Here is a 115,343-nt window from a genome sequence, read left to right on the forward strand (position 1 = left end):
GACCGACGGGACCTTGGATACCCTGCACACCTGCGGGTCCAATATCTCCGGTGGGTCCCTGAACGCCCTGCAATCCTGTAGGACCGACGGGACCTTGGATACCCTGCACACCTGCGGGTCCAATATCTCCGGTGGGCCCCTGAACACCCTGTAAACCTGTAGGACCGACGAGACCTTGGATGCCCTGCGATCCTACCGGGCCAGTGTCACCGATGGGTCCCTGAACGCCCTGCAGTCCTGTAGGACCGACAGGGCCTTGGATGCCCTGCGGGCCTGCCGCGCCGGTGGGGCCGGTGGGGCCCTGAATTCCCTGTGGACCTGCGGGACCGGTGGGACCTTGGATCCCCTGCACACCTTCCGGGCCCGTGTCGCCAGTGGGCCCCTGAACACCCTGCAAGCCCGTGGAACCGGCAGGGCCTTGAATACCCTGCAAGCCTGCCGGGCCGGTTCCACCGGTAGGCCCCTGAATTCCCTGTGGACCTACGGGACCGGTGGGACCTTGTGTTCCCTGTGCACCTCCGGATCCGGTGGGACCGACTGGCCCTTGCGCTCCCTGCGGGCCTGCGTCACCGGTGGGTCCTTGCATTCCCGGCGTACCTGCCGGACCAGTGTCACCTGTGGAACCTTGAATACCCTGAGGGCCTACGGGACCGGTGGGACCTTGTGTTCCCTGTGCACCCTCGGGACCAGTGGGGCCGATGGAACCTTGCGCTCCCTGCGGGCCTGTGCCGCCGATAAGGCCGATAGGCCCCTGAACGCCCTGCGGACCCTGAATACCTTGCGGGCCTTGCATCCCTTGTGCGCCGGTGGGCCCGTCGACCCCCTGTACCCCCTGCGGACCCGTGGGGCCCGTAGAGCCGGTGGACCCCTGCATTCCCTGCGAACCGGTCTGACCAGTCGGGCCGGTGGGGCCTTGAATTCCCTGTGCGCCGGTGCTGCCCATGGGACCGGTAGGCCCTTGCACGCCCTGTGGGCCAGTCGGGCCGGTGGGGCCAATGAGGTAGCTGCTGCAACAGCACGGATCGTATGGTAATCGACAAGAAGTGCTGAACTCTGTGTTTTTATGGACAATCATGATAGTAACTCCTTATGTTCCGCTCCATATACGGTCAAAATCAAACCGAGAATATGTCTTATCGCTCTTAAAGCTGTTACAGTATATGCTTGAAGCGAAAAGGAGAAACAGAAGCGCCAAACTGTCAATTTACATGCGGCTGTCATGGAGTGTTAAAGCAAATCCTCCGGCTTAACTCCCAGCGCTTTTGCGATAATCAGCAAGTCTTTATCCGTTACCATTTTTGTCTGCCCCTCAATTTTGGAGAGACAGGAACCGGTGATCTCCATGCCCTCGGACTGGAGTTTGGCAAGCAGTTCCTTCTGCTTCAACCCTTTATCAAGACGTATTTTCGTTATATTCGCGCCTACGACGTTCATTTCGCCGAGTGAATGTTTTCGTGGTTTCAAGATCAACACCTCAAATATATAATTCTGTTGAGAGAATTATATATCCATACAGTCTTGACATAATTCCACCAGCGGAATTATAATATATTATATTTCCGCAGATAGAATTATACGCGAGGTGTTTACCATGCCGGACTATAAAGAAATGTATATCACACTATTTAAAGAGACAACAAAAGCTATCAGTATTCTTCAAGCGGCACAGCAAAGAACAGAAGAAATCTATATCTCAGACGATACGGAAAATAATCTCATATTGCTCAAGCCCCATGAGGATAAGAAGGAGAAAGATTAGAGGAAAAAAAAGGCTGGACATCATCAAGCAAACCGATGATGTCCAGCCTTTTTTATGGAGTTCTCCGCTTCTTTCGTGGGCCTCTCGGTTTAGATTCCGGGCGCCGTTTCTTACCGTTAGGAAAGAAATCATAGTTGAAATAAAGCAATAATCCGAACCCATGCCCAATAGGGACAAGGTTCGGATTATCATGATTTGGTGCCGGTGGCCGGACTCGAACCGGCACGCTGTCGCCAGCGGTGGATTTTGAGTCCACTACGTCTACCAATTCCATCACACCGGCAGGTGTAACGGGAGTATTATAGCACAACGCCACGAAACGTTCAAGAGCATTTTCGCGTTTTTTTGAAAGATTACAAAGCGCACCCGCCGCGCAGAAATACGCCGGGGGAACGAACTGTCGTCCCCCCGGTGTTTGTTTGCAGTTTACGGTGCGAGCAAATAGGACTCGCCATCCTCCGTCGTCCCCGGCTGGGCCAGCACCGGCACCAGCTCGGTATCCTTGCTGGCAGCGGCAAGCCGCGTCCGCAGGGAGTCCAAAGCAATCCCCTCCCCGGAGACATAGACCCGGTCCATCAAGGGCGCAATGTCCTCCAGAGACTGGCCGGATACATCGGTAAGCATTGAGGCGGGATCAGCCCCCTCCGGCGGCAGCATAATAGACAGCTTCACGTCATACTCTGCCAGCGCCGCTTTCATCTCCGTCAAAAACGCGTTGATTCCCTGGCGCAGGCTGTCCGGCAAACCGGTGGCTGCCGGACCGTAGTCGATCTTGTTCAGCTTTCCCGCGGTAGGATAGCTCACGTCCGTCAGGAGAATTTCGTCAAAGCCCGCCGCCGCGCAGGCGGTGGCCAAATCAACGAGATATTGCCGCGCTTCCTCCTTAGAGGGGGCCAGCCATCGGTCGTTGTTCCCGTCGTAAAAAACATAGCCGCCGGTGTTTTTCAGGCCCTTGCCCGCAAGATCTGCACTGGAGGCAACAGAATCCCGGAAGCACGCAATTTTGGCAATGGCATAAACGCCCTCATCCTTCAGCATATCTCCCAGCGCCGCAGCGGAGCCTTCCACGGTCTTCACCGCCGACGGCGGCGCGGCCTGAGAATCAATATAAACAAAGCCGTCCGTATCCTTCACGGTGTATACCGCGGCGTTATACGCCCCGCCGGGGGAAACTACGGCCCAAGCGGCTTTCCAGTTGGTCAGCGGGCCCACCGGAAGCGCGGCGGCTTGAATGCTTTTCTGCTCCGGCTCCTCAATGGTAAAGCTTGCATCGCCGGGTTCATCCGCCGATGTGCTGCCGGAGCCATCAGGCTGGTCCTTTGAAAATTGCGGCAGGTCCAGCCTTGGGCGGTCAGAATCGTCGTAGACCACGTACTTTTGCAGCCGAATCACCGCCACAGCCCCCAAAATCACCAGCACCAGCAAAACTGCCAGCAGGATCTTCCACTTGGGGCCCTTTCCATGATAGCTGCTGTATCCTCTCGGTCCCCCCATAGTGTTCCTCCTCCGAAGTTTTTGCTCAGTCCCCGATGGCGTCCATCAGAGCCACGCGGCGGGCGTGCCGTCCGCCCTCGAAGTCGGTATTCAAAAAGACCTTTACCATTTCCAGCGCCAGCATCGGCCCTGTAAAGCCCGCACCCATGGCCAACATATTGGCGTTGTTGTGCTGGCGGCAGAGCCGGGCCTGCATCGTGTCCGCACAGTGGGCACAGCGAATCCCCTTCACCTTATTGGCGGCGATGGAGATGCCGATGCCGGTGGTGCAGATGACAATGCCCTGCTCACATTCGCCGGAGGCCACGGCCCGGGCCGCCGCCTCGCCGAACACGGGATAGTCGCAGCTCTCCGTGGAAAAGCACCCAAAGTCGTGGCACTCGTACCCGTCCTTCTCCAACTGCTGTTTGATTTTTTCCTTCAGCTCAAATCCGCCATGGTCGGCGCCCAGTGCGATTTTCATAAAAACTTCCTCGCATTCATTGGTTTGACGGCATGACGCTCTGGCCCCGGCGTGGCAAATGCCGCGTTCCGCGCCCCGGTCCGCCGGAGGGTGCAATGCACCTTTTCTTCATCTTACACGCAATTGGAGAAATATGCAAGACATCCCTTACAATGCGTGCCAGACGGGCCGCTGCTTTTCAAAGGTACAAAAGCGGGTAAAGCCGCATTCCCGCAGCAGAGCCTGCCCCTCCCGGATTCCTTTGCCCACGTCCGTGGGACGGTGGGCATCACTGCCCAATGTAATCAGCTCGCCCCCAAGGCCGCGGTACAGCCTCAGCCATTGTGCATCGGGAAGGAAGCGACTGCCCCGGGTGGTGTTCACCTCGATACCCTGACCGCCCTGAATCAACGTCCGCAGAATTTCCTCCAGCTCTGCGCCATAGCCGTCCACATTGATGTGAAAGCCCCGGTAATCGTTCATATACCGCAGGGGCAGCGTCATGTGGCCCAGCACGGTGAATTTCCCCCACCGGGCCATTTTCAACAGGTTCCCAAGATAATCCTCAACCTCGGCATAGCAGGTTTTCTCGTCCGGTTCCTGCATCCACCCGATATCCTGAAGCCCAAACCGCTCGGAGAGCATATGGACGGAGCCGATGATAAAATCCAGCTCCGGCATACCCGCAAGCAGCCGCTCTGTCCGGGCCTCGTCCACCTGCGCGTCTCCCAGCTCCAAACCCAGCCGCAGCTTCACCGGGCCGGACCATTTGGCGGCGGCTTCTTCATATTCCTTCGTCAGCGCTCCCCAGTCAAATTCCTCCAGCGGAATGACCGTGCGGGGCTTCACCGGCTCAAAATGGTCGGTAAAGCAAATTTCATCCAGCCCCGCTTCCGCAGCGGCGGCGGCCATTTCCAGCATAGGGGCGGTGCTGTCGGGGGAGACGCGGGAATGGGTGTGGTAATCGGCCAGATACATGGAATGCCTCACTTTTTGTATTTCTTAAAGAACTTCTTGCGGTCCTCGTCATTACTGTCGCCCATGGATTCAGCAAACTTTACAAGAGCTTCCTTCTGGGCTTTGTTCAGGTTTTTGGGAGTTTCGATGTAAACGGTAACATACTGATCGCCCCGGCCTCGACCGTTCAGCAGGGGAATCCCCTTGCCCCGCAGACGGAAGGTGGTGCCGGTCTGGGTGCCTTCGGGCAGGGTGTATTTCACCTTCCCGTCGATGGTGGGAATCTCCAGTTCCGCCCCCATCACCGCCTGTGCAAAGGTGACGGGCGCTTCGCACAGCACGCTGTTGCCCTCCCGGCGGAACAGCTCGTGAGGCTTCACCGTGATGGTAATCAGCAGGTCCCCGGCGGGTCCGCCGTTTTTGCCCGCGTGGCCCTGACCACGGATAGACATGGTCTGGCCGTCGTCAATTCCGGCAGGAACCTTCACCTCAATGGTGTGACGGCTGCGAAGCATGCCGGTTCCGTAGCACTCCTTGCAGGGCTGATGAATAATGCGGCCCTTTCCGCCGCAGCGGGGGCAGGGACCCGTGGACGCAAACACGCCCAAGGGCGTCTGCTTGCGGGTCTGCACCGTGCCGCTGCCGTGGCAGTCGGGGCAGATTTCCGGGGTAGTCCCCGGCTCGCAGCCGTTGCCCTTGCAGGTGTCGCAGGTTTCGTACCGCTCCACCGTCACCGACTTGTCGCAGCCAAAGGCCGCTTCCTCAAAGGACACGGACACAGCCTGACGGATGCTCTCGCCCCGCTGGGGCGCGTTGGGGTTGGCCCGACGCTGTTGTCCGCCAAAGCCACCGCCAAAAAAGCTGCCGAAAATGTCCCCCAGATCGTTGAAGTCAAAGCCGCCCGCACCGCCGTAGCCCCCGCCGAAATTGGGGTCCACGCCGGCGTGTCCGTATTGGTCGTAGCGGCTCTTTTTATCTGCGTCGGACAAAACCTCATAGGCCTCGTTGACTTCTTTAAACCGGGTTTCCGCCGCCTTGTCTCCGGGGTTCAAATCGGGATGGTTTTCTTTGGCAAGCTTCCGGTATGCTTTTTTAATCGCGTCCTCAGACGCATCCCGGGCAACGCCCAGAACCTCGTAATAATCACGTTTTTGATCTGCCATACAGTGCTTAAGTCCACGAATCCTTTCCGCCACTGCGGCGGGCAGGCTCCGCTTCCTTATTCCTCCTCTCCGTCCCGCGCCCTCGGCGCGGCGCCTTGGGTCGGGCTATACGGGGTATGCGGAGCCGCCGCTATGGCCGCTCCGCATTCCATTCACTTGTTACTGATTGCCGTCCTTTTTGTCCTCTTCATCCACGACCTTATAGTCCGCGTCGTAGTACTGACCCTGCTGTCCGCCCGCGTCGGGACCCGCGCCGGGCTGCTCGCCCTGCTGGGGACCTGCCTGCTGATAGAGCTTTTCGCTCACGGCATAAAACGCCTGCGTCAGCTCTTCGGTAGCAGCCTTGATGGCGGCGCTGTCGGTCCCCTTGAGGACCTCCTTCAGCTTGTCGATGCCGGACTGCACCTTGGCCTTGTCGTCGGCAGGAATCTTATCACCCATTTCGTTCAGGGTCTTCTCAGACTGGTAAACCATCTGGTCGGCCTGATTGCGGGTTTCCACTTCCTCTTTCAGCTTCGCGTCCTGAGATGCAAACTGCTCTGCTTCCTTCACCGCCCGCTCAATGTCGTCCTTGCTCATGTTGGTGGAGGAGGTGATGGTGATATGCTGCTCCTTGCCGGTGCCCAAATCCTTGGCGGAGACGTTGACGATGCCGTTGGCGTCAATATCAAACGTGACCTCAATCTGAGGCACGCCACGGCGGGCGGGGGCGATGCCGTCCAAATGGAAGCGGCCGAGGGACTTGTTGGCAGCTGCCATCTCCCGCTCACCCTGAAGCACGTTGACCTCCACGGAGGTCTGGTTATCGGCTGCGGTGGAGAACACCTGGCTCTTCTTCACGGGGATGGTGGTGTTGCGGTCGATCAGCTTGGTGAACACGCCGCCCATCGTCTCAATGCCGAGGGACAGGGGCGTCACGTCCAGCAGCAGCAGACCCTTCACGTCGCCGGTAAGAACGCCCGCCTGAAGCGCCGCGCCCATGGCCACACACTCGTCGGGGTTGATGCCCTTGAAGGGATCGCTTCCGGTAAAGCTCTTTACAGCATCCTGCACGGCGGGAATCCGGCTGGAGCCACCCACCAGCAAAACCTTGTTCAGCTCGGAGGGCTTCAGGCCCGCGTCGGACATGGCCTGCCGCACAGGGCCCATGGTGGCGTCCACCAGATGGCTGGTCAGCTCGTTGAACTTGGCCCGGGTGAGAGTCACGTCCAGATGCTTGGGGCCGTTTGCGTCGGCGGTGATATAGGGGAGATTGATGTTGGAGCTGGTAACGCCGGAAAGCTCCACCTTGGCCTTTTCGGCGGCTTCCTTCAACCGCTGCATGGCCACCTTGTCGCCGGAGAGGTCCACGCCGTCGCTCCGCTTGAACTCGCTTACCAGATACTTCATGACGCACTCGTCAAAGTCGTCGCCGCCCAGCCGGTTGTTGCCGGCGGTGGCCAGCACCTCGATCACGCCGTCGTCAATTTCCAGAATAGACACATCGAAGGTGCCGCCGCCCAGATCGTACACCATGATTTTCTGGGAGTGCTCCTTGTCCGCACCGTAGGCCAGCGCGGCGGCGGTGGGCTCGTTGATAATACGCTTAACCTCAAGACCCGCGATTTTGCCTGCGTCCTTGGTGGCCTGACGCTGGGCATCGGTGAAGTAGGCGGGAACGGTGATGACCGCCTCGGTGACGGTGCTGCCCAGATACGCCTCGGCGTCGGCCTTCAGCTTTTGCAGAATCATGGCGCTGATTTCCTGAGGGGTGTAAGCCTTTCCGTCAATGGTGACCTTGTGGTCGGTGCCCATCTCCCGCTTGATGGAAGAGATGGTGCGGTCCGGGTTGGTGATGGCCTGACGCTTTGCCACCTGACCCACCATACGCTCGCCGGTCTTGGAAAACGCCACCACGGACGGGGTGGTGCGGTTGCCCTCGGCATTGGCAATGACGATGGCCTCGCCGCCCTCCATCACCGCCACGCAGGAGTTGGTGGTACCCAAATCGATTCCGATTACTTTAGACATAATGAATTCCTCCTATATCGAAACATAAAAAATTACAAATCCGGCAAATTTAATTAGCCACGCGGACAGCCGCGAAACGCAGAACCTTGTCGCCCATCATAAAGCCAGCCTGAAACACGTCTGCCACCACGTTTTCGCCCAGCGTCTCGTCGTCGATATGCATGACGGCGTTGTGCCGGTTGGGATCAAAAGGCTGGCCCAGCGCTTCCATCTCGGTGACGCCCAGCTTTAAGAGCACCTCTTTGTACTGGGTAAAAATCATTTCCAGTCCCTTTTTGTGAGGGGACTCGTCATCGCCCCCGGCCTGCATGGCCCGCTCCAGATTGTCGTATACGGCCAAAAAGGCAGTGGCGGTGTCGGCCTTGGCGTCCTGATAGATGGACTCCTTCTCCTTGGCGGTGCGCTTGCGGTAGTTGTCATATTCTGCGCTCAGGCGGGTAAACTGGTCCGTAACGGAGGCAAGCTGCCTTGCCGCCAGCTCCGCAGCCTCCATCTGCTCCCGGGTAAGCGTATAGGTCTTTTCCTTTTTCTTAGGCTCCTTCCGGGGCTTTTCGTTCTTTCCGGGAGCGTCCTGCGAAGTCTCCTCCGTCTCGGGGGGAAGGGTCTGCTCCGCCTCCTGCTCCGGGGTCTGATCGATGGGCTCTTTCTTTTCCTCGCTCACGTCTTTGTGTCCTCCTTCTTGGAAAGTAAATCCTTCTTTCCAAACATTCGTGCCATACCTTCGGCAAAATAGCTCAGCCGCGCAGTCACGGCGGCGTAATCCATACGTGTGGGGCCCACCACACCGATGAGGCCCCGCAAATCGTCTCCGATGTCATAGCTTGCAACCACCACGCTGGTGTCCATCAGCGCGCGGCTGACGTTTTCCGGCCCGATGAGAATTTTCATCGGGGCATTTTCGTCGGGGGAGGGGAGATCCGCGTCTTCGTCGCTGAGATAGCTCATAAGCTGGTGTGCCTTATCCGCATCCCGGAATTCCGGAAGCTTTAGAAGCCGACTGGCTCCTACGGTCTGCACCTCTCGGCGGCCCGCCTCGTCCAGCACGTCCGTGGCATAGGCCACGGTCTGGCTCAGGGGTAAAAACACCTTGGGGGAGAGCTGATCCGTCATGTGCAGCAGCCGCTCGTTCATCTCGTCGGCGGAACTGTTGGTAAAATGGGTGTTCAGCAAATGGGCAAGCGCTGGTATCTGATCCGCGTCCAGCTTTAGCTGAAGCCGGAGCAACTGGCTTTTCACCCGGTTGTTTCCCATCATCATCACAACGATCAAACTTTCATCGTCCACGGGAATCAAATCAAAATGCTTAGCAAAAAATTTTTTTCTTCCGGCGGTGGCTGTGTACACGGGATAGCCCGCCAGCGCGCTGACCGCCTTCCCGGCCTGAGAAACAGTCCGGTCCAGCTCTTCCATTTTCAGGTGAAGCGCCGCGTTCAGCTTTTCCGTCTCCGCCACGCTGAGCTTTTGCCGCTCCATCAGCTCGTTGACATACAGTCGATAGCCCTTGGGCGCGGGCACCCGCCCGGCGGAGGTGTGGGGCTGCTCCAAATAGCCCAGCTCCACCAAATCCGCCAACTCGTTGCGGATGGTGGCGGAGCTGACGGAGCCTCCCATCTGGGTGGCAATGGCCTTTGAGCCCACCGGCTCGGCAGTGGAAATATAATCCTCCACCACCGCCTTCAGTATTTGCTTTTTTCGGTCTGTCAAATCCATAATCCGCTCCTTACCAGAACGGTAAAACAAAGATTAGCACTCATTAGTTCCGAGTGCTAAAGCGAGTTTACCACCACGCAAAACGAATGTCAATGGATGGATATAAACAAATTGTAAATTCAGGCAAAACCCCTCGTTTTGTGGGCACGGCGGTCATTCGCGGGGCCGCGTGGAGACGGGGTTGCCTAAGAGAAACACAGTCCTTTTTAAGCGAGCGCTTTAAAAAAACGCAAAAGCGTCCCGTGTCCGCTTTCACAGACCGGGACGCTTATTTTAACTAATTTTCGGAAGTTTGGGCAGCCTCCCAGCCTTGCAGCAGCGCACGCGCCGCCTCTCCGCTGGGCGGCAAATCAGTCAGATGCAGCAAATATCCGGCGGCGTCCCGCCACTGCGATGCGGAATACGCCTCCTGCGAAAACTCCAGCGCCGCCCTTACCGCGCGGCGCTGAAAACTCTTTTCCCGCAAATCTGAAAGATAATTGCAGCCTGTGCGCCTTGCCAGCACCTCTAAAAGCTCCTCTTCTTCCGGCATAACCTCACCCCTCGCCAAAAGTGTATTTATTTATTCTAATAATACTATATTACTCGCTAAAAGTAAATAATATTATTCTATTGGTCTGTAACACAGCATCCTTTGTTTTGATAACATTAAGGATAAATAGGAAAGTATCCTAATTTGCGGAGGAGGGAGGGATACCGCTTGCGGGAAAAATATCGGGAAAACTACCGGCTTCTGGGGCTGAGAATTGCTTATTACCGGAAGGTACGGGGCTATACGCAGGAGCAACTGGCGGAAATGATCGGCAAAAGCTGGTCGTTTCTCAGCCAAATTGAGGCCAACAACGGCGCGAGGCTGAAGGGACTTTCCCTGGAGACGCTTTTTTCCATTGCCGAAGCGCTTCAAGTTCCGGCAGGACGCTTGTTTGACCAGGACTGAAGACAGAATAACGATGGCAATACGGCACAATTCACCGCCTTGGTCTTCACATGCAAGCATTGGGCAAGATCAACGCAGACAAAGAGGCAGGCCCAAATCTTTCGATTTGGGCCTGCCTTTTCTTGTGACAAAGTCTTTGGGATACTCTTACGCGTTGGGAGCGGGAGTGGCAGTCTGCGCGGCGGCGGCAGCCTCAGCGGCGGCCTTGGCCTTGTCAGCCTGTGCCTTTTTAACGGCCTTGTACTTCTCCTTCTCCTCGGGCGTTGCGATGGGCAAAATGCAGTCGCGGGGGCAAACCTTGGTGCACATCTTGCAGTTAATGCACTTGGCGTAGTCAATCGCGGCCACGTTGTTGGTCACATGGATGGCGTCCTTTTTGCACTCCTTCTCGCAAAGACCGCAGCCAATGCAGGAGTTGGCGCACACGCTCATGGCCACCTTGCCCTTGTCCTGATTGATACAGGCCACATGGACCTTCTTGGACACCGGCACGGAGATAATCAGCTTGCGGGGGCAGGCGGTGGCGCAGGCCATGCAGTCAGTGCACTTCACAGGGTCCACCACGGCGCAGCCGTTGGGCGCGATGTGCATAGCGTCGAACTGGCAGGCAGTCACGCAGGAGCCAAAGCCCAGACAGCCGAAGCCGCACTCCAGCGGACCGGCAGCCACCTTCGTGGCGGAGACACAGTCCAGCACGCCGCGGTATTCAAAGCGCTTTTTCGCGGCGGTTCCGCCGTTGCAGCGGACAAAGGCCACCTCTTTTTCGGCGCTGCTGGATTCCACGCCCATAATGGCGGCAATCTTCTCGGCGCTGGCCGCGCCGCCCACGGGGCAGGCATTGACCGGCGCGCTGCCGTCCAGAATGTGGCCCGCACAGTCGGAGCAGCCCGCATAGCCGCAGCCGCCGCAGTTTGCGCCGGGCAGGGCGTCGACAATTTCAGGAAGTCTGGGGTCGGTTTTCACGGCGAAGACAATGGACGCCACTGCCAGAATGACAGCAAAAATAGCACCCAGAATGCTCAACACCAGAATGGCATAGACAATATTCATGATTTCTCCTCCTTAACCGAAGACGTTCGCACCGGAGAAGCCCATGAACGCCAGCGCCATCAGGCCGGCGGTAACCAGCGCGATGGGAAAGCCCTCAAAAGCTTTTGGGGGATCAGCGAACACAAGACGCTCCCGGATGCTGGCAAACAGCACGATGGCCAGCAGGAAGCCCAGACCGCCGGTAATGCCATACACCACGGACTCAATAAAATTGTAGCCGTTCTGCACGTTCAGCAGGGCAACACCCAGCACGGCGCAGTTGGTGGTAATCAGCGGCAGGTAAATGCCCAGCGCAGTATACAGGGCGGGGAGGGACTTCTGGAGAAACATCTCCACAAACTGCACCAACGCGGCGATAATCAGAATGAACGCCACGGTCTGCATATACGCAAGGTTCAGAGGAACCAGCAGATATTCGTTGGCGAGCCAGGTGAACGCGGAGGCCAGGCCCATAACAAACGTAACGGCCACGCCCATGCCCACGGCGGTGTCAATCTTTTTGGAAACGCCCATAAAGGGGCAGATCCCGAGGAATTGGGCAAAAATGAAGTTATTGACCAGAATGGCGCCCAGCGCAATGGAAAAGATTTCTTTCATGGCTTACTTTTCCTCCTTTGCAGCCTTTTTGGGCCGGTTCAGCGCCCACTGCATGGCGGCAATCAATGCGCCCAGCACGAGGAAGCCACCCACCGGCAGCGTCAGCACGCCAATGGTCTGATAGCCCGCGGGCATGATTTGAATGCCTGCCAGAGTGCCCGCACCCAAGAGCTCGCGGATGATGCACATGGCCAGCAGCACCAGCGTGTAGCCAAGGCCCTGAAACACACCGTCCAGCGCGGAGGCGGCAATGCTCTCTTTGGAGGCAAAGGATTCCGCACGGCCCAGAATGATGCAGTTCACCACGATCAGAGGGATAAACACACCCAAAGACGAGGCAATGGCGGGCAGAAATGCCTGCAGCAGCAGATCCACGCAGGTAACAAAGCCTGCGATAACCACCACGTACATGGCGATACGAATTTTGTTAGGAACGATTTTCCGGATAGCGGAAATAACGACGTTGGAGGCGGTCAGAATCAGCAGCACGGATACGCCCATGCCAAGGCCGTTTGCAATCGAGGTCGTGATGGCCATGGTAGAGCACATACCCAGAAGCTGCACCAGCACGGGGTTGTTGGTAATGACGCCCTCTTTCAACTGTTTACCGATGTTCATTGTTCAACTCCCCCTTTCTCAACCCATTGCGGCGGTCACGGCAAGTGCGCCGTTCACGCCGCCGGTGACGCCCTTGGTGGACACGGTGGCGCCGGTGATGGCGTCCACATTGCTGCCAACCGTCAGGTCGCCGTCCGTATGGCTCATGCCGACAAACTGCTCCAAAACGCCCACGCCGCTGCCAGGCAGCGGATCGTTGTTCATAATCTTGGTGCCGATGCCGGAGGTTTCGGCGTGGGAGACGATGGATACGCCGGTGACGCTGTCTTCCGCGTCCACGCCCACCATCATCACGATGGTGCCCTGAGAGCCGCTGGCGGCCATCTTCACGGCGTAGCCCGCTTCGGCCCCGTCGGACCCGATGACCTGATAAATCTCAGTCACCTTGGTCTTATAGGTTGCAGCGGCGGCGGTCATTTCGTCGGTAATCTCCAGCGCGTCGGAAAAGGTGCTGTTGGGATCGGCCACCACGGCGGACATGGCCGCCACGGTCTTGGCCTTGTTGGCGGCGGTAATATTGGGCTCGGTCACCTGATTGACAAGGCCCAGCAGTCCCGCCACGATGATGCAGGTGATAGTCAGGGTGAACGTCAGCACCAAAATGTACTTGGGGTCCATCGTGATTCTTTCCTTGCTTTTCACTTGTTCGCTCATTTCGAAGCCGCCTCCTTCTTATCGGATTTGACGACGCCGAAGCGCTGAGGCTTCACATACTTGTCGATGAGGGCGGTCAGCAGGTTCATCACCAGAATGGAGTAGCACACGCCCTCGTTATAGGAGCCGAAATAGCGGATAAACACGGTAATCAGGCCGCAGCCGATGCCATAGATCAACTGGCCCGTGGGGGTGACGGGAGAGGTCGCGTAATCGGTCGCCATGAAAAACGCGCCCAGCAGCAGTCCGCCGCCCAGCAGGTTGAACAGCATCCACGTAATCGCATCGTTCCCACGGGGGAAAAGCAGCGTCAAAACGACCACGGTGGCGATGTAGCTCACCGGGGTCTGCCAGGAGATGACCTTGCGGGCCAGCAGGTAAATGCCGCCGGCAATGAGCATCAGGGCAGAAATTTCGCCGATGGACCCGCCGATGCGCCCCAGGAACATGTCCGTCATGGTGACGCCGCTGTCCAGCAGTCCCTGCAAATTATTGGTATGGAGATAGGCCATGGGGGTGGCCGCCGTCACCGTGTCGGCGTTAGAGCCGAACAGGTGAGAGGTGGCCTGAAACTTCGCCCAGGTAGTCATGTTCCCGGCGAAGGAGGCCACCATCATGGCACGGCCCACCAGAGCCGGGTTTACAAAGTTCTTGCCGATGCCGCCGAAGAGCTGCTTGGCAACCACGACGGAGAAAAAGCTGCCCACGAACAGAGCAAAATAGGTCACGCCCACGGGGCAGACGAATGCCAGCAGCATACCCGTGACCACTGCGGAAAGATCGCCCACAGCCTGATTTTTTTTCATCAGCTTGCGGTACGCCCATTCCCATCCCATGCAGAAAATCACGCTGGCGCAGGTCACCGTCAGCGCCCGAAGACCAAACGCCCACACAGCATAGGCAAGGGCGGGCAGCATAGCAATAATCACATCCAGCATAATGGAGCGGGTGTTTTCTGCGGCGCGGATATGGGGAGAAGACGTGGCGATCAGCTTCAGATTTTTATAGTCGGTCATCTCTCACGCCTCCTTCTTCTCTGTCTTGTCCGCCAATGCGGCGGCCTTTTCGGCGGCTGCCTTGTCGGCGGCCGCTTTATCCTTCACCAGCTGCTTGCCGGTTTTAAACATATGAGTCAGATGAATCCGGGCGGGGCAGATGTAAGAGCACGCGCCGCATTCCATGCAGTCCATAATGTTGGCGGCGTTCAGCTCCTCGGTCATCCCCTTGGAAGCATACTGATACATAAACAGGGGCTCCAGCTTCACCGGGCAGACGGAAACGCACTTGCCGCAGCGGATGCACTGGGGATGCTCCACGGTCTGCTCTTCGTTTTCGCAGAACGCCAAAACCGCGCCGGTGCCCTTGGCCACCGGGATGTCCGCGGTGTACTGGGCCATGCCCATCATGGGGCCGCCGGCGATCAGCTTATATGTACCGTCCTTCAGGCCGCCGCAGGCGTCCAGCAGGTTTGCCACGGGCGTCCCGATGGGGCACTCCAGATTCTTCGGGTCAATCACGCCGGAGCCGGAGACAGTAACCACCTTGCTCACCACGGGCAACCCCTGAGTAACGGCCCGGTAGATGGCGCAGGTGGTGTTGATATTGAACACGGCGCAGCCGATGGCGGAGGGCAGTCCTCCCGGAGGAACCTGCTTGCCGGTAACAGCCTGACAGAGCTGCTTTTCACCGCCCTGAGGGTAACGGCAGTGCAGGGACTCCACCACCACGGGGGCATGCTTCTGGGCAATGACCCTGTTCATGGCGTCAATTCCGTCGCGCTTGTTGTCCTCCACACCGATGACGACCTTATCCACGCCAAACATTTTGGCCAGATAAATCGCGCCTCCGATGATTTCCTCGGGGCGCTCCAGCATAGCGCGATGGTCGCCTGTGATGTAGGGCTCGCACTCCGCGCCGTTGATGATCACGGTGTCGACCTTGCCGATTCCGCCGGAGATCTTCACATGGGTAGGGAAGGTTGCTCCGCCCATGCCGACAATGCCGGCGTCCTTGACGAGCTCCACCATCTCCTCGACGGTGAGTGCGCTGGGGTCCGCGGGGGCCTTGATTTCTTCGCTCAGCTCGTTTTTCATGTCATTTTCGATCACGATGGCGGTCATGTTGCCCCCCATGGAATAGGGTCGGGGCTCCACGGCCTTTACCGTGCCGGAAACGCTGGCGTGAATCGGTGCGCCCAAGCCGCGGAACTCGCCGATTTTCTGTCCGACTTTCACATGGTCGCCCGCCTTGACAAGGGGGGTACACGGAGCGCCGAAGTGCATGGACATGGGGATGACCACCTCAGCCGGGGGTGCCAGTTGTTCGATGGCCTTTTCATTGGTGGCGGCCTTCATATCATGGGGATGAACACCGCCGAAAAACGCTTGTGCCATTGTTTTCACCTCATTTTTCTCCTGGTTAGAGCGTTAAAGGTTGCTCTGCCACATACTGCGCATTATTCTACACCTAAAATGAATAATTGTCCAGACTGTTAGTGCTGCTTTTCTCAGAAATTTGTGCTTTTTTTAACGAAATTTGTATATCTTTTTATGGTGGACCAACCGGGTCTTGCCAAGCTTTCCCATGCATGATACACTGATGAAAAAGCACGCAGCGGTGACATCTGCACCGCTGTTATGAGAAATGGTTTGCTTCCGGTATCCGGCGGCACGAAAGGAGTTTTTATTGTGGAACAGATTGACCGGCCTGCATTAAAAGCGGAGATGAAGGAGATGCTTCGCTCCGCACAGGTAAGTCCCAAGGGATTTGTGGGGCTTTATCTTCTGCTGATTCTGGCCCTGAGCATGGTGGACGCTCTGGCCAGCAGCGGCAGCCCCGTGACTTACGGGAATCCCCTGGGAAGCTTTGTCAGCATCCTGACTTCGCTTCTGGGCGTTGTCCTGCAAGCCGGCTTTATTCTCTACTGCATGGATATCCGGCGGGGTGTCCGGGCCGGATATCTCACGCTGTTTGATGGGTTTTCCTTCGCGGGGCGGGTGATCGGACTTGCTATTTTACAGTATGTTTTTATCTTTCTCTGGTCCCTTCTGTTCTTTATCCCGGGCATTGTGGCTACGTACAGCTATCGCTTCGCCTATCTGAATCTCTGCGAAAATCCAGAGCTGGGCTGTCTGGAGGCGCTGGCAATGAGCAAACGGCAAACCCTGGGCTACAAAGGGCAGCTGTTTGCGCTGGATTTAAGCTATTTGGGATGGCTGGTGCTGGCTTACCTGCCCTCAACTCTGTGGGTTGCCTACGTCTTTTCTCAGATCACCGCCGCCTCCATCACCGGCACCGCCTATACGCTGCCCTCCACGGGCGTATCCTTTACCATCAGTCTCTTTTGCTCTTTGTGGACTGTGGCGGTACAACTTTTTTACCTGGCCTCCTATCAGTGCACGAAGCTGGGATACTATGAAACTGCCAAGCGCACCAGCGGCGTTTCTCCCAATTTCGGCTCGGAGCGGCAGGAATCGGGTGATGAGGACAGGGGGCTGTTTTAAGTTTTAACGGCGAGACGCCGAAAATTTCACAGCATACATAAAGGCCGGAGCGTGAATACACGCTCCGGCCTTTTTTTATTATGAAAATCACTCGCTTATTCCGACAAGCAGCAAAAGCAAGCGTGGGTTTGGAAAAGAGCGTTCTCAGTCCTTGTCGGTCCCTTCCAGACGGCGAAGGTTCTCCATGGCCTCGGGGTATTGCCGCGCGGCGGCAGAGGGATTGCCCCGCAGGATACGCAAAGCCTGACGATAGGTTTTCGCGGTTCTGGCCCGAACGGCCTCCTGCCGCGCCCGCAGCTTTTTCACCGCCTCGTCCAGCTCCGCCAGCTTCCCGGCGGACAGGCCATTTTCGCCCATCAGTTGATCCCGACAGACCTCGGCGGAGGCGGCCACGTTCTCCAGCGCACTCAGAGTGGCGTCCGACAGTGTTCGCAGCGCCTCGGCCAGTCGATCCTCCCGCCGCTGCTTCCGTTCCGCCCGGCCTTTGGCCCTCTTTTGCCGTTCTTCTCTCAGCCGGCTTTGCAGTAAAATGCGCTCCACCTGGGTTTTGTCCCGAAATTTTTGCAAATCCTCCTCCGCGAAGGCAGAGATAATCTCCATCCGCCGGGCAAGGCGGCGCAGCTCCTCGTTTTCCTCCGTGAGCTTTTCCAGCATGGCGCGAAGGTCCAGCGCGGCCTGCACGGAGCGCACCGCGTCCACGGTAAAGCCCGCCACCAGCGCCAGCGCCAGCGGCGTGGCGAATGCGGCAGGAATGGACAGCACCAATCGCGCAATCGGCGGATGGACTACCTTCACCAGTAAAATGGAGAAAAAGCCCCAAGCAATGCTGCTGGAAAGGCAGATATAGCCGTTCACATTGAACCTTTGTCCTGAATAGTCCCAATAGCGCACCTTGAAAAGCCGCTCCATGGCCGCGCCGGTGACGTATTCCAGCAGCGTGGCCGCCACCGCGCCGCTCAGGTACAGCAACGCAAAATAGTTTCGCACCGGCAGAGTAAACAGCAAAATCAGGATGGCTCCGGAGCCGTAAATGGGCAGCACCGGCCCGTAGAGGAAGCCCCGGTTAACCCATCTGCGTCGCCGCACGGAGACGTAGCACGACTCCCAAACCCAGCCGCACAGACAGTAGAAAAAAAACAACAGGACCCACTGGTCCGCCGTATAGGCACGCAAAAAGCTCCCTCCCTTCAATAATTGTCTCGTCAGTCTACTCCTATCCCGTCGAAAAATCAACCGGACAATTTTTAACATTTAGGCCATCCGACTAAATTCTTTCAATTTCCCGCTTCTTTCTTTAAAACCTCCTCTCGTGGGCGCGCAGAGAACAACGCAAACCGAAAGGCCCCGGGGAATTAAGTTCCCCGGGGCCTCACGTTTTGATTCTTCGCGTTTGCCGCGAAAATTTTTCACGCTGTCTTTACAGCAGATTGTAGAGAATCTTCGCCATCTGTCCACGGGTGATCGAGGTGTTGGGGCGGAACGCGCCGTCCTCATAGCCGCTGATGACCTTCTGGGCCGCCATGGTCTGAATGTAATAGGCGGCGTAGGCGGGAATGGAGGCCGCGTCCTTAAAGGTGAGGGCCGCCTGGGCATAGCCCTTCTGCTGGGTCCGGCCGATCATCGTTGCCGCCTGAGCGCGGGTAAGACTTGCACCGGGGTTAAAATAAATCTTTCCATTCTTCTCAGACCCGGTAAGAATCCCCATGGAGTACAGCGTTTTCACTGCGGTGCGGGCATACTCGCCAATGTCTCCCGCGTCTGCGAAGGGAAGGTCGTTTGCTTCGTATCCGCTTCCGTCCAGTCCCAGATAGCGGTAAAGCATCACGGCAAATTGCTGGCGGGTAATGGATTGGTTGGGGCGGAAGGTCCCGTCCTCATACCCGGTGGTAATCCCGGCGGTTTTCAGCCAGTCCACGTAGGTCCCGGCCCAATAACCCGCGGTATCGCCGAACTGCGTCTCACCGCCGGTGGCGGCAATGTCGCAGGAGGCGCGGCCGATGTTGCCGGAAGCGTCCCGTGCGGTGACGGTAACGCGGTGAGCATAGGTATCGCTCACAGAGAGCGCGGCGGAAAGAGTTCCCTTCGCCGGGTCATAGGTAAAGGAAACGGCCTTGCCGTCCATAGTCACGGACACGCCGCTCTGGGCAGGGAATTTGTCTGCCGCGTCGGTAATCGTTGCGGTTAGGCTGGTTCCCGAGAGGGAGGCCTTCACCTCGGGGGGCGCGGTGTCCACCACGTTGTTATAGGAGGTCACCAACTGATCCAGATACAGTGTGCCGGATGCGGCGGTTGCTGTCCCGTCCGCGTTGATTCCAGAGGTCATCTTAAAGCCTGCCAACGTCGCGGCCCCTGTGGGCAGAGCAACGGTAATCTGCTTCCAGCCGGTAAAGTCCACGCTGCCTGCCGGGGTTTCCACGGTGTTGGCCCCGTCGGAGGTCAAAACGGTCAGCGCGTTGCCAGACTTGTCGCCATACAGCCAGAAGCTCATCTGGGTATAGGCGCTGCCGATAGAATAGGGCACGGCGAAGAGAATAGAGGAGGTTCCGTCCGCGCCGATGGTGTAATTCACGGCGGCGGAAGCCCGGCCGTACTTCACCAGATTCATGTCGGTAACGCGGGAAATGGTTGCGCCGTAGCTGAAGGAGGAAAGCTCGGGTGCGGCGGCTTCAAAGTCCTCCACCGTGGCAAGGGCGATGTGGGAGACATTCACCTGCACCGTGGCGGTCTTTCCCCCGGCGGAAACCGTCAGGGTGCCGGTTCCGGGAGAACCGGCGGTAAACTTCCCGGTTTTGTCCACCGCGCCGATATCGCCGGTGACAGCCCAGGCAAAGGCCTCCGGGTCCGCCTTCAGGGCCAGATGCCGATAAACGGCGGAGGCGGTGAGGGTTGTTGCGCTGCCGGGAGCCACAGTCAGCGTGGTGACGGCGGTGGCGCCGTTTTTCACGGAGATGGAGTCCGGCGTGGTGACGGCGTGAACCTTGGCAGAGCCGGACTGCCCGCCGCCCGTGGCGGTGACAGTCACCTCTCCGCCGCTGGCGGGGGTGGTAAGAACGCCGTTTTCAATCTCCCCGGCGCTGGTGCTGAGGGTATAGCTTTTGCCGCTCATGGGAATGTAATTGGTATCCACGGCGGCGGCAGTCACGTTTACCTTGCTGCCCGCCAACACATAGCTGTTGTCAGTAGAAACGTAGAAATGGCTCAGTTGTCCGCTGGACTGGTTGGGGGCCACCAGAAAAATCTGATTGCTCACTGCCCGCTCGCTGCCGCCGGAAGGTCGATTGACGGTTTTCGCGTTCACCGCGTCCGGCTGGGTTGCAGTGAAGGTGGTGGACCCGCCGCCGTCGAGACACAGAGCGGTGACGCAGCCCAGCTCAATCAGCCGCTGGGCCACCTGCGTCATGGACGCGCCCACGGAATACCCAGACCTGCGTCCGTCGATGGTATAGAACACCAGCGTTCCGTCGGCCTTCTGGCCCACGGCGGTGCGGGGGTTCACATCGGTGGGAAGTCCGGAAACCACGCTGCCATTCTGCACCAGCGCATACAGCGCGCCCACGGCATACTGCACGTCCAGCCAGTCGCCGGTGGCCGGGGCGGCGGTAATGGTGATCGTTGCGCCGACGGGAATATTTTTCATAGCGTCCAGGGCATAGGCATCCGCTTGATTGTTGACGGATAAAACCACTTTCCCCTGCGGAACGGCGGTGCCCGCCGCGTCGGCAAGCACGCTGTCCACCGTCAGCACCAGCGGGCTTCCGCTTAAAGCCAAAGAGCCGCTCTGGATGGTGCACACCACATCCACCCCCGGCTCCGAGGTGCCGATGGTGTGTTTGGAGTTGAATTCATACGTATAGAGGTAGATTCCGCCTCCGGAAACCCGGGCCTTGTTGACAGCGGCAAGCTGGCGCACCACGCGGGCGGGGAAATCACCGTTGTCCAGCATCTCATAGCCAAGGTCGGCACTGACCTTCACAGCGGGCTTGCCCAGCACGGCGGTGCCGTCCTGTCGGAAGCCGATGGCCCAATAGCCGCCGTCGGAGCTTTTCAGCTCGCCCTGCGCCGCCACCATGCCGATGGGAAGGCCGTTGTTCACATTGTAAAAGTCTCCGTTCAGGCCCGCCACCACGCGGTAACCCTGACTCTCCAGCGCCTGTGCGGCGGAGGAGACGGTATTGCAGGATGTAAGCACGCTGCCGTAGGTCACCATGGGCGTTGCGGAGGAGCCAGGCCTGTATGTAATCAGGTTTTCCACCCGCATATCGTTGTAGGCGGTGCTCCAGAACACGTTGGTGGACAACTGCGTATCCCGGTGCACCGGGACGTCCTTTTGAAGCAGGTCCTCGCCCAGCGCGGTAGATGCCGCGGCGGGAACCATCAGCGCACACAGCAAAGATGCTGCCAGAACGCTGGAAAAAATGCGGCGCAGGTAGTTTTTCATATCGACGTTCATGCCTCCATAGTCTCTTCGGTTGTTGTCAACTCTTTTATTTATAACGCTTTCAGAATACCATGCCTTAAAAAGAAAGTAAATCCCGGACGGGCGCTTTCCCCCATGCAATCTTTGGAAACCGCGCGGAACAGGCTCTATTGTAAAGACGTGCCGGCGCAGAAAAAGTTGCAGGCCGCCGAAAAGTTTGCAAACTTTTCGGCGGCCGCCCGGTATTTATTCCTTTGTATCTCCCAGCCGCTCTTTCAGGGGGCTGTCCAGCGCGTTTTGAATGGCCGCGCCATCCTTATATTTCTGGACCGCGGCGGCGGTTTCCCGCACCGGGGCGATGGTGCCTGCGCCGGCGACGCAGCCGCCGGGACAGGCCATGCCCTCCAGCAGATAACCGTCCCGTTTTCCGGCCTTTGCAAGAGTGAGCATCTTGCGGCACTCCCGCAGTCCGTCGCCATAGTCAATCAACATCTCCCGCTCCGGGTCGATGCGCTTCACGGCCTCCACCACCGCGGCGGCCACGCCGCCGCCCACCGCGAAGCCCCGGCCCGCGCCGGTCGCCACGGTGAAATCGTCCGCCGGGTCCTCGGGGAGCTGGGAAAAATCAATTTCCTTGGCGTCAAACATGCCCTGAAGCTCCTCAAAGGTCAGCACATAGTCCACGTCGGACCGGACGGATTTGCGGTTGGCCTCCAGCTTTTTCGCGGCGCAGGGGCCGATAAAGCAGATGCGCGCGCCGGGATGTTCCTTTTTCACCATCCGGGCGGTAATCACCATGGGAGTCAGGGCCATGGAGATATAATCCTTGAAATCCGGGAAAAGCTTTTTTGCCATCATGCTCCACGCGGGACAGCAGGAGGTTCCCATAAAGGGCTGCTCCGCCGGAACCTTTTCCAAAAAGTCCTCCGCTTCCTCAATGGTACATAAATCTGCACCCACGGCCACCTCCACCACGTCGGCAAAGCCGCAGCGGCGCATGGCAGCCTTCAGCTTTGCCGGAGAAGCGCCCTTTCCAAACTGGTTGACAAAGGCGGGGGCAACGCAGGCAATCACCCCATCATGGCGCTTCATGGCATGAATAATCTGAAAAATCTGGCTCTTGTCCGCGATGGCGGCAAAGGGGCAGTTTACCAGACACATGCCACAGGAGACGCACTTGTCATAGTTGATTTTGGCCCGGCCCCGCTCGTCGGATTCAATGGCGTCCATCCCGCAGGCGGCGGCGCAGGGCCGCTCCAGATTGCTGATGGCGTGGTAGGGGCACTGGTTGACGCAGCGGCCGCACTTGATGCACTTGCTCTGGTCGATGTGGGAGTGCTTCATCTCGTCAAAATAAATCGCGTCCCTGGGGCAAACCGCCTGACAGGGATGAGACATACATCCCTGACAACTGTCGGTCACCCGAATCCGCTTGGTGGGACACGCGTTGCAGGCAAATGAAATTACGTTTACCAGCGGTTCTTCAAAAAACTTGTCGTCCGCCGATGCGGCCTCCTCGATGCCCGCGCTGGCGGGAGCCCGCACGTCCACGGGCTGAAGCGGCAGGCCGCAGGCCAGCCGGACGCGCTCCTGTACAATGGCCCGGGCCAAAAAGACGTTGCTGCGATACTGAGAATCCTCTCCGGGGACAATCCTATAAGGAATCATATCAACGCGGGAATAGTCCCCGCCCTCATAGGCAATCTTTGCCACCTCGGTAAACACGTTCCGCCGGATATCATCTACGGCGCTGTGAATGCCACGCACTGTTCTTTTCCTCCAAATGTTCGTTGTTCGTTTCGATCTTTCCTCATGTGCCCTAGATTATACAGGAGAGGGCAAATAACTGCAAGTGAAAAGTCTGACAATGTGGTTAAAATCCGTTAAAAACCTGACGGAACTTGTGCACCTTTTTCGGCGTTCGCTTAACCGCGCCTTTTTAGCATTTTTTTCGGGGCACGGAAGAGAATTTTTACCGGCTGTACTGTCAAAAATTCAGCTTTTCTTAAGAAATTTTTACTATCCTGTTTCTGATCAAAAGGCAGTCAGCTCGGAGCAGATTGACCTGACGGCTGCAAAGCTTTATAATAAATGCATTTATATGCTTTGTCCGCCGTTTTGGCGGCGCAAGCTCCGAAAAGAAAGGGGTTCCCCCATGAACAAAAGACACAGGCGGACGCTTCTGCTTCTGCTCCTTGCCGCGGCGGTGGTGACGGCGGCGGTGCTGGCGATACAATCCGCGAAAAACCGCCGCAGCCAGGAAGGGGCCGGGTCTTCAGGCTCTTCCTCCGGCATAATGAGCGACGGCGCGGCCTATAAGGCAATTTCTTACCACAACGGCAGCGCCACGCTATCCTTCGCGCTGAATAAAGACGGGGAGTGGTACTGGACCGACGATCCAGACTTTCCGCTGAATCAGGATTATCTCAGCCAAATGATGAACACCCTCTCCACCCTGAAGCCCCAGCAGACCATCACCGACGGGAGCGCGCCGGAAGACTATGGCCTTTCGGAGCCCACCCGGACACTGAGCGCCACCGCAGCCAACGGGCAGCTTACCACGCTGGCTTTGGGCAACGCCACCTCTGACGGAAACAGCTACTATATGCTGATGAATGAGTCGGAAACTCCCATTTTTATTATCTCCGATGAACTGGTCAAGGAGATGTCCGTGGGGATTTACGACATGCTTCTTCTCCCCGAGCTTCCGGCCCTGACGGAGGACAATCTGGGGTCCGTCACTCTGGCGGGGGGCGTGACGACCGAGCTATCCGCTTTCCGCGCGCAGGCTCAGCCCGATGAAGGCGGAGACGAGTCCTCTCCTGAAAGCGGAGGCAGCGTCACGTGGCTGTGCGACGGTGTCGACGTAACCGCCGACGAGCAGGTGCAAAACGTGCTGGAACAGCTTTCAACGCTGCGTCTGGACGCCTGCGTGGACTACCGTCCCTCCGACGGAGCGGCCGCCCTGTGCGGCTTTGACGAACCCGCCGCCACCGTCACGGTGAACTACACCGGCAACGGCAATACCGCGCAAGCTCTGACATTGCTCATAGGCAATCCGGTGCTGGGCGGCGACGGGCGGTACGTCCGGGTGAACGACGACTCCACCATTTACCGTATCGGAGAAGATAAGCTGAACGCGCTGCTGGCGGTGGCAGGGAGCGGGCTGAACGCAGCCTCTTCTTCCGGGGACTGAGCGCCGCTTTTAACAAATCCGGCATTTGAGGGAAGGGAACGGTTTCCCGTCCATCTTTTGAATTTCTGTGAAGGGGGCGCTTTTCCATGCGCGTGTTAATTGTAGAGGATGAGGTGCGCCTTGCCGCGACGCTGCGGGACCTGCTGGAGCTGAACGGCTACACCGCCGACGTAAGCCACGACGGGGAGAGCGGGCTTGACAACGCCCTTACCTCTATTTACGACGTGATTTTGCTGGATGTGATGCTGCCAAAGCTCAATGGCTTTGAAGTGCTTCGCCGCCTGCGGGCAGAGGGGAGCGCCACGCCCGTGTTGATGCTCACTGCCCGCTCGGAGCTGGATGACCGGGTGCGGGGACTGGACGGCGGCGCGGACTATTACCTCACAAAGCCCTTTGAGCCAAAGGAACTGCTGGCCGCCATCCGGGCGCTGACCCGCCGGACCCCCGAGCTGCGGGACACCGCCACCCTGACCTGCGGCGATTTAAAGCTGGAGCAGTCCACCTTCACCCTCTCCTGCGCGGAGCGGTCCGTGCGGCTGAGCCGGAAGGAATTTGACATGCTGGAAATGCTGATGCTGAATCAGGGATTGGTGCTGACCAAGGAAAAGCTGCTGTTGAAGGTCTGGGGCTACGAGTCTGACGCGGAGGACAACAATGTGGAGGTCTATATCTCTTTTCTCCGCCGAAAGCTTCAGCACCTGCGATCCACCGCAAAAATCATCACCTTGCGCATGGCGGGATACAGTCTGGTTCCGGAGGAGGAGACGCCATGATCCGAAGACTCAGGCTTCAGGTGGTGGCGGTTTGTATGCTGCTGGTGACGGCGGTTTTGGGCGGCGCGTTCTTTTTCATGTATGCCTCCTCCAGAGACAACATCCGCGACAGCACGCAGGAGCTTTTACGCCGGGTTGTCGTCCGCGATCCCCGCGTGGACCGGGGACAGACCGGAATCATGATTGGCGGGGATCAGGTGCAGCTCCCCTATTTCACCGTAGAGGTCTGGGGAAATACCGTTTACGTCACCGGCGGAACCTATTCCGACCTTGAAAACACGGACACCCTGCGGGAGATTCTGCAAAGCTGCATGGAACAGGAGCGGGAGACGGGAAATATCCCGGCCTACAACCTCCGTTACCTGCGGGTAAACAGCGGATTTTTTCAGCGCATCGCCTTTGTGGACGTCTCCATGGAAACCGCGTCCCTGCAATCCATGATCCGCTCCACGCTGCAAATCGGGGCGGCGGCCCTGTTGGTACTGCTGGGAATTTCCGTGCTGCTGGCCCGGCTGGTCACCCGCCCGGTAGGGCGGGCATGGAATCAGCAGCGTCAGTTTTTGTCCGACGCGTCCCACGAGCTGAAAACGCCCCTGACGGTGATCCTCTCCAACGCGGAGCTTCTGGACGGCGTTCCTCTGGATGAGCGCCCCGCCCGCTGGGCGGACAACATTCTTTCCGAGGCGCGGCAGATGCGCTCTCTCGTGGAGGAGATGCTGACGCTGGCCCGGGCCGACAGTCTGGTTCGCACCGGCGTATTTTCCGAGGTTTCCCTCTCTGACGCGGCCACGGACTGCGCCCTTCTTTTCGAGCCGGTAGCTTTTGACGCTGGAAAATCGCTGGGCTGCGAGGGCATTGACCCGGACGTGCTTGTCACCGGCGATGCGGACCGGCTGAAGCAGGCCATTTCCGTGTTGCTGGACAATGCCATCAAATACGGCGCGGAGGGGACAAGCATCTCTCTTGCGCTTCGGAAAACGGACCGGCAGGCAAGGCTTCAGGTGGCAAATCAGGGGCCGCCCATCCCGCCGGAGCAGCTTCGCCGCCTGTTTGAGCGGTTTTACCGGGCGGATGCCTCCCGAGGAGAACAATCTGGCTTCGGTCTTGGACTTTCCATCGCTCAAAGCATTGCCGCGGAGCACAAGGGAACCTTACGGGCCGAGTCGGACGAAGCTTCCACGCGATTTATTCTCACGCTGCCCCTTCTGCGGAAATAACAGCTTTCTTTGCGCGGCTGCGCGCCCGAAGTCCGGGTGTGCAGCCGTATTTTTTATCTGGAAGCTTTCTTGCTTTTAAAAGCGCGCATAATTTTTCCTTTCAGGGAAACCCTATCGAAAACAACATCGGAGGCGGATTATGGATATCACTCCCAAGGAATATGCGCAGCTTGTCAAACAAGAATCGAAAAAATCTCCTATTGTGAAGAACACCGTTCTGGCCTTTATCATCGGCGGACTGATTTGCGTGGTGGGCCAGCTTATTCTAAACGGCTGGTCGTCCGCCGGTCTCGATAAGGAGGACGCGGGCACCGCAACCTCCTGCACGCTAGTGTTTCTCTCCGCCCTGTTTACGGGGCTGAACCTTTATAACAAGCTGGCAAAATACGGCGGGGCGGGCACGCTGGTCCCCATCACCGGCTTTGCAAACGCCGTGGTTTCCCCTGCCATCGACTTTCGCAGCGAGGGGTTTGTCACCGGCATGGCGGCAAAAATGTTTCTGGTGGCAGGGCCGGTCATTGTGTTCGGCACGCTGGCCTCCGCCATTTACGGCGTGATACTGATGCTTTTGAAGTAAGCCGCGAAAGCCCCTGCACTCCAAGAAAATATGGAAAAGGAAAGAGCCGGCGCAGCGGAGTGCGGCGGCTCTTTTTCCCTGTTTGGATGGTGGGAATTTGACGCGTATTTTCCGGCGGCTTTTGACGTTTACATAACAGTGTGGAAAACCCGGTGGAAAATGTGTAAAACCCAGAAACGCAGGTCAATTTCCGGGGTGACAAACGGATTATGAAAAATTTGGCTCCGGAACATTTCCGCCATAATACGCAATTTAGGATGGATAGTTTCCGCATTTACCCCAGTCTTGAATTTTTTAACAGCGTATGGTACGATAATTCAGAATCAGAGGACAAAACGGAAAGGAAACAGGCAATGGCGTCAAAAAAGGACTATGGCAACGAAAGCATCTCCTCTTTGAAGGGCGCGGACCGGGTGCGCAAGCGCCCCGGCGTGATCTTCGGCTCCGATGGGCTGGAGGGCTGCGAACACGCGGTATTTGAGATTTTATCCAACGCCATCGACGAGGCCCGGGAGGGGCACGGCAGTCTCATCACCGTCACGTCGTACAAGGACGGCTCCATTGAGGTGGAGGACCAGGGCCGTGGCTGCCCGGTGGACTGGAACGAGAAGGAGAGCCGCTGGAACTGGGAGCTGGTATTCTGCGAGCTGTACGCCGGCGGAAAATACGACAACAACACCGGCGACAACTATGAATACTCCTTGGGGCTGAACGGTCTTGGCTCTTGTGCCACTCAATACGCCTCCAAATATATGGATGTGACCGTCCGGCGGGACGGGAAGAAATACACCCTGCACTTCGAGCAGGGTGAGAATGTCGGCGGCCTGCATGAGGAGCCTGCCGACCGGGGCAAGAAAACCGGCACCACTATTCGGTGGCTGCCGGATTTGGACGTGTTTACGGACACCGCCATCCCCGCGGAATACTTCACCGACGTGATGAAGCGTCAGGCTGTGGTAAACGCGGGCGTTTCCTTCCGCTTCCGCCGCGAGACGGAGACGGGAAAGTTTGAGACGGAGGATTTCGTCTATCAAAACGGCATTGTGGACTATGTGACGGAGCTGGCCGGGGAAGGAAGCCTTACCGCCCCCGTATTCTGGGAGACGGAGCGCCGGGGCCGGGACCGGGCGGACAAGCCTGAATACAAGGTGAAGCTCAGCGCGGCCTGCTGCTTTTCAAACAAGGTGACCGTCACCGAGCACTATCACAACTCCAGTTGGCTGGAGCATGGCGGCAGCCCGGAAAAGGCGGCCAAGTCCGCCTTTGTCTCCGCGCTGGACCAGTATTTGAAACAAAACAGCAAGTACCAGAAAAACGAGAGCAAAATTACCTGGGCGGACATTGAAGACTGCCTGGTGCTGGTGTCAAACAACTTTTCCACCGCCACCAGCTATGAAAACCAGACGAAAAAGGCCATCACCAACAAGTTTGTGCAGGAGGCCATGACGGAGTTTCTGCGGAGCAATCTGGAGATTTACTTCATCGAAAACCCCTTTGACGCGGAGAAAATCGCCGAGCAGGTGCTCATCAACAAGCGTAGCCGGGAGAGCGCGGAAAAGGCCCGGCTGAACATCAAAAAGAAGCTCTCCGGCAGCATTGATATCGCCAACCGGGTGGAAAAATTCGTGGACTGCCGCTCAAGGGACGTGGCCCGCCGGGAAATTTACATCGTGGAGGGTGACTCCGCTCTGGGCAGCGTAAAAATGGGCCGGGACGCGGAGTATCAGGGCATCATGCCCGTCCGGGGCAAGATTTTAAACTGCCTGAAGGCAGACTACGCCCGGATTTTCAAAAGTGAAATCATTACCGACCTGATGAAGGTGCTGGGCTGCGGGATTGAGGTCAAGGATAAGCACGTAAAGGATTTGGCGGAGTTTGACTTGGGGAACCTCCGGTGGAACAAGGTGGTCATCTGCACCGACGGCGACGTGGACGGCTTCCAGATCCGCACGCTGATTCTTACCATGCTCTACCGTCTCACCCCCACCCTGATTCGCGAAGGGTATGTCTATATCGCGGAAACCCCCCTGTTTGAAATCCACAGCGGGGAAAAGACCTGGTTCGCCTATTCCGACAGGGAGAAAAATGACATTGTTCGGGATTTGGCCGGGAAGAAAATGAAGGTGGACCGGTCCAAGGGTCTGGGTGAGAATGAGCCGGAGATGATGTGGCTTACCACCATGAACCCGGAAACCCGGCGGCTCATCCGGGTGCAGCCTTCCGACCTTGACGAGACCGCCCGGGTCTTCGATCTCCTGCTGGGGGACAACCTTCAGGGCCGGAAGGACCACATTGCGGAAAATGGCTTTAAATATTTGGAAGTGGCGGACATTTCCTGATGGGCTTGCCAATTTTTGCGCCCACGCCCCACCATACCACAAGAAAGCAGGCGGCGGCCGCCGCAAATGAGGATTGATACGAATGCCAAAGAAGAAAAAACCGGAAGATGAAATCTCCCGGGAAGTAAACCCCAACGTCCTTGGCCTGCATGCCGCGGTGGAGGACCAACCCATCGTGGACACGCTGGAAGTCAATTACATGCCCTACGCTATGAGCGTCATCGTCTCCCGCGCCATCCCGGAGATTGACGGGTTCAAGCCCTCCCACCGGAAGCTCCTATACACCATGTACAAAATGGGGCTTTTGACCGGCGGGCGGACCAAGTCCGCCAACATCGTGGGCCAGACCATGCGCCTCAACCCCCACGGGGACGGGCCTATCTATGAGACAATGGTGCGTCTCAGCGCGGGCTACAGTGCGCTGCTGACCCCTTTTGTGGACTCCAAGGGCAACTTCGGCAAGGTCTATTCCCGGGACATGGCCTATGCCGCCAGCCGATACACCGAAGCAAAGCTGTCGGCCATCTGCTCTGAAATTTTCCGGGACATTGACAGCGACGCAGTGGACTTTATCGACAACTACGACAACACGATGAAGGAACCTGCGCTCCTGCCCACCAACTTTCCCAACATTCTGGTTTCCGCCAACAGCGGCATTGCCGTTGGCATGGCGTCCCAGTTCTGCGGATTCAATTTAAAAGAGGTGTGCGACACCACCGCCGCCTATCTCAAAAATCCGGACTGCACCCTGACGGACACCCTTCTGGCCCCGGATTTTCCCACAGGCGGCGAGCTGATCTGCGAACCGGCTACGTTGGAGGAAATTTACCGCACCGGACGGGGCGGCGTGAAGGTCCGGGCCAAGTGGCGCTATGTCAAGGACCAGAATCTGATTGAAATTTACGAAATTCCATACTCCACCAGCATTGAGGCAATTCTCGACAAGGTGGCAGAGCTGATTAAGGCCGGAAAAATTAAGGAAATTGCCGACATGCGGGACGAGACGGACCGCACCGGCCTGAAGCTTACCATCGACCTCAAGCGGGGCACGGACCCGGACCGACTGATGGCCCGGCTTTTTAAAATGACCTCCTTGCAGGATACATGCAGCTGCAACTTCAACGTGCTGATCGCCGGGATGCCAAAGGTTTTGGGCGTGCGGGCGCTGCTGGAGGAGTGGTGCGCCTGGCGGCGGGAGTCCGTCCGCCGGAGAGTGTTCTTTGTTCTGGGCAAGAAAAAGGAGAAGCTGCACCTACTCAAGGGCCTGCGCCGGATTCTGCTGGACATTGACAAGGCCATCAAAATCATCCGGGAGACGTCGGAAGAGTCCGAGGTTATCCCCAACCTGATGATCGGCTTCGGCATTGACCAGATTCAGGCGGAATATGTGGCGGAAATTCGTCTGCGGAACATCAACAAGGAGTATATTCTAAAGCGGGTGCAGGAAACCGATGCCTTGCAGGACGAAATTACGGACTTGGAGGACCTGCTGGAAAGCCCCCGGCGCATCAAGAAAGTAATTATCGACGAGCTGGAGGATGTGGCAAAGAAGTACGGCCAACCCCGCCGCACCGCGATTATTTACGGTCATGAGGTGGAGGACTTCCACGAGGAGGAGCAGGTGGAGGATTACCCGGTAAGCGTGTTCCTCTCCCGGGAGGGATACTTTAAAAAGATCATCCCTGCCTCTTTGCGTATGAACAGCGAACAGAAATTCAAGGACGGGGACGCACTGCGCCAGTCATTTGAAACCTCCAACGCATCGGAGATTATGTTCTTCACTGACAAATGCCAAGTCTACAAGTGCCGCATCTGCGACTTTGAAGACGCCAAGGCCAGCGTTCTGGGGGATTACCTTCCCTCGAAGCTTGGGATGGACGGGGAGGAAAGCCCGGTCTTTGCCTGTCTGCCCGGAGACTATGCGGGCGCACTGCTGTTCTTTTTTGAAAACGGCAAGGCGGCACGGGTAAATCTTTCGGCGTATCAGACCACCTCCAACCGGCGAAAGCTGACGGGAGCCTATTCCGACAAGTCGCCCCTGTCCTCCATTCTGCGGCTGGACCGGGAGGAGGAACTGGCGGTTTATTCCAGCGAACCACGGGTTTTGATCTTCAACACCGCGCTGCTCTCTCCCAAAACCACCCGCTCCACACAGGGCGTGGCGGTGATGACCATGAAGTCCAAGTACCATTTGGATCGGGCCGTTTTACTGGAAGAGAGTCCCGTCGTGAATCACAGCCGCTACCGCGTGCGGGCGGTGCCCGCCGCCGGATCGCTGCTTCGGGAGGAGGACTGCGAGGAAAAGCAGTTGGGACTGCTGGACTGATGCTCAATGCGCCGGGCCTTTAAGGCCCGGCAGAAGGCGCGGATGAGGGGAGACGGTTTATATTGTCAAGAAAACATTGAAAAGCTATGGGATTATGGCGCTGGGCTGTGTGATTTTTGCTCTGTCCTTCGATTGGTTTTTCGTGCCCAATCAAATTGGCGTGGGGGGCCTGACGGGGCTTGCACAGGTCATCAACGTCCTGCTGCCATGGGCCTCTGTGGGCATTGTAACGGCGATACTGAATATTCCGCTGTTTTTCCTTGGATGGAAGCTCATCGGGCGGCATCTTTTGGTTTCCTCCCTGTTTTCGATGGTGGTCAGCTCTCTTGCCATCGACGGGATCAATTTGCTGTACAAATTCCAGCCCATGGACACCATGCTGGCCTGCCTTATGGGCGGGGCCCTGATGGGCGTGGGGATGGGGATGGTGTTCACCCAGGGCGCCACCACCGGCGGCACAGACGTAATTGCCCGGCTTTTGGGACTGAAGTTCCCATGGCTCCCCATGGGCAGGCTGGTGCTGATTCCCGACTTCGTGGTGCTGGCGCTGGTGGCAGCGGTGTTTGGCAGCATCAACGCCGCGCTGTACGGTCTGGTGGCGCTGTTCGTCTCCACCGTGGTCATCGACAAGATTCTCTACGGTCTGGACGAGTCCAAGGTGGCCTATATCATTTCTGATAGCTGGCGCAAAACTGCCGACGCCATTCTTGCGCGGGATCGGGGCGTGACGCTGCTCACCGCTTCGGGCGCTTTTACCGGAAATGAAAAGCAGGTTTTGCTGGTGGCCTTTAAGCAGCGGGAAATTGTAGAGATGAAGCGCATTGTCCACGAGGCGGATCCCTGCGCATTTATGATTGTCTGCAACGCCTACGACGTGCTGGGCGAGGGTTTCGGGGAATACAAGAAGGAGGATCTATAATATGGCGGATCTGAAGAAAGCGGCAAAAAATCTGGAGGAACGGGGCTTTTCCGTGCGTCTGTTTGAGACGGGGGCCGAGGCGGCGGACTATCTCGACGGGGCCATCGACGGGAAAACGGTGGGCTTTGGCGGCTCCATCACCCTGCGGGACATGGGCGTGTACGAACGGCTGGCGTCTCACAACAGCGTGCACTGGCACTGGAAGGAAACCCCCGTCTCCACGGGGGAGGCGGCAACGGCGCAGGTATACCTCTCCTCTGTCAACGGTCTGGACGAGGACGGAAACCTCATTAACATCGACGGCAACGGAAACCGGGTGGCCTCCATGCTTTACGGCCACGAAAAGCTCTATCTGGTGGCGGGCCGCAATAAGCTGGCGGCTACTTACGACGAAGCCCTGTGGCGGGCCCGGAATATCGCCGCGCCGAAAAACGCCCAGCGTCTGGAGCGGAAAACCCCCTGCGCCGTCAAGGGCGACAAATGCTACGACTGCAAAAGCCCTGAGCGCATCTGCCGGGGCCTTGCGGTGCTGTGGCGGCCTATGAACGGCATGGAAACGGAAGTCATTCTCATCGACGAGGATCTGGGCTATTAAGTCGGCCCGGAAACCGCCTTTGCAAGCTTACGAAAAATGCCGGTATCCGGCATAAAACCAAACGGGAAGGGAGGTGCGGACGGATGAAAAAAAGGCTGTGCTTTTTGCTGGCGCTGTGCTTTTTGCTCACCGGCTGCGCCTCTCTTCTGGATCGTGAATACAGCACGGCGGAGCCCCATTCCAACAAGTTTTGGGAGAGTGAGGCCACCGGCACCTTGCGGGCAGAAAACTATCAGGACATCGTCAACGACCTGATGCTTCTCATCGGAAGGCACACGGATCAGGCTGTCATCCGGTTTTACAGCTATGACGATGGCGTAAGCGTTGCCGACGCGCTGGAAAAGGCCGCCGCCGAGGTACAGCAGGAGACGGCCCTTGGCAGCTACGCGCTGGAGTATATCACTTCTTCCTCCACCGCCCAGCGGGGGTATTACGAGCTGTCCGTTCAGCTTGGCTACCGCCGCACGGCGGAGCAGATTGCCTCCATCGTCAACGCCACCAGCGCGGCCGCACTGCAAAGTCTTTTGGCGGCGGCCCTGGACGATGAAAAAACGGAGCTGACGGTCCGCGTGGGCTATTGGCGGGCAGAAGACCGCGACGCGGTCAATCAGACTGTGGAAACGCTCCGCGTGGAGCGGGAGCTGACCCAAACGCCCGAGTGGGGCATTTCCTATTACCCTGTGGAGGGGCCCGTGGAAATGATCGAATTTAATCTGGCTTCGGAGGATGTCTCCGCGCAATCTGATGGAATTTCGCAAATTCCGTAAAAAAGAGTTGACAGACTGCGTGTTCTTTGCTAGAATAATTCTTGCTTCGCGGGCATAGCTCATCTGGTAGAGCGCCACCTTGCCAAGGTGGAGGTAGCGAGTTCGAGCCTCGTTGCCCGCTCCAGCAAAAGCACTCTCCGCCCAATCGGGTGGGGAGTGCTTCTGTATTTTCAGAAAAAATTCGGAGAGACTTTATTGGGACGGCAAAAGGAGATCAAGCTTCCCCGTTTTACCGTCCGCGGCAGCTTTGCCGCGTCAATTTTGAAACATTTCCTGCAAAACAACTGTTAAGAAAATGATAAAACGCTAAACATTTCAACGAATATGTAAAATATATCCAATTTTTCTTTCATTTTTATGCAATAATTGTGCCTTTTGACGTTTCCATCCTCTGGACTTTTTTACCGGTTTGTGTTAGTCTCGATGACACGGCCCTTTTTTAGATAACATGACAAAGACCGGTCGATGCCGCCTTTCTCATGTGTGCGAACCGCCGAAAACGGCTTTCATTTAGAATTCTTGGGGAGAGGGATTGTAATACGATGGAATCTTATCGGTATGTGCTGGACGTAGCGCTGATTATTTTGGTGACAAAGCTTTTCGGCATGCTGTCCAAGCGGGTGGATATGCCCGAGGTGGTGGGTTCTTTAATCGCGGGCTTGCTTTTGGGACCCAGTCTTTTGAATTTAGTGCGGCCCAGCGACTTTCTTTCCATGCTTTCGGAGCTGGGCGTCATCCTTCTAATGTTTAGCGCAGGACTGCAAACGGACATTGACGAGCTGAAAAAATCCGGAAAAGCGGCTTTTTTTATTGCCCTGATCGGCGTGCTGGTGCCGCTTGGCGGCGGCTATGCGCTGGCGGCGGCTTTTAATCCCACGGGTGCCCCGCTGGAGCATATGTTTGTAGGCACCGTGTTCACCGCCACCTCTGTGTCCATCACCGTGGAGACACTGAAGGAAATGGGCAAGCTTTCCACCCGCTCCGGCAACGCGATTTTAGGCGCGGCGCTGATTGACGACATTTTGGGCCTGATTCTGCTGACGCTGATTACCGGCGCCTCCACCGGCAGCGTGAGCCTGTGGATCGTGCTGATTAAAATTGCGGCGTTTTTCGCGGTGTCGCTGGTTTTGGGCTTCTTCCTGCACAAGGCCATTCAAAAGTGGATGGCCTCCGCCCGCTGGAATCGCAAGCGGTTTGCCGTGATTTCCGTGGCCTTCTGCTTTCTGTACGCCTATGTCGCCGAAGAAGTTTTCGGCGTAGCGGACATCATCGGCGCGTTCTGCGCGGGACTGATTATCGCCAAAACCGTTCGGGCCATCTATGTGCAGTCCCAGTGCGAAACGCTGTCCTATATGTTCCTCTCTCCCATTTTCTTCGCAAGCGTGGGACTGAAGGTGGTGCTCTCCACCATGGACGCAAATGTGGTTCTGCTGTCGGTGATCGCCATTCTGATCGCCATTGTTACCAAGGTGGTGGGCTGCGGTCTGGGTGCAAAAATGTTCCACTATACCAACGCGGAGAGTCTTCGCATCGGCGTGGGTATGATTTCCCGTGGCGAGGTGGCGCTGATTGTGGCAAATAAGGGAATTGCCAGCGGCATTATGCCCGACGTATTTCTGGCCCCTATGGTGCTGATGGTGGTGGTTTCCACTATCGTGACTCCCATTATGCTCCGGGCCGTGTATCCCAAGAATGCGAAAACGGATTACAGCGATCTGGTACACAGTGATCTGGTGGAGAATTTTCAGGAGGTCCGCCAATTTGATCAGGCCGCCGAGACCATGCTGAAAATACACGACAAGCTTCGGCGCGGCAGTCCTGCCCCTGCCAAACAGGCCCCGCCCGCGCCTTCCTCCGAGGGAAACTCCGACGAAAACGGCGCGGGTACGCCCTAAGCGAATCCTTCCCGGATTCAACTTTTAAAAAAGCGCCGGTCCCGAATTATCCGGGACCGGCGTTTTACGTCTTAGAAAACTGGAAGTCTTGCCTTGTTACTTTTAAGGGCACGGCCACAGGCTTATGCCGTCGTGTCGGGGGAAGGCTCCACCCGCATGGCCCGCATGGCGTTGAGAACCGCAAGAACGGAAACGCCCACGTCGGCAAACACCGCCGCCCACATACCAGCCATACCCAAAGCGCCCAGCACCAGCACCAGCGCCTTTACGCCCAGCGCAAACGCAATGTTCTGGCGAACAATCCGCAAAGTTTTGCGGGAAATGCGCATGGCTGTGGCCAGCTTTCCGGGGCGGTCGTCCATCAGAACGATATCCGCCGCCTCAATGGCCGCGTCAGACCCCATGGCCCCCATAGCCACGCCGATATCCGCCCGGGTGAGAACCGGCGCGTCGTTGATGCCGTCTCCCACAAACGCCAGCTTCCCGTTTCCGGCTGCAAGCAGCCGTTCCGTCAGCTCCACCTTGTCGGCAGGCAGCAGCTCCGCGTGGAATTCGTCCACTCCCAGCTCCGCCGCCACCGCAGCCGCCACAGCCTGCGCGTCTCCTGTGAGCATCACGGTCTTTTCAACGCCGCTAGCCTTCAGGTCGGCAATTGCTGCCTTCGCGTCGGGCTTCACCTGATCGGAAATCACGATATGTCCCGCGTAAAACCCGTCGGCAGTCACATGAACGATGGTCCCGGGCAGCTCGCAGGGGAGCCAGCTTGCGCTTTCCCGCTCCATCATCCGGGCGTTTCCTACGCAGATTCTGTGTCCGTCAATGCTGGCGCAGACCCCGTGTCCGGAAATTTCCTCCACGTCCTTCGCACGGGAGGGGTCCATCTGTGCGGCACAGGCCGCCCGCAGGGAACCGGCAATGGGGTGGTCGGAGAACTGCTCCGCCAACGCGGCCCACTCCAAGATCTGCTCTTTTGTATACCCCTCTTCGGGATGGACAGCGGAAACGGAAAACACGCCCTTTGTCAGTGTGCCCGTCTTATCGAACACCACGGTTTTTGTCTCTGCCAGAGCCTCCAGATAGTTTCCGCCCTTCACCAGAATGCCGCTGCGGGACGCGCCGCCGATTCCGCCGAAAAAGCTCAGCGGAACGGAAATCACCAGTGCGCAGGGGCAGGAGATGACCAGAAACACCAGCGCCCGATTGAGCCAGTCGTTCCATACTGTTCCCACCAGAAATGCGGGGGGCGCGGGCAGCACCGCCAGCGCCAGCGTGGGCAGCAGAAACAGCAGCGCCGCCGCAAGCACCACACCCGGAGTATAATACCGGGCAAAGCGGGTGATAAAACTTTCGCTGCGGGACTTCCGCTCCCCGGCATTTTCCACCATTTCAAGAATCTTCGAGACGGTGGATTCCTCCGACAGCTTTGTCACCTTTACCCGGAGCACACCCCGCAGGTTTACACAGCCGCTGAGAATGGCGTCTCCCGGCCCCACGTCCCGGGGGACCGCCTCACCGGTGAGGGCGGCGGTATCCAAAACGGAGTTTCCCTCCGTCACCACGCCGTCCAGCGGCACCCGCTCGCCGGGCTTAATGACCACGGTTTCGCCCACGGCAACGTCCTGTGGGTCTTCTTCGGTAATCACGCCCTCCCGCTCCACGTTGGCGGTGTCGGGCCGGATGTCCATAAGAGAGGCGATGGATTTTCGGGACTTGCCCACCGCATAGTCCTGAAACAGCTCACCCACCTGATAAAACAGCATGACAAACACCGCTTCGGCATACTCCCCGGTGCCAAACGCGCCCACGGTGGCAACAGACATCAGGAAATTTTCGTCAAACACCTGCCCGTTTGCAATGTTGCGCACGGCACGCCACAAAACGTCCCACCCGATGATGCCATAGGGCACCAGATAGCATAGCGCCAGCGCCAGCCCCGTCAAGGGCAAAAAATGAACCGCGATCAGCAGCACCGCCGCAGTCAGAATGCGAAACAGCATTTTTTTCTGTTTTTTACTCATACAAATATCCTCTCCTCCGGCCCGCCGTATTTTGTGGCGGCGGAATTTGTTTCGCGGCGTGCGGCCCCTAAGCGCGTCCGCCGCTTTCCCGGACTCAGCGGTTAATCACGCAGTCCGGCTCCACCTTATGGCAGATGCGGACCACTTCATCCAGAATTGCGTCAAACCGCGCATCCTCCGCGTCCAGAGTGAGCTTTTGAGCCATAAAGCTGACGGTGGCGCCGTTTACGCCGTCAATCTTTTTAATGGCGTCCTCCATTTTTGCGGCGCAGGCGGCGCAGTCCAGATCGGTCAATTCAAAACGCTTTTTCATACAAACATCCTCCTGAAGATTATTTATTTGTTCGTCGTCCCCTCGGGCGGCGCGGAATACGAGTTTATTCAGAAACGTGCTCCATGCCCTGATCGATGATGGTGCGCACATGGCTATCTGCCAGCGCGTAAAACACCGTTTTTCCCTCCCGGCGGGACTTGATCAGCCGCGTGTTCTTCAGTGCCCGAAGCTGGTGAGAGATGGCGGACTGGGTCATTCCCAGCAGCGCCGCAATGTCGCACACACACATCTCCGACGCGCTGAGCACATACAGAATGCGGATGCGGGTAGAATCCCCGAAAATACGGAACAGCTCCGTCAAATCGTAAAGCGCGTCCTCGTCGGGCATTTCGCTGCGAACCTTCTTCACCACGTCCTCGTGAACGCAGAGCAGGTCGCAGGCGTCGACGTTATAGCGGTCTTCCATGGCGTGCTCTCCTTTCGTTTGAACAATTGAACGATTGTTCATATGTTCATTATATGCAGGTTTTGCGGTTTGTCAACCACTTTTACGAAAGTGTGGAAAATTTCCTTTAACTGTGGTAGACTAGTCCTATTATTTTAGAAAAAGACGAGGAGAACATCCATGTCCACACTGGAAGAGATTAAAAACAACCGCATTATGCAGAACCATTTTATGACCTATAACTTTATTGAGCTGAGTATGCTGGAGCAGGACCGGGCGGAGTGTCGCCTGACCCTGCGCGAGGAAAGCACCAATCCCTACGGGATGCTGCACGGCGGCGCGCTGTACACGATGGCGGACTGTGCCACCGGCTCCGCCGCCCATTCCGACGGACGGACCTACGTCACCCAGAACAGCTCCATGAACTTTCTTGCAAACATCAAGGAGGGAACGGCGGTGGCTTCGGCCAGCGTGGTTCACCGGGGAAGAAAAACCTGCCTTGTCAATGTGAATATTACCAGCGAGGCCACCGGCAAGCTTTTGGCTACCGGTTCCTTTACCTTTTTCTGCACTGCCAAGGACTAATCGGGAAAATAAACACAGTGCCCGCGGGCAAGGGGCCTGCGGGCACGTTTTCCGGCGCTTTCTTCGTCGGAACTTTTATATCACATCATCACTGCCGGCGGGCACCGTGCGCCGCCAAAGGAGGCCGCCTTGAAAGAGGAACGAAAAAGTCTGGGGCTGTATGTCCATATCCCTTTTTGCGCCAAAAAATGCGATTACTGTGATTTTTACTCTCTTCCCGGCGAAGAGGGCCGCATGGATGCATACACGCAGGCACTGGAGGCACAGCTTTTGGAGCTGGCTCCTCGAGCCGGTCTTCACACGGTGGACAGTGTGTATTTTGGGGGCGGCACACCCACCCTTCTTGGCACGAAGCGGCTTGTCCGTCTTTTGAAGGACATTCAGAAAAAATATTACGTGGCAAAGGACGCGGAGATCACGCTGGAGGCCAATCCCGAGTCCGCCGGGGATTTTCGGGAGCTGAAGGCTCTGCGCAGCGCGGGCTTCAACCGGCTGAGCCTTGGGATGCAGTCCGCGGACGATGAAGAGCTGCGCGCCATCGGACGCATCCACACCGCCGGTCAGGTAAAAACGGCGGTGGAGGCCGCCCGCAAAGCCAAGTTTTCAAACCTCTCTCTGGATTTGATTTACGGGCTGCCGGGGCAAAGCATGGACGTATGGAAGAAAAACCTGACCGCCGCCGTGGATTTGGCGCCCCAGCACCTGTCTTGCTACGGGCTGAAAGTAGAAGAGGGAACGCCGCTTTTTACCCGGCGGGAAACCGCGGGCCTTCCCGGCGACGAGACCCAGGCGGAGATGTACCTCTGGACGGTGGACTATCTCCGGCGGCACGGGTTTTTTCAGTACGAAATTTCCAACTTTGCGCGGACAGGCTTTGAATCCCGGCACAACCTGAAATATTGGACCTTGGGGGAGTATGCGGGCTTTGGCCCCGGCGCCCACTCGGACTTTGGCAGCGTGCGGTATGCCTATGAGCGGGATTTGGAGGGGTATATTTCCGGGATGAAAACCGGCGGGCCTTTGCTTTCGGAAAACGAACGCATTCCTCCGCTGGACCGAGACACAGAATGGGTGATGATGGGTCTGCGCACTGTCCGGGGGTTAGACCCCAAGGTGTTTGAAAACCTCTTTCGCCGCCGGTTTGACTGCTTCCTTCCCTTTTTGGAGGAGTGCCGCAAGGCGGGCTATGCGTTGGAGGAGGACGGGCGGTGGCGCCTGACACCAGAGGGCTTTCTCGTTTCCAACCAAATCATCGGCGGAATGCTGGACGCGCTGGGCGCGGACAAAAAACGCCGGGAGGACGCCCGGGCGAGGGGAGACTTCCGGGTGGATTTGGGATAAGGCTTTCGGGTGTCCCACGGAGCCGCTCCACAATGCGGTTGCCCTTTCTTTCCCCCGAAGTGGAAAACTTCTGCAAACATGTTACAGCCGACCCCGGTTAGTTTGACCGGGGCCGGCTGTTCTATCCTGTTTTTGGTCTTGATTACTTGCTTCTTGCCAGCAAATACTCCCCCATTTCCCGGGCAAACAGTTCTCCCGCCAGAGCGGCTTCCTCGGGAGAGTTTCCGGCCGCCCCCATTTCCAGCAAAAGAGAGCCGGTGGTGGCGTGCTGATTGTAGCGGGAGTTTCGCAGAAGAATGGGGCGCATCAGCGTGGGATAGCGCTGGGAGATGTTTTGCTGCAAGGCCGTGGCCAGCTTCAGATTTTCCATCCACTTGGGGTGGACCAGACCGCTGCCGTCGCTGCCCACCACCATACTGATCTGCGCGATGTTTCCCACTCCCTCCACGGGGGAAATTACCTTGTATTCGTTGCCCTCCGTGTCCTCGATGGCGTCCCGGTGAATGTCCAGAATGAAGTGAATGGACGGGTACTGCGCAAGGTAGCTCTCGATGGCCTTCAGCGAACGGTCGTAAGAGCCGGAGTAGGAGGGGTAATCATATAGCGTCCGGTCGTGAAGCACGGAGATGCCAAGCTCACCAAAGGTCTGGGCCATCACGTCTCCCACTCCCACCACATTGTACCGGGTTTCAAGACACCGGCGATTCCCGCAATAGTCCACGTTCTCGCCGGGGGCGGGCGTATATGCCTCGCTGCCGTGGGTGTGAATAATCAAAATCTGAGGCTCCTCGTCGGTAAGTCCCGCGTCAAAGGAAGCTGTCAGGTCCTGAATGGACAGCTTGTGGTCGGTGCTGTTTGAGATATAAACCTTGCCGCTGACAGTATAGCCCTCCGGCGTGGTAGGCACCAGCGTTTTGGCAGTGATTCCGTTTTCCGGAATTTCCTCCGTGGGAAGGGGAGCGGTATCCACGGGCGTCTCCTCCACAGGGATTTGCTCCACCGGATCTTGCGGCTTCTCCGGCGTTTCTGTAGACAAAAGCTTTGCAACGCTCTGCCTTGCGGAGAGCAGCAAGGGAGACTCCGACAACGTCAACACAGCGGCGGCGGACAGTCCGTCCTCCGGCCCAAAGTCCCCCAACTCCCATTGCAGGGCCGACAGCGGGGCAGAGGCCCCCTGCCGCAGGGCGGTTACCGCCGACATGACGGTTTCGCTCCCGGCGGTGACCGCCACACCCCACAGCGTACACCCCGCCAAAACCATCGCTCCCAGCCGCCGGGGGACGGTTCGCTTTTTTACGGCCGCTTTCATTTGCATCACCTCATGGGACAACCTTATGCACGAGGACATCAAAAAAGACTATGACCGGAAAGCAAGGTCGAGCGAAAAACCTAGACAATTTTATCCGCGAAGATATCAAAAAAGAAGCCCGGAGGTATTCTCCGGGCTTCCGCTGTGGCAGAAACTTTTCGCCATTCCCGCGGGAAACGGCGCGAAATGTCCCGCTCAGTCCTCGATATACTCCCGCACCCGGTAGGTGGCTCCTACCTCGTCCTCACAGATGCGGCGGCAGTTTTCGATTTCCTCCTTGGGAATGGTGTCCACCACGGTCATCATCACCTTCGGCACGTACTTGCACAGCTCCTTGGCAAAGTCCTTCATGGCCTGATAGGCCCCTTTCTGCTGGGGGTGGCATAGTGCGTCGTACTTTTCCGCCGTGTCGGTGTTCAACGAGACGGACACCATGTCAAACCGCCCGGCAAAGTCCGGGGCGATGTCCCGGCCATGAATCAGGCTGCCGGTGCCGTTGGTATCCATCCGGGTGAAGATGTTCGTTCCGTGCTCCTTCATCCGGTCGATGACCCAGCAGATGTCCTCAATGCGGTAGCTGGGCTCACCAAACCCGCAGAACACCAACTGGCCGTATTTGCTCAAATCCCACTTCTCAATGTCCGCCAGAATTTCTTCCCGGGTAGGCTCTCGCGTAAGCCACAGGTTGTGGGTATAGATGCTGCCGCCGCTGCCGTTGTGGCGCAGGCAGAATTCGCAGTTGAAATTACAGCGGTTGGTCGTATTTACATATAGGTTCCCGCCGTATTCATAGGTAATGGTAAAGCCTTTCTTTTCTTCCATGGCGCTTAAACCTCGATTCCAAACAGTCGTTTCCCATTTTCCGCGGCGATGCGCACAAGCGCATCCGGGTCCATATTCTTCCACAACGCCAGCGTCTCCGCGATGTAGCGGAGATTTCGGCTGTCGTTCCGCTTTCCCCGGTTGGGAACCGGGGTGAGATAAGGTGAATCTGTCTCCAGCAGCATTCGCTCCGGCGGAGTGATCTCCGCCACTTCACGCCCCCGGCGGTTATTTTTATAAGTGACCGGCCCGTCAAAGCCCAGATACCAGCCCTGCTTCAAAAGCACCTCCGCCAGCTCCGCGCTGCCCGAATAGCAGTGAAACACCCCCCGGACAGTGGGAAATTCTGACACAACGACAAGACAGTCTCCGTGGGCCTCCCGGTCGTGGACAATCACCGGCAAATGAAGCTCCACCGCCATGGCAAGCTGGGCGCGGAAAATCTCCTTCTGAAATTCCCTTGGGGGATTATCCTCCCAATGGTAATCCAGTCCGATTTCCCCGATAGCAACGGCCTTGGGGCAGGCCGCCAGCGCCCGGATGGCAGCAAGCTCGCTCTCGCCGCAGCCCGCGCAGTCTCCTGGATGAATACCCACGGCGGCGTATACATGAGGGAATTTTTCCGCCAGCGCCACGGCGCGGCGGGAGGAAGCAACATCGCAGCCGGGGTCCACCACCAGCTCTATCCCGGCTTCCGGCAAAGAGGAGAGCAGCGCGTCCCGGTCCTCGTCAAAGGCCGCGTCGTCATAATGGGCATGAGTGTCAAAATACATGGGCAGTCCTCTTTTCGGATGGCTTTAAAATAGGGCGGGGCGGTTTTCCGCCCCGCCCTCTTCGGTGTCGTTTAGCAGAGCTTTGCTCCGGCGGGAATCGCGTCGTCCACCATCAAAAGGTTCAGCTTTTCCTCGCCCTTTTCCGTGTGGACGGCGGAAATCAGCATTCCGTTGGACTCCTGACCCATCATCTTCCGGGGCGGCAGGTTTACAATGGCCACCAGCGTCTTGCCCACCAGAGCCTCCGGCTCATAAAACTTATGGATACCGGAGAGAATCTGCCGGTCCGTGCCGGTGCCGTCATCCAGAATAAATTTCAGCAGCTTGTCGGACTTTTTCACAGCCTCGCAGGATTTCACCTTCACCACCCGAAAATCGGACTTGCAGAAGGTGTCAAAGTCCACCTTTTCCGTAAGCTGGGGTTCCAGCTCCAGCGCAGGCTGGGATGCCTTGCGGGCGGCTTCCTGCACCGCGTCCAGCTCCTGAAGCTCTTTTTCCACATCAATGCGGGGGAAGATGTTCTCTCCCTTGTGAACCCGCGTATCTGCGGGAAGCACACCCCATTTCCCGGCGCTGTCCCAGTTCGTCTCCTCGCCGGAGGCGCCGATCTGGCTGAAAATTTCGGTGCAGCTATCGGGGGTGAAGGGCAAAAGCAGCACGGCGCAGACGCGCAGCGTCTCCAGCAGGTTATACATCACCCGGGCAAGGCGGGGCTTTTTCGCCTCGTCCTTCGCCAGAATCCATGGGGCCGTCTCGTCGATATACTTATTGGCCCGGGAGACAACCTTGAAAATCTCCTCCAGACCGTTTTGCATCTGGAATTTCTCCATCTGGACTTCGTACCGGTCGCGCAGAGCGGTGGCTAGCGCGATCAGCTCCTCATCCAGTCCGTCGGCTTCCTGCTCCGCAGGGAGCTGTCCGCCGAAATACTTTTCCACCATGGCGGTGGTACGGGAGAGGAGGTTACCCAGGTCGTTGGCAAGGTCGGTGTTGATGCACTGAATCAACAGCTCGTTGGAGAAGTTGCCGTCCTGCCCGAAGGGGAAGGAGCGCAGCAGGAAAAAGCGCAACGCGTCTGTTCCGTACCGCTCGGCCAGCAGATAGGGGTCCACCACGTTGCCCTTGGACTTGCTCATTTTTCCGCCGTCCAGCAGCAGCCAGCCGTGGCCGTAAACCTGCTTGGGCAGGGGCTCGCCAAGGCTCATCAGCATGGCAGGCCAGATGATGGAGTGGAACCGGACAATTTCCTTGCCCACGATGTTCACGCCGGGCCACCACTTTTCATAGTCGTCATACCGGTCGTTGCCATAGCCCAAAGCGGTGATATAGTTGCTCAGCGCGTCCACCCAGACATACACCACATGTCCCGGGTCAAAGTCCACGGGAATTCCCCAAGTGAAGGACGTGCGGGAGACGCACAAATCTTCAAGACCCGGCTCAATGAAGTTTTTCACCATCTCATTCACCCGGGAGCGGGGCTGAAGGAAGTCGGTGTCCTCCAGCAGGGTGCGGATGCGGTCTGCATACTTGCTCAGGCGGAAGAAATAGGCCTCCTCCTCCGCGTCCGTCACGGGGCGGCCGCAGTCGGGACAGCAGCCGTCCTTAAGCTGGCTCTCCGTCCAGAAGGACTCGCAGGGGGTGCAGTATTTTCCCTTATAGGCCCCCTTGTAAATATCCCCGTTTTCGTACATCTTGCGGAAAATATACTGGGTGGACTTCACATGGTAGTCGTCCGTGGTGCGGATGAAGCGGTCGTTGGAAATGTTCATCAGCTTCCACAAATCCTTCACGCCCCGGGGACCCTCCACGATGCGGTCCACAAATTCCTTGGGGGAAACGCCGGTCTCCTTGGCCTTCGTCTCGATTTTCTGGCCGTGCTCGTCCGTGCCGGTAAGGAACATCACGTCGAAGCCGTGAAGCCGCTTATAGCGGGCGATGGCGTCGGTTGCGACGGTGCAGTAGGTGTGCCCGATGTGCAGCTTGTCCGAGGGGTAGTAGATCGGCGTTGTAATATAAAATTTCTCTTTTTCCATGGGATTTCTCCTCCTTTTCCGTCCCCCGAATGAAAGGGGGCGGGCATTGAACTCTGTAAATGTACAGTATATTCCAAATTACGAAAAATAACAACCCGTTCAGGGATTTTCCTCCGCAAGGCTTCCTCTGCGCTTCCATCTGCCTGATAAATAATAAAGCACACAGAAAATAAAGCCCCCCACCCAGCCGATGCCGAAGCCCTGAAACATCCGCTCCGGCCCGAAGTGGTTTGCCAGATAATAGACCGCCGGAACCCGCAGCACAATCATAGAGAGGATGGTTGCCAGCATGGGGACCACGCTGTCTCCCGCGCCCCGCATGGCTCCGTTGAGAATATACATCACGCCAAAGGTCACGTAAGGGGGCATGATGGCAAACATGTAGTGTCTTCCTGCCTCCGCCACCTCCGCCTCGGGAGAGAACAGGCGAAACAGCGCGTCGGACGCGGGCAAAAGCGCCGCCGTCATCACAAGACACCAGAGCACCGTATAGATCACCGCGATACGCACCCCCGTGCGGACCCGCTCCGGCTTCTTAGCCCCGGTATTCTGGCCCACAAAAGCCGTGATGGAGTTGGTCAGCGCCTGCACGGGAAGAAAGGCCACGCCGTCCAGCTTGTTGCCCACGTTATAGGCGGCGGTATACGCCGTGCCAAACGTGTTGACCTTGCTCATCACGGCCATGATGCCAAGGGACACCAGAGACATCTGAAGCCCCGTGGGAATGCCCAGCGCCATCACCTGACGGAACAGGGTCTTGTCAAAGCGGAAGCAAAAGGGGTGGACGGCAATCTCCGGATAGTGCCGGTTGATATAAAAAATGCCCAGCAGCCACGAAACAAGCTGGGAGACGACCGTCCCCAAAGCCACGCCCGCAACGCCCATCCCGGCGTTCAGCACCAGAACAAAATCCAGAATAATGTTCAAAACCGCAGCCACGGACAAAAACAGCAGCGTTGCCCGGCTGTTGCCGATGCCGTTTAAAATGCCCGCGTTGGTGTTATAGCCGATGGTGCCCACCAGTCCCGCGCACACAATCATCATGTAAATCCACGCACCGTGATAAACCGCGTCGTCCACCCGCAGCAAAAAGAGCAATGGCTTCACCGCAAACAAAGCCAGCACCGTCACCGGAACCACGGAGACGATGAAGGTCGTGTAAATGGTGTCCACCGCGTCTCGCACCCGGTCGGGCCTGCCCGCCCCGTGATACTGGGCGATGACCACCGTTCCGCCATTGGAAATGCCCATAAACAGGGAGATAAACATAAACATCACGGGAAAGCCCACGCCCACGGCGGCCAGCGCCGCGTCGCCCACGTAATTGCCCACCACCCAGGAGTCCACCATGTTGTAAAGCTGCTGCAAAAAGCTTCCCAGCAGCAGGGGGAGGGCAAACAGAAAAATATGTCCTGCGGGGCTGCCGGAGGTCATGTCCCTCAGGCCCCGGTCCTCTCTGTCCATAAAAGCTCCCGTCCTTGTTTTATTTCAGTCGTATCAAATTGTTGCACTGGTTCTACTCTACTCCTTTTTTCCACTTCCGGCAACGGCCTGATGCAAAAAACCTTGTGTTTTTCCACGAGAGCGGATAAACTGTGGAAAACGAAACAGAAGGAGGAGTTCTTTATGAAGCTGATCTCGTGGAATGTCAACGGTCTGCGGGCGTGCCTTGGAAAGGGCTTTCTTGATTTTTGCGCTTCGGCGGACCCGGACGTCATATGCTTGCAGGAGACAAAAATGAAGCCGGAACAGGCGGATTTTGACCTGCCCGGATATGAAAAATTCTGGAACAGCGCGGACAAGCCCGGCTATTCCGGCACGGCGGTGTTTACCCGTATTCCGCCCGTGAGCGTGACCTATGGCTTCGGCGGCGACGAGCACCGCCACGAGGGCCGGGTCATCACCGCCGAATTTGAGCAGTTCTATCTGGTGTGCTGCTATACGCCCAACGCGCAGGACGGGTTGAAGCGCATTGACTACCGGATGCAGTGGGAGGACGACTTCCGGGCATATCTTCTGAAACTGGATCGGGTGAAGCCGGTGGTCCTGTGCGGCGATCTGAACGTGGCCCACCAGGAGATGGATTTGAAAAATCCCAAGTCCAACCGGAACAACCCCGGCTTTTCTGATCAGGAGCGGGAAAAGATGACCGCGCTTCTGGAATCCGGCTTTTCCGACACCTTCCGGACCCTTTATCCCGAGCGAATCGCCTACTCCTGGTGGAGCTATCGCTTCCACGCCCGGGAGAAAAACGCAGGCTGGCGCATTGACTATTTTATTGTTTCTCAGCGGCTTCAGGGAAGCGTGGAGGACGCAGTGATTTACGATCAGGTCTTCGGCAGCGACCATTGCCCCGTGGGGCTGAACCTGACGGTTTAACCCAGGTCTCTTGGTTTTCTCTCATTGCGCTTTTGGGTATCTCTTTTTACAGCTTTTTGCCTTTTCCCGTTTCTATCCCAAAAGGGCAGCCATGTCCTCAATTTCCAACTCCTGAAGCGCCCAGTTCACGCCGTAGCCCATCACTCGAGCCAGCTCCCGCACCTGCGCGTCGATGTCCCGGGGGGTGACGGTCATAGGCTGCTTACGGCTGCGCAAGCGCTTTTCGTCAAACTCCGTTATGCCGGACTCCTCCAAAAGGTCCGCCGCCAACGTGGCCGCGTCCACCACTGTGGGAACGCCCACGGCGAACACCGGCACGCCCAGAGAGTCCTTGTTCAGCGCGGCGCGGTGATTCCCTACGCCGGAGCCGGGAATGATGCCGCTGTCGCTGAGCTGGACAGCGGCGCAGACCCGCCCCGTCCGGCGGGAAGCCAGCGCATCAATGGCGATGACAAAATCCGGTTCCACTTCCTTCACAAGGCCCCGCACCGCCTCAGCAGACTCCACGCCGGTAGTACCCAGCACGCCCACGGAAAACGCGGACACGGGCCGAAAGCCCCCGAACTGCTTGGGCATGGCCGCCCGCAGATGCCGGGTGATGAGCACGCTTTCCAAGGTCAGCGGACCCACCGCGTCCGGCGTCATGGCACGGTTACCAAGGCCGATAACCAGCGCCGCTCCATCTCCGGGGAGCATGGCCTTCAGCTCCGCACCCAGCGCTCGGACCGCCCGCTGAAAATAGTCTTCCCTTCTTTGCCAATAGGCGGTGAAGTCCAGCGTGAGATAGGTCCCCACTGGTTTTCCAAGAGTTTTTGCGCCGCCTGCGTCCAAAATTTCCACACGCGTCACGGGATAACCCTCCCGGCGGGACTTGCCCGCCTTGACTCCCGAGAGCTTTGCGGTTTTTTCCGCGCCCTCCTGCCACAGTTCTTGGGCCTCCAGCGCCAGGTCCGTCCGTTTTGTATACATTGATTGCATGCCGCCTTCCACTAAATGTAGTGTCTTTTTTGTAGGTTTTCCGGAAGTGGACACACTATGCAAAAAATTAAGGTTTTTTTGGAAAAGGGCTTGCTTTTTGCGCGCAGAACTGCTAAAATATCATTCTGCACGGTGAGATTCTAATCTCTCCAGATTTTTAATTTGCCAAAGGAGGTGTTTGGTTTGCCGAATATCAAGTCTGCCAAGAAGCGCGTTTTGGTCTCCGCAGCGAAAAACGCTCGCAACAAGGCCGAAAAATCCGAGCTGAAGACCGCCATCAAGAAGTTCGAGGCCGTTGCCGCAGAAGGCAATCGCACCGAGGCCGATGGCGTATACAAAGTCGCGGTGAAGAAAGTCGATCAGGCTGTTGCCAGCGGCGTTCTGCACAAGAACACGGCTGCGCACCGCAAGAGCGCAATGACCTTGAAGCTGAATAAGCTGGGCTAAGAATGAGGCGTCCGCTTTTGCGGGCGCCTTTTTGCGTCTGGATTTATTTTTGTTTGGATATTTCAGCAACTTTGGTCCCGTTTTCGGCTGTCAAACAGACTTCTTCTGCTTTTGCAGTGGCATCATGGGGGCGAACAGTAGCCCCGGTATAATTTCTATAAGCAGGGCGGACAGTTAAAACTGTCCGCCCTGCTGTTTTTTTATGCTGTCGCGTTTGCGTCTTGCGTCAGTATGAAAAAAAATGATGGCTGCGGGAAACTTCCCGCAGCCATCATTTTTTGTGTATTTGCAGCCATTGCGCTCCGGTGCACCTTGTCTTTAAGAAACGCCGCATTTGACGCTGCCTTTTAATCTGTCTCTTCGAGCTGCGTCGTCCGCAAAATATAACGATTTTTGATCCGCTGTAAGTGATTGTACATGGCCTGATAGGCTGCTTCATAATCGTTCGCTTCCAGCGCGTCCACAATGGCAACATGTTCCCGCGTCGCCGACTCAAAGGAAGTACCCAACGTGGAGCTGAGCATCAGGCAGCGGTTGCTATGGGTATTGATTCGCTCCGTCAGGTCCAGAAGAAAACGATTCTCCGTACCCCGGGCCAGTGTGGTGTGGAATATATAATCCTGATTGATATACTCCAGATAATCAGATGCGCTGGACATCAGGGACCGTTTCTGGCAGTCAATGCTTTCGCGCAGCTTTCGGATCAGCGCAGGCGTTGCTTTATCCTTCAACTGTTCTATGACTAAAAGCTCAACGGACTGACGCACAAGGCTGATGTCGGCAATATCATCTTCGGTGAGGGGAGATACGACAATACTCTTTCCCTGGACTTTTGCCAGTCCGTCCTCCACCAGACGGTGCAGGGCAGTACGGATCGGCGTCCGACTGATAGATAACTCTGCACTGAGCTTTTCCTCTATCAGAATGTCGTTCGGCGCAAACTGGCTGGATACAATCGCATCCCGTATCACCTGATACGCCTTGTTAGACAGTGTTTCACTTTTTTTCAGGGGAGCTAATGACAAATGAACCGCTCCTTTTCATATTTTAGTCAACGACAGCACAGCAGCGCCCATCAGCGCGGAATCACGAGATCAACCTTCGATCAAATAGTTTTCCAAAGTACGCAGCATAATGACCGGCAGTTTCCCAAAGGAATACTCCTTATGGACACGCTCGGTCCATTTGTGGGCATCCTTGCCGTGGCAGCCGAAGTTTAGGGCCGGAATGTTCAGGCGCTTGATTTGATCCAAGCGAACATTGTAGTGTCCCTTCATATTGGGGAGATTGCTGATCAGCGTTTCCGCCGAGCTGTCCGTGTCATCCAGCTTCAAATAGCTGCTGTCGGTGAGGACGGGGAAAAACTGCATCATTTTCAGATCCTCGCCCATTTCCTTGCCAATTTCCTGAAGCAGGCCGGTGACGCTGTCCAGCAGCGCGGCTTCCTCGGGCACCTCGCGCTTGAGAGTGTTGCGGGGGCAGTAGGGAGGGGAGAGGAACAAGATGACGGTGGGGGTGTTGATGCTGACAACGGTGGCAAGATGCTCCACCATCTTCAGGCACAGCTCCCGGCGATCCATATTCGCTTCCAGCGCCTCTTTTGTGATGGCATCCAGATCGGCGTCCACGTCGGGCTTGACCGACATAGCTTTTGCGTGAAGCTGGCTGTAATCCATCACATTCAGGCTGTATTCGCGCTTCTTATATGTCATCCCGGTCATCTTGCAGTAAATCTTATTCTGCTCGTCTGTATAGGAATCCACCGTCTTCAGGGCATCCTCCGCCACCTTGCACAGGCGGGCGAAGATGTCTTCTATCTCCATATTGTGAATGAAGTAGTTGAAATAGACAAAGGCGGAAAACGCGGTCTGAACGTCATAGGAGGGCTTGAGGTCCTTCAGCTTCAGGACGGTGGGGGGCATGGCATATTCGTGATTGTATACGTCGCTGAACTCCGCGCGCATATCCATATTGCGGACAATCTCAGCAGCCACCATAGAAGCGCTGAACCCGTCAAAGCCCTGTCCGGAGTGAGTGGGCTTTCCGATAATGTAAAAGCAGGGAAGAATTTTTCCCACTGCGCCGGCATGGAAGTAATGGCTGGTGTCGCCGGGGTAAGCAGGAGAGATAAAATCGGTGTTTAGGGCCATTGCATAGTCCAGACCGTATTTGACCTTCAGCTCCTCCAGAACGTCCAGAGACTCAATAATGCCAGTGTGCTGATTTTCCTCCACAGGATTGGTCATGAAAATCAGGTTGCCGTCAAATTTGTCCGGATTTTCGGTAAAGTAGCGCATCAGGGCCATGTTGACCGCATCACCGCACTTCATATCCGAAGCGCCGCGGCCAAACATCCACTCGCCGGACTCAATATCAGCCTGAACATCAGGATCGGTGGTAATTGCTTTGATTTTTTCCGGCAGCGCGTCACAGTCAAACGCAAATTCCTTGATAGAGCCAAAATCATCAATGCCAACCGTGTCGTGATGCCCGTGGAGAATAATTGTCTTCTTGCTGTCGCTTCTGGTACCAAAGGCAATGGCCACCACATTGATCCGTCCGTACGGGTCATTTTTCAGGGGCTGAATCACGATCTGGTCAGGATGCTCCCGGAAGTAGGGCAGCTTGCGCAGCCAAGCGGCCATATACTCCGCAACATCACGCTCACCGGTGGAGTTGTTCAGGCTGGGAATTGCAACAAGCTCCTTGGTCAAGGCAAGCGTTTCCTCATAAAACGGGTAGTTCTGCATGGTAGAAGTGCCTCCTAATCTCATAAAATAATAGATGGATTTGAAGTATGACACTACCATGGCGTATTGACATTTTAGACTTTGCACTTTGTATACAGAGAATGAACGACTACATTGTAGACCATGGCAGTTAGCTTTGTCAACCCAAGGGCAAAAAAATTTTCCCAGCCCTTATATGTGCGCTATCCACAATTTAACGCAGATCAGCTTTTAATATTAGGATATATTTTACAACATGATTATAATATGAAGAAGCTGCGTGTCTCTATATTACGAAAAATCCGCCTGCCCAGCATCAGAAAATAAAGTGAGAAGAGAAAAAAATTTTAATCAGTCTTGTATAAACTAAACAAAAAAGCAAGAGGCGTGCAATAAACTATTGACATAAGAATACGACGTGTGTTAAAAATAAGATGCGATTTACCATGGAATTGTAAAGGCATTGGTATTGCGCATCTTTGTATACAGAGTACTGTACACTAGTATGAGAATGAATCGAACAGCCAAAAGCAAGCGCGCATTTTGATATGTGAAGATCCGGATAAGCTGAACAGGCGGGCAGCCTCCAAACGGTTTATCTGATTTTCAAAAGGCCCCGTTTCCGCTGTGTAAGCGAGGGAATGCCGACTGGCCAGGGCGTATCGGATGACACTGCCCGTCCGGGCCATATCAGCTTGTTTTCAGCGCAGCTTATGCAGATCAGAGGGGGGACCGAAGCCAAAGAAGATATTGAGGAGGATTGACGAAACATGAAAAAGATCTTTGCGACGCTCCTAACCTGTGCGATGATGCTAAGCCTGGCGGCTTGCGGCGGCGGAGGAACCGGCAGCGGCGGTTCCGGAAGCCAGAGTTCCGCCTCCCAAGGCGGCGATGCCCCCGCGTTCAAAATGATCGTGGGTTCTACCGTCCAAGATGACTCCGCTTCCGGTGTTGCTCTGCTGGAATACTTCAAGCCTTATGTGGAAGAACAATCCGGCGGCCGTATTCAGGTTGAGGTCCAGAACAACTCCGTCTTGGGCGGAGACCGAGAGCTGTACGAGGCTCTGCAGTTAAACACCGTCCAGTGCTCTTTTGGCCCCATGTCCACGCTGGCCAATTTCGAACCCAACTACGCTGTGTGCGACCTGCCTTTCCTGTTCAGCGGCAAGGAAGACGCCTATACCCAGCTAGATGGTGAGTTTGGCGCAAAGCTTGCCGAAAATCTTCCCAATATTGGCATGCGCCTGCTTGCTTACGGCGAAAATGCCTTCCGCAATATCTCCAACAGCGTTCGTCCCATCAACACACTGGAGGATATCAAGGGCATGAAAATCCGCGTGATGGAGTCTCCCGTGAACATTGCTACTTATACCGCTCTTGGCTGCAACCCCACTCCCATGGCGTTCAGCGAGCTGTATACCGGTCTGCAGCAGGGCGCTGTGGAAGGCCAGGACAACGGTGTTGTTCTGACCTACACCGCCAAGCTATATGAAGTACAGAAATACTACACCTACACCGGCCATATCTATGCCGCAAACGGCATGGTTCTTTCCGAGGCGTTCTGGCAAAGCCTGCCCGAGGATCTGCAGCAGGTTGTGGACGCCGGCGCCAAGTACGCCATGGAGAATCAGCGCCGCCTGAACACCGAAATGGAGGAAAAATTGGCGAAAACCATGGCTGATGCGGGCGTTCAGTTTAACACGCTTTCCGAGGACGAAACAAACCGTTTCCGCGAGGCCGCCAAGAGTGTGTGGGAGCAGGACGGCATTAAGAGCCTGATGGACCCTGAAATTTATGATATGGCCGTTGCCATTCGTGACAAATAATCAGCCTAATCCAAATTGATCGTCATGCGGGGGGCAGAGGATGCTTTCCGGCATCCTCTGCCCCTCTTGTGTTGAACCGAGTACGGCGGCGGACTCTAAGAGCAGTTAGTCGGCCGAATGAGATGGGAGCATTTAAAAATGAAAGAGACACTTCTAAAGGTCTGGGACCACTTGGAGGAATTCTTCCTAATCCCTTCACTGATTATCAGCACAGGTTTGATTTTTTTTCAGGTGATCATGCGCTATGTTTTTCGTAATTCTCTGAGCTGGTCCGAGGAAGTGGTCCGTTATCTCTATGTGTGGCAAACCTGGGTGGGCGTGAGCTATGCCGCCCGGAACGGAAGCCACCTGCGGATCACCATGCTGAAGGACCGGCTGCCCGAAAAGGCCCAGAAGGTGCTTGAAGTATTTGTTGTAATCGTCTGGGTCGGATTTGCAGTCTTTGTTATGATACAGGGCGTAAGTGCGGTCCATGCCATCGCTTCTTTCGGTCAGAAGTCCTCCGCCCTTCGTCTCCCCATGCAGATCTGCTATATGTCCATCCCCGTGGGCATGGTCCTGATGAGTGTCCGTCTGATTGAGCATACAATTAAATATTTGCGCAAGACGGAAGGGGGAACTGCGGAATGAATATCGCACTGCTGTTCGGCGTGTTTTTCGTGCTGGTCATGCTGAGCGTGCCCATTGGCGTATCTCTGGGCGTGGCCACCTCGCTGACCCTTGTTTTAACCAGTAATATCGGTCCCATCATGGTGGCCCAGAAGGCATTTACCGGTCTGGATTCCTTTACGCTGATCGCCATTCCTTTCTTTATGCTGGCCGGAAACCTGATGGCCTTAGGCGGAATCGCCCGGCGAATTGTCAACATGGCAGACGCGGCCGTGGGAAAGTTCACCGGTGGACTGGGCATGGCGACCATCATTGGCTGCATGTTCTTTGCGGCGATCTCCGGCTCCGGCCCGGCAACCGTCACTGCCATGGGATCCATCATGCTTCCGGAGATGGAAAAGCGCGGCTATGACAAGGGATTTTCCACCGGCTTGACTGCAACCGCCGGTACCATCGGCGTAATTATCCCCCCCTCGATTCCCTTCGTAATTTATGGTGTTGCTTCCGGCACTTCCGTGGGCGACCTGTTTAAGGCCGGTTTTATCCCCGGCATTTTGATTGGAATTGCCCTGATGATTGTGTGCTACATTATCTCTAAAAAGCAGGGCTACAAAGGCTCCGAGCACAGTCAGAACGGAAAAGCGAGCTTTTTGAGGACCTTTTTGGACTCTTTGCCCGCGCTGATGGCCCCCGTCATTATTCTGGGTGGTATTTACGGCGGCATTTTCACGCCCACCGAGGCCGCCGTGGTGGCCACGGTCTACTCTTTAATCGTGGGTAAGTTCGTCTACCATGAGCTGACCTGGAAAATCGTGCTGGAGTCTTACCGTTCCACTGCCGACATGAACGGCTTTACCGGCTTGGCTTTGGGCTTCTCCATGTCATTTGCCTCTTATTTGGCCATGGAGCAGATTCCCAGCAAGGTTGCCGGTGTTCTGCTGGGCGCTATTTCCTCCAAGTGGGCATTGATTTTGCTGATTATTGCAATTCTTCTGGTGGTGGGCTGCTTTGTGGACAACATTTCCTCCTGCCTGATTCTCACTCCTGTGTTCCTGCCTATTATCACAGGAATCGGCATGAGCCCCGTCCATTCCGGCATTATGATGACCGTGGCGCTGGCCATCGGATTTGTGACTCCCCCTTACGGCGTCAACCTGTTTGTCGCCTCCGCCGTAGCCAAGCTGAAAATTGAAGTCGTTTCCAAGGCAGCAATTCCATTTATCGGAGCCATGCTGGTCTGCCTGCTGCTAATTGCCTTTATTGAACCGATTTCCATGCTGTTGGTTTGGCTGCTGTAACAGGGGCCTTTATATCATAAGTTAAGCTGTATCGCATTTTTTAATTTGAAGCGGCACCGCACAATTCGCTGATGCCGGATTGTGCGGTGCCGTCATTTAAGTAAAACAGATACATCTTAATTGGGTTTGGGCTTTTCTGATTTTAGATATTGTGGTGGTAGTGGTAACTCAATTCGTGCGCTGATGTTTTCGGGGAATTAGAAAAATTAAAAATTAAGGTGGTGAATCGGTCGGTGAAAGAAAGAGAAGTGACGCTGCGCTGCGGAGAGAACCGCTATACGGTCAAAATTCCGGACCATATCCGTTTCCAGTATGCCCGCCTTAATCCAGCGGAGCAAACCGCCGATCCCGAAGTTCTCATACAGGAGGCTTTCAATCACCCGGCAGGAGCGCCCCGAATCGAGGACTTGGTGCAGCCCGAGCAAAAAATTTGCATCATCAGCGACGACAATACCCGCCTGACGCCGGTGGCCCTCATTTTAAAAGCGCTTCTTCCCCGGCTTGAGGGCGCCGGTGTCCGTCGGGAGGACATCTTTATCATCATGGCACTGGGCAGCCACCGCCCCATGACCGCGGAAGAAATGACCGCCAAGCTGGGACGAGACGTGTGCCAGAATTACCGGGTATTCAACAGCGAGTTTGAAAACCCAGCGCTGCTGACGCAAGTGGGGGTCAGCGCGCTGGGGACCCCGATTCGCGTTTTCAAAGCCGCAATGGAGGCTGATTTCCGCATTGGAATCGGCAGCGTTGTGCCTCACGGATGCATGGGCTGGAGCGGGGGAGCCAAGATTCTCTATCCGGGTATTACATCGGCAGACATCGTATCCGAATTTCATGTAATGCAGGGCCTGCGGGATGAAATTCTCTTGGGAATGGTGGAGTGCCCGGTCCGTCTGGCTGTGGAGAAGTGGACCCAAAATATCGGGCTGCATTACATTATCAACACCGTATTGGGTGAAGACGCAGCCGTATATTCCGTTTCTGCGGGGCACTATATTCAGGCCCATCGCAAGGCCGTGTCCTCCGCCCAGAAACTATATGGCGTTCCGGTGGGACAGCGGCCCGATGTGGTGCTCTCGTCGGCCTATCCGATTCATATGGATTTTTGGCAGTGCGGCAAGGCCACATACGGTCCCACAAGCGTGCTTCGCACGGGCGGCGAATTTCTTTTGCTGGCGGAATGCAAAGAGGGCGTTGGCCCCCATCCGCAGATGCTTGACTATATGGCCATGGAGGACGGGAAGAACGCGCTGCAAAAGCGCATCCAATCCGGCGACACAGGGGAAGACCTGCTGGCTATGGCTGTCGGGGTCAGCATGGGGCGGATGGTCCGTCATGCCCATGTGACGCTGGTTAGCGATGGGCTGACGGCGGAGCAGTGTGAACGGGGACGGATGTTCCATCGTCCGCAGGCGGCCTTGCAGCAGGCGCTAGAACAGGCGTTGGCAAAGTTTGAAGACCCTTTCCTGTTGATTATTCCGGAGGGAGGAGAGACAATCCCCATGCTGGGGGCTGAGGTATGAACTTTAAGACCTTCTATATCAACAATCACCGAATTACATATCGGGAAGCGCTGTTGGGCGACCCAATATTTGAAAAATTCTATCTGATTGAAAACCCCCATCAGGAGGATATTGTGGCCATCCCGGACGGATGTGTGGACATTCAATTTACCTGGGAAAACAGCGAGTGCCGTGGGTATGTCTGCGGAAGCTTTCTTCAGGGAAAAAGGTCGAACATCAGCACATATCAGCGCTGCTTCGGGATGAAGCTGCATCCCGGCGTTCAGTTTCAATTTTTGCAGAAAAAGATTACCGATTTGGTGGGGTGCCGTGTCCCGCTGTCTAAGTTTTTGGAAATATCCTCTTTTGAGCGCCGTCTCGGCAAGCTGACCTGTTTTTCTGAAATGATTGAACTTTCAAACCGTTTTTTCGGTGAGCAGGAGGTTGCTCCTGTCAACAGGATTGCCAGCAGCGCAGTCAAGCTGATTGTAGGAACGCCCGGCTCCCCACGGGTATCCGTCATGATTCAATCGCTGGGATACAGCCAGCAGTATCTCAACAGCATCTTTAAATATTGCTTCGGCGTTTCCATGAAAAAATATTCCGATATCATCCGTGCGCAAACCGCAATCACTTATTTGGACACTACCAATCTCATGGATGTCATTATCGATTTGGGCTATTACGACCAGGCCCACTTTATCCGGGATTTCAAGCAATACACCTCCCTGACGCCAAAGTCTTTTGTGGATCAGGTGTGCAAAACCAAGGTGGGTATAATTGTATAAAAAACCCGGCCGCCATCAGACCCCCGCGCCGCTTTCCCAAAGGCCCGTCGGCAAGGAGCACGTCAGATGCGGGTGGCCCGCGGAAGACAAAAAAACGAAACAGAAACCAGAAAGACAATGACTGGGGAAGCTTCATTTTTTACAATCAATCCAACCGGCCTTTGCTTACAATAAAGGAAAGTTGGTAAATCATCAAAGCAGGTAAACTGTCTTGTGAGACTGGAAAAATCAGAAAGGAAGATTCTATTATGACACAACACGAGAGAGCTCAATCCCTGATGCCCCCCATGGCCATGCACGATAAATCCACCCCCTGCGTGGTAAAAGGCGAGGGTTGCTATCTGTATACAGAAGAAGGCCGCAAGATTCTGGACTTCGCCTCCGGAATCGCCACCAACGCTCTGGGCCACTGCCACCCCAAGGTGATTGCCGCCGCTGAAAAGCAGCTGCACACGCTGGTCCACGCCGGGCACAACATCCTGTATTACGAGCCCTATACCACGCTGGCGGAAAAGCTGATTGAGAAAACCGGCGGAAAGTACAAGCTGTACTTCTCCAACTCCGGCGCCGAGGCCAACGAGGGCGCCATGAAGCTGGCGAAATATGCCACGCAGCGCCCGGTCATCATCTCCATGAAGAATGCGTTCCACGGCCGCACTATGGCCACCGCCACCATCACTACCTCCAACGCCGCTTACCGTAAAAATTACGAGCCTCTGATGCCCAGCGTGTATTTTGCCGAGTATCCTTACCTGTTCCGCACGCCCTATCAGATGAAGGACGGCAAGTGCCCCAAGGAATACTTCACCCAGTTTGATGACATGTTCAAGAAGATCGTGGACCCCTCCATGGTGGCGGCCATTATCATGGAACCCATTCAGGGCGAGGGCGGCTATGTCGTTCCTCCCGTGGAGTGGCTGAAGTATGTCCGTGAGTTGTGCGAACAGCACGGGATTCTCCTGATTTTTGACGAGATTCAGTCCGGCTTTGGCCGCACCGGCGATCTGTACGCATGGCAGACACTGGGCATCGAGCCCGACATTTTCACCTCTGCCAAAGCCATTGGCGGCGGACTGCCCCTGAGCGCCGTATTCGGCAAAAGTGAAATCATGGACAAGTGGGGCAAGGGTGCTCACGGCGGAACCTTCGGCGGAAACCCCGTCTCCTGCGCCGCGGCCTTGGCTGTGATGGAAGAGCTGTTCGAAGGCGGCGTTCTGGAAAACTGCCGCAAGATGGGCGAAATCGTCCGCACAAGGATGCATGACCTGCAAAAGAAATACAGCGTCATTGGCGACGTCCGCGGCATGGGCCTGATGAACGCCATGGAATTTGTGAACCCCGAGGGCAATTCGCCCAATGGGACCCTGTGTTCATCCGTGATTACCGAGGCGCTGAAGCGCAATCTGCTGCTGTTGAGCTGCGGTGCCGATAAGAACAACATCCGCCTGATTCCCCCTCTGAACGTGGACGAGGGCACGCTGGACGCCGCCTTTAAGATCATTGACGAGTCTATTGCCGCTGCGCTGAAGGGCTGATAAAAAATTACTGGAATTATGTTGGAGGTTATTGTAAAATGGACACACAGGAGTATCTGAAGTCTCTGGTTGCTGCCGCCCGCACAGCGCAGAAGGAGTTTGAGAAGTATCCTCAGGAAGTGGTGGACAAGGCTGTGAAAGCCATTGGCAAGGTCATTTATGACAATGCCGTGGAGCTTGCCCACATGGCTGTGGATGAAACCCGCATGGGCAATTATGAAAGCAAAATCGAAAAGTGCCGCAACAAGTCCAAGAGCGTCTGGTGGCGGATGAAAGACAAAAAGAGCCGCGGCATCATTGAGCGGGACGTGGAAACCGGCATTATGAAGGTGGCCAAGCCCATCGGCGTTATTGGCTGCATTGCGCCCACCACCAATCCCGTCATCACGCTGATGCACAATTCCATGTGCAGTCTTAAGTGCGGAAACGCCATTATCATCTGCCCCCATCCCCGGGCCAGAAAGGTGGGCGTGAGAACCACCGAGCTGATGATCGGAGAGCTGGACAAGCTTGGAATGCCCAAGAATCTGATTCAGATTATCCCTGAGCCCACCGTGGAACTGTCTGCGGGACTGATGTCGGTTGTGGACCTTTGCATCTGCACCGGCGGCCCCGGCATGGTTAAGGCGGCGTATTCCTCCGGCCGGCCCGCTTACGGCGTGGGTCAGGGCAACGTGCAGGTGCTGGTGGACCGCGATGTGGACCTCAACGAGGTTGCCAAGATGGCGATTACCGGCCGCATCTTTGACAACGGCGTGCTGTGCACCTGCGAGCAAAACCTGATTTGCCCCCGGGAGAAGGCCGACGAGATGATTGCCGCCATGAAGGCCAACGGCGCTTACTACATTGACAACGAAGCTGACGCTGAAAAGCTGCGCAACAGCTGCTTCCCTGACGGGATGCTGAACAAGAACTGGCCCGGCGCCAGCGTTCAGAAGATGGCTGAACTGGCCGGGCTAGAGGGCGTGCCTGCCGACGCCAAGGTCATTCTGAGTTGCACCAAGGGGTACGCCCACGACGACGTTTTGGCAAAGGAAAAGCTGTTTCCCGTTATGGCACTGTTCCTGTACGACACCTGGGAGGAGTGCATGGAAATTGCCCGCGCCAATCTGGAAATGGAGGGCATCGGCCACAGCGTGGTGATTCACTCCAACACCGACGCCCATATTGAGGCTGTCCCCGAGGTGATCAACGTCTCCCGGTACGCGGTGAATCAGGTGGGCGGCACGGCTTTGGGCGGTGCCATGGACAATGGCCTGAATCCCACCACCACGCTGGGCTGCGGCACTTGGGGCAACAATGCCATCAGCGAGAACCTGTGGTTCTATCACCTGATGAATGTCAGCCGTATTTCCTACAAGGTTCCCACCATGTATGTCCCCACCGACGAAGAAATTTGGGCCGACTGAGCCTTGCCTTCACATCAGGAAACGTCCGGCTTATTAAAGCCGGACGTTTCCGTAAGGGCCTTAATTGGACGGTAAGATACTGTGCATAAAATTGAGCGTATATCCAATGCAGCCGGAAATCTTGTGGGGCGGAGGCCCCGCAGAGCAGGCACAACGCGTTTATTTAGAAGATGTTTATGATACCTGTTTGAAGTAAATTACTGCATATGGGAGCGGAAACGATGATGGAAGATTACAAGAGCAAATTTGTAAGTCCTGAGGAGGCTGCCGCCCGGGCGGTGCAGTCGGGAGACTGGGTGGACTATGGGTTCGGCGCAGGCTTTCCGGATCTGATGGACAGGGCGCTGGCGGCACAGAAGGCCGAACTGCGGGATGTGAAAATCCGGGGCGGTCTGGTGATTCGCCCCCGCATTGAGGTGGTTGAGCAGGATCCCGAGCAGTCCGTCTTCACCTATTACAGTTGGCACATCGGAGACTACGAGCGCAAACTCCAAAGCCGGGGCCTGTGCCGCTTTATGCCCATGATTCTGCGCCAGCTTCCGGAGCTTTACCGCCGTCATATCCGGGTGGATGCGGCGTTTGTTCCCATTTCCCGGCCGGACGACAAGGGCTTTTGCGGTCTGGGTATTTCCAACTACGCTTGGCGGACCATTTTTGAAAACGCCAGAACGGTGGTCTTTGAAATCAACGAGCATCTGCCAAGACTTCAGGGCGTGAACGGGTTCCACAGGGTCCATCTGTCGGAGGCAGATTATATTGTGGAAGGCGAGCACGAACCCCTGCCTCTGCGCACCTATCGGGAGCCGTCTCCGATCGATGTGGAAATTGCAAAGCATGTGGTTGCAGAAATTCCCAACGGTGCGGTGCTGTCTCTGGGGGTGGGCGGCGTACCCTTTACCGTGGCTAAGCTGCTGGCGGATTCTGATTTAAAGGATTTGGGCTGTCACACCGGTACCATCAGCGACGCGTTTCTGGCGCTTCACAAGGCCGGAAAGCTCACTAATGCCCGAAAGGAGCTTGACACCGGGCGCTCCACATGGAATCTGGCCATGGGCTCTCAGGAGCTATACGACTGGCTGGAGCAGGAGCCTTATCTCTTTTCCCCCGGCGATGTGGATGTTGTCCATGCGCCGGATCGGATGTGCAGAATGAAGAATTTCATCAGCATCAACGGCGGCGTGGAGTTGGACCTGATGGGTCAGGAGAACGCGGAATCAGCAGGTAGCCGCCAGCTTTCCGGCACGGGAGGTCAGCTTGACTTTTTGGAAGGAGCATTTCGCTCCGAGGGCGGAAAAGGGTTTATCTGTCTGGCCGCTGCACACAAGAAGAAGGATGGGACGCTCAAGTCCAGCATTGTTCCCTTTATCTCCGGCGGAAGCGTGGTCTCCGCACCGCGTAGCATGATTCAATACGTGGCGACAGAGTACGGCGTGGCCAAGCTGTCGGGTCTTTCTTTAAAAGAGCGGGCAGACGCAATGATCTCCATTGCACACCCTGACTTCCGGGAAGAATTGGCCCGTTACGCACAGGAAAACTTTTGATGGCGGACCCAAGATTCTGAGCGGCCACTTTCCCCAACGGGGCATCTGATGCCGCTTTTAAAAACGATCCGAAAATCGCTCTCTGCAAATGGCAGGATGACGAAACCTTTTTGCGCATTTTTCAAGCTCTGGGTGAGGGCGGATATGGAGAATCTATTGCTGGATTCTATCATAGTAGCGAACATGAAAAGCGCCAAGCGTACACGCCCGGCAACAGGGGTGCGCTTGGCGTTCTTTTTTGCTCAGTAAATCTCATGCGGAGTTTAACTCTCATGATACCTCTGAGATTCAGCATCAAAATGGACATAGCAACGCTGTGGCAATGGTTTCCCGCAGCTTGGTCGTAATCAGTCTCAGGCCGCACTTGCGCTTGGTCAGGCTGAACCGCCGCTCCACTTCCACACGCTCACATTTGTCCAGAAAATTCTGTGTTTTATCGCGGATTTGCCCTTCTTCGGCCTGCCCAGCGCGGGACCGGAGAGATGACTCCCATGTTCCTTGCAATAGCGTAAATTCTACCGGTTTCGGTGGATCTTATCCGCCAGCTTCGGGAGCCTATTCCTGAGTTCCGCCTGTTCCGTGGTATACTTAGAGGAGAGCAGTCGGAAGTATTCGTTGAGCATACAGCCCAGCACATTGTCCTCGTAGAGCCGCCTGAACAGGACCGTGAGTTCACCGTTTAGCATATGGTATAACCTTCTTGTGCATCGCTCGCTTCCTTTATAGAAAAAGAATACCGCCCTGAAAAAGAGAGCACTATCCTTATATTCTTTCTGTTATTGTAATACGGAAAGGAGGCGGGAGCATGACGATTTTGCTGGGTTTCACTACCGCCGGACTGCTTGTGCTTGGCTTTTTTGTCATGCGGCGCCTGGATACTTTTATAGAAAGGGGCGGAATCCTCGACAGCCCGCGGGGGCGAGCAAATCAAGGCATACTTATCTATGGAGCGCCGGAAATCGAAGAGAAAATACATAAGATCGGAATGAAGTACAAGATTATCACAGATCCTATTTTTCCGAAGGATGACTTGTATTCGGCTCTATTTGCTTTATCGCAGGATGACCGCGACAATCTGGCGCTCTGTCATATGGCCAAGCAAGCAGATCCTGAAATTACAATGATTGCGCGGTGCAGCGCGCCAAAACTGCAAGGAGTCTTTAAGACGATGGGCGTAAGCAGACTTCTTGGTGCGGAGGAATCCGTTGACCTCCTGCTGGCAGAATTGGGAGGAATCAGCAAATGAATACCAATAGATGGAGTACCACGCAAATTCTTTCCTTTGGATTTGCAATGCTTATTTTAATCGGTGGACTTCTTTTAAGCTTACCGGTCGCCGGCAGGAACGGTGCGGGGATTCCGTTTTTGAACGCGCTTTTTACCTCCGCGTCCGCAACCTGTGTTACCGGCCTTGTGGTTTACGACACTTGGACGCAGTTTTCCTATTTTGGGCAGGCTGTCATCTTGCTGTTGATTCAAATCGGTGGGCTGGGGTTTATGGCGGTTGCTATTCTGGTTTCCCTTGCTGTCGGCAGACGCATTGGCCTGCGGGAGCGTTCTCTGCTGGCAGAGGCCGTCAGCTCTATGCAGGTGGGAGGCGTGGTCCGGCTGGTGCGGCGGATGCTGATCGGCACCGCATTTTTTGAGGGAATCGGCGCACTGCTTCTGGCAATTCGCTTTGTCCCGATGTTCGGGGCAGGTCAAGGCTTATGGTTTGCCGTGTTTCATTCTGTGTCCGCATTTTGCAATGCGGGCTTTGACCTGATGGGCGTACGGTTGCCATTTTCTTCGGTGACAAGCTTTTATGACGACCCTCTCATCATCCTCACCATTGCCGGGCTGATTATTGCAGGCGGCATCGGATTTGTCGTGTGGAACGACCTGATAGAAAGCCGATTTCACTTTAAAAATCTGCATCTGCATACCTGCGCTGTGCTCTTTTCCACACTGGCGCTCCTGCTGATTGGGACCGTCGCATTTGTCAGTCTGGAATACAACGGAACGATGCGTTCCATGAATCCGGGTACGCGGATGCTGTCGGCTTTCTTTCAATCGGTCACCCCGAGAACAGCAGGGTTTAACAGTCTTGATATCGCTTCTCTCTCGGATGGCAGCAAATTTGTCACCATGCTGTTGATGTTTATTGGTGCTGCACCCGGCGGTACTGGCGGCGGCATCAAGGTGACAACCTTTGCCGTGATGGTCGCTTCCATTTTGGCGCAGCTCAGAGCGCGGGATGATGTAAATTTGTTTCACTTCCGGCTGGAATCAGAAGCCATACGCCGCGCCTTCTGCGGTGCGACAGTCTATCTTGCTATGACGGTGGGAGGGATTCTGATTTTGTGTGCGCAGGAACAGTCACTGACCGCGGCGGCATTTGAAACACTGTCCGCCATTGGCACGGTGGGGCTCACCGTGGGGATTACGCCTACGCTTCAAGCCTTGTCCCGAATTGCAATAATTCTTTTAATGTACGCGGGGCGCGTGGGCAGCCTGACAGTTTTTATGGCGGTGGCACAGTCCAAGCATAACGGAAAGCTCAAAAATCCTGTCGGTAAAATTATTGTCGGTTAACCAAGAAAGGAAATTCGATAAAATGAGATCAATGCTGGTAATCGGCGCAGGGCGCTTTGGAAAAAATCTTGCCGTTAAGCTCACTGAACTGCATAATGAAGTTATGCTTGTGGACGTAAATGAGGAAGCCGTGCAGAAGCTGGAACCTTTTGTTACCCGGGTTCAGATCGGAGACTGCATGGACAGGGATGTTCTTGCGGAATTGGGCGTACGGAATTTTGACATATGCTTCGTGTGCATCAGCGACAATTTTCAGTCTTCCATGGAGATCACTTCACTGCTTAAAGAATTGGGAGCGCCCTATGTCGTTTCTAAATCGGACCGTGAGATTCACGCCGATCTGCTTAAAAAAATAGGCGCCGACGATGTGGTTTACCCGGAAAGAGACATGGCCCAGAGAACTGCCGTCCGGTATTCGGCAAAAGGCGCGTTCGACTATATTGAGCTTTCTCCCGAATACGCCATCATGGAGGTGGAGCCGCCGGAAAGCTGGATTGGGCGCAACATTCGGGAACTGGACGTGCGCACCAAACACCGCGTCAACGTAATTGGTGTGCGCAATGGAAAACACATTCTGCCGCTCATCAGCGCAGAGCATGAGTTCCAAAAGCAGGAACATATTATTGTTGCGGGCGAGCAAAAGGATATCCTGAAAATAATCAGCAGCACAAATTAGCAAAGGGGGGGACTGTCACGATCAAAAATGCGGGGAAAGCGGTTGTGACCATTGGCATTGCGACGGTATTGGCGGTTCTGGCGGCCCGGCTGGGTGTGGAGAACGAAAGCGTCATCATGATGTTTTTGCTTGGCGTTTTGTTTACAGCAGTATTCACCAGCAGTCTCTGGTGGGCCATCGGTTCGGCACTTGTGTGTGCGCTGCTCTTCAATTTCCTGTTTACCGAACCGCACTATTCTTTTTTCGTATACAGTCCCAGCGACCTGATGCTTCTTGTATTCTTTGTTGCCACGGGAATTGTTTCGGGGATGATTACCTCCCGTTTGCAGCGGGAAATGAAGCTGGCAAGCGAAAATGAACATACAGCTAAAATCCTGTATCGCATTGCGTCAGATTTTCTCTCCGCCAGCGGGAAGGAAAGCGTCGTTCGGAAAGCTGAAGCCCTTGTTCAGGAATATGTGGGCATGAACTGTAAGGTGTTTTTAGGCGGCCGGCAGACCGTTCCCCAGAGCTTTGAAATTAGCGGGGCTTCCGGAATGCTGGGCAGGCTGGAGCTTTCTGGGACTCGGCCCAGCGGACAAAAGCTTCTGATTGTGCAGGCAATCTGCGCGCAGCTTGGGATTGCGCTGGAGCGGGAGATGCTTGTAACCGATAGGGAAAGAATCCGAATGGCAATGGAACGGGAACAGCAGCGCGGCACGCTTCTTCGGTCTGTGGCCCATGACTTGCGCAGTCCGCTGACGGCAATCTCCGGTGCAGGCAACCTGTTGGCCGACAACTATTTCAGGCTTTCCGATGCCGAACGCAGAAAGCTTGCCTCTGATATCAGCGAGGAAATCGTCTGGCTCAGCGACCTGGTGGAGAATATCCTCAGCATGACCCGAATCAGCGAGCAAAAAATTGTGCTGCACAAACAGGATGAGGTCATTGACGACGTCATCGGCGAGGCGGTCAAGCATACGGAACGGCTCCTGCACGCCCGGCATTTCCATGTGAAGCTGCCGGGCGAGGTGATAACGGCGCCTATGGACGGCAAGCTGATTGCACAGGTCGTGATCAATCTTTTGGAAAATGCGGTCCGGCATACGCCGCCCGATAGTGAAATTTCTCTGACCATACATGCAGAAAGTGACTTGACGGTATCTGTGGCGGACACGGGGAACGGCATCCCAGATGCGATCCGCGACCACCTGTTTGAACGTTTTGTCACCCAGGAGTCGGATATTGTAGACGGACGTCAGGGACTGGGCCTGGGGCTTTCAATTTGTAGGACAATTATTGAGGCGCATGGCGGCACGATTTCTGTGTCGGACAATGTTCCGAAAGGCTCTATCTTTACGTTTAACCTGCCCATGGAGGAAACTGATGAGTGAAAAACGAGTGATCCTTGTTATAGAGGACGACAAATATATTTCACATTTTATTGATATCTCTCTTTCCAAAGAGAATTATGCTGTCCTAATTGCGGAAACGGCGGCAGAGGGCTTATTCTTATTTACTTCTCACAGACCGGATATCGTCCTGCTGGATCTTGGCCTGCCTGACCGTGACGGCGTGGATCTGCTTCGCAAGCTGCGGACCTTTTCGGATACGCCTGTTCTGATCGTTTCCGCACGGGGGCAGGAAATGGAGAAAATTACCGCGCTGGATTTGGGTGCCAACGATTATATTACGAAGCCCTTCCATATGGGGGAGTTGATGGCGCGTATCCGGGTGGTTGAGCGGCTGCTGGAGAAAAATGGAGCGACAGACGGAGACTCCGTGTTTTCCTGCGACTGGCTGACGGTGGACTATGAAAAGCGCCGGGTGCTTGTGTCCGGCAACGAAATTCACCTGACGCCGACGGAATATAAAACACTCCTTTTGCTCATATCCAACCGGGGCAAGGTGCTGACGCACAATTATATTATCCGGCAGATTTGGGGTTACGAAGGAGGCGACAGCAAGAGCGTACGGGTCTTTATGGCCAATCTTCGCCGGAAACTTGAAAAGGACACGACGCATCCACGCTTTATTCTAACGGAAGTTGGTGTTGGCTATCGCTTTGCCGACGAATAGCAATTTAAAATGCCAAAACAAGATGCAGAGAAAGTTATTGTAAAAACTTTCTCTGCATTTTGTTTTCCGTATTCGGTTTGCCTTATTGGGTGGGTTATCAACTTATCCTTGTGACTTCCCGACTTTTGCCGGAGGACCCGTTTTAATTTGTCCGCTTTGCTTAGAGCAGCGGGAAAATGAACAGCTTGAACAGGAACAGCGCACCCAGCACCCACATCACGACGCCGGGCTCCTTGGCCTTACCCTGCACGACCCGCACCAACAGATAGAACAGGATGCCAAACATAATGCCGGCGGAGATGGAGTAGCCCACAACCATGAAGATGATGGCAAACACGCCGGGAACCAGCGCTTCCACCTTTGTCCACTCGAACTCCTCCATAGGCTCGCACATCATAATACCCACAACCACCAGCGCGGGGGCGGTGGCAAAGCTGGGGATAGCGCCGATCACTGGGAAGAAGGGGACCGCCAACAGGAACAAAATGGCGGTGGTGACGGCGGTGAGGCCCGTGCGTCCGCCCTCTTCCACGCCGGAGGCGCTTTCCACAAACGTGGTGACGGTAGAGGTGCCCAGAATGGCGCCCACCGTGGTGGCCACAGCGTCGGAGGCAAATGCCTGATTGACGCCGGGGAAGTTTCCGTTTTCATCAATCATTTTGGCCTTGGTGGCAACGCCCGCAAAGGTTCCCAGCGTATCAAAGATATCCACATACAGAAAGGTAAGCGTAACCATGATAAACTGGGTGATGTTTTTGCCGCTGGCAAATGCGTCGCGCAGACCGGAGAAGCATAGTCCGAAGGTTTCCGCAAGGCCGGAGAAGGAAGTGAAGCTAATCAGAGCAGAGGGGAACAGGGAATACGCGCTTGCTTCAGGATTTACCTGATACCAGCCAATTCCCTGAGCAGCCATGCCCAAAAACCAAGTGACAAAGATGCCGATCAGCAGCGCGCCCTTCACCTTCTTCATCCAAAGAATTACCGTGATGGCAATACCAAGAAGCGCCAAAAACACGCCCGCTTGGGTCAGGTTCGCATTTACCTCAACCAGCGTGGCGCCTCCCACAATGATGCCGGAATTCTGGAAGCCGATGAACATGATAAAAAGACCGATACCGGCCGAGATGGCCAGACGAAGCTGCTTTGGAATTGCGGTAAGCAACTTGGAGCGTATACCCGTGAGGCTGAGCACCAGAAAAATGCAGCCCTCCACCAAAACCGCCGCCAGCGCAAAGGAAGGGGAGAAGCCCATGGCGAATACCACCGTGTAGGTAAAAAAGGCGTTCAGGCCCATACCCGGCGCCTGCGCAAACGGCATTCCCGCCCACAGGCCCATCAGCATGGTGCCAAGACACGCGGACAGCGCCGTAGCCAGGAAAACGCCGCCTGCATTCAGTCCGGCCTGACTCAAGATTCCCATGTTTACCGGAAGAATATAGGCCATGGTGATGAAGGTGGTAATACCCGCCAGAATTTCCGTTCTGACGGTACTCCCGCGCTCGGTGATCTTAAAAAATTTGTCCATTGGATACCTCCTAAAATAGTAAGGGTCTTGTTTTTGGTCACACGGCCCCCGCTGTCTTGGCCCCCCCTTCCCCCGCTGTGCAAGCGGCTTCTCAATTGGCTTTGTCTTTGCGGAACATTAAAAACCGCGCCGCAAAGATATACACCAAGGGTTCTCCCATACAGTACAGCATATTACATAAGAATACATAATATACAGTATAACATTTTATACATGAATGTCTATAATGGCAGTTTTCACAAAAAACATTGGCAGAATTTTTTATTTGTGCACCTCTTTTTCAACAGGTTTTTTCAGACTTTATAACTTCTTAGGAATAAAACTCCGCGTTTGTTTACAGACTGTTCACATCAAATGCATAATTCCGCAATGTTTTTCGGGTATCTTAAGAATCAGCAAAGGGGACTCCCACCCCGATGCGTTTTCTCCCTCCTAAAACACACACAGCAAAAAGGACCGCTTCGGCGGTCTTTTTTGCGTGCCTTTTTAAAGCGGCTCCGTAGGGCGGCTGCAGAACGCTTTCATTTTCCGTGCCGCCTGCAAAATTACTGCACCGCCATAGCCGCAACGACACTTTCCGTCTTGCGAAATGTCTTGGCGTGGTATACTATAAGAATAATATTTTTTATTCGGGAGGCGTTTTGCATGAAAGACGGTTTTATCTCTGTCGCCTGCGGCAGTCCCCGGCTTCATCTGGCTGACTGCGCCCGCAACGCGGAGGAAACCTTTACCCTGATGCGCAAGGCGGAGCAGGCGGGGGTGAAGGTTTTGGTTCTGCCGGAGCTGGGACTGACAGGCTATACCTGCGGCGACCTTTTTTATCAGGAATCCCTGCTGCGCGGCGCGGAACAGGCCCTTTCCACCGTGCTAGAGGCCACCCGGAATCTAGAGGTCGTCACTGCTGTGGGCCTGCCTGTTCGATTTGAAAACAAATTGTATAACTGCGCAGTAGTTATACAAAAGGGAATTATTTTAGGGGTAGTCCCAAAAGCTCACTTGCCCAATTATGGCGAATTTTATGAAAAGCGGCAGTTTTCACCGGCTCGGAAAGATCCGTTTAATATGGTGTCGCTGTGCGGAAGCGAGATTTGCTTTGGCGCGGAAATTCTCTTTTCCTGCGAAGAAATGCCGGAGCTGACGGTGGGCTTTGAAATCTGCGAGGATTTGTGGGCCCCCTGTTCCCCCTCCGTCACCATGGCGCAGATGGGGGCCACCATCATCGGCAACCTGTCCGCCAGCAACGATTTGGTAGGGAAGGACGCCTACCGCCGCCAGCTTGTGACTATGCAGTCGGCAAAGCTTTTGTGCGGTTATGTATATGCCAGCGCAGGGGAGGGGGAGTCCACCTCCGACGTGGTGTTCGGCGCGCATCAGCTTATTGCAGAAAACGGAACCCTTCTGGCTGAACAGCGGTTTGAAGGCGGACTTTTGATTTCAGAAATTGATGTGGCGCGATTGTGCTATGAACGGAGAAGAACCCAGGTTATGCCGGAGAAACCGGTTTCCACGGCCCCTGTTACAGTGCCTTTTTCCCTGACGGTGGCACGGACGAAGCTCACCCGGTATGTGGCCCCTATGCCCTTTGTCCCGGAGGGGCGAGAGGACCGGGACAAGCGCTGCCGGGAAATTCTGCTGATTGCTTCCCTTGGCTTAAAGCAACGGCTGGAGCACACGGGGTCGAAAACCGCCGTAGTGGGTCTTTCCGGCGGACTGGATTCTACGCTGGCCGTGCTGATTACCGCTCTTTCCATGAATTTGCTCGGCAGACCCATGACGGATATTGTGACGGTGACCATGCCTTGCTTTGGCACCACGGACCGCACGAAAAACAACGCGGTGATTCTCGCGGAACGGCTGGGAACCACTCTAAAAACGGTGGATATCTCCGCCACTGTCCGCAGCCACTTCCGCGATATCGGACAGGACATGGACGACCACTCTGTTACCTTTGAAAACGGACAGGCCCGGGAGCGGACGCAGGTTTTGATGGACATTGCCAACCAGACCGGGGGCCTTGTCATCGGCACGGGAGATTTGAGCGAGCTGGCTCTTGGCTGGTGCACCTATAACGGCGACCATATGAGCAACTACGCGGTCAACGCCTCCATTCCCAAAACGCTGGTGCGCCATCTGGTGGCCTATCTTGCCCGGGACAATCAGGATAAGGATGGGGACCTCACCGGCGTGTTGGAGGACATTCTGGACACGCCCGTGTCCCCGGAACTGCTGCCCGCTGTGCGTGGAGACATTGTCCAGCGGACCGAGGACTTGGTGGGGCCTTACGAGCTGCATGACTTTTTCCTGTACTACTTTTTGCGCTGGGGCTTTGAGCCGGGGAAAATTTTCCGGCTTGCGCTGTATGCCTGGGCCGAGCGGTATGACCGGACGGTGATTTTGAAGTGGCTACGGGTATTTTACCGGCGGTTTTTCTCCCAGCAGTTTAAGCGCAACTGCCTGCCGGACGGGCCGAAGGTCGGCTCTGTGGCGGTATCCCCCCGGGGGGACTGGCGGATTCCCAGCGACGCGCAGGCCACCCTGTGGCAGGCGGAACTGGACACGCTGGAATAAGCGCTCTGGGGCGCGACGGCCAAAAGGCCCGGATTTTACAAGCTTAAAGGAGTTTTCATGAAAACTGTCACCATCTATACCGACGGCGCCTGTTCCGGCAATCCCGGCCCCGGGGGCTGGGGCGCGGTGCTTCTCTACGGAGAGCACCGCCGGGAGCTTTCGGGCGGCGAGCCGGCCACCACCAATAACCGTATGGAACTGACCGCTGTGATTGAAGCGCTGTCGTTTTTGAAGGAGCCTTGCACCGTCGATTTGTGGAGCGACTCCAAATACGTGATTGACGGGCTTGAAAAGGGCTGGGCAAAGGGCTGGAAGAAGCGGGGCTGGGTGAAGTCCGATAAGAAGCCCGCGCTAAACCCGGATTTATGGGATAAGCTGCTGACCCTGACAGAAACCCACGCCCTTCGTTATCATTGGGTGAAGGGCCATGCCGATACCCCCGAAAATAACCGCTGCGACGAGCTAGCGGTAGCGGAGTCAAAAAAACAAAGCAGCAGTCGCAATTAACTGAAATTTACGGAGGTTGAGAAACATGGCAAAGACCACCAAGACAGATAGGGGATTTGAACTTTCTTATTGGAATCTAAGTTACCGTCGAAAATTTATTCGGTCGTTATGCCTGCTTCCGTTGGTCCCGCTTGTTTCTGTTTTATGCTATTTAAATACGCATTCATTGAGCAGCGCGGTTATATTGGCAATTGTAATTTTTATGATTGGTGCGATACAGATCATCTACACCTATCGCAAATGGAAATGCACTAAACCCAAGGAATAGCTCCCGCAACATCGATTTTATTGAGAAATATTAAGAAAGACAGCGCAAGCAGATTTCTGCTTGCGCTGTCTTTCATTCTTGGCATGCCTCCGGCGTTTTTTAGGGTTCTTCCGTTTGAGCTGGTGAAGACGGTTCCCCTTGTGCGGTGAAAACTTCTTCCTCATTAGAAATTTCTTCGGAAGTCTCCTCCTTGTCCGTCAGGGCAAGGGAAATCACCTGATCGCCGTCTTCCTTAAAGCGCATGACAATGACGCCCTGGGTGGACCGTCCGGCAATACGGATGCTGTCCACCGCCGTGCGGATGAGAATGCCGCTCTGGGTGACCAACAACAAATCCTCATTGCCGTCCACCACCTTCATGCCCACCACGGGGCCGGTTTTTTCCGTCACCATGTAGTTTCGGATACCAAGGCCGCCACGGTTTGTAATCCGGTAGTCCTCCACGGGGGTGCGCTTTCCATAGCCATTTTCCGTGATGGAGAGAACCGTTTTTCCTTCCAGAGCACGGGCGGCAGCCACCACATAGTCGCCCTCCCGCAGACGAATGCCCCGGACGCCCGTGGCGTCTCGGCCCATGGCGCGCACGTCCGTCTCATCAAAACAGACGGCCTGCCCGTCGTGTGTGGCAATCAGAATCCGCTTGGTTCCGTCCGTCTCCCGGACGGTAATCAGCGCGTCTCCCTCGTCCATCCGCAGGGCGCGGATGCCGTTGTTCCGCAGGTTTTTCAGGGTGGCCACCGGCAGGCGCTTCACCGTGCCGTTCCGGGTCACCATGAAGAAAAACCGGCTCGTGTCCTCCAAGGACCGGGTGTGGACCATGGCCTGCACCCGCTCTCCCTGCTCGATTTGAAGGATGTTGATCAGGTTCGTCCCCTTGGCTGTTTTTCCGGACTCCGAAATCTGATAGCCCTTCTTCCGATAAACCTTTCCTGTGTCGGTAAAGAACAGGATATAGTCATGGGTGGAAGCGGTGAACACATCCACCACCACGTCCTCTTCCCGGGTGGTAATGCCCTTTTTGCCCATGCCCCCCTTAGACTGCGCCGTGTATTCGCTGACAGGAGTCCGCTTGATATAACCCGCTTCTGTCAGAGTGAAGACACACTCTTCCTCTTCGATCAGGTCCTCGATGTCAATTTCGTCCTCCACGTCCTGAATCTCGGTCTTGCGATCGTCACCGTATTTTTCGGATATGGCGGTCAGCTCTTCTTTCAGCACGACACGGATTTTTTCGTTGGAGGCAAGAAGGTCCTCGTAATACCGGATTCTCTCCTCAAGATCCTTATACTCCGCCTCCAGCTTTTCCCGGTTTAAGCCCTGAAGGGAAATAAGCCGCATTTCGCAGATAGCCTGCGCCTGAATCTCGTCCAGGCCGAATTTTTCCATCAGGTTTTGTCTGGCGTTGTCATAGCTGCTGCGAATGACCTTGATGACTTCGTCGATGTGGTCCTGCGCAATGAGCAGGCCTTCCAGCAGATGCGCGCGCTCCTGCGCCTTTTTCAGGTCGTACTTCGTCCGACGGACAATCAAATCCTCCTGAAAGGCGAGATACTCGTCAATAATGTGCCGCAGGGACAGAATTTTCGGCTGAGACTGGTTATCCACCAGCGCCAGCATATTGATGGCGAAGCTGGACTGAAGCTGGGTCTGAGAGAACAGGCGGTTGAGCACCACCTGAGGATTTGCGTCCCGTTTCAGCTCGATGACAATGCGCATACCGTTCCGGTCCGACTCGTCCCGGATATCGGAAATGCCCTCCAGTCGCTTATCCTCCACCTGATCGGCCATGTTTTTAATCAGCATCCGCTTGTTAACCTGATAGGGAATCTCCGTCACCACGATGCGGGTACGGTCCTTGCCAAACTCCTCAAATTCCGTCCGGGCGCGAATGACCACCCGGCCCCGGCCGGTGGCGTAGGCGGCGCGGATACCGCTGCGGCCCATGATAATGCCTTTCGTGGGAAAATCAGGACCTGTGACATGCTGCATCAGGTCGGCAAGCTGGGCTTCGGGGTCCTCCAGCACATGGATACACGCGCCGATGACCTCCCGCAGGTTGTGGGGCGGGATGTTCGTGGCCATGCCCACGGCGATGCCGCTGGAACCGTTGACCAGCAGGTTAGGGAAACGGGAAGGGAGAACCTTGGGTTCTTTTCTCGTCTCGTCAAAGTTGGGGGACCAGTCCACCGTCTCCTTTTCGATGTCCCGAAGCATTTCCTCGGAAATTTTAGAGAGGCGGGCCTCCGTGTATCGGTAAGCCGCAGGGGGGTCTCCGTCCACGGAACCGAAGTTTCCGTGTCCGTCCACCAGCATATAGCGCATGGAAAAGTCCTGTGCCAAGCGCACCAGCGCGTCGTACACCGACGCGTCTCCGTGGGGATGGTACCGGCCCAGCACGTCGCCAACGGCGGTGGCGCACTTGCGGAATGCCTTTTCAAAGGTCAGGCCGTCCTCGTACATAGCGTACAAAATACGGCGGTGGACGGGCTTCAATCCGTCCCGCACGTCCGGCAGGGCCCGGCCCACAATGACGCTCATAGCATATTCGATATAGGATTTCTGCATTTCCGTGACCAGAGGGGATTGCTCAATCTTCTGGTTGGGGAACCGAATCTCCTCGGGGTCGTACTGCGGTTTCTTACTCATGTTCGGCTCTCCTCCCTTAATAGTCCAAATTGACCGCGTATTTCGCGTTCTTCTCGATAAATTCCTTCCGCGGCTCCACCTTTTCGCCCATCAAAATGGAGAACGTCTCGTCTGCGGTCACTGCGTCATCCAGCGTAATGCGGCGCAGAGTTCTCTTCTCCGGGTCCATGGTGGTTTCCCAAAGCTCGTGTGGGTTCATCTCGCCAAGGCCCTTATAGCGGCTGATGTCCACCTTCGCGTTGGGATTGTCCTGCTTCAGCTCTGTGGAGATCACGCGGCTCTCCTCCTCCGTATAGGCCACCCGGGAAGTCTTTCCCCGGCTCAGCTTAAACAGGGGAGGGACAGCGGCGTAGACATATCCCTGCTCCACCAGCGGCCGCATGAAGCGGAAGAAGAAGGTCAGCAGCAGCGTGCGGATATGGGAACCATCCACGTCCGCATCCGCCATGATGACAATTTTGTGATAGCGCAGGCGAGAAATGTCAAACTCCTCTCCGATGCCAGCGCCCAGAGCGGTAATCACGGGCTGAAGCTTGTCGTTGCCATACACCTTGTCGGCCCGAGCCTTCTCCACGTTCAGCATCTTGCCCCACAGGGGAAGAATCGCCTGAAAGCGGGAGTCCCGTCCCTGTGTGGCGGAGCCGCCTGCGGAATCTCCCTCGACGATGTAGAGCTCGGTGAGCTCCGGGTTGGCCTCGTTGCAGTCTCTCAGCTTGTCGGGCATGGCCGCGCCGCCCAGCGCCGTCTTGCGTCGAATGGATTCCCGGGCCTTCCGGGCGGCCTCCCGCGCGCGGTTGGCGGTGAGGGATTTATCCAAAATCATCCGTCCCACCTGGGGATTTTCCTCCAGATAGGTCTCAAGCTTCGCGGAGACAATTCCATTCACCAGCGTGCGAATTTCGCTGTTGCCAAGCTTCGCCTTGGTCTGGCCTTCAAACTGCGCATCGGTCAGCTTCACGGAAATAATGCAGGTAAGGCCCTCACGGCAATCCTCTCCGGAGACCTTGTCGCCCTCCTTCAGCATACCGATTTTCTTGCCGTAGTTGTTCAGCACGTTGGTAAGGGCGCGCTTGAATCCCTCTTCGTGCATGCCGCCCTCTGGGGTGTGAATGTTATTGGCGAAGGAAAGCATGTTTTCATTATACCCGTCGTGATATTGCAGGGCAATTTCCGCCATAGAGTCGTCCTTGCTGCCGCACATATAAATCACGTCGGAGTGGATGGGGTCCTTGGTGCGGTTTAAGAAGGTGACAAACTCCCGGATGCCGCCGGCATAGTACATCTCGTCGGCCTGCTCCCGGCCTTCTCGCTGGTCCGCAACCTTAATTTTCAGACCTGCGTTTAAAAACGCCTGCTCCCGCATATGAGTATGGAGAATGTCATAGTCATACTCCGTGGTATCACGGAACATTTCGGGGTCAGGCTTAAAGGTGACGGTGGTTCCGGTGTGGTCTGTGGTGCCCACCACCTCCATTTTTTTAGTGATTTCACCACGGGCAAAATGCATTTCGTAAATTTTTCCGTCCCGGTGAACCTGAACCACCAGCCATTCGGACAGGGCATTTACCACGCTGGCACCAACGCCATGCAGTCCGCCGGAAACCTTATAGCCCCCGCCGCCGAACTTTCCTCCGGCGTGAAGCACAGTGTAAACCACTTCCAGCGCGGGCTTTCCCGTCTGGGCCTGAATGTCCACGGGGATACCCCGTCCGTTGTCCACCACGGTAATTGTCCCGTCGGCATTGATCTGCACCAGAATATCCGTGCAGCAGCCCGCCAGAGCCTCGTCAATGGCGTTGTCTACAATCTCATACACCAGATGATGAAGACCCGAGGAGGATGTGGACCCGATATACATACCGGGCCGCTTGCGAACGGCCTCCAGACCTTCCAGCACCTGAATTTCGGATGCGTCGTATTCATTTTCCGCGCCCACTGATGTGGGATTCAGTGTCTCGTTTTCTGCCATTTGGTTTCTCCTTCCGTATAACAGGGCAAGCAGAGCCGGGCCCGCGATTTTGCAGGCCCGCTTCTCCCCGCCCCTGTGTCAAGTTTAATCGCGTTTGAAACTTGCTCAAAAACCGCCTCCGTATCGCCATTCATTTCTTAACTCAAGCATATTTTAAAGTGGCTCCCTTAAAAGGCCGCAAAAACTGCCATCGAAACTGCTCACAGCTCAAGCTCCAGACTCTCCGCCCGCTTTTGCAGCGTGGCGGAGCCAAGCTGGGAGAGATATACAATCTGAGGATGATAGGGATGGTCGCACACCACAAAGGACTTCGGCAAAGCCCCGGAGACGTCCAGCACCACGCCCTCGCTCTCCGCCTTTGCAAGATATTCCCGGGTCCTTTTTCCATAGCTGCATTTGTCCAGATCAAAGATGCCCACCACCCGGTTTTCAGGGACAATTTCGTTCTGACCGATATGAAGATACAAGGTGTGTCCTCCTTTTTTCCTTCAAATGCCCAAAGTGCGCATTTCCCTTTAAGTTTCACGTGAAACATTACGGGCGCAGGCGGTTTACTCCGCGCGACCGTTTGCCACATGAAACACCTTTCCGCCAAGAAGCACGGGAAGCCTATCATCCTCGCAGCAGGTGATAAACACCTGTCCCCCCGCAATGCGATTCAGTACAAATTCCTGTCGCCGGGGGTCCAGCTCGGAGAGCACATCGTCCAGCAGCAGCACGGGTGCTTCACCGGAGGCGTTTTTGTAAATCTCCCGTTCGGCAAGCTTTAAACTCAAAGCCGCCGTGCGGGTCTGTCCCTGAGAGCAATAGGTTTTGGCGTCTCGTCCGTCAATTTCCACCATAAGGTCATCCTTGTGGGGGCCGGAAAGGCACAACCGTGAGGCAAGCTCCGCACATTTATGGTTTTCCATATGGCTCCGAAGCTGTCGTGTCAAAATTGCAGGCTCCGCCAACGGGTCCTCCACAGAGGAAACGGTTTTATAAGAAACGGACAGGCGTTCCTTCCCGCCGGAGCAGTCCGCATGGTTGGCGGCGGCCGTGGCCGCCAGCTTCTCTACAAACTGCGCCCGATAGTGAATCAGCACCGCGCCGCACTGCACCAGCCGCTCGTTAAACTCCGGCAGCATCTGTAAAAGTCCGGGCTGCTGATCGCAGTCCCGCAAAATCCGGGTTTTATGAGCATACGCCCGTCGATAGGACGCAAGGGCAGAGGCATATCGGGGACGAAGCTGACACAGGGCGTTATCCAAAAACCGCCGCCGTGCCGCCGCGCCGTCCCGAATCAGAAGCAAATCCTCCGGGCAAAAAAACACGGTTTGCAGCACGCCGGAAAGCTCCGCCGCCGTTTTAGCGGGGACCTTATTGATCCAAAGCTTCCTGCGCTTTCCCCGATACAGCTCTGCCCGCAAAACAAATTCCCGCTCTCTTGAAAAAACCCTGCCGGACAAAACGGTGTTTTCCGCTGAAAATGCAATCAGTTCCCGGTCACTTTTCGCTCGGTCGGAGCCGCCGCAAGAAAGATATTGGACAGCCTCCAGCAAATTGGTCTTTCCCTGTGCGTTGTCACCGAAAATCACATTGCAGTCCGGGTCAAAGGACAGGTCCTGGCGGGTATAGTTGCGAAAGTTCTCCAGAAACAATCCGTCAATGCGCATAGACCGGGGTACACTCCTGCCCATCCAGCCGGGCCACGTCGCCGGGACGCAGCTTTTTGCCCCGCTGGGTGCAGGTTTCACCGTTCACCATGACCTCTCCACCCTGAATGCGCTCCTTGGCTTCGCCTCCGGAGTACACCAGATTTGCCAGCTTTAAAAGGTCCTGAAGCTTTACATATTCCGTCGTAATTGTGACAGATTTCATTTTAATCCTGCGCTTTCAGCCGCACGGGCAGCACCATATAAAGGAAGTTCTCCTCGCCCTCCGTAGGGACGATGACGGCGGGGGAGACGCCGGTATTCAACTCAATTTTCACCGTGTCGGCAGGGGCATAGCGCAGAGCTTCCATCAAATAACGGTTATTAAAGCCGATTTCCAACTCTCCGCCGTCGCCTGCCACGCGGCAGACGTCCTTGGCTTCACCGTTGGCCGTCTTCGCGGAAAGAACCACCCGTTCTTTGTCAAACAGGCAGCGTACCGGGCTTTTCAGCTTTTCGGAGATCACCACGCTCACTCGGTCGATGCTTTGAATCAGCTCCTTGGTGTCCGCCACCACGGAAATGGGGTTTTTCCTAGGTACAGCGCTCTTATAGTCCAGAAAATCCCCCTCGAGACGGCGGCAAATCAACTGCGTCTCGCCAACCTCAAACAAAATGTGGCGTTTTCCTAAGGTAATTGCCGCCGTATCCTCCACGTCGCCGCAGATTTTTTCAATTTCGTTCAGGGCGGAACCGGGAGCCACGAAGGAAAAGTACCCGCCGTTAACCCGCTCCAAAGGCTCCTTGCGGATGGCAAGCCGGAACCCGTCCACGGAGACCACGGTGAGTCCGTCTTCGCCGATTTCAAACAGGGAACCGGTGTGAACCGGACGGCTCTCGTTGGTGGAGACGGCAAACAGTGTCTCCTCAATCATAGAGCGCAGTGTTTTCTGCTGGATAGAGACAGAATATTCATCCTCCACCTCCGGAAGATCGGGATAGTCCGCGGCGCTGAGACCCATGATGTTAAAGTCTGCGTCTCCGCACTGAAGGCGGACTGTCAGCCTGTCGTCGGAAGAAAAGGTAATCATGTCGTCCGGCATCCGCCGGATGATGTCGCCGAAAAGACGTGCGTTTAACACTAGCTCGCCGGGTTCCGTCACGTCGGCGGAGAGGATGGTACGAATACCTGTCTGCATATTGTAGCCGGAAACGGTGACCGTTTCGCCAGCGCGAAGAAGAAGGCCTTCCAGCGCGGGAATAGAGCTTTTCTGTGATACAGCGCGGGAAGCCACAGCCACCGCACTTTGCAGCAAGGCTTTTTCACAAGAGAATTTCATAGGCGTTTTTCCTTTCTGTGGAAGCTTTTCTTTTTTTGGTGAAAGCCGAGGGACAAAGGGAAAGTTTGCGGTTTTTGCGTTCTTTTAGAAAAGAAAGATATATTTTTTAGTGATAGTCATAGTAGAGGGACAAAAACTGTGGAAAAGTGCGGAAATCACTGTCAGCACAGGAAAAGTTTTTAAGCAGGCAAGCTGGAAAAAGTGGGGTGTTTTTCCACAATGGGTATAAAGGCCCTGGTTTTCCACAAAACTGTTTTCCTTTTCCACAGGAGGAGTGGGGAAAACTCAGTGCTTCGAGCTGATGTTGGTTTTGATTTCTTTCACTGCCTCAGCAAAGCCTGCGTCAGACTTCATCTGCCGCTCCACCTTCTCAATAGAGTAAAGCACGGTGGAGTGGTCCCGGTTTCCGAAAAACTTGCCGATATCGTCGCTGGAGAGGTTTGTCATGCTGCGAATCAGGTACATGGCGACCTGACGGGCAGCCACCGCTTCCCGCACCCGCTGCTGCCCACGAATGACTTCGGCGGACACGCCGTAATACTTGGAGACAAAATCCACGATGGAATCCGAGGTGGGAAGGTTCTCTCCCCGGCGGAGAATATCCTGAATGGCCCGTTTCACCAGATCTTCGTCTACGTCGTCCCCCAACAGGTCCTTATAGGCGAGAAGCTTGTTGATGGTTCCTTCAAGCTGCCGGACGTTGGAAGTGACGCGTTCGGCGATGTAGGCGGCGACCTTGTTGGGAATTTCCATGCCAAGTAGGGCAGCTTTGTTTTTGATGATGGCCATGCGGGTTTCATAGTCCGGCGGAGCCACGTCCACTAGGAGTCCCCATTCAAACCGGGTGCGCAGCCGGTCTTCCAACTGCATCATTTCCGAGGGGGGACGGTCTGAGGTAAGCACAATTTGCTTTCCAGACTCGTAAAGATTGTTGAAGGTGTGGAAAAATTCCTCCTGCGTCTGTTTCCGTCCGGCGATAAACTGCACGTCGTCCACCAGAAATAGGTCTGCTTTGCGGTATTTCTCCCGCATTTCGGCGGTTTTTCCGCCCTGAATGGCCTCCACCAGTTCGTTGGTCAAATCATCGCCTTTTACATAGGCAATTTTTGCGTTGGGGTCGTCTTTTTTGATGACGTGTGCAATGGAGTAAATCAGGTGGGTCTTTCCAAGGCCGGAATCTCCGTAAATCAGCAGCGGATTATAATTTTTTGCCGGATGCTCCGCCACGGAGATGCAGGCGGCATGTGCCAGCTTATTGCTGGAGCCCACCACAAAGCGCTCAAAGGTAAATTCGTCGGAGGTAAATGCCTCCGACTTCTTTTTCTGGGCGCTGCCTGAAAAAATGGCATATTCCTCTGCGGTGAGGACCGTTACTTCAAAATCGGTGGAAAAGATATCGTGAAGGGCCGCCTTGATGTTTTTTATGAACAGGCTCTCAATGTAATTTTTCTTGAAGTCGTTGGGACAGTACAGATAAAAAACGCCGTCCCGGAGATCCACGGCTTCCAGTTCGTCAAACCAGGTGGCAATGGTCGTCTCCGAGAGGTCGCGTTTTAACTGAGTGAGGACGTTTGTCCAGACGTCGGCTACGGAATTCAAAAGTAAAGACACCTCTCTTTCCCTGCGAGCAGGGGAAATCATATACCCACTGATTATACCAAAAAACACATAAAAAAACAACACTTATTCTAATAAATAAGAATTGAAAAAATAGAACCTAAAAGCACAATATCTGGAAAAAGCAGCGGCAAAAAACGGACATCTTGTGGTTTTGTCCGTCAGGTTCTGAAAAAAAGGCAATTTGCCTGAAAATTTCCGCGTTTGCAAGTTTTTATTGACAGTATTTTGATTTCCATGTATACTGTTCCGTGCGCTGGATTTGCGTTTTTTATTTGTTTACTGCGCGGCGTAGACGCCGTGTCGAGTAAGAGCCGTCAAAAAGGCGGCCGGAAAAGATTTCAGTACAGGAGGTGTCTCAACATGGCGACAAAACGTACCTATCAGCCCAAGAAGCGTCACGGACAGAAGGTCCACGGCTTCCGCAAGCGGATGGCCACCGCTGACGGCCGCAAGGTTCTTGCCCGCCGCCGCGCCAAGGGCCGTGCTCAGCTCAGCTACTAAGATGCTGCGCGCGGGGTTTTTCTCGCGGAGGACCTGCTGAACAAAATAGACAGGGACGGCAGGAAACCGGTTTTCCTCCGTCCCTTATTGGCATGGTCGGCAGATCCTCGGTCATCGGAAACGAACAGGAGAATGCATGAAAAAAGCCGTTACGCTGAAAAAAAATCATGAGTTCCGCCGTCTGTACGGCAAAGGTGCTTCCGCCGCCGGAAGCGGGCTTGTGATTTACTGCCGAAAAAACCGGCTGGGGCACAACCGGCTGGGCGTTACCGTATCCACCAAGCTTGGAAATGCGGTGGTGCGCAACCGGGCGCGCCGCAGGCTGCGGGAGGCCTATCGGCTGAACCAGCACCTGATGCGTCAGGGCTATGACATGGTTCTGGTGGCGCGCCACCGGGCGGTCAATATGCCCTGGGGAGAGCTGAACGCCAGCTTTTTAAAGCTTTCGGGGAAACTGGGGCTTTTGGAGGAGGCGCTTGGGTGAAACAAATATTATTGGCGCTGGTGAGATTTTACCGAAGGGCAATCTCACCCTTTCGCCAACCCTGCTGCCGGTTTTATCCAACCTGCTCTCAATATGCGCTGGAAGCCATTGAAAAATATGGTGCGCTGAAGGGCGGGTATTTGGCTGTGCGCCGCGTTCTCCGCTGCAACCCATTCCACAGGGGGGGCTACGACCCCGTGCCCTGAGCGTAGTGAGATTTGTACACAAAGGAGTCTTCCAATGGGATTTTTAGGAACCATGGGATATTACGTTTGTATCCCGTTTGCCGCCCTTTTGCGGTTGTTTTACAATATGACCGGCTCCTATGGTCTGTCCCTGATTTTCTTCACGCTGGTGATCAAGCTGGTGCTGCTGCCATTCCAGATGAAGAGCAAAAAGAGCATGATCCGCATGAACCGCATGAGCGGAAAAATGAAGGAAATTCAGAAGAAGTACGCCAATAACCCCGCAAAACAGCAGGAGGAAACCCAGAAGCTGTATGCCGAGCAGGGCGTCAGCCCCATGAGCGGCTGCCTGTGGAGCATGCTGCCCATGTTCTTCCTCATCGCGCTGTATGCAATTATCCGCCAGCCCATCACCCATTTCATGATGCTGGACGCAAGCGTGGTGGATTCGGCGCTTTCCGCACTGCAATCTGCCGGCGTAAATATTGCCGACATTGCCACCACCACCAAAGAAGGGGCCTTGCAGGTCACCTCCTTCGGGCAGATTATGATGGTCAACGCCATCAATACCCAGCTTCCCGAATTTGCCGCCAGCGTCCCTGGCTGGATCAGCGTGAATTACAGCTTCCTGGGAATGGACCTGTCGGTTTTGCCCAGCAATGTGCTTCAGGCATTTACCTTTACCTGGGCCAACATCGGCGTGATTCTGATGCCCGTGATTTCCGCCGGACTCAGCTTCTTGATGAGTATGGCGTCTATGGCGGGACAGGACAAGAGCAGCCCCGCTGCCCGGCAGATGAAGACGATGCTGTGGATGATGCCTCTGATGTCTCTGTGGATCGGCTTTACCCTGCCTGCCGCATTGTGCGTGTACTGGATTGCCCAGAGCGCCTTCTCTGCGGTGCAGGAGTGGTTTATGGGCAAGTTCTATAACCAGAAGATCGAAGAAGAGGAAAATCAGCGGCAGGAGGCCATTGAGACCGACCGCCGCCGCCGCCAGGAGGAGGCCAAGGGCAAGCAGGAAGAGCTGCGTCAGCAGCAGGCTCTGAAGCCCTCCCTGAAGGAAAAGCGCAAGGCCGCTCAAGAGGCCAAGAGCAACAAGCCCAAGAAAGCCAGCACCAATGAAAACGGCCGCGTGGGCGACCGTCCTTATGCCCGCGGCCGCGCCTATCAGGAGAATCGGTACGGCGATTCCAACGAGAAATAAGGAGCTTTTGCCATGAGTTATATTGACGTAACGGGCAAGACGGAGGAGGAAGCCATTGCCCGCGCACTTTCACAGTTAAATATGGAGCGGGACGACGTGTCCGTTGAAATTCTCGAGCGGGCCAAATCCGGATTTCTGGGTATTGGCAGCGCTCCTGCAAAGGTACGCGTGACCTATGGCGGCGAAGAGGAAAAGCCCGCCGCTCCGGAGTTTGTCCCCGCCAAACCCAAGGCGGAGAGCAGACCCGCAGCCAAGCCCGCGGTGAAGCCTGCTGTCAAACCCGCGCCTCGGGTGGAGAAGCCCGCGGAGGAGCCTGTGCAAAAGAGTCGCGAGCCTGCCGTAAAGGAAGAGCGGCCCGCACCTGCCCAGTATGTGTCTAAACCCTTGGGTGAAGAAGTGCAGGACGAAAAGGCGGAGGCCATCCGCATGTTCCTCTCCGGGCTTCTGGAAAAAATGGAAGTGGAGTCTCAGATTCGCGTGTATCAGCCGGAAAAGGGCCGTTATCAGGTGATTCTGGAAGGTTCCGGCATGGGGCAGATCATCGGCCGCCGGGGCGAGACGCTGGATGCGATTCAGCAGCTCACAGGCTATTGCGTGAACCGCGCCGGTACGGGCCGGATACGGGTGGCCGTGGATGCGGAAAATTACCGCGCCAAGCGGGAGGAAAGTCTGGACCATCTGGCCCGGAAAGTGGCGACTAAGGTCGTCAAGTACCGCCGCAGCGTGACGCTGGAGCCTATGAACGCCTATGAGCGCCATATCATTCATGCTGCCTTGCAGGACGAGCCCAACGTGGCAACCGGATCCATCGGAAGCGATCCCAATCGGCGGGTTGTGGTGTCCTACGTGCGCTGAAGGAAGCATCCTTTAGTAAATAGCTGAGTATGAAAAAAAGAACGGCGAGGTGATAGAACCTTGCCGTTCTTTTTTGCGCGTGTGGTGCTAAATTTATTAGGTTGCGTTGAGTGCGGAAGATAGAAGCTAGGACAAGCGGCCCCAATAAAATTTAAAAAAATCAAATAAAAAACTTGACTTTTTTGAATTTTGTATTATTGTTATAATACAATGAAAATAAATTGCGTTTGGCCGACTAAAAAAAGAATTCCTGATGCGGTGCCGGTTTCAAGCTTTGTTCAAGGTGAATCATGGAAAATGTTTGATAAACACATAACCCGGCGCAGGGCCAAATACGAGGCTTATGTAAGGAAATGAGGAATCGTATGAAAGAAGAATTGCAGAAGACCGAAGAGGTACAGGGGCTGGACGAACGTCCGGCGAAAAAAAGGGGGCTTGGAGTGATTGGAAAACTGAAGGGTCTGTGGGGCCGGAAGAAGCTGCGCAAGTGGCTGATTCTGGCCGTTGTGCTGGTATTGGTGGTGTCTGCGGTGCTGCGGGGATTCAGCAAAAATAAGGCCGCCACCGCCATTACTTATACGGAAGAGGACGTGTCCTATCGCGCGATTACCCAGGCACTCAGCGGAACCGGCACGCTCCAGCCCGCCAACGCCTATACCGTCACCACGTTGAAGGAGGGCGAAATTTTATCGGCCGATTTTGAAGAGGGGGATACGGTCACTAAGGAGACCGTTCTCTATGAGCTGGACAGCTCCGACGTTAGCAGCAATTTGGAAAAGTCCCAGCTATCGCTGAATCAGGCCCAGCGCAGCTATGAAAAGGCGGCCTATGCGCAGTCTCCCGTATCGGGAACCGTGGCGTCTTTGGATGTAAAGACAGGCGACGTGGTAAAAGGCGGGCAGACGGTGGCCACCGTGCGGGACAATTCCTCCATGACGCTGAAGGTGCAGTTCGCATCGGACGATGCGAAGAGTTTTTACGTGGGGCAGAGCGCTTCCGTGGTGCTGGACGGCTCATTTGAGACGCTTACCGGAACAGTTACCGCGATTTCGGGAGCCGACACAGTACTTACCGGAAACCGCATTGTGCGCAGCGTGACAATCTCCGTAAAAAATCCCGGAGGACTGACCGACACGCAGGCCGCCACCGCCACAATTAACGGCAGCGGCTCCAGTGAAAACGCCACCTTGGAGTATCGGGCGGCGGAGGACGTGGTCGCCTCCTCCGGCGGCACCGTGGCTTCCATCAATGTAAAGGAGGGCGGAGCGGTATCCGCCGGGCAGGCGATTGTAACCTTTGCCGCCAACGCGTCCAACGACTCTGTTCAATCTGCGGAGGATAATCTGAAAAGTGCCGAGCTGAGTATGGAAACCTCTCAAAAGCAGTTGGAGGATTACACGATTACTTCCCCCATTGACGGAACCATTGTGGATAAGAAGATCAAAGCCGGTGAAAAGGTGGAATCCGGTAATACCCTCTGCATTATCTACGATTTGAGCTATCTTGAAATGACGCTCAGTGTGGATGAGCTGGATATCACGCAGGTGACGGTGGGGCAAAACGTCACGATTACGGCGGATGCCGTGGAGGGCGAAACCTTTACCGGGCAAGTGACGAAGATTTCCATGGCGGGAACCACCAGCAACAGCGCCACCACCTATCCCGTCACCGTTCGGATCGACGACTACGGCGATCTTTGGCCGGGCATGAACGTGGACGCGGAAATTGTGCTTGCGGAAAACGACAATGCGCTTTCCATTCCCAGCGCCGCTTTGGAGCGGGGGAATAAAGTGCTGATTACCGCCGATTCCCCCAGTGCGGCCAATGCGCTGGAAGACAAAGCGCCGGACAACTATGTCTATGTGTCCGTGGAAACCGGCGTCAGCAATGACAATTACATTGAGATTACATCTGGACTTCAGGAAGGGGATAGAGTGGCTTATTTACCTGCTTCCAGCAGCTCCTCCGGATTAGAAATGATGATGAACGGCGGCGGCGAAATGGGCGGAGAAGGTCCCAACGGCGGCGGAGGCGGAGGTCCCAACGGCGGCGGCCCCGGCGGCGGAGGCGGAGGTCCGATGGGATGAGCGCACTGATTGAATTTCAGGATGTATCCAAGGTTTATGAGATGGGCGATTCTGTTGTCCGGGCGGCAGATCACATTTCCATGCAGATTCAAAGAGGCGAGTTTGTGGCCATCGTGGGCCAATCCGGCTCCGGAAAATCCACCTGCATGAATATCATCGGCTGTTTGGACGTTCCAACCGATGGTAAATATTTGCTGGACGGACGGGATGTAGGCTCGTTGGATAAGGACCAACTGGCAGAAATCCGCAATAAGATGCTGGGATTTATTTTTCAGCAGTACAATCTGCTTCCAAGGCTCACGCTGCTGGAAAATGTGGAGGTTCCCATGATGTACGCCGGTGTTTCTAAAAATGACCGGAGGGAACGGGCAAAGGTGGCCTTGGAAATGGTGGGCCTTGGAAGCAAAATTAACCACCGGCCCGCGCAGCTTTCCGGAGGGCAGCAGCAGCGTGTTTCCATTGCCCGGGCGCTGGTGGGGGAGCCTGCGGTAATTTTGGCCGACGAGCCAACCGGCGCGCTGGATTCCCACACCGGAAGGGATGTCTTGTCTCTTTTGCAGCAGCTTCACGCGGCGGGAAACACCGTGGTGCTTATCACCCACGATAACTCCATCGCCGTGCAGGCCCAGCGCATCATCCGTCTCGAGGACGGACGGGTGATTTACGACGGAGATTCCCACGCGCCGGAAGCGGTGGTATCGTCAAGTCTTTCGGGAATGGGGGGCGGACAATGAAACTGACGGAAGCCTTCCAGCTTGCTGTTAAAAACATCAAGGGCAACAGGATGCGCACCTTTTTGACCATGCTGGGCATTATCATCGGCATTGCGGCTGTCATTGTGATTGTGGGCCTTGGAAACGGTATGGAAAAGTACATGCGCGACCAATTTGCCGACATGGGTACAAATACGGTGGCGGTGAACATTATGGGTCGGGGCAGCTCCCGCAGCGTGTCCGAAACGCAGATGTATGAACTGGTGGCGGAAAATCCCGACTATTTTGACCAGATTTCCCCAACGGTTAGTCTGTCCGGTGCCGTTAAAATCGGGACGGAAAGCATTTCCACCACCACCGTCACAGGCGTCAGCGAGGCATATTTCGACATGAAGGGCTATACGATTTCTTCGGGCCGGAGCCTTCAGTATGTGGATATGACAAAACGGCGAAATGTCTGCGTGGTGGGAAATTATCTCAACAGCACCTATTACGGCGGCAACGCCGTTGGCCAGACAATCCGCCTGAACGGAAAGAGCTTTTTAATTGTGGGGGTCATGACCCAGAAAACCGACGGCGAGATGGAGGAGGGCGGAACGGACGACTGCGTGTTCCTTCCCTATTCCACTGCGGCGCGTATGTCTTATACGGGTAAAATCAGCAACTATACTCTTACCGTGGTGGACGAAACGCAAGCCGCGGCCAGTGTCACCATTGTGGAGGATTTTCTCTACGATATTTTTTCCGACGACGATGCGTATATGGTCGTCAGCATGGCAGAGATGCTTGACGCCATGAATGCCATGATTAGCGTGATGATTGGAATACTGGCGGGAATTGCCGCAATCTCTCTGGTGGTGGGCGGTATTGGAATTATGAATATTATGCTGGTATCCGTCACGGAGCGAACACGGGAAATCGGTATCCGCAAGGCGCTGGGCGCGAAGGAGCGGTACATTATGCAGCAGTTTGTTATGGAGGCCGCAACCACCTCCGCGCTGGGCGGTGTGCTAGGTATCACCGTGGGGTACGGACTTTCTTCCATTGCCACCATCATCGTCACGGCGCTGATGCAGGAAAACCTGACCGTCAGCCCCTCTCCTGGTGCGGTGCTGGGCGCGTTCGGCATTTCCACCTTTATCGGTATCGTGTTTGGATATTTGCCGGCAAAAAAGGCGGCGCGATTGAATCCTATTGATGCGCTGCATTATGACTGACAGGGGCGCGGTGCACCGAGAGGCCGCTTGTGCCTGCTGCGCGCAGAAAGGAAAAAAACCTATGAAAAAACGAATTCTATGCCTTCTAATGGCGGTATTTTTGCTGCCTGGTCTGATCGCCGTCCCTGCCGGAGCAACCGTTTCGGAGAGTAGCGGCGAGGTCCAGACCATCCGTGCGCTGGGAATTATGACGGGGGATTCCGCTGGAAATCTGAATCTTGGCGGCAATGTTACCCGCGCTCAATTTGCGAAAATGTTAGTAAACGCCTCCTCGTATAAGGACAGCGTGGGGGAGGGAGAGGGCGTTTCCCTCTTCAAGGATGTAAACAGCACGCACTGGGCCTCGCAGTATATTAAAATCGCTGTGAACGAGGGGTGGATGACGGGATATACCGATGGAACCTTCCGCCCCAGCCAGAGCATCACGCTGGAACAGGCGTGCGCCACAGTGCTGCGCCTTTTGGGATACGACTCCTCGGCGCTTGCGGGGTCCTTTCCCTCCGCACAGCTCAGCAAGGCCAGCTCGCTGGGACTGCGGGATCAGATTTCCATTGGGAAGGGCGAGTACATGACGCGGTCCGACTGCGTGTACCTGTTCTATAATACTCTGACGGCACAGACCAGCGATGCAAAGACCTACGCTGTCACGCTGGGCTATACCGTCACCAATGGCAACGTGGACTATGCTGCGGTGGTTTCCGCCAATTTGAGCGGCCCTTATGTGGCGACGGGGGGCGCACAATCGCTGGAGATGCCTTTTTCCGCCTCGGCGGCTGCTGTTTACCGCAACGGCGCGGCGTCTTCTCTGTCTGCTGTGCAGCAGTACGATGTTTATTATTATAACGCGGGGATGCAGACGGTGTGGATTTATACCGACCGGGCAGGCGGCACCATTACCGCCCTGCTGCCCAGCGCTGCTGCGCCCACCTCGGTTACCGTTGGTGCGAAGACCTATACCGTGGGAACTGCCACGGCGGCTTATAAACTGTCGTCCATGGGTGGATTCAAGGTGGGAGACACCGCCCTGCTTTTGCTGGGCATGAACGGCGAAGTGGTGGATGTGGTCAATGGCAATGCGGCAAGTACCGTTTATTACGGAGTGGTGACCGCCGTGGCCGACGCATCTTCCTCCGGATCCTCCGCGGGAACCGAGGTCCGCGTGAGTGTGGGCTGTACCGACGGTGTGGTTCATACCTTCTCGGTTAGCCAGCGGGGCGCCTATACGGTGGGAAGTCTTGTTTCCGCCAGCATGACGGACAGCGGCGCATCTATCAGCCAGCTTACCGCCAAGACCCTCACCGGTGCGGTGAATCAGGCCGGAACTAAGCTGGGAGATAAACTTTTTGCCGGGGATGTGCAGATTTTGGATACCGCTTCCAACGGCGCGTGGGCCAAAATCTATCCCAGCCGTCTTGCAGGCTACACACTCTCGACTGATGATATCCGCTACTATGTTACCAATACAAGCGGCGAAATTACTCACCTGCTTTTGGACGACGCCACGGGTGATACATGGTCTTACTATTATCTGACATCCGTGCCCGAACGAAGCAACGGCACGCTCAGCGGCAGCTATTCCGGACTAAAGGACGGGGCCACCGTCTCGCTTGATAGCGACGGAAAAACTTTTAATATAGAATCCGGAGGAGTGGGCGTTCAGTTCAAAAGCGACGGTACGGTTAAAAGCATGCGTGCGCTTCAGTCTGTCACGCTGGACAGTCTCAGCTCCGTCAGCGCTATGGGCGGCAATACGACCTATGCGCTGAACAGCGGGGTGCAGGTCTATCTGCGCAAATGGGATGCCAACTACGTTTTGAATTACTATCAGGTGGATCTGGGTTCCATCAATGCGGCGGACTACAAGCTGACCGGCTGGGTTGATAACTTCGGCTCCACCGCCGGGAAACAGGTGCGGGTCATTATCGCGGAGAAAAAGTAATTTAAGAAAATAAATGTAGTTTCCACAAAAGAAAAGATAAGGCCACAGAAAAGATCCACTTTTTAAAGAAAAGTGGATAAAGAAACCGCCTCGTTTCCGATATTGCCCGGAGACGGGGCGGTTTCACCGCTTTTGGAAAGCACCTTGACATTTTGAATAAAAGGTGATAGAGTAGCCACAATATTTCAAGAGGCTGTGAAAGGGAGTAGTATCCCCTGTTTCCGGGCGAAGAGAGAGGACGTTTTGGTGTAAGTCCTTGCCGGAAGGGAGAGAAGGCGCCCCCGAGCCGTGCGTTTGAGCGAGAGCAGAATGCGCCGGTCCCCGCCGTTACCGGGTCAGAGTGCGCGCCCTTTGGCGCGAATTCAGGTGGCACCGCGGACAATCGTTCGCCCTGAGCTTTGCTCGGGGCGTTTTTTATTTTGCGGCCTGTTTATTGGATGAAAGGGAGAGGGAGATTATGAATAACACCGAAAAGACCATGGAGAAAATTGTGGCTCTGTGCAAGAGCCGGGGCTTTGTGTTCCCCGGCAGCGAAATTTACGGAGGCTTGGCCAATAGCTGGGACTACGGCCCCTTGGGCGTGGAGATGAAAAACAACGTCAAGCGCGCATGGTGGAAAAAGTTTGTTCAGGAAAATCCCTACAACGTGGGACTGGACGCCGCGATTCTGATGAATCCTCAGGTTTGGGTGGCCTCCGGCCACGTGGCCACTTTTAACGACCCGCTGATTGACTGCCGCTCCTGCAAAATGCGCCACCGGGCCGACAAGTTGGTGGAGGAATACAATCAGGAAAACAACATCACCGACGTGAACGTGGAGTCCATGGACGGCGAGGCGCTGGTTTCCTATATCCGGGAAAAGCAGGTTCCCTGCCCCGGCTGCGGAAAATCCGACTTTACCGACATCCGCAAGTTCAACCTGATGTTCAAAACCCATCAGGGCGTAACGGAGGGGAGTGCCAACGAGGTGTATCTCCGGCCTGAAACGGCGCAGGGCATCTTTGTGAACTTCTCCAATATCCAGAGGACTACCCGCCGCAAGCTGCCCTTCGGCGTGTGTCAGGTGGGTAAGTCCTTCCGCAACGAGATTACCCCGGGCAACTTCATCTTCCGCATCCGGGAGTTTGAGCAGATGGAGCTGGAGTTTTTCTGCAAGCCGGATACCGATTTGGAATGGTTCGCGTATTGGCGGAACTATTGCCACGAGTGGCTCAAGGGCCTGAACGTGAAGGACGACAACCTGCGTCTGCGTGACCACGAGAAGGAGGAGCTGAGCTTCTATTCCAAGGCCACCACGGACTTTGAGTATAAATTCCCCTTCGGCTGGGGCGAGCTGTGGGGCGTGGCCGACCGGACGAACTACGACCTCACCCAGCATCAGGAGCACTCCGGTCAGGATCTGACCTATTTCGATCAGGAAGCCGGAGAGCACTATATCCCCTATGTCATCGAGCCGTCTCTGGGCGCGGACCGCATGACCCTTGCTCTGCTGGTGGAGGCCTATGACGAGGAAGTGGTGGACGCGGAGAAGAACGATACCCGCGTGGTGATGCGCTTCCATCCCGCCATCGCGCCGTTTAAGGTGGCAGTTTTGCCCCTGAGCAAAAAGCTGGGCGACAAGGCCCGGGAGATTCAGCAGATGCTTTCTTCCGAGTGGATGGTGGACTTTGACGAAACCGGCTCCATCGGCAAGCGCTATCGCCGGGAGGACGAAATCGGCACGCCCTACTGCGTCACCGTGGACTTTGACACCGTGGGCGACGACGAGAAGGCCGGGGATAACAGTGTCACCGTCCGGGATCGGGACACCATGGAGCAGGTCCGCCTACCTATTGACGGACTGAAGGCATATCTTGCGGAGAAGCTGGCCTACTGATCGTCTTTGCGCATCGTTCTGCGCGGAGTGCCCTGAAAAAGCGAAAAGCGGGACACGGAGATTGCCGTGTCCCGTTTTCCCCTGAAAGCGAGGAAGTACATTGAAGCAGACGCTCTTAAAAATCGGAAAGGCTGCGCTGGTGCTGCTGGAAGCGCTGGCGCTTGGCGGCGCGGTGGCCTTTGCTATCCAGTGGATTACGCTGGGAGATGCGCAAGCGGCGCTGGACTGGTGCCTTGGGGCGCTGCCGCCCTTTTGCCTGACGGCGGTGTTTTACGGCGGCGGGGCGCTGCTTTTGGGCCTTTTGTCCGGTCGGCTGTGGGTTGGGGCGCTGGCCTCTTCCGCCGTGGGGGTGACGTTGGCGCTGGTAAGTTATTTCAAGCTCGCCATCAACGGCACGCCTCTGGAGGCCGAGGATTTCGGCATGATCGGTCAGTTGGATCAGGTGATGGGCGTGGCGGGCGACCTGAAGGTTCCCGGACGGGGATGGGCCGCCGTGGGAATGCTGGTGCTGGTGGTTGTCTTTCTGTTTCTTGTTGGTAAAAAACTGACGCTTGGCAGCGGGCGCACTCGGTTCGTGCTGGCCACGGTGGTGGCGTCTCTGGGGCTTGGCCTGATCATTGGCCCCGGCGGGCCTGCGCTGGGACGGACTTTTTCCGTAAATACACAAGATCGAATCATGTCCGCCATCTCCTATCGGGACTACGGATTGACCGTGGGCCTTTGGCGGGATATGTGCTTACTTGTGGGGCAGGAGCCAGAGGGCTATGGCCCGGAGTATATGCAGCAGGTGGTGGAGCGGCTGGACGAGCTTTTGGGCGCTGCCGGGACGGACAAGCCCACCGGGGAACAGCCCAACGTGATTTTTATTCTCTCTGAGTCGTTTTACGATATGACCCGTCTGCCGGGGCTGACCCTCTCCGGCGACCCTGCGGAAAACTTTCACCGGCTGAGCGGGGAGGGAATTTCCGGGCGGTTTTATTCCAGCTATCTTGGCTACGGCACCGGCTATATCGAGCAGTCCATTTTTACCGGCCTGACGGGAAAGGATTTGAAACCCGGTACCAACATTTCCTTCCGGGATGAGGGGGATTACAGTCTGCTGGACTCCGTGGCAACGTCCTTTCAGACGGCGGGCTATGAGACGGAGATGCTTCACGCCTACAACAACAGTCTTTATAACCGCACGGTGACTTATCCCAAGCTGGGATTTAATCGCCTGCTGTTTTCCCAGCAGATGCAGGAATTGGACCTGAACATTCAAGGAAGCCCTTATGCCGGGGGTTACTACCTTAGCGACCATGTGTTTACACAAGCCTTGCTGAACCGGCTGGACGCTGCCAATGAAGAAGGAAAAAAGGCGTTTCTCTTTGGTATTTCTATGGAGAACCACCAGCCCTTTGACCCCGAAAAATTTGGCTACGAGTGTCAGTTGGAGGTTTCCAGCGATCAGTTGAGTGAGGAGAATCTGGCGATTACGCGGGTAATGCTGGAGGGGCTGACTCGGGCAGATCAGGCGCTGGGTGAGCTGACCGACGCTTTGCGTGAGCGGGAGGAGCCTACGGTGGTGGTCTTTTTCGGCGACCACCGGCCCAACCTGTTTATGACCGACGGCGGAACGGTTTACAGCCATCTGGGCCTTTGTGAGAGCAACGACTGCTCCCGCTGGAGCATCGAGCAGGTGGCGGACCTGTACTCTACCGATTATCTCATCTGGGCCAACGACGCGGCGTTTTTGAAGCAGCCAGCGGGGACAAAGCAGGACACGGGACTTACGGCCCTTGGCCCGGCGGTGCTGGACGCCGCCAATATGCCCAGGAATCGCTACTGGGCCATGCAGGAGCGGTTGTCCAAGGCCCTGCTGGTGAATACGGATTTGTACTGCGTCACGGGCAAGGGCGTACCCTATTGGAACGAGTCCGACGCGGCGCTGAGTGACGAGGACAGGGAGCTAATGGAGCTGCGCAGCGCCATTATTTACGACACCTATTATGGACAGCGCTATGCCACCGCTGCCATGAACCGGAGCATTGGAAGCTAAAGCGAGTTAAAAGAAATACCGTCACACGCCTATGGCGCGTGACGGTATTTTTTTAATGAAGGGCCATAACAGTATGCGCAGTGGCCTGCCAAATTTTTTGGAAGCCTAAAGCACTGCAAGTCAGAGGATCAGTTTCTAGGCAGCGCTAAAGCCGCGTTGGGGAAAACTTTCTGCGTCAGAAAGCGCCTTTAAAAAATGCCTCAATTTCCGCTTGCTTGGCATGAACGGAGCCTTGGGCAAACCCATTTCGCCCGCCGCCCCGCCCGTGGAGGGCGGCGTTCATCGTTCTTACCAGAGAGTCGATATCTTTGCCATCGGCCCGGAGCAGGGCGTATTGATACTGCCCGTCTTCTCCCGCAAACACGGCGGCAAGCCCGCCGCAGGTCCTGCTCACCGCGTCCGCCAGCTTCCGCGCCCCGTCCGGGCGCAGGGTCGGCTGAAAAAGAAGTGTGTTGCCCCGGCCCGTTTCCTGTGCGGCAATGCGTTCAAAAAGCGCATCCTCCAGCCGGGTAAGCCCTGTCTTGGCGGCGTTCAGCTCCATCTCAAGCCGCTCCACCGCTTCGGCGGCATCCTGTGGCTTCACGCTGAGACGGCGGCCCACTGTCCGGCTCTGCTCCCATGTGGTGGAAAGCAGGGCAAAGGCCCTGCCTCCGCAGAGAATTTCCAGCCGGACCCCCTCCCGAAATTTCTGGCAGGAGAGAATTTTTACAAGTCCCACCTGCCCGGACCGAAGCACATGCGTGCCGCAGCAGGCGCAGCAGTCCGCCCCCGGAAAGGATACGATGCGCACCTGTCCCGTCAGCTCTTTTTTAGAGCGATAATCAACGGACTTCAATTCCTCCGGGGTGGGGAAGGAGATATCAATGGGCACATCCGCCCAGATGTATTCATTGGCGCGACGCTCCGCTTCCAGCGCCTGTTCCCATGAAATGTCGGCGTTGTAATCGATGGTGATGGTGTCGGCCCCCATGTGGAAGCCCACGTTGTCGCAGTCGTGGGCTTCACAGAGAATGCCGCTCAAAATATGCTCTCCGGAGTGCTGCTGCATGTGGTCGAACCGGCGGGCCCAATCAAGTTGACCTGTTACGGTTTCCCCAATTTCCACCGGGTTTTCACAAATGTGGAAAAGCACCCCGTTTTTTTCATGAACATCAAAAACGCTTACCCCGTTCAGCGTCCCGTGGTCGGCAGGCTGACCGCCCCCTTCTGGATAGAAGGCAGTCTGGTCCAAAACCACTTCCCAGCCGGTTTTCACCGCTTCGCAGGTGAGAACCTTGGCAGAGAACTCCTTTAAAAAGGGGTCGGTGTAATAAAGCTTTTCAGTTTCCATGTGGAAAACTTCCTTTCTGCGCAGAAACAAAGCCGCCGTGTTCCGGCCCGCACCGGCCGCGGCGGCTTTTGCGATGCGTTTATCAAAAGCCATTCCTTTGTAGGAAAGGCCCCTTGCCCTTAAAGCCAGACAGTTTTGCCTAAAGCAGTACGATGTGGAGAAGGCTCTTTTATAACAGGCCCAGTGCCTGTTTCCACTGGAGCACCTGCGTGCAAAGCAGGTTGATGGTGGGTTCATCCAGCGTCCCGTCCGCAACGGCGGCAAGAACCTGGGGAATCTGGGTGCGGTAGTCAGAGGCAATCAAAAGGCCGTTGGTTGCCCACAGGGCCATCACCGCAGCGCTGCCGTCCTTGGAATAGGCTTTCACTGCATCCATAGCAAGATCATCAGTCATAATCACGCTGCCACCGTTTGCCTCATGCATCATTAGGTACAAGGTGATGTGAACATTGGGAGCGAGGGAGGCCGGCAGGCCCGCGTCGGCTCCCTCCATGGTGAGGGCGTCCACGATGTTGTGGCTCACCAAAACGGCCACCGTGTCGCCCCCGGCTTCCAGACCCGCTTTGAAGGGCAGAAAATCGGAGGACTCAAACTGCTTGAGAGGGCGTTCGTCCACGGCGATGCCGGTGTGGGTATCCACATTGTTTCCGTAGCCGGGGAAGTGCTTCAAAACGCTGCCCATGCCGTCTTTCCTCATCTGGCCCACTACGGCGCGAACATACTCCGCCGTGGATACCGCGTCCTGTCCAAAAGAGCGGTCATAGATAAAGTCGCCGGAATTAGTGGATACGTCCGCCACCGGGGCCAGATTCACGTTAAAGCCCAGCGCTTTTAAAAGCACGTCTTTTTCGTGAGTATCCCGAACAATTGCCTCCATGCCTCCCGCGGCATAAAGCTGCTGGGGCGAGGCAAACTTCTTTGCCCGGAGATGGGGATTGGAGGAGACCCGCACCACACTTCCCCCCTCCTCGTCCACGCCAATGAGCAGGGGAATACTGGCGGCCTCCTGATAGCTGTTAATGGCCTGAATCAGGTCGTTGGCGGTCTTATCTTTTGTATCCCTGCCAAAGAGGATATAGCCGCCCAAGTGATACTTGGACACGTCCGCCGCTGCGTCCGTCTCGGGGACCCGGGCGAAAAACAACTGGCCCACCTTTTCCTCAATGGTCATCTGAGCCAGCAGCGCGTCTATCTGCGCCGCTTTTTCGTCCACGGGCGTTGGCGCTGGCTCCTCGGATGCGGAGCCGGACCCGGCAGAATAGGCCGGGTCCGGGTCAGAAGTGCTGGAGGACGGACCGCCGCAGGCGGTCAGGGTAAACAGGCTGGCTGCGGCCAGCAAAGAGCACAGCAAGCGTTTCATAAATCCTCCTTTGCGGAAATCCCGTAAGCGCACCCTTTTCCAGAGAGACGCACACGTCTCATCTGCGGGCGCGAAAATCTTGCCAGAACTTATTCCTCCGGCTTCACCAAGGCGATGTGCAGCTCGTCCAACTGCTTTTGCGTGACAACGCCGGGGGCGTCCATCATCACGTCCTGCGCGTTTTTGTTCATGGGGAAGGGGATGATCTCCCGGATGGAGTCCTCTCCCGCCAACAGCATCACCATCCGGTCCACACCGGGGGCAATGCCTGCGTGGGGGGGCGCGCCGTAAGTGAAGGCGTTGTACATGGCGGGGAACTTGGCCTTCACGTCCTCTTCGCCCAGCCGCACCAGCTCAAAGGCCTTTACCATAATCTCCGGGTCGTGATTTCTCACTGCGCCGGAGGAAAGCTCCACGCCGTTGCACACCAGATCATACTGGTCGGCGGTGATGCTCAGGGGATCAATTTCCCCGGCCTCAGCCTTAAGCAGGGTGGAAAGACCACCGGAGGGCATGGAGAAGGGGTTGTGGCAAAATTCCAGCTCGCCGGACTCTTCGCCTGTTTCGTACATGGGGAAATCCACAATCCAGCAGAAGGAATACTGTTCCTTGTCCATATGGCCGGGAATCGCCGCGCCCAGCGTCTTCACCAACACGCCGGCCGTTTTCTGGGCGGCGGAAAGCGCGCCTGCGGACAGGGCCACGAAATCCCCCGCCTTCAGTCCCAAGGCGCTTACTACCGCGTCCTTCACCGGGGACACGAACTTGGCAATGCCGCCCACTGCCTCGCCGTTTTCGTCCAGCCGGAACCAATAGGCCTTGTTTCCGGATTGGATTTCCACATCGGCAAGAGTTTTGTCGATAAACTTTCGTGTCTCGTTAAACCCGGAAACCACCACGGCCTTCACGGTGTTCCCCGCAAATGGCTCAAATCCGCAGCCGGAGAGCACGTCCGTCGCGTCCTGCACCGTCAGATCAATCCGCAGGTCGGGCTTGTCGGAGCCGTATAGCTCCATGGCCTTCGCATAGGGAATGCGGGTAAAGGGTGCGCTGCTGGCCCGGTCATACGCGCCAAACTTAGCAAAGATGGGGGGCAGCACGTCCTCCAGAACGGCAAACACATCCTCCTGAGACGCGAACGCCATCTCCATGTCAAGCTGATAAAATTCGCCGGGAGAGCGGTCTGCCCGGGCGTCCTCGTCCCGGAAGCAGGGGGCAATCTGGAAATACCGGTCAAAACCAGAGGTCATCAAAAGCTGCTTAAACTGCTGAGGAGCCTGCGGCAGGGCGTAAAACTTGCCGGGATGATTCCGGGCGGGCACCAGATAGTCTCTGGCTCCCTCGGGGGAGGAGGCGGTGAGAATGGGAGTGGTGATTTCCAAAAAGCCGTGTTCCGTCATGGACTGGCGCAGGGCGGACACCACGTTGCACCGCAAAAGAATGTTCTTTTTCACGTCGGGGTTGCGCAGGTCAAGATACCGGTATTTCAGGCGGGTGGCTTCGTCGGCCTCACGGCTGCGGTTGATGGGGAAGGGCAGCTCGTTGTGGCGGCAGCGGCCCAAAACCTCAATGGAAGAGGGGACAATCTCCACCTCGCCGGTGGACAGATTGGGGTTTTTGGAGGCCCGCTCCCGGACAGCGCCGGAGACGGAAACGGTGGATTCTTTATTGATGCCCTTGAGGGTTTTCACGTCTTCGGAAGTCTCGGCCACCACCTGTGTGGTGCCGTAAAAATCCCGGATGACGGCAAAGGCCAGCTCCGCGCCCACCTCCCGGACGTTTTCCAGCCATCCCACGATGGTGACGGACTTGCCCGCGTCGGCAAGCCGCAGCTCTCCGCAGGTATGGGTTCTTGATTGTGTCATGATGGTGATTTCCTTTCTGTGTATGAGATGAGGCGTGGGGGACGGCGAGGGCGGCGTCGCCGCAGGACGGAATACCCCCGCAAAAGGTCAATTCAAATACAAGATGTATTTTCTAATCAATTCATTACATTTAGGAATCGACGGGCGTGGAAGCGTCCCATAGTCTCTCGCCTAGTATTTGTCCGATCTCTCCACCGTGGGACAGCTTAAGAGGAAGGTTGACAGCTCCGCCCCACAGGGTTTCGCCTGTGTAGGACCACTCGTCAATCCAGAAAAACAGTCCCGCCGCATTCCATTCCCCTGAGTCAGCGTGAACAATGCCGAGGATATACATGGTATGCACCATGCCCTCCTCCAGCGGCTTGGGCCCGGAGGGGCCGGTTGCCAGTGGGGGAATGGCCTGAAGCACGAGATTGGTGAGAGGCCTACGAAAGCGAAGCGCCTTCCACTCGGAGAGCAGTTCGTCAAAGCCGGGCTCCCCGGTGGCAATACGTAAGTTTCGGGGCTGGTAGTCCCGGACCTCGTAAGAGCGGCTTATAGAAATGTCAAAGATATCCGGCTCTATACCGGGGTAAAGGGTTTCAAGCCCTACGGGACGGGCATACCACAGTCCGCCCCCGATCAAAAGCAGAAGGCAGAAAATCAGGAGGGTTTTTCGCGGGTGGTGTTTTTTTGCGCCCGCTTTTTCCCCGGCGCTCATCCCAAAATGACGGTGCCTTTGTTCTTCTCGGTAAGGCCCGCCTTGATGAGGGCGGCGGTGGCCGCCGCGTCCAGCTTGGTCTGCTCGCCGGTAAACATGTCCTTGCAGGCGACCACGCCGGAATTCACCTCGTCCTCGCCCAAAAAGACCACATAGGGAATGCGCAGCTTGTCGGCATAGGACATTTTCGCCTTGAACTTTTTATCCTCGCAGTGAAGCTGGGCCCGGATACCGTCCTGACGCAGAAGCGTTGCAAAAGAGATGGCAGGCCCCAAATCCTCCGTCATGGGGAGAATCAGCACGTCGGTGGGGGCGGTGAGCAGGTCGGGGTTCAGCATTCCCTGCTCTCCAAGCACGTAAAACAGGCGGGTCAGGCCGATGGAGATGCCCACGCCCGGAAGCTCCTTTTCCGTGTAATATTCCGCCAGATTGTCATACCGTCCGCCAGAGCAGACGGAGCCTACCTCCGGGTGGTCCAGCAGCGCGGTTTCATACACCGTGCCGGTGTAGTAGTCCAATCCCCGGGCGATGGTCAAATCCACCACAAAATTGTCACTGGGCACGCCGAAGGAATCGAGATAGTTTACGACAAGGGAAAGCTCATCCAGCCCCTCGTCAAACAGCGGGTTCCGGCCACGATAGCCTTCCAGCGCGGCCAGAATGGCCTTGCTACCGCCCGAGATAGCGATAAACTTCAAAATCTCATCTGCTTTTTCCACAGGGATTCCCAGATCGTCCACCAAAATTCCCCGCACTGTGGCCTCGCCGATTTTCTCCAGCTTGTCCACCGTCCGCATCACCTCACCGGAAAGCTCGGAAAGGCCCAGCATGGCGTAAAACCCATTGAGAATCTTGCGGTTGTTCACGCGAATCTGAAACCGGTTCAGCCCCAAGGTGGAAAAAACCCGGTAGATAATGGCGGGAATTTCCGCGTCGTTGATGGGGGACAGCTTCCCGTCTCCAATCACGTCGATATCCGCTTGATAAAACTCCCTAAAGCGGCCCCGCTGGGCCCGCTCGCCTCGATAGACCTTGCCGATCTGGAACCGGCGGAAGGGGAAGCTCAGCTCGCTGTAATGCATGGCCACGTACTTGGCCAGAGGGACTGTCAGGTCAAAGCGGAGGCTTAAATCCGCGTCGCCCTTGGTAAAACGGTAAATCTGCTTTTCCGTTTCGCCGCCGCCCTTGGCAAGCAGCACTTCACTGGCCTCAATAATGGGGGTATCCAGCGGAGTAAAGCCGTAGAGGGAAAAGGACTGGCGGATGACCTCCATAATGCGCTCCATCTGCTGTTGGGGCGCGGGGAGCAACTCCATAAAGCCGGAGAGCGTACGCGGTTTTAAAACAGCCATGACAAAAGACTCCTTTATCCTGTAATTTAATTGAAACGTCAGAGATAAAAAGGCGCTCCCGCCCCGTGGGTTTGGGACGAGAGCGGAAAACGCTTCGCGGCGCACCCAAATGGGGGAGAAAAAAATCATTTCTCCTCTCCCGTTGGCTTTCGTCCGTGGGGCAGGAAAGCCTGCCCGGAACGCTCTCAGACCTGGGGATGGGTTTTGGGATTGACAATGTCGCGCCAGTCCAGATCGCCCCGGGCCAGCCCCAGAATCAGCAGCTCCGCCGTGGCGATGTTGCTGGCGTAGGGAATGTTGTTCTGGTCGCACAGACGGGAGATGTAGGTCACGTCCTCGGCCATGCTGGGGCTGTTGGGATCGTCGAAAAACAGCACCAAATCAATCTCGTTATAGGCGATACGGGCGCCAATCTGCTGGCAGCCGCCATGGGCGAAGGAGAGGAAGCAGTGCACGTCCAGCCCGGTGGCGTCGGCCACCATATGGCCTGTGGTGTTGGTGGCAAAAATCGTATGCCGGGAAAGAATGCCGGCATAGGCCGTGCAGAATTGAACCATGAGGTCCTTCCGGTTGTCATGGGACATGATTGCAATGTTCATCGGAATAAGCTCCTTTCTATTTCATGCGCATCAGGGGCACGCGCTGTCCCATGAGACGCCGGGCAATGTTTTGATAGGCGGTGGCGGCGGGGCTGTCGTCGGTCAAAGCAAGGGGAACGCCCCGGTTCAGGGCGAGGGGAAGCCGGTCATCCTCCGGCACCACGCCGATTAAGGGTAGTCCGGCGGCGTCAATGGCGTCGTCGATGGTGGCATGCATGTTCCGAAGAAGCTTTTTACGCACCCGATTGACCACAAGATGCAGTTTACCTCGAGGAAAGGCTGCCAGCTCCATCACCGTGTGCTGCGCGTCCCGCAGGGATGCGGCGTCAGACGTGGTGACCACCACGCAGCGATCCGCCCCGCACACAGCCAGACGAAAGCCGCCCTCCAGCCCTGCCGGTGCATCCATCAGGCAGAAGTCGTACCGTTCCCGGGCCTGCTCCGCCAGCGCGCGAAACTGCTCCTCGCCCACAGGGCGGCCCCGGCTGCGCACCGGCGCGGTGAGCAGGTGGAGCGAGGGAAGCCGAGAGTGGCTTACCACGGCTTCCGACAGGGTACATCGACCTTGGGCCACGTCGGAAAAGTCCATTAGTGCCTTGTCTGTCAGTCCCAGCGCCAGATCAAGATTCCGAAGGCCCACGTCGCAGTCGATGCACAGCACGCGTTTCCCGCTCTTCGCCATGGCGGAGCCGACCCCCGCCACAAAGGAGGTTTTGCCGGTCCCGCCCTTGCCGGAGACGACGGCGATACATTCACCCATCGGAACTCACCTCTTGTATATCCTGATTTTACAGGAAGAATGCGCCAAAATCAAAACAATTTAACGTGTTATCAGAAAAAATTTTCAATTTGCCGCCCCAACAGTGGCTTTTGGCGGTCAAAGGGGGTCTTTTTTGATTTTTGCGAAGGACCTTGGATAGCCTTTCGGCGTGGGTTTCAGCTTTTCCACCAGTACCGCCCGGTGGACAATATCTGTGCCGGGAATCGAATAGTCCCGGACCCCGGCCACCCGACCGCCTAAAATAAAGATGGCGTGTTCGGCGGCGGAAAGCTCATCGTCGCTGTCCACGGATTTCATGGCAAGGAATGTACCTCCCGTCTTAACCAGAGGAAGGCACAGTTCCGAAAGCACAGATAGGGAGGCCACAGCCCGGGATACCGCCGTGTCAAAGGATTCCCGGTGTGATGCGGCAAACTCCTCCGCCCGGGCATGGATGCACTCCACATCCGAAAGGCCCAAATCCGTGCAAACCTCCTGCAAAAAAGTAATGCGCTTTCCGAGGGAGTCAAGCAAGGTCACATGGGCGGAGGGTTCTAAAAGCCGAATGGGAAGTCCGGGAAATCCGGCCCCCGTGCCCACGTCCACCACGGTTTTGTTCCGAAAATCCAGCAGGTTTAAAAGCGCCGCGCTGTCCAGAAAGTGAAGCCGGGCCACCTCGTCCGCCTCTTTAATGGCGGTGAGGTTCATGACCTTGTTTTTCTCTTCCAGCAGCGCCCCGTAGCGCAGCAGGGAGGGGACGGAGGACTGATCCAGCCCCAGCGCCGTTAATCCCTCCCGCAGGATGGTTTCCATCATTTCTTCTGTTCTTTCAAAAGATCCCGAATCTCTGTCAGCAGGGCTTGTTCTCCGCTGGGTGCGGGAGGCCTTGGAGGTGCAACCTCTTCTTTTTTCCGGAAGCGGTTAATGGCTTTCACCAAAAGGAAAATAGCCAGAGCCGTAATCAGGAAGTTCAGAATGGTAGCAAGAAAATTGCCGTAAGGGATGACGGTCTGTCCGCCCCCTACCACCCAGACCATATCCTCAAAGGAAACCTTTTTTGTAAGAAGGCTGATCAGGGGCATGAGAATGTCGCCGACCAGGGAATCCGCGATGGCTTTGAACGCGCCGCCGATAATCACGCCCACGGCCATGTCCACCACGTTGCCGCGGGAAATAAACTCTTTAAATTCGGCAATGAGTCCGCCAGCTTTTTTTGTCATGAAAGTCAAGTCTCCTTTTTAAAGTGCAGCAGCGTTAAAACCGCTGCGGCCCAATGGTTTCAAGCGCATGACCCAAATAGAGCCGATTTCCCGCCGAAAACAGAGGGAAACCTGTGCCGCAGGCACGGGAAAGGCTCCAAATGGGTTTAACAATCTGTAATAATTAAAAAAAGTATTACAAATTGCAATCAAACGCAAAATCTTAGGCGTTCTTGGGAATCAATTTCTCCTTGCCGCCCATATAGGGACGCAGCGCGGCGGGAATCAAAACGGAGCCGTCCTCCTGCAAATTATTCTCCAAAAACGCAATCAGCATCCGGGGCGGGGCCACGCAGGTGTTGTTCAGCGTGTGGCAAAGCTGCATTTTCCCGTCCTCGTCCTTGTAGCGGATGCGCAGACGCCGGGCCTGTGCGTCGCCCAGATTAGAGCAGGAGCAGACCTCGAAATACTTCTGCTGGCGGGGGGACCAGGCTTCGATGTCGCAGGACTTGACCTTCAAATCCGCCAGATCGCCGGAGCAGCATTCAAGCTGCCGCACGGGAATGTCCATCGACCGGAACAGCTCCACGGACATCGCCCAGAGCTTTTCGTACCAGTCCTTGGATTCCTCGGGCTTGCAGACCACAATCATTTCCTGCTTTTCAAACTGGTGAATGCGATAAACGCCCCGCTCCTCGATGCCATGCGCCCCCTTCTCCTTGCGGAAGCAGGGAGAATAGGAAGTCAGGGTCTGGGGGAGGGAAGTCTCGGGCAGAATCTGGTCGATATACCGGCCGATCATGGAATGCTCCGAGGTGCCGATGAGGTACAGGTCTTCGCCCTCAATTTTATACATCATGCCGTCCATATCCGTCTGGCTCATGACGCCCTCCACCACGTTGCCGTGAATCATGAAGGGAGGAATGCAATAGGTAAATCCCTTGTCAATCATAAAGTCTCGGCCGTAGGCCAGCACAGCCTCGTGAAGCCGGGCAATGTCTCCCAGCAGATAGTAAAAGCCGTTGCCAGAAACGCGGCCCGCAGCTTCCAGATCAATGCCGTCAAACCGCTCCATCAGATCCACGTGATAGGGAATTTCAAAAGAAGGAACTGCTGCCTCGCCGAAACGCTGAACCTCCACGTTGGAACTGTCGTCCGGGCCCAGAGGCACGGAGGAGTCAATGATCTGGGGAATGACAATCATTCGGCTGCGAATTTCTTCGTCCAACTGTGCTTCCTGTTTTTCCAGCGCTTCCAGCCGGTGTGCGTTGTCTGTGACCTGTTTTTTCACGCCCTCGGCTTCCTCCAGCTTGGAGGGGTCCTTCTTGGCCTGTCCCATCAGCATGCCAACCTGCTTGCTCAGCCGGTTCCGGTCGGCGCGGAGCTGGTCTGCCTCCGCGATGGCAGCGCGGCGTTTGGCGTCCAGTTCAATGACCTCGTCTACCAGAGAAAGCTTTGCGTCCTGAAACTTTTTGCGGATGTTTTCCTTGACTGCGTCGGGGTTCTCCCGGACAAATTTGATATCCAGCATATTCGTTTTCTCCTTACCACATACCGTGTAAAATTTTTATAGGGTCAATAAAGTCGAGATTTACCACACTGACATCACGGCTTCCTTCAATTGCTGGTATCGCTGGGCCGGGGAGACAATCTCGTCCAAGTCGTCGTTAGAGAGGAGGGCAGGCTGCCCCGCGTCCTCCATGGATTGAAGCGTCTGACGGCAACCGTCAAAATCTCTGGCGGCATATTGCTGCTGTAAAAGGTACAAAGACAGCAGCGCATCTGTTTTATCATCGGACGCCATCCCAGCGTCCTCCAGTTCCTTTACCTGCGCTTCCAAATCCCGAACCTGCTTTTCCGCATCCTCCAGCCGGGAGTGGAGCCGCAGGTTTTCATCCTGACTCTTTTGCAGCTCCTGCAAGGTGGTAACGGAGCTTTGCAGGGTGCCGATAACCTCCTCGTTGCTTCGCTGATGGGTCAGAAAAGAAAGCGCCATGAGTAAAAAGGCCACAATAAACAGGACCATAATATAGACGACGACGGGCTTGTTTTTCTTTCCGTCTGGGGTACTGACTTCCGACGCGGGAGCCTCGTCCTCGGCTCCTGTGCTGCGCTTTTCCAGTTTCATTTTCAGGTATTCCTCACATTTGTTCAGACTGGGCGCGCTTGATTTGAAGAAGCGTCAGGGCCTCCAACAAGTCATTCAGATCGTCCACTCCGTAATATTCCAGCTCCACGCGGCCTTTTTTTCGGCCTGATACAATTTTAACACCCCGGCCCAGCCGGGAAGCCAGCTCCCGCTGTGCCTCCGCCGCATAATCCACCTTGTCGGAGGATTCGGACGGGTCTTCCTGCTTCTCTGCGCTCAGCTTTTTCACCAGCGCCTCTGTCTGGCGAACGGAAAGCCCCCCGGAGATCACGGACCGGGCCGCGCTCTCCTGCAAAGCGGGGGAGAGGGGCAAAAGGGCTCTGGCGTGCCCTGCGGACAAGGTTCCGTCCTCCACCAGCGCCTTTACGGTGGGGGAGAGAGTCAGCAGGCGCAATGCGTTTGCCACGGCGCTGCGGGACTTGCCAACGGCTTCGGCGGCTTCCTCCTGCGTCATGCGATAGGACTGTATCAGGGATTGAAAGCCGGCGGCTTCTTCCATGGCGTTCAGGTCTTCCCGCTGGAGATTTTCAATCATGGCCAACTCGGCAGCCTTCCGGTCGTCGGCCTCTATCACTACAACCGGCACTTCTGAAAGGCCTGCCATGCGGGCGGCGCGCCAGCGGCGCTCTCCCGCTACAATCTGATAGTACCCGGAAGCGAGCTTCCGAACGGTAAGCGGCTGAATAATTCCGTGGCGGCGGATCGAGTCCGCCAAATCGTTCAATGCGTCCCCGTCAAAGCTCTTACGGGGCTGGGTGGAGCAACTCTCCACCTGGGAAATCGGCAGAGAGAAGGTGCCGGTGGTTTCCGTTTTCAGCACATCGTCTCCCAACAGGGCGCCAAGGCCCCGTCCCAACCCGGATTTTTGAGACGCCATAGCGACTCCTTTCCAGAATCAGCGATTCTTCTGTAAAAATTCGGCGGCCAACGCGCCGTAGGCCTCCGCGCCGCGAGAAGCGCGGTCGTAGGAGAAGATAGGCTTTCCATGGCTGGGCGCCTCGGACAAGCGCACGTTCCGGGGAATCACGGTGGCATAGACCTTCCCGGGAAAATAGTGCTTAACCTCCTCCGCCACCTGGAGCGCCAGATTGGTCCGCCCGTCAAACATGGTGAGGAGAACGCCCTCCAGCTCCAGCCGGGGATTCAGGGAGCGGCGGACAATCCGGACGGTGTTCATCAGGTCGCTCAGCCCCTCAAGTGCGAAGTATTCCCCCTGCACCGGCACCAGGACGGAATCGGCAGCACAAAGGGCGTTTAAGGTCAGCAGCTCCAGAGAAGGAGGGCAGTCAATGAAAATAAAGTCGTAGCTGTCGGATACCTGTGCCAGCGCGTCCTTCAGCAGGTATTCTCGCCGGTCCATGGCAATCAGCTCGATGCCTGCTCCCGCCAACGCCTTGTTAGAAGGAAGCACGTCGCCGTATTTTGTTGTTACAATGGCGTCCGCCGCCGGAGATTCGCCGATGACTACCTCATACACGCCCTTGGACAAGGTTTTGTCCACGCCCATGCCGGAGGTGGCGTTGGCCTGAGGATCAAAGTCGCACAGCAGCACCCGCTGCCCCGCGTCCTTCATGGCGGCGCAAAGGTTTACACAAGAGGTGGTTTTCCCCACGCCGCCCTTTTGATTCACAATCGCAATAATTTTTGCCAATACAGCACCCGCTTTCCCGTAACGGCTGTCAGACGCGCCGCTTTTTCACAATTCTGATCAAATAAACTTCAAAGCCGCAAGAAAGCGGCATTGCGTATGTTTGCGGTGTACGCATCATGCAAACGCACAAGCAAGGCTCCAAGAATTTGCGCCGCCTTATGAAGCAAGATAAGCCACTCGGTTAAAAATGCTCCTGTGTACGTTTTGCTGAAATATCTCGCTGTATTTCCCAATGTCATGAAACGGGTTAAAACACTTTCGGGTACGTCCTGCCCCACAAAAGCGTTTGTGGGGGAAAACAGCCCAAAATGTTTTCCTTGTGACATTATAGCAAGGTTTTTCCTGAGATTCAAGGCGGTTGCCACAGAAAAACACAAAAACAGGAAAGCTTTTGCAAAAATAACGAAGAAGAGGTGCGTGGTGCTTCGGGTTTGTGAAATAAAGCAAATTTAGTTTACCCTAAATGTTTCACGTGAAACATTTAAACTCAAAAATGAAGTCAGACCTTGTTTTGTACATTTGTTGCTCGCGCTTCGCTATAGGGTCTCACATCTAAAAAATCACCTCGGATTGTTTCACGTGAAACAATCCGAGGCAAATAGCTTAAATTAAAAGCATGGCAGTGCGGGGAGGCAGTTTCAGCTTTAAAACTCCGTTGACAGCGGTAAAAGGTTGACGCGTAAGTGCGTCCTGCGCCTGAGAGGTTTTCCATGGAATTTCCAGTGCCATTGGTTCGGCTCCAACGTTCAGCGCGGCAATGGTTGTCTCATTCTTCCAGCTCCGTGAAAACGCCAGACCGTGTCCGGCAACCAGCAGATAGCGGATGTCACCCTGCCGGAGGGAGGTTCGTACCTTGCGGAGCTGCCCAAGGCAAGCATAAAAGTCACGCAGGTTTGTATCCTCGCGGCCCCAAGGATAAGTACGGCGGTTAAAAGGGTCCTCCCAGCCTTCCATACCGGCCTCGTCACCGTAGTACAGCATGGGGGAGCCGGGAAAAGCGTACAGTAGCACTGCCGCCGCTCGGAGAAGGGCCAGCCCTGTGGTCCGCTCGTCGGGGGAGAGGGAGGAGACGGCACGGGCTTCCTTGGAGGCGGAGGGCTTTGACGTTCCCAGCACTGTTAAAATCCGTGGCGTGTCGTGGGTTCCTAAAAAATTCATGGCACTGTAAAAAGCAGGTGGGGGATAGTTTTCCCGAATGGTTTCCATGGCGTCGCGAAAGTCCGCCCCATCCCCACCCTGTAAAAAGGCAAGCGCCGCCGTTCTGAAAGGGTAGTTCATCAGGCCGTGGGCCTCGGCCCCCAGCAAATATTTCCGGCGTTGGGAATACGCAGTTTTATTGGATCCGTCCTCCCAAACCTCGGCAATCAAAACGCTGTCGGGCCTTGTCTCCTCCATTGCCGCCCGCAGACGGGCAATAAATTCGTCTGGCAGCTCGTCGGCAACATCCAACCGCCAGCCGGAAGCTCCTGCCCGCAGCCAGCGGCGAACCACGGAGTTTTCCCCGTCAATGATAAACCTGCCGTAGGACGGACTGCTCTCGTTTGCGGCGGGAAGGGTGCGGATGCCCCACCAAGCATCGTAATCGTTTGGCCAAGGGTGAAAGCTGTACCAGTCGGAGTAGGGGGAACTTTGGCTCTGGGCCGCGCCGGGACCGGGATAAAACCCCTCGGCATTGAAATATACGCTGTTAGACCCGGTGTGATTAAACACGCCGTCCAAAAGCACACGAATGCCTCGCTCCGCCGCCCGGGCGCACAGCTTCCGAAAGTCCGCCTCCGTCCCCAACATGGGGTCAATGGCTGTATAGTCCGCTGTGTCGTACCGATGGTTGGAGGCGGATTCAAATACGGGGCAGAGATAAAGGGTGGTCACGCCCAACTGCTCAAGATATTCCAGTCGGGAGAAAATGCCTTGCAAGGAGCCGCCAAAAAAGTCGTTGTTTCGCACCTCGCCCTGCTGGTCGGGCCGCCAATGGGGCGCGTCATCCCAATTTTCGTGAACCGTACGGTTTCCAACAAGGCCAGCGGGGTCGGGAACGGACAGACGGCAAAACCGGTCTGGAAAAATCTGATAGGTTACGCCGTCGCCAAACCACTGGGGTGTAGGGTGAGAAGCATCATATACCGTTAGCTGCCAATCAGTGGCGCGTCCGTCGCTGCGATAGCCCGTGGCGTCCAAATCGCAGCCAGAGCCATCGTCCCGCCAGAAGCGGAAATGATACCAGACCAGCTCCGGCTGCTCCGGCGCGTCATAGGCGAGATAAAAAAGAACACGATCTCCCGCCGGACCGCCGGGCAGCAGTTCCCGTTCCTCTTGCACACCGGAAAACTCGAGATGCAACACCAAAGCGCAGTGAGTAAATCCCTCCCGCGCCAAAGGGCGCACGCGAAATAAAATCCGTCCGCCACAGACCGCCGCTCCGAAGGGTTCCTTACACAGGCTGTGTCTGGGGTCGAAAACAAAGGGTTCGCTCATAACGGGCACAGTCCTTTCCAAAAAGTGAAAGTAAAAGCGGCGTAAAAAACGGTCCGGCGGGAGTAATCCGGCCGGACCGCATCAAAGAGTTATGGGAGAAGTTGGTTCTCGCCCAGAATCACGGTGCCGATTTCCTCTTTTGTAAAGTAGGCGTTGAGAATATCCACGGCGGTGGAGGCCAGCGCCGCGCCGGAGCCGCCCTGCTCAATCACCAAAGCCACGGCAATTTTCGGGTCGTCAAAAGGGGCAAAGCAAACGAATACGCCGTTATTTTTGGTACTTTTGGTAATTTGCGCCGTACCGGTTTTTGCGCCCGTGTCCACCACGCAGTTGCGGAAGTAACTGGAAAGACTTCCTGTGGTCGTCAGGTCGTGCATTCCGTTTTTCACGGCGTCCAGATTTTCAGGTTTGATTTCGACGGTGTTCACCGGGTCCGGCACGCCGGTGAAAATCACGGAGGAGTTGTCATAGGCCTTTACCGATTTGAGAAGGTGAGCCGGATAGTGCTCGCCCCCGCCCACTAAAGTGGCAATATAGTTGGCAAGCTGAAGGGGAGTAAAGAGGTTGTCGGACTGTCCGATGGCGGCCATGACGGTGTTGCCGCCATACCACGTCTGGCCCACGGACTCGGAATACTCCGGTCCCGCCAGAATGCCGGGGTCTTCTCCGATTTCAATGCCGGTTTTGCTGCCAAGTCCGAAGGCGGCGGCGTATTCGTCCAGCCGCTCAATTCCCAGGCGGTAGCCCATGGTGTAGAAAAAGTAGTTGCAGGAGTTGGTGATGGCCTGCGTGATGTTTTGCAGGCCGTGACCGCTCCGGTTCCAGCACCAGGCGGAAAAGGGATCGGTTCCGGCAATCATGTCGGGATAGTACCAGCGACCCGTGTCCCGAATTTTCTCCGTCAAAGTTACCACGCCGGATTCCAGCGCGGCAATGGCCGTACAGGGCTTGAAGGTGGAGCCGGGGGGATAACGGCCATGGGTGGCCCGGTTATAAAACGGCTCTCCCGGATCGCTGCTGAACAGCGCGTAATCCTGATTGTAGTTGGCAAGGCTGAAGGTGGGATAAGAGGCCAGCGCCAAAACCTCGCCGGTGCCCACCTCGATCACAGCGGCGCCAGCGCCCCGGGTGGTGTTTCCGTCCTTTTCGTTCATGTCGGTAATGGTGTTTGCCAGCGCCTGCTCCGTGGCTTCCTGAAGATTCAGGTCCAGTGTCAGGGCAACGGTATTTCCCGGCTTAGGCTGGGCGGTGTAAAATTCACTGGTAATCTTCCCCTGATCGTTGGAGGATATCAAGCGCGTCCCGTCCTCGCCCCGAAGATAATTCTCAAAGGCCAGCTCCACACCGGATTTTCCAATCCAGTCCTCGCCGCTGTAAATATCGGGGTTGGCGGCCAAATCCTCTGCTTCCACGCGTCCCACGGTGCCCAGCACATGGGCCGCCGCGTCGGTGTCGTATTCTCGGACGGAGGAGGTAAAAACCTTCGCGCCCCGGTAGTTTCCGTCCTTCACCAGAGAAATCAGCTCCGTGTCCACATCCTCCGCGAAAACATAGGCCGTGGTATTGACCAGCTTGCGAATCTCCAGCTCATACCGCACTCCGGCCACGGCTCGTGCGTCCGCATCCGACCAATCCTCCGGAATTTCAAAAAGCGCTCGTATCTGTTTCATCAGCTCGCGCGGCGAGAGAATGGAGGAAAGCAGCTCATTGGTGACGTTTTCCCGGCTCACATTGGTGGATAGAGCCTTTAGGCTGGATTGCAAAAATTTAGAAAAACGGTCCCGCTGGACGGTTCCGGCAGTGTCCACGGTGTAGGCGTAGGGCGCGGTTTGGCTCATGGGAAGATTGTCTTTCCACAAAACACCACGCTGCCTGCATAGTTGAATCAAGCGCAGAATGGCTGCGTTTTTGTCGTCCTCTTCATTGAGCAGGGACATGTCAAAGGTAAGAGCATAGGTCTGCCGATTGGAAACCATCACCTGTCCGTTGCGGTCGGTGAGAATGCCCCGGGAGGCCTCCACCGTCTCCGTGCTGGCAATGGTGCGGACAGACTGCTCCCGGTAATAGCTCCCGTTGCTGATCTGCGTGTTGTACATCACGCCCACGTAGGTCAGAAGCACGCAAAGCAGAAAGCCACTCAAAATATACAGGCGGCGCGTGGAATTGAATTTTGTCTCAAGCAAGGGTCTACCTCCAGACAATCGGGCGGGTCCGCGCCCAAAGAGCGCGGGTCCGCAAAGCAAGCATTTGTAAAATGGGGGAAAAGCCCGCCGCACAAAGCAGGAACTGCGGCTTATAAACGGTTGGGCTCGTTTCCAAGGCACCTGCGCCACACCCGGCGGAAGAGAAAGTATACCGGCAGCGCCCAGGGAAGGGACATGCCCAGTTCTTTGGCGCAGACAATGGACGTCTGCCCCCATGCTGGACGGGAAGCGAACATAAAGATCAGCCCGTGAAACGCGCCGGTGAGAACAAACGCTGCCATAGAGGTCACCAGCGCGCTGAGAAAGCCGGAGGACAGCACGCTTCTGGCCAAAATTCCCGCCAGCAGGCCGGCGAGAGGGAATACCAGTGTGTAGAAGCAAGGGATGGGTGCGGAGATAGTCAAGTCGCAGACCACGCCCAGAACCAAAGAATAAATCATTCCGGAAACAGGTCCCTCCAATGTGGAGAGAATTGCGGCAAGAATGGGATATATAAAGGGAAACACGCCCCCAAGCCGCACATATTGCAGAACCGCTCCTTGCCACGCGCAGCAAAACAGCGTAAGCAGGGCGTACAGCCCCCATTTATGAATGGTTTCCTGTCGGGGAGTCATAAACGCCGCCTTTCAATCCACAATGTCGAAGGATTTGATAATAAAGACCTGCGTCAGGTCGTTAAATTCCGCGCTGGGGCGCAAAATGGCATAGGACGTGGCCCCGGAATCGTCGGTTTGGACCTCTTCCACCATGCCGATGACAAGGCCGGAGGGATAATAGCCCCCAAGACCGGAGGTCACAACCAGGTCGCCGTTTAAAAGCTGCGCCCCGGCGGGAAGAAAGTCCAGCCGCAGCCGACTTTGGCTCATCAGCGCAAAGTCTCCCTCGGCCACGCCGATGTCGTCCGTGCGAAAGACCTGCGCACCCATGGAGGTGTCCGTGTCGACAATGTTCAGCACGGTGCACCAGTTGCTCCCCACCTCGCTGACCACGCCCACCAGATATCCGGCCTCCGTAATCACGCAGTCGTTTTTCTCCACGCCGTGGTCTGTGCCCCGGTTCAGCGTCAGATAGCTGGTCCAGTTGGAGGTGGAGTGCTCCGTGATGGTGGCGGCCTCCAAATCGCTGAGGTCCCGGCGCTGCTCACGCAGATTCATCAAGCTGCGCAGCCGCTCATTTTCCTCGCTGTCATTCTGGGCCTGACGTACCTCCGCCTCCATTTCGGCAATCCTCTTTTTCAGCTCCTGATTTTCTGCCTTCAGGGCCGAGGTATCCTCGTAGTAATTTTGCTTATCCATCAGCCAGCCCGCAGCGGCGGTGTACGCCGCCCGAAAGGGAGAGGTGATAGTCTGCGCCAGATTCACCAGCGGGGAGGAGGTGGTGCTGAACACGGAGAGCACCGCAAGCACCACGGAGATCACAGCCGTGGCGAACAGGACCCAAAGTCCGTGCCGTTTCAGAAATTCTTTCAAGTCAATGCCCCCGACAAATTCTCAGCAATTCCAAATCAGTTAAAAAAACGGATACCAAATCCGCCCAGCATGCGGCTCAGCCGCAGAACGGGAAGGCCCATCACGTTGTAAAAGTCGCCCCGGATACCCTCCACCAAAAGTGCGCCCAGCCCCTGAACCCCATAGGCTCCGGCTTTGTCCATCGGCTCGCCGCTGCGGATATAGGCCGCCAGCTCCTCTTGACCGGCAGAGCGAAAAAAGACCTCCGTAGATTCCGACTCCGTCAAGGTTTTTCCATCGCCGCAGACGCTTACCCCCGTGCAGACCACATGGCCCCGGCCCTGAAGCAGCGTCAGCATCCGCAGAGCGTCCGCCTCGTCTGTGGGCTTGCCCAAAGGCGCGCCGTCCACAAATACCATGGTGTCCGCCGCAATGATAATCTCGTCGGAGGCAGCGACAGCCGCCGCCGCATTGCACTTTTTCCGGGAGATGTATTCCACCGTCTCCCGCGGAGTCAGACCGGAGGGGAAGTTTTCCTCCACCTCCGGAGGCCTGATTTCAAACTCACTCAGCCCCATCAGCCGAAGCAGCTCTTGCCGCCGGGGAGACCCGGAGGCCAATATCATCTTAGACATCCTGTGTTCTCCTTATTCCAAAAACGGGCAAAGCCGCCGGAATATTTCTAATTTTAATAAAAATTATTTCCCCGTGGACCCAAAACCGCCCCGGTCCGGGCCGTCCAGATGTTCTACGGCGGTAAATTCCAGTCGGGGCTGGTGGGCCATCAGCCGAAACTGGCAGATGCGCGTACCCTTTTCCACCGTCACGTCCCGTGTGGCATAGGCGGGAAAGCGCCAAAGATCGTTGTCCCCGCAATAGCTGTTGTCCACCACGCCCATGGAGTTGGTCTGCAAAATGCCATAGTTCTTAAAAGTCGAGCTGCGGGGAACGATGTGGGCTTCGTATCCCTCCGGCAGGGCAATGGCCACACCCAGAGAAATCAGGCGAAATTCGCCCGCCTTCAGCGTCACCGTCTCCGCCGCCTGTAAATCAATCCAGTCGGACTTTCCATCCACATAGCGCAGCGGCTCCAAATCCTCGCAGAAATAACGGACCTTGATATTCATAAACACTCCAAAATCAATACAGATTGTAAAATAGCCAGAAAAAATTACAAATAGGACTAATGCTTACTCACTCCACGCCCC

Annotated in this window: 102 protein-coding genes, 2 tRNA genes, 1 pseudogene and 1 other annotated feature (1 of these 106 running past the window's edge); of the genes and pseudogenes, 44 read left to right on the plus strand and 61 right to left on the minus strand. The window is 56.0% G+C overall.

What is annotated here, in order from left to right; translation table 11 throughout:
* Positions 1-1,075 (minus strand): annotated as a pseudogene (locus tag RTU96_RS04300) (hypothetical protein); the annotation flags it as partial.
* Positions 1,076-1,227: 152 nt separating this feature from the next.
* A complete protein-coding gene (locus RTU96_RS04305; RefSeq protein WP_312635161.1) occupies positions 1,228-1,434 on the minus strand; it encodes a helix-turn-helix transcriptional regulator in 207 nt (68 codons plus the stop codon).
* 157 nt (positions 1,435-1,591) lie between these two features.
* On the opposite strand from RTU96_RS04305, the gene RTU96_RS04310 reads away from it, so the two are divergent.
* Positions 1,592-1,759 carry a hypothetical protein gene (locus RTU96_RS04310; RefSeq protein ID WP_312635162.1) on the plus strand — a complete coding sequence of 56 codons (168 nt, stop codon included), beginning with the start codon at positions 1,592-1,594 and terminating at the stop codon, positions 1,757-1,759.
* Between the two features lie 196 nt (positions 1,760-1,955).
* On the opposite strand, the gene RTU96_RS04315 is transcribed toward RTU96_RS04310, so the two are convergent.
* The 9 genes from RTU96_RS04315 to RTU96_RS04355 form a co-directional block, all read right to left on the minus strand.
* Positions 1,956-2,042 (minus strand) — tRNA-Leu (locus RTU96_RS04315).
* Positions 2,043-2,185: 143 nt separating this feature from the next.
* On the minus strand, positions 2,186-3,253 hold the full coding sequence (locus RTU96_RS04320; RefSeq protein WP_312635163.1) for a putative glycoside hydrolase: 1,068 nt from the start codon (positions 3,251-3,253) through the stop codon (positions 2,186-2,188).
* Between the two features lie 25 nt (positions 3,254-3,278).
* Entirely contained in the window at positions 3,279-3,716 is a 438-nt protein-coding gene (rpiB, locus tag RTU96_RS04325; protein ID WP_312635164.1) for a ribose 5-phosphate isomerase B, read from the minus strand.
* Positions 3,717-3,863: 147 nt separating this feature from the next.
* The gene (locus RTU96_RS04330; protein ID WP_312635165.1) at positions 3,864-4,673 is read right to left on the minus strand and encodes a histidinol-phosphatase HisJ family protein; all 810 of its coding nucleotides are present in this window, start codon (positions 4,671-4,673) and stop codon (positions 3,864-3,866) included.
* Between the two features lie 8 nt (positions 4,674-4,681).
* Positions 4,682-5,815, minus strand: coding sequence for a molecular chaperone DnaJ (gene dnaJ, locus RTU96_RS04335; RefSeq protein ID WP_293008363.1), 1,134 nt, complete (start codon positions 5,813-5,815; stop codon positions 4,682-4,684).
* 159 nt (positions 5,816-5,974) lie between these two features.
* Entirely contained in the window at positions 5,975-7,825 is a 1,851-nt protein-coding gene (gene dnaK / locus RTU96_RS04340; RefSeq protein ID WP_312635167.1) for a molecular chaperone DnaK, read from the minus strand.
* Positions 7,826-7,874: 49 nt separating this feature from the next.
* Positions 7,875-8,486 (minus strand): nucleotide exchange factor GrpE, encoded by a 612-nt coding sequence (locus RTU96_RS04345; RefSeq protein ID WP_312635168.1) that lies wholly within the window; start codon positions 8,484-8,486, stop codon positions 7,875-7,877.
* The gene (hrcA, locus tag RTU96_RS04350) at positions 8,483-9,535 is read right to left on the minus strand and encodes a heat-inducible transcriptional repressor HrcA (protein ID WP_312635169.1); all 1,053 of its coding nucleotides are present in this window, start codon (positions 9,533-9,535) and stop codon (positions 8,483-8,485) included. Before hrcA ends, RTU96_RS04345 begins: the two co-directional genes overlap by 4 nt.
* Before the next feature lie 277 nt (positions 9,536-9,812).
* Complete coding sequence (locus RTU96_RS04355; protein WP_293008355.1) at positions 9,813-10,067, minus strand: hypothetical protein; 255 nt, start codon at positions 10,065-10,067, stop codon at positions 9,813-9,815.
* Between the two features lie 168 nt (positions 10,068-10,235).
* On the opposite strand from RTU96_RS04355, the gene RTU96_RS04360 reads away from it, so the two are divergent.
* Complete coding sequence (locus RTU96_RS04360) at positions 10,236-10,472, plus strand: helix-turn-helix domain-containing protein (protein ID WP_293008353.1); 237 nt, start codon at positions 10,236-10,238, stop codon at positions 10,470-10,472.
* Positions 10,473-10,619: 147 nt separating this feature from the next.
* On the opposite strand, the gene RTU96_RS04365 is transcribed toward RTU96_RS04360, so the two are convergent.
* From RTU96_RS04365 to rsxC, 6 genes are read right to left on the minus strand one after another with little or no spacing between them, the layout of a single operon-like run.
* Positions 10,620-11,522 (minus strand): RnfABCDGE type electron transport complex subunit B, encoded by a 903-nt coding sequence (locus tag RTU96_RS04365; protein ID WP_312635170.1) that lies wholly within the window; start codon positions 11,520-11,522, stop codon positions 10,620-10,622.
* Positions 11,523-11,534: 12 nt separating this feature from the next.
* The gene (gene rsxA, locus RTU96_RS04370; protein ID WP_293008349.1) at positions 11,535-12,119 is read right to left on the minus strand and encodes an electron transport complex subunit RsxA; all 585 of its coding nucleotides are present in this window, start codon (positions 12,117-12,119) and stop codon (positions 11,535-11,537) included.
* 3 nt (positions 12,120-12,122) lie between these two features.
* Positions 12,123-12,737 (minus strand): electron transport complex subunit RsxE, encoded by a 615-nt coding sequence (rsxE, locus tag RTU96_RS04375; protein ID WP_293008347.1) that lies wholly within the window; start codon positions 12,735-12,737, stop codon positions 12,123-12,125.
* Positions 12,738-12,755: 18 nt separating this feature from the next.
* Complete coding sequence (locus RTU96_RS04380) at positions 12,756-13,391, minus strand: FMN-binding protein (RefSeq protein ID WP_312635171.1); 636 nt, start codon at positions 13,389-13,391, stop codon at positions 12,756-12,758.
* Positions 13,388-14,407 carry an RnfABCDGE type electron transport complex subunit D gene (locus RTU96_RS04385; protein ID WP_293008343.1) on the minus strand — a complete coding sequence of 340 codons (1,020 nt, stop codon included), beginning with the start codon at positions 14,405-14,407 and terminating at the stop codon, positions 13,388-13,390. Before RTU96_RS04385 ends, RTU96_RS04380 begins: the two co-directional genes overlap by 4 nt.
* Positions 14,408-14,410: 3 nt before the next feature.
* Positions 14,411-15,784 (minus strand): electron transport complex subunit RsxC, encoded by a 1,374-nt coding sequence (rsxC, locus tag RTU96_RS04390; protein ID WP_312635172.1) that lies wholly within the window; start codon positions 15,782-15,784, stop codon positions 14,411-14,413.
* A 294-nt stretch (positions 15,785-16,078) separates the two neighbouring features.
* Between rsxC and RTU96_RS04395 the strand changes: the two genes are divergently transcribed.
* Positions 16,079-16,894: a DUF975 family protein gene (locus tag RTU96_RS04395; RefSeq protein WP_312635173.1), complete on the plus strand. Its 816-nt coding sequence runs from the start codon at positions 16,079-16,081 to the stop codon at positions 16,892-16,894.
* Between the two features lie 144 nt (positions 16,895-17,038).
* Here the strand turns inward: RTU96_RS04395 and RTU96_RS04400 are convergent, their stop codons facing one another.
* The 3 genes from RTU96_RS04400 to RTU96_RS04410 form a co-directional block, all read right to left on the minus strand.
* Positions 17,039-18,067 (minus strand): putative ABC transporter permease, encoded by a 1,029-nt coding sequence (locus RTU96_RS04400; RefSeq protein WP_312635174.1) that lies wholly within the window; start codon positions 18,065-18,067, stop codon positions 17,039-17,041.
* A gap of 244 nt (positions 18,068-18,311) precedes the next feature.
* Entirely contained in the window at positions 18,312-21,344 is a 3,033-nt protein-coding gene (locus tag RTU96_RS04405) for an S-layer homology domain-containing protein (RefSeq protein ID WP_312635175.1), read from the minus strand.
* A gap of 213 nt (positions 21,345-21,557) precedes the next feature.
* Positions 21,558-23,078, minus strand: a complete 1,521-nt coding sequence (locus RTU96_RS04410; RefSeq protein ID WP_312635176.1) for a 4Fe-4S dicluster domain-containing protein — start codon at positions 23,076-23,078, stop codon at positions 21,558-21,560.
* Between the two features lie 388 nt (positions 23,079-23,466).
* Between RTU96_RS04410 and RTU96_RS04415 the strand changes: the two genes are divergently transcribed.
* The 11 genes from RTU96_RS04415 (at position 23,467) to RTU96_RS04465 (ending at position 35,915) form a co-directional block, all read left to right on the plus strand.
* Positions 23,467-24,507 carry a DUF4340 domain-containing protein gene (locus tag RTU96_RS04415; protein WP_312635177.1) on the plus strand — a complete coding sequence of 347 codons (1,041 nt, stop codon included), beginning with the start codon at positions 23,467-23,469 and terminating at the stop codon, positions 24,505-24,507.
* An 86-nt stretch (positions 24,508-24,593) separates the two neighbouring features.
* A complete protein-coding gene (locus RTU96_RS04420; RefSeq protein ID WP_293008331.1) occupies positions 24,594-25,280 on the plus strand; it encodes a response regulator transcription factor in 687 nt (228 codons plus the stop codon).
* Complete coding sequence (locus RTU96_RS04425; RefSeq protein WP_312635178.1) at positions 25,277-26,497, plus strand: HAMP domain-containing sensor histidine kinase; 1,221 nt, start codon at positions 25,277-25,279, stop codon at positions 26,495-26,497. The genes RTU96_RS04420 and RTU96_RS04425 overlap by 4 nt, the downstream gene beginning before the upstream one ends.
* Positions 26,498-26,636: 139 nt before the next feature.
* A complete protein-coding gene (gene spoVAC / locus RTU96_RS04430; protein WP_312635179.1) occupies positions 26,637-27,074 on the plus strand; it encodes a stage V sporulation protein AC in 438 nt (145 codons plus the stop codon).
* A 353-nt stretch (positions 27,075-27,427) separates the two neighbouring features.
* Positions 27,428-29,413 (plus strand): type IIA DNA topoisomerase subunit B, encoded by a 1,986-nt coding sequence (locus RTU96_RS04435; RefSeq protein ID WP_293008325.1) that lies wholly within the window; start codon positions 27,428-27,430, stop codon positions 29,411-29,413.
* Between the two features lie 82 nt (positions 29,414-29,495).
* Positions 29,496-31,739, plus strand: coding sequence for a DNA gyrase subunit A (locus RTU96_RS04440; RefSeq protein ID WP_312635180.1), 2,244 nt, complete (start codon positions 29,496-29,498; stop codon positions 31,737-31,739).
* A gap of 76 nt (positions 31,740-31,815) precedes the next feature.
* Complete coding sequence (locus RTU96_RS04445; RefSeq protein ID WP_294855350.1) at positions 31,816-32,658, plus strand: YitT family protein; 843 nt, start codon at positions 31,816-31,818, stop codon at positions 32,656-32,658.
* Between the two features lies 1 nt (position 32,659).
* Positions 32,660-33,253, plus strand: coding sequence for a lactate utilization protein (locus tag RTU96_RS04450; protein ID WP_312635182.1), 594 nt, complete (start codon positions 32,660-32,662; stop codon positions 33,251-33,253).
* 83 nt (positions 33,254-33,336) lie between these two features.
* A complete protein-coding gene (locus RTU96_RS04455; RefSeq protein WP_312635183.1) occupies positions 33,337-34,020 on the plus strand; it encodes a hypothetical protein in 684 nt (227 codons plus the stop codon).
* A gap of 48 nt (positions 34,021-34,068) precedes the next feature.
* A tRNA-Gly gene (locus RTU96_RS04460) sits at positions 34,069-34,144 on the plus strand.
* A 418-nt stretch (positions 34,145-34,562) separates the two neighbouring features.
* Positions 34,563-35,915, plus strand: a complete 1,353-nt coding sequence (locus RTU96_RS04465; protein ID WP_312635185.1) for a cation:proton antiporter — start codon at positions 34,563-34,565, stop codon at positions 35,913-35,915.
* 122 nt (positions 35,916-36,037) lie between these two features.
* Here RTU96_RS04465 and RTU96_RS04470 read toward each other — a convergent pair whose 3' ends face one another.
* The 3 genes from RTU96_RS04470 to RTU96_RS04480 form a co-directional block, all read right to left on the minus strand.
* Complete coding sequence (locus RTU96_RS04470) at positions 36,038-37,933, minus strand: heavy metal translocating P-type ATPase (protein ID WP_312635187.1); 1,896 nt, start codon at positions 37,931-37,933, stop codon at positions 36,038-36,040.
* A 94-nt stretch (positions 37,934-38,027) separates the two neighbouring features.
* Positions 38,028-38,246, minus strand: a complete 219-nt coding sequence (locus RTU96_RS04475) for a cation transporter (protein ID WP_312635188.1) — start codon at positions 38,244-38,246, stop codon at positions 38,028-38,030.
* A 64-nt stretch (positions 38,247-38,310) separates the two neighbouring features.
* The gene (locus tag RTU96_RS04480) at positions 38,311-38,673 is read right to left on the minus strand and encodes a helix-turn-helix transcriptional regulator (RefSeq protein WP_293008944.1); all 363 of its coding nucleotides are present in this window, start codon (positions 38,671-38,673) and stop codon (positions 38,311-38,313) included.
* 159 nt (positions 38,674-38,832) lie between these two features.
* On the opposite strand from RTU96_RS04480, the gene RTU96_RS04485 reads away from it, so the two are divergent.
* Together RTU96_RS04485 and hemW are read left to right on the plus strand one after the other, a co-directional pair.
* On the plus strand, positions 38,833-39,237 hold the full coding sequence (locus RTU96_RS04485; RefSeq protein ID WP_312635189.1) for a PaaI family thioesterase: 405 nt from the start codon (positions 38,833-38,835) through the stop codon (positions 39,235-39,237).
* Between the two features lie 129 nt (positions 39,238-39,366).
* Complete coding sequence (gene hemW, locus RTU96_RS04490; protein ID WP_312635190.1) at positions 39,367-40,578, plus strand: radical SAM family heme chaperone HemW; 1,212 nt, start codon at positions 39,367-39,369, stop codon at positions 40,576-40,578.
* 142 nt (positions 40,579-40,720) lie between these two features.
* Here hemW and spoIIP read toward each other — a convergent pair whose 3' ends face one another.
* From spoIIP to RTU96_RS04515, 5 genes are all read right to left on the minus strand, one after another.
* Positions 40,721-41,887 carry a stage II sporulation protein P gene (gene spoIIP / locus RTU96_RS04495; RefSeq protein ID WP_312635191.1) on the minus strand — a complete coding sequence of 389 codons (1,167 nt, stop codon included), beginning with the start codon at positions 41,885-41,887 and terminating at the stop codon, positions 40,721-40,723.
* 195 nt (positions 41,888-42,082) lie between these two features.
* A complete protein-coding gene (locus RTU96_RS04500) occupies positions 42,083-42,709 on the minus strand; it encodes a TatD family nuclease-associated radical SAM protein (RefSeq protein WP_294855358.1) in 627 nt (208 codons plus the stop codon).
* A 5-nt stretch (positions 42,710-42,714) separates the two neighbouring features.
* Positions 42,715-43,482 (minus strand): TatD family hydrolase, encoded by a 768-nt coding sequence (locus RTU96_RS04505; protein ID WP_312635192.1) that lies wholly within the window; start codon positions 43,480-43,482, stop codon positions 42,715-42,717.
* A 71-nt stretch (positions 43,483-43,553) separates the two neighbouring features.
* Entirely contained in the window at positions 43,554-45,515 is a 1,962-nt protein-coding gene (gene metG / locus RTU96_RS04510) for a methionine--tRNA ligase (RefSeq protein ID WP_312635193.1), read from the minus strand.
* Positions 45,516-45,614: 99 nt separating this feature from the next.
* Positions 45,615-46,979, minus strand: coding sequence for an MATE family efflux transporter (locus RTU96_RS04515; protein WP_312635194.1), 1,365 nt, complete (start codon positions 46,977-46,979; stop codon positions 45,615-45,617).
* Between the two features lie 162 nt (positions 46,980-47,141).
* Between RTU96_RS04515 and RTU96_RS04520 the strand changes: the two genes are divergently transcribed.
* Positions 47,142-47,894 carry an exodeoxyribonuclease III gene (locus RTU96_RS04520; RefSeq protein WP_312635195.1) on the plus strand — a complete coding sequence of 251 codons (753 nt, stop codon included), beginning with the start codon at positions 47,142-47,144 and terminating at the stop codon, positions 47,892-47,894.
* Between the two features lie 72 nt (positions 47,895-47,966).
* Here the strand turns inward: RTU96_RS04520 and gpr are convergent, their stop codons facing one another.
* Positions 47,967-48,863, minus strand: coding sequence for a GPR endopeptidase (gpr, locus tag RTU96_RS04525; RefSeq protein ID WP_312635197.1), 897 nt, complete (start codon positions 48,861-48,863; stop codon positions 47,967-47,969).
* A gap of 192 nt (positions 48,864-49,055) precedes the next feature.
* Between gpr and rpsT the strand changes: the two genes are divergently transcribed.
* The gene (rpsT, locus tag RTU96_RS04530) at positions 49,056-49,319 is read left to right on the plus strand and encodes a 30S ribosomal protein S20 (RefSeq protein ID WP_293008924.1); all 264 of its coding nucleotides are present in this window, start codon (positions 49,056-49,058) and stop codon (positions 49,317-49,319) included.
* Between the two features lie 347 nt (positions 49,320-49,666).
* On the opposite strand, the gene RTU96_RS04535 is transcribed toward rpsT, so the two are convergent.
* Both RTU96_RS04535 and RTU96_RS04540 read right to left on the minus strand, forming a co-directional pair.
* Complete coding sequence (locus RTU96_RS04535) at positions 49,667-50,344, minus strand: GntR family transcriptional regulator (protein ID WP_312635199.1); 678 nt, start codon at positions 50,342-50,344, stop codon at positions 49,667-49,669.
* Between the two features lie 69 nt (positions 50,345-50,413).
* Positions 50,414-52,069, minus strand: a complete 1,656-nt coding sequence (locus RTU96_RS04540; protein WP_312635200.1) for a M20/M25/M40 family metallo-hydrolase — start codon at positions 52,067-52,069, stop codon at positions 50,414-50,416.
* 749 nt (positions 52,070-52,818) lie between these two features.
* On the opposite strand from RTU96_RS04540, the gene RTU96_RS04545 reads away from it, so the two are divergent.
* From RTU96_RS04545 to RTU96_RS04580, 8 genes are all read left to right on the plus strand, one after another.
* Positions 52,819-53,874 (plus strand): TRAP transporter substrate-binding protein, encoded by a 1,056-nt coding sequence (locus RTU96_RS04545; protein WP_312635202.1) that lies wholly within the window; start codon positions 52,819-52,821, stop codon positions 53,872-53,874.
* 138 nt (positions 53,875-54,012) lie between these two features.
* On the plus strand, positions 54,013-54,504 hold the full coding sequence (locus RTU96_RS04550; RefSeq protein ID WP_312635203.1) for a TRAP transporter small permease: 492 nt from the start codon (positions 54,013-54,015) through the stop codon (positions 54,502-54,504).
* A complete protein-coding gene (locus tag RTU96_RS04555; RefSeq protein ID WP_312635205.1) occupies positions 54,501-55,781 on the plus strand; it encodes a TRAP transporter large permease in 1,281 nt (426 codons plus the stop codon). The genes RTU96_RS04550 and RTU96_RS04555 overlap by 4 nt, the downstream gene beginning before the upstream one ends.
* Positions 55,782-56,014: 233 nt before the next feature.
* Entirely contained in the window at positions 56,015-57,304 is a 1,290-nt protein-coding gene (gene larA / locus RTU96_RS04560; protein WP_312635206.1) for a nickel-dependent lactate racemase, read from the plus strand.
* A complete protein-coding gene (locus tag RTU96_RS04565) occupies positions 57,301-58,071 on the plus strand; it encodes an AraC family transcriptional regulator (RefSeq protein ID WP_312635207.1) in 771 nt (256 codons plus the stop codon). The genes larA and RTU96_RS04565 overlap by 4 nt, the downstream gene beginning before the upstream one ends.
* 248 nt (positions 58,072-58,319) lie before the next feature.
* On the plus strand, positions 58,320-59,606 hold the full coding sequence (locus RTU96_RS04570; protein ID WP_312635208.1) for an aminotransferase class III-fold pyridoxal phosphate-dependent enzyme: 1,287 nt from the start codon (positions 58,320-58,322) through the stop codon (positions 59,604-59,606).
* Between the two features lie 38 nt (positions 59,607-59,644).
* Positions 59,645-61,015, plus strand: coding sequence for an aldehyde dehydrogenase family protein (locus RTU96_RS04575; RefSeq protein WP_312635210.1), 1,371 nt, complete (start codon positions 59,645-59,647; stop codon positions 61,013-61,015).
* A 221-nt stretch (positions 61,016-61,236) separates the two neighbouring features.
* Positions 61,237-62,556 (plus strand): acetyl-CoA hydrolase/transferase C-terminal domain-containing protein, encoded by a 1,320-nt coding sequence (locus RTU96_RS04580; RefSeq protein ID WP_312635211.1) that lies wholly within the window; start codon positions 61,237-61,239, stop codon positions 62,554-62,556.
* 515 nt (positions 62,557-63,071) lie between these two features.
* Here RTU96_RS04580 and RTU96_RS04585 read toward each other — a convergent pair.
* A complete protein-coding gene (locus RTU96_RS04585; RefSeq protein WP_312635212.1) occupies positions 63,072-63,242 on the minus strand; it encodes a hypothetical protein in 171 nt (56 codons plus the stop codon).
* 119 nt (positions 63,243-63,361) lie between these two features.
* Here RTU96_RS04585 and RTU96_RS04590 point away from each other — a divergent pair, with 119 nt between their 5' ends.
* From RTU96_RS04590 to RTU96_RS04610, 5 genes are read left to right on the plus strand one after another with little or no spacing between them, the layout of a single operon-like run.
* Positions 63,362-63,802 (plus strand): NAD-binding protein, encoded by a 441-nt coding sequence (locus RTU96_RS04590; protein WP_312635213.1) that lies wholly within the window; start codon positions 63,362-63,364, stop codon positions 63,800-63,802.
* Positions 63,799-65,130 carry a TrkH family potassium uptake protein gene (locus RTU96_RS04595; RefSeq protein WP_312635214.1) on the plus strand — a complete coding sequence of 444 codons (1,332 nt, stop codon included), beginning with the start codon at positions 63,799-63,801 and terminating at the stop codon, positions 65,128-65,130. Before RTU96_RS04590 ends, RTU96_RS04595 begins: the two co-directional genes overlap by 4 nt.
* A gap of 22 nt (positions 65,131-65,152) precedes the next feature.
* Positions 65,153-65,806 (plus strand): TrkA family potassium uptake protein, encoded by a 654-nt coding sequence (locus RTU96_RS04600; protein WP_312635215.1) that lies wholly within the window; start codon positions 65,153-65,155, stop codon positions 65,804-65,806.
* Between the two features lie 44 nt (positions 65,807-65,850).
* Positions 65,851-67,179 carry an ATP-binding protein gene (locus RTU96_RS04605; protein ID WP_312635216.1) on the plus strand — a complete coding sequence of 443 codons (1,329 nt, stop codon included), beginning with the start codon at positions 65,851-65,853 and terminating at the stop codon, positions 67,177-67,179.
* Positions 67,172-67,864 carry a response regulator transcription factor gene (locus RTU96_RS04610; RefSeq protein ID WP_312635217.1) on the plus strand — a complete coding sequence of 231 codons (693 nt, stop codon included), beginning with the start codon at positions 67,172-67,174 and terminating at the stop codon, positions 67,862-67,864. The genes RTU96_RS04605 and RTU96_RS04610 overlap by 8 nt, the downstream gene beginning before the upstream one ends.
* Before the next feature lie 160 nt (positions 67,865-68,024).
* Here the strand turns inward: RTU96_RS04610 and RTU96_RS04615 are convergent, their stop codons facing one another.
* Positions 68,025-69,389 carry an NCS2 family permease gene (locus tag RTU96_RS04615; RefSeq protein ID WP_312635218.1) on the minus strand — a complete coding sequence of 455 codons (1,365 nt, stop codon included), beginning with the start codon at positions 69,387-69,389 and terminating at the stop codon, positions 68,025-68,027.
* 645 nt (positions 69,390-70,034) lie between these two features.
* Here RTU96_RS04615 and RTU96_RS04620 point away from each other — a divergent pair.
* Both RTU96_RS04620 and rnhA read left to right on the plus strand, forming a co-directional pair.
* The gene (locus RTU96_RS04620) at positions 70,035-71,957 is read left to right on the plus strand and encodes an NAD(+) synthase (protein ID WP_312635219.1); all 1,923 of its coding nucleotides are present in this window, start codon (positions 70,035-70,037) and stop codon (positions 71,955-71,957) included.
* A 57-nt stretch (positions 71,958-72,014) separates the two neighbouring features.
* Positions 72,015-72,464, plus strand: a complete 450-nt coding sequence (gene rnhA, locus RTU96_RS04625; RefSeq protein WP_312635222.1) for a ribonuclease HI — start codon at positions 72,015-72,017, stop codon at positions 72,462-72,464.
* A gap of 367 nt (positions 72,465-72,831) precedes the next feature.
* Here the strand turns inward: rnhA and gyrA are convergent, their stop codons facing one another.
* From gyrA to dnaA, 7 genes are all read right to left on the minus strand, one after another.
* Positions 72,832-75,378, minus strand: a complete 2,547-nt coding sequence (gene gyrA, locus RTU96_RS04630) for a DNA gyrase subunit A (RefSeq protein ID WP_312635223.1) — start codon at positions 75,376-75,378, stop codon at positions 72,832-72,834.
* Between the two features lie 16 nt (positions 75,379-75,394).
* On the minus strand, positions 75,395-77,347 hold the full coding sequence (gene gyrB, locus RTU96_RS04635) for a DNA topoisomerase (ATP-hydrolyzing) subunit B (protein ID WP_312635224.1): 1,953 nt from the start codon (positions 77,345-77,347) through the stop codon (positions 75,395-75,397).
* A gap of 200 nt (positions 77,348-77,547) precedes the next feature.
* Positions 77,548-77,814 carry an extracellular matrix regulator RemB gene (gene remB / locus RTU96_RS04640; RefSeq protein ID WP_312635225.1) on the minus strand — a complete coding sequence of 89 codons (267 nt, stop codon included), beginning with the start codon at positions 77,812-77,814 and terminating at the stop codon, positions 77,548-77,550.
* Between the two features lie 84 nt (positions 77,815-77,898).
* A complete protein-coding gene (gene recF / locus RTU96_RS04645; protein ID WP_312635226.1) occupies positions 77,899-79,026 on the minus strand; it encodes a DNA replication/repair protein RecF in 1,128 nt (375 codons plus the stop codon).
* Positions 78,992-79,207: an RNA-binding S4 domain-containing protein gene (locus RTU96_RS04650; RefSeq protein WP_312635227.1), complete on the minus strand. Its 216-nt coding sequence runs from the start codon at positions 79,205-79,207 to the stop codon at positions 78,992-78,994. Before RTU96_RS04650 ends, recF begins: the two co-directional genes overlap by 35 nt.
* A 1-nt stretch (position 79,208) precedes the next feature.
* On the minus strand, positions 79,209-80,321 hold the full coding sequence (gene dnaN, locus RTU96_RS04655) for a DNA polymerase III subunit beta (protein ID WP_312635228.1): 1,113 nt from the start codon (positions 80,319-80,321) through the stop codon (positions 79,209-79,211).
* Between the two features lie 285 nt (positions 80,322-80,606).
* Positions 80,607-81,920: a chromosomal replication initiator protein DnaA gene (gene dnaA / locus RTU96_RS04660; protein ID WP_293009653.1), complete on the minus strand. Its 1,314-nt coding sequence runs from the start codon at positions 81,918-81,920 to the stop codon at positions 80,607-80,609.
* Positions 81,921-82,301: 381 nt separating this feature from the next.
* Here dnaA and rpmH point away from each other — a divergent pair, with 381 nt between their 5' ends.
* The 11 genes from rpmH (at position 82,302) to RTU96_RS04715 (ending at position 95,043) form a co-directional block, all read left to right on the plus strand.
* Positions 82,302-82,442: a 50S ribosomal protein L34 gene (gene rpmH, locus RTU96_RS04665; protein WP_312280073.1), complete on the plus strand. Its 141-nt coding sequence runs from the start codon at positions 82,302-82,304 to the stop codon at positions 82,440-82,442.
* A gap of 136 nt (positions 82,443-82,578) precedes the next feature.
* Positions 82,579-82,926 carry a ribonuclease P protein component gene (gene rnpA, locus RTU96_RS04670; protein ID WP_312635229.1) on the plus strand — a complete coding sequence of 116 codons (348 nt, stop codon included), beginning with the start codon at positions 82,579-82,581 and terminating at the stop codon, positions 82,924-82,926.
* A complete protein-coding gene (gene yidD, locus RTU96_RS04675) occupies positions 82,923-83,132 on the plus strand; it encodes a membrane protein insertion efficiency factor YidD (protein ID WP_312635230.1) in 210 nt (69 codons plus the stop codon). Before rnpA ends, yidD begins: the two co-directional genes overlap by 4 nt.
* Before the next feature lie 34 nt (positions 83,133-83,166).
* Entirely contained in the window at positions 83,167-84,318 is a 1,152-nt protein-coding gene (yidC, locus tag RTU96_RS04680) for a membrane protein insertase YidC (protein WP_312635231.1), read from the plus strand.
* Between the two features lie 12 nt (positions 84,319-84,330).
* Entirely contained in the window at positions 84,331-85,173 is an 843-nt protein-coding gene (gene jag / locus RTU96_RS04685) for an RNA-binding cell elongation regulator Jag/EloR (protein WP_312635232.1), read from the plus strand.
* A 365-nt stretch (positions 85,174-85,538) separates the two neighbouring features.
* Positions 85,539-87,260, plus strand: a complete 1,722-nt coding sequence (locus tag RTU96_RS04690; protein ID WP_312635233.1) for an efflux RND transporter periplasmic adaptor subunit — start codon at positions 85,539-85,541, stop codon at positions 87,258-87,260.
* Positions 87,257-87,994, plus strand: a complete 738-nt coding sequence (locus RTU96_RS04695) for an ABC transporter ATP-binding protein (protein ID WP_294855394.1) — start codon at positions 87,257-87,259, stop codon at positions 87,992-87,994. The genes RTU96_RS04690 and RTU96_RS04695 overlap by 4 nt, the downstream gene beginning before the upstream one ends.
* Positions 87,991-89,190 carry an ABC transporter permease gene (locus tag RTU96_RS04700; protein ID WP_312635234.1) on the plus strand — a complete coding sequence of 400 codons (1,200 nt, stop codon included), beginning with the start codon at positions 87,991-87,993 and terminating at the stop codon, positions 89,188-89,190. Before RTU96_RS04695 ends, RTU96_RS04700 begins: the two co-directional genes overlap by 4 nt.
* A gap of 61 nt (positions 89,191-89,251) precedes the next feature.
* Positions 89,252-91,129: an S-layer homology domain-containing protein gene (locus RTU96_RS04705; RefSeq protein ID WP_312635235.1), complete on the plus strand. Its 1,878-nt coding sequence runs from the start codon at positions 89,252-89,254 to the stop codon at positions 91,127-91,129.
* Positions 91,130-91,315: 186 nt separating this feature from the next.
* Positions 91,316-91,526: a binding site (T-box leader), on the plus strand.
* A gap of 60 nt (positions 91,527-91,586) precedes the next feature.
* A complete protein-coding gene (locus RTU96_RS04710) occupies positions 91,587-93,005 on the plus strand; it encodes a glycine--tRNA ligase (protein ID WP_312635236.1) in 1,419 nt (472 codons plus the stop codon).
* 100 nt (positions 93,006-93,105) lie between these two features.
* Positions 93,106-95,043 carry a sulfatase-like hydrolase/transferase gene (locus RTU96_RS04715; protein WP_312635237.1) on the plus strand — a complete coding sequence of 646 codons (1,938 nt, stop codon included), beginning with the start codon at positions 93,106-93,108 and terminating at the stop codon, positions 95,041-95,043.
* A 175-nt stretch (positions 95,044-95,218) separates the two neighbouring features.
* On the opposite strand, the gene RTU96_RS04720 is transcribed toward RTU96_RS04715, so the two are convergent.
* The 21 genes from RTU96_RS04720 to RTU96_RS04820 form a co-directional block, all read right to left on the minus strand.
* A complete protein-coding gene (locus RTU96_RS04720) occupies positions 95,219-96,373 on the minus strand; it encodes an alanine--tRNA ligase-related protein (RefSeq protein WP_312635238.1) in 1,155 nt (384 codons plus the stop codon).
* Positions 96,374-96,542: 169 nt separating this feature from the next.
* Complete coding sequence (locus RTU96_RS04725) at positions 96,543-97,733, minus strand: glycoside hydrolase family 3 N-terminal domain-containing protein (protein WP_312635239.1); 1,191 nt, start codon at positions 97,731-97,733, stop codon at positions 96,543-96,545.
* Between the two features lie 89 nt (positions 97,734-97,822).
* Positions 97,823-99,598: an aspartate--tRNA ligase gene (gene aspS / locus RTU96_RS04730; protein WP_312635241.1), complete on the minus strand. Its 1,776-nt coding sequence runs from the start codon at positions 99,596-99,598 to the stop codon at positions 97,823-97,825.
* 130 nt (positions 99,599-99,728) lie between these two features.
* Positions 99,729-100,298 carry a hypothetical protein gene (locus RTU96_RS04735; protein ID WP_312635242.1) on the minus strand — a complete coding sequence of 190 codons (570 nt, stop codon included), beginning with the start codon at positions 100,296-100,298 and terminating at the stop codon, positions 99,729-99,731.
* Complete coding sequence (gene hisS, locus RTU96_RS04740; RefSeq protein ID WP_312635243.1) at positions 100,295-101,650, minus strand: histidine--tRNA ligase; 1,356 nt, start codon at positions 101,648-101,650, stop codon at positions 100,295-100,297. The genes RTU96_RS04735 and hisS overlap by 4 nt, the downstream gene beginning before the upstream one ends.
* A gap of 185 nt (positions 101,651-101,835) precedes the next feature.
* Entirely contained in the window at positions 101,836-102,249 is a 414-nt protein-coding gene (locus RTU96_RS04745; protein ID WP_293009636.1) for a methylglyoxal synthase, read from the minus strand.
* Positions 102,250-102,265: 16 nt separating this feature from the next.
* Positions 102,266-103,009 carry a septum site-determining protein MinD gene (minD, locus tag RTU96_RS04750; RefSeq protein ID WP_312280590.1) on the minus strand — a complete coding sequence of 248 codons (744 nt, stop codon included), beginning with the start codon at positions 103,007-103,009 and terminating at the stop codon, positions 102,266-102,268.
* A gap of 117 nt (positions 103,010-103,126) precedes the next feature.
* Complete coding sequence (gene rsmG / locus RTU96_RS04755; RefSeq protein ID WP_397356473.1) at positions 103,127-103,822, minus strand: 16S rRNA (guanine(527)-N(7))-methyltransferase RsmG; 696 nt, start codon at positions 103,820-103,822, stop codon at positions 103,127-103,129.
* Positions 103,822-104,229 (minus strand): large-conductance mechanosensitive channel protein MscL, encoded by a 408-nt coding sequence (mscL, locus tag RTU96_RS04760; protein ID WP_312635245.1) that lies wholly within the window; start codon positions 104,227-104,229, stop codon positions 103,822-103,824. Before mscL ends, rsmG begins: the two co-directional genes overlap by 1 nt.
* 202 nt (positions 104,230-104,431) lie before the next feature.
* Positions 104,432-105,739 carry a serine--tRNA ligase gene (gene serS, locus RTU96_RS04765; RefSeq protein WP_312635246.1) on the minus strand — a complete coding sequence of 436 codons (1,308 nt, stop codon included), beginning with the start codon at positions 105,737-105,739 and terminating at the stop codon, positions 104,432-104,434.
* A gap of 60 nt (positions 105,740-105,799) precedes the next feature.
* The gene (locus RTU96_RS04770; RefSeq protein WP_312635247.1) at positions 105,800-106,336 is read right to left on the minus strand and encodes a hypothetical protein; all 537 of its coding nucleotides are present in this window, start codon (positions 106,334-106,336) and stop codon (positions 105,800-105,802) included.
* Between the two features lie 13 nt (positions 106,337-106,349).
* Positions 106,350-107,234, minus strand: a complete 885-nt coding sequence (locus RTU96_RS04775; RefSeq protein WP_312635248.1) for a ParB/RepB/Spo0J family partition protein — start codon at positions 107,232-107,234, stop codon at positions 106,350-106,352.
* 18 nt (positions 107,235-107,252) lie between these two features.
* On the minus strand, positions 107,253-108,008 hold the full coding sequence (locus tag RTU96_RS04780) for a ParA family protein (RefSeq protein ID WP_312635250.1): 756 nt from the start codon (positions 108,006-108,008) through the stop codon (positions 107,253-107,255).
* A gap of 68 nt (positions 108,009-108,076) precedes the next feature.
* Entirely contained in the window at positions 108,077-108,373 is a 297-nt protein-coding gene (locus tag RTU96_RS04785) for a hypothetical protein (RefSeq protein ID WP_312635251.1), read from the minus strand.
* Between the two features lie 238 nt (positions 108,374-108,611).
* Positions 108,612-110,483 carry a glycoside hydrolase family 13 protein gene (locus RTU96_RS04790; RefSeq protein WP_312635253.1) on the minus strand — a complete coding sequence of 624 codons (1,872 nt, stop codon included), beginning with the start codon at positions 110,481-110,483 and terminating at the stop codon, positions 108,612-108,614.
* Between the two features lie 89 nt (positions 110,484-110,572).
* The gene (locus RTU96_RS04795) at positions 110,573-112,666 is read right to left on the minus strand and encodes a penicillin-binding transpeptidase domain-containing protein (RefSeq protein ID WP_312635254.1); all 2,094 of its coding nucleotides are present in this window, start codon (positions 112,664-112,666) and stop codon (positions 110,573-110,575) included.
* A 110-nt stretch (positions 112,667-112,776) separates the two neighbouring features.
* On the minus strand, positions 112,777-113,301 hold the full coding sequence (locus RTU96_RS04800; protein WP_312635255.1) for a hypothetical protein: 525 nt from the start codon (positions 113,299-113,301) through the stop codon (positions 112,777-112,779).
* A gap of 12 nt (positions 113,302-113,313) precedes the next feature.
* The gene (gene mreC, locus RTU96_RS04805) at positions 113,314-114,156 is read right to left on the minus strand and encodes a rod shape-determining protein MreC (RefSeq protein ID WP_312635257.1); all 843 of its coding nucleotides are present in this window, start codon (positions 114,154-114,156) and stop codon (positions 113,314-113,316) included.
* A 35-nt stretch (positions 114,157-114,191) separates the two neighbouring features.
* Positions 114,192-114,770, minus strand: a complete 579-nt coding sequence (locus tag RTU96_RS04810; RefSeq protein ID WP_312635258.1) for a Maf family protein — start codon at positions 114,768-114,770, stop codon at positions 114,192-114,194.
* Positions 114,771-114,833: 63 nt separating this feature from the next.
* Entirely contained in the window at positions 114,834-115,262 is a 429-nt protein-coding gene (locus RTU96_RS04815) for a dUTP diphosphatase (protein ID WP_312635260.1), read from the minus strand.
* Positions 115,263-115,329: 67 nt separating this feature from the next.
* Positions 115,330-115,343 carry the final stretch of a DUF3656 domain-containing protein gene (locus RTU96_RS04820; RefSeq protein WP_312635262.1) on the minus strand. 2,113 nt of this gene lie beyond the right edge of the window, so the window shows 14 of its 2,127 coding nt (coding positions 2,114-2,127); its start codon lies beyond the right edge, outside the window; it ends in the stop codon at positions 115,330-115,332.

This window comes from Oscillibacter sp. (assembly GCF_032018205.1).
Classification (GTDB): domain Bacteria; phylum Bacillota; class Clostridia; order Oscillospirales; family Oscillospiraceae; genus Oscillibacter.

Excerpts from the sequence above, each read along its gene's own strand:
- RTU96_RS04305 (WP_312635161.1), bottom strand. The coding sequence starts at position 1,434 with ATGAACGTCGTAGGCGCGAATATAACGAAAATACGTCTTGATAAAGGG.
- RTU96_RS04310 (WP_312635162.1), top strand. The coding sequence starts at position 1,592 with ATGCCGGACTATAAAGAAATGTATATCACACTATTTAAAGAGACAACA.
- RTU96_RS04320 (WP_312635163.1), bottom strand. The coding sequence starts at position 3,253 with ATGGGGGGACCGAGAGGATACAGCAGCTATCATGGAAAGGGCCCCAAG.
- rpiB (WP_312635164.1), bottom strand. The coding sequence starts at position 3,716 with ATGAAAATCGCACTGGGCGCCGACCATGGCGGATTTGAGCTGAAGGAA.
- RTU96_RS04330 (WP_312635165.1), bottom strand. The coding sequence starts at position 4,673 with ATGTATCTGGCCGATTACCACACCCATTCCCGCGTCTCCCCCGACAGC.
- dnaJ (WP_293008363.1), bottom strand. The coding sequence starts at position 5,815 with ATGGCAGATCAAAAACGTGATTATTACGAGGTTCTGGGCGTTGCCCGG.
- dnaK (WP_312635167.1), bottom strand. The coding sequence starts at position 7,825 with ATGTCTAAAGTAATCGGAATCGATTTGGGTACCACCAACTCCTGCGTG.
- hrcA (WP_312635169.1), bottom strand. The coding sequence starts at position 9,535 with ATGGATTTGACAGACCGAAAAAAGCAAATACTGAAGGCGGTGGTGGAG.
- RTU96_RS04355 (WP_293008355.1), bottom strand. The coding sequence starts at position 10,067 with ATGCCGGAAGAAGAGGAGCTTTTAGAGGTGCTGGCAAGGCGCACAGGC.
- RTU96_RS04365 (WP_312635170.1), bottom strand. The coding sequence starts at position 11,522 with ATGAATATTGTCTATGCCATTCTGGTGTTGAGCATTCTGGGTGCTATT.
- rsxA (WP_293008349.1), bottom strand. The coding sequence starts at position 12,119 with ATGAAAGAAATCTTTTCCATTGCGCTGGGCGCCATTCTGGTCAATAAC.
- rsxE (WP_293008347.1), bottom strand. The coding sequence starts at position 12,737 with ATGAACATCGGTAAACAGTTGAAAGAGGGCGTCATTACCAACAACCCC.
- RTU96_RS04380 (WP_312635171.1), bottom strand. The coding sequence starts at position 13,391 with ATGAGCGAACAAGTGAAAAGCAAGGAAAGAATCACGATGGACCCCAAG.
- RTU96_RS04385 (WP_293008343.1), bottom strand. The coding sequence starts at position 14,407 with ATGACCGACTATAAAAATCTGAAGCTGATCGCCACGTCTTCTCCCCAT.
- rsxC (WP_312635172.1), bottom strand. The coding sequence starts at position 15,784 with ATGGCACAAGCGTTTTTCGGCGGTGTTCATCCCCATGATATGAAGGCC.
- RTU96_RS04405 (WP_312635175.1), bottom strand. The coding sequence starts at position 21,344 with ATGAACGTCGATATGAAAAACTACCTGCGCCGCATTTTTTCCAGCGTT.
- RTU96_RS04415 (WP_312635177.1), top strand. The coding sequence starts at position 23,467 with ATGAACAAAAGACACAGGCGGACGCTTCTGCTTCTGCTCCTTGCCGCG.
- RTU96_RS04420 (WP_293008331.1), top strand. The coding sequence starts at position 24,594 with ATGCGCGTGTTAATTGTAGAGGATGAGGTGCGCCTTGCCGCGACGCTG.
- RTU96_RS04425 (WP_312635178.1), top strand. The coding sequence starts at position 25,277 with ATGATCCGAAGACTCAGGCTTCAGGTGGTGGCGGTTTGTATGCTGCTG.
- spoVAC (WP_312635179.1), top strand. The coding sequence starts at position 26,637 with ATGGATATCACTCCCAAGGAATATGCGCAGCTTGTCAAACAAGAATCG.
- RTU96_RS04435 (WP_293008325.1), top strand. The coding sequence starts at position 27,428 with ATGGCGTCAAAAAAGGACTATGGCAACGAAAGCATCTCCTCTTTGAAG.
- RTU96_RS04440 (WP_312635180.1), top strand. The coding sequence starts at position 29,496 with ATGCCAAAGAAGAAAAAACCGGAAGATGAAATCTCCCGGGAAGTAAAC.
- RTU96_RS04450 (WP_312635182.1), top strand. The coding sequence starts at position 32,660 with ATGGCGGATCTGAAGAAAGCGGCAAAAAATCTGGAGGAACGGGGCTTT.
- RTU96_RS04455 (WP_312635183.1), top strand. The coding sequence starts at position 33,337 with ATGAAAAAAAGGCTGTGCTTTTTGCTGGCGCTGTGCTTTTTGCTCACC.
- RTU96_RS04465 (WP_312635185.1), top strand. The coding sequence starts at position 34,563 with ATGGAATCTTATCGGTATGTGCTGGACGTAGCGCTGATTATTTTGGTG.
- RTU96_RS04470 (WP_312635187.1), bottom strand. The coding sequence starts at position 37,933 with ATGAGTAAAAAACAGAAAAAAATGCTGTTTCGCATTCTGACTGCGGCG.
- RTU96_RS04475 (WP_312635188.1), bottom strand. The coding sequence starts at position 38,246 with ATGAAAAAGCGTTTTGAATTGACCGATCTGGACTGCGCCGCCTGCGCC.
- RTU96_RS04480 (WP_293008944.1), bottom strand. The coding sequence starts at position 38,673 with ATGGAAGACCGCTATAACGTCGACGCCTGCGACCTGCTCTGCGTTCAC.
- RTU96_RS04485 (WP_312635189.1), top strand. The coding sequence starts at position 38,833 with ATGTCCACACTGGAAGAGATTAAAAACAACCGCATTATGCAGAACCAT.
- spoIIP (WP_312635191.1), bottom strand. The coding sequence starts at position 41,887 with ATGAAAGCGGCCGTAAAAAAGCGAACCGTCCCCCGGCGGCTGGGAGCG.
- RTU96_RS04500 (WP_294855358.1), bottom strand. The coding sequence starts at position 42,709 with ATGGAAGAAAAGAAAGGCTTTACCATTACCTATGAATACGGCGGGAAC.
- RTU96_RS04505 (WP_312635192.1), bottom strand. The coding sequence starts at position 43,482 with ATGTATTTTGACACTCATGCCCATTATGACGACGCGGCCTTTGACGAG.
- metG (WP_312635193.1), bottom strand. The coding sequence starts at position 45,515 with ATGGAAAAAGAGAAATTTTATATTACAACGCCGATCTACTACCCCTCG.
- RTU96_RS04515 (WP_312635194.1), bottom strand. The coding sequence starts at position 46,979 with ATGGACAGAGAGGACCGGGGCCTGAGGGACATGACCTCCGGCAGCCCC.
- RTU96_RS04520 (WP_312635195.1), top strand. The coding sequence starts at position 47,142 with ATGAAGCTGATCTCGTGGAATGTCAACGGTCTGCGGGCGTGCCTTGGA.
- gpr (WP_312635197.1), bottom strand. The coding sequence starts at position 48,863 with ATGTATACAAAACGGACGGACCTGGCGCTGGAGGCCCAAGAACTGTGG.
- RTU96_RS04540 (WP_312635200.1), bottom strand. The coding sequence starts at position 52,069 with ATGCAGAACTACCCGTTTTATGAGGAAACGCTTGCCTTGACCAAGGAG.
- RTU96_RS04545 (WP_312635202.1), top strand. The coding sequence starts at position 52,819 with ATGAAAAAGATCTTTGCGACGCTCCTAACCTGTGCGATGATGCTAAGC.
- RTU96_RS04550 (WP_312635203.1), top strand. The coding sequence starts at position 54,013 with ATGAAAGAGACACTTCTAAAGGTCTGGGACCACTTGGAGGAATTCTTC.
- RTU96_RS04555 (WP_312635205.1), top strand. The coding sequence starts at position 54,501 with ATGAATATCGCACTGCTGTTCGGCGTGTTTTTCGTGCTGGTCATGCTG.
- RTU96_RS04565 (WP_312635207.1), top strand. The coding sequence starts at position 57,301 with ATGAACTTTAAGACCTTCTATATCAACAATCACCGAATTACATATCGG.
- RTU96_RS04570 (WP_312635208.1), top strand. The coding sequence starts at position 58,320 with ATGACACAACACGAGAGAGCTCAATCCCTGATGCCCCCCATGGCCATG.
- RTU96_RS04575 (WP_312635210.1), top strand. The coding sequence starts at position 59,645 with ATGGACACACAGGAGTATCTGAAGTCTCTGGTTGCTGCCGCCCGCACA.
- RTU96_RS04580 (WP_312635211.1), top strand. The coding sequence starts at position 61,237 with ATGATGGAAGATTACAAGAGCAAATTTGTAAGTCCTGAGGAGGCTGCC.
- RTU96_RS04585 (WP_312635212.1), bottom strand. The coding sequence starts at position 63,242 with ATGCTAAACGGTGAACTCACGGTCCTGTTCAGGCGGCTCTACGAGGAC.
- RTU96_RS04590 (WP_312635213.1), top strand. The coding sequence starts at position 63,362 with ATGACGATTTTGCTGGGTTTCACTACCGCCGGACTGCTTGTGCTTGGC.
- RTU96_RS04595 (WP_312635214.1), top strand. The coding sequence starts at position 63,799 with ATGAATACCAATAGATGGAGTACCACGCAAATTCTTTCCTTTGGATTT.
- RTU96_RS04600 (WP_312635215.1), top strand. The coding sequence starts at position 65,153 with ATGAGATCAATGCTGGTAATCGGCGCAGGGCGCTTTGGAAAAAATCTT.
- RTU96_RS04610 (WP_312635217.1), top strand. The coding sequence starts at position 67,172 with ATGAGTGAAAAACGAGTGATCCTTGTTATAGAGGACGACAAATATATT.
- RTU96_RS04615 (WP_312635218.1), bottom strand. The coding sequence starts at position 69,389 with ATGGACAAATTTTTTAAGATCACCGAGCGCGGGAGTACCGTCAGAACG.
- RTU96_RS04620 (WP_312635219.1), top strand. The coding sequence starts at position 70,035 with ATGAAAGACGGTTTTATCTCTGTCGCCTGCGGCAGTCCCCGGCTTCAT.
- rnhA (WP_312635222.1), top strand. The coding sequence starts at position 72,015 with ATGAAAACTGTCACCATCTATACCGACGGCGCCTGTTCCGGCAATCCC.
- gyrA (WP_312635223.1), bottom strand. The coding sequence starts at position 75,378 with ATGAGTAAGAAACCGCAGTACGACCCCGAGGAGATTCGGTTCCCCAAC.
- gyrB (WP_312635224.1), bottom strand. The coding sequence starts at position 77,347 with ATGGCAGAAAACGAGACACTGAATCCCACATCAGTGGGCGCGGAAAAT.
- recF (WP_312635226.1), bottom strand. The coding sequence starts at position 79,026 with ATGGGCAGGAGTGTACCCCGGTCTATGCGCATTGACGGATTGTTTCTG.
- RTU96_RS04650 (WP_312635227.1), bottom strand. The coding sequence starts at position 79,207 with ATGAAATCTGTCACAATTACGACGGAATATGTAAAGCTTCAGGACCTT.
- dnaN (WP_312635228.1), bottom strand. The coding sequence starts at position 80,321 with ATGAAATTCTCTTGTGAAAAAGCCTTGCTGCAAAGTGCGGTGGCTGTG.
- rpmH (WP_312280073.1), top strand. The coding sequence starts at position 82,302 with ATGGCGACAAAACGTACCTATCAGCCCAAGAAGCGTCACGGACAGAAG.
- rnpA (WP_312635229.1), top strand. The coding sequence starts at position 82,579 with ATGAAAAAAGCCGTTACGCTGAAAAAAAATCATGAGTTCCGCCGTCTG.
- yidC (WP_312635231.1), top strand. The coding sequence starts at position 83,167 with ATGGGATTTTTAGGAACCATGGGATATTACGTTTGTATCCCGTTTGCC.
- jag (WP_312635232.1), top strand. The coding sequence starts at position 84,331 with ATGAGTTATATTGACGTAACGGGCAAGACGGAGGAGGAAGCCATTGCC.
- RTU96_RS04690 (WP_312635233.1), top strand. The coding sequence starts at position 85,539 with ATGAAAGAAGAATTGCAGAAGACCGAAGAGGTACAGGGGCTGGACGAA.
- RTU96_RS04695 (WP_294855394.1), top strand. The coding sequence starts at position 87,257 with ATGAGCGCACTGATTGAATTTCAGGATGTATCCAAGGTTTATGAGATG.
- RTU96_RS04700 (WP_312635234.1), top strand. The coding sequence starts at position 87,991 with ATGAAACTGACGGAAGCCTTCCAGCTTGCTGTTAAAAACATCAAGGGC.
- RTU96_RS04705 (WP_312635235.1), top strand. The coding sequence starts at position 89,252 with ATGAAAAAACGAATTCTATGCCTTCTAATGGCGGTATTTTTGCTGCCT.
- RTU96_RS04710 (WP_312635236.1), top strand. The coding sequence starts at position 91,587 with ATGAATAACACCGAAAAGACCATGGAGAAAATTGTGGCTCTGTGCAAG.
- RTU96_RS04720 (WP_312635238.1), bottom strand. The coding sequence starts at position 96,373 with ATGGAAACTGAAAAGCTTTATTACACCGACCCCTTTTTAAAGGAGTTC.
- RTU96_RS04725 (WP_312635239.1), bottom strand. The coding sequence starts at position 97,733 with ATGAAACGCTTGCTGTGCTCTTTGCTGGCCGCAGCCAGCCTGTTTACC.
- aspS (WP_312635241.1), bottom strand. The coding sequence starts at position 99,598 with ATGACACAATCAAGAACCCATACCTGCGGAGAGCTGCGGCTTGCCGAC.
- RTU96_RS04735 (WP_312635242.1), bottom strand. The coding sequence starts at position 100,298 with ATGAGCGCCGGGGAAAAAGCGGGCGCAAAAAAACACCACCCGCGAAAA.
- hisS (WP_312635243.1), bottom strand. The coding sequence starts at position 101,650 with ATGGCTGTTTTAAAACCGCGTACGCTCTCCGGCTTTATGGAGTTGCTC.
- RTU96_RS04745 (WP_293009636.1), bottom strand. The coding sequence starts at position 102,249 with ATGAACATTGCAATCATGTCCCATGACAACCGGAAGGACCTCATGGTT.
- minD (WP_312280590.1), bottom strand. The coding sequence starts at position 103,009 with ATGGGTGAATGTATCGCCGTCGTCTCCGGCAAGGGCGGGACCGGCAAA.
- rsmG (WP_397356473.1), bottom strand. The coding sequence starts at position 103,822 with ATGGAAACCATCCTGCGGGAGGGATTAACGGCGCTGGGGCTGGATCAG.
- mscL (WP_312635245.1), bottom strand. The coding sequence starts at position 104,229 with ATGACAAAAAAAGCTGGCGGACTCATTGCCGAATTTAAAGAGTTTATT.
- serS (WP_312635246.1), bottom strand. The coding sequence starts at position 105,739 with ATGCTGGATATCAAATTTGTCCGGGAGAACCCCGACGCAGTCAAGGAA.
- RTU96_RS04770 (WP_312635247.1), bottom strand. The coding sequence starts at position 106,336 with ATGAAACTGGAAAAGCGCAGCACAGGAGCCGAGGACGAGGCTCCCGCG.
- RTU96_RS04775 (WP_312635248.1), bottom strand. The coding sequence starts at position 107,234 with ATGGCGTCTCAAAAATCCGGGTTGGGACGGGGCCTTGGCGCCCTGTTG.
- RTU96_RS04790 (WP_312635253.1), bottom strand. The coding sequence starts at position 110,483 with ATGAGCGAACCCTTTGTTTTCGACCCCAGACACAGCCTGTGTAAGGAA.
- RTU96_RS04800 (WP_312635255.1), bottom strand. The coding sequence starts at position 113,301 with ATGACTCCCCGACAGGAAACCATTCATAAATGGGGGCTGTACGCCCTG.
- RTU96_RS04810 (WP_312635258.1), bottom strand. The coding sequence starts at position 114,770 with ATGTCTAAGATGATATTGGCCTCCGGGTCTCCCCGGCGGCAAGAGCTG.
- RTU96_RS04815 (WP_312635260.1), bottom strand. The coding sequence starts at position 115,262 with ATGAATATCAAGGTCCGTTATTTCTGCGAGGATTTGGAGCCGCTGCGC.